The sequence below is a fragment of the Allobosea sp. P2_B12 genome, from assembly GCF_056404835.1.
Window position 1 is genome coordinate 1 of the sequence record NZ_JBFUDG010000011.1, and the last position, 113010, is coordinate 113010.

Sequence of the window (113010 nt, forward strand, 5' to 3'; positions counted from 1 at the left end):
GCTCTCGATCTCGTCCTCGTTGACGCCCTTGAGCGCGACCGCGTTGATCTTGACCCGCAGGCCTGCCTTGCGTGCCGCCTCGATGCCACCGAGCACCTTGCCGAGATCGCCCCAGCGCGTGATCTTGCGGAACTTGTCGGGGTCGAGCGTGTCGAGCGACACGTTGATCCGGCGCACGCCGTAATCGGCCAACTCCTGCGCATAGCGGTCGAGCAGCGAGCCATTCGTCGTCAGCGTCAGTTCCTCGAGTGCGCCCGAGGCGAGATGGCGCGAGAGCGAGCGGAACAGGTTCATCACATCGCGGCGCACCAGCGGCTCACCGCCGGTGAGGCGAAGCTTGCGGGTGCCGCGCGCGACGAAGGCGGAGGCGACGCGGTCGATCTCCTCCAGCGTCAGCAGGTCGCGCTTGGGCAGGAAGGTCATGTCCTCGGACATGCAGTAGACGCAGCGGAAATCGCAGCGATCCGTCACCGAGATGCGCAGATAGGAGATGTCGCGGCCGAATGGATCGGTCAGCGGCACGCGCGAAAAGGGCGCGATTGGTTCAAAGCGCATGGCTTGGCAAATTCCTCAGCCCTGAAAAGCACCAGAGAACGGGTGAAACCGAATCAGATCGCCAGGATGCAGGTCCCCGCATTCGGCGGCGATCTCGGCAAGCCCGTCCGCGAGGGCGAGCGGGCGAAGCTGTGCCGCGCCGCCCTTGCCGATGATCTCCGCCCTCGCCTCCTCGCCCTTGTCGGATACGATCCGCGCGGGGACAAATTCCGTACGACCCGGGCGCCGCGCAAACCCTGCCGTGATGGCCAACGGATAGCCGATGTGCGGACGATGAGGCCGTCCCTGCAGAGCCCCCACCATGGCTTGTCCCAGGATGAGCCAGGACACGAAGCTTGCAACTGGATTGCCGGGGAGCCCGAGATACACCGCCGGGCCGATCCTGCCCACGATCGCCGGTTTGGCTGGCTTGAGGGCGATCTTCAGCATCCGACCGCTCCCTCCTGCGTGTCTCAAGGCAGCAAGGCTATGGTCCTCTTCGCCGACCGAGGCCCCTCCGGTGGTGATCACGAGATCAGAACGCTCCGAAAGCATCCTCAGCCGTTCTGCAATCTCCGCACGCGAGTCTGGTGTCCGGCCGCCGTCGATCGCGTCGTGCCCCGCTTGGCCAATCAGCGACAGCAGCATAGGGCGGTTCGAGTCATACGCCGCTGCGCCACTCAGCATGGCGCCCGCATCCCGCAGTTCATCGCCGGTGGAAAGAACGGCTACGCGCAGCCTGGACATGACCGCAACGGTTTCCGCGCCCTGAGCGGCGAGCATGGCGACATGGCGAGGATCTAACTTGATGCCGGGCTTCAGGAGCGGTTCGAGCGGCTCGATATCCTCTCCTTGATGACGAATATTGTCACCGGGCGACATGCGGCGCGCCAGAACGATCGATGCACCCTCGCGTTTGACATGCTCCTGCATCACGACGGCGTCCGCGCCCTCCGGCATCGGAGCGCCCGTGAAGATGCGGGCAGCCTTCCCGGCCGATAAGCGCTGGCCGCAACGCCCGGCGGGCACACGATCCACGATCTTGAGACGCGTGCCTTCAGACAGGCCTGACGCCGCGACCAGGGCATAGCCGTCCATGGCCGATTGGGTGAAGGGGGGTGAAGCAATGTGCGCCACGAAGGTTTCGGCCAGGATCCGTCCAGCGGACTCGTTCAGCCTTACGGTTTCGGCTCGCGAAAGCGTCCTGACGTACGCGATCGCGGCGGCGCAGGCATCAGCGATGGACATGAGCGTATTGCTGGAGACCTGGTCGACGACGGCGTCCATGGTGTCTCCCTTTCGCAGGAGTGGCATCATCGACGCACCGGTCTCAAGCACGTCGATCCGGGGCAGTGCCCGGAATCGTTGAGACTGCCTTCGCAGTCAGTCCGACGTCGAAACCGCCGATTGGTCCCGCTGAGACTGCCACAGGATGCTTGACCTGAGGCTAGAATTCCCGAGTTCGGTGCGAGCGTCGTTGATGGAAATCAAACAAGAGAGAGGCATGCCCGTCTCGTACGCGTCCCCGCGACGTTTCCGGCCATTCTTTTGTCAGCGACGACCTTAAACGGCAGCCGCCGGCGCGGAACGCTTGAACGTGTGAAGGTAGTCTGATCACGCCGCCTGAAGCTGCTCGGCAGCCATTTTGCCAGAACGGCTGTCGCGAGCGACCTCGAAGCCGAGCTTCTGGCCTTCTTGCAGATCACGCATTCCAGCGCGCTCGACGGCGGAGATGTGAACGAACACATCCTGGCTGCCATCATCAGGCTGAATGAAGCCGAGGCCCTTGGTGGAACTGAACCATTTCACTGTGCCAGCGGTCATGAAAACCCTCCTTTTGGCAAGATCTGTCGTTCGCCGAACGAGGGTTCAGCGAGTTCAGAACGATATCGAAAGGCAGTTTTTATCAGAGTCGTACAAACCGCGAAAACAACAACGGCCTTCCAAACAAATTTGGACGCGAATTAATCTACGTTGTCGCCCGCAGCAGCTAAGCAGTTTGTCTATCTATTCTTTGTAGACGCATTGAGCGCGGCAGATCTGGAATGGGTGGATCGACAGGGTGATATGGGGCCGCGGCCAAGACGAGCTTGCACCCATTCTGGCCTGTATGCCTCTTTGCCATAGGCCAGAACTGACCGATGCCGGTGCCTGTGAGCGATCGGCGGCAAAACGCGAGAACAGCTTGATCTGCCGCAAAGCGCACTGACGCCCAACGCTTTCCTTGGGGTGTCTCAAGCCCAGGAGAAGTCTCCCATGCCGTATGCGACACTGATGGTCCCTGTCGACGACAGCGAGACATCCACGGCACGGATCGCGTTCGCCTGCGAACTTGCCGAGCATTTCGGCTGCAGCCTGCTCGGCGTGGCCGCCCGCCGGCCCAAGGCGCCGTTCATCGAGCCAAACGCCACGATGGCGGCGGTACGCGAACTCGTGGCTGCGGAGATGGAGAAGGCCGAAGCTTCGCTACAACGCGCAGAAATGCGTTTCCGCGCCCTGATCGGCCCACGCAATATCCCGAGCGAATGGCGCTCGACATTGACGGATCTGACGACGATCGTCGCCGCGGAAGCGCGCGCTGTGGATCTCATCGTCATCGGACGCAGTCGGCCCGGCACCACCACCCCCTCCTACGCTATGGACCCGGGCGATGCGCTGATGGGCGCCGGCCGGCCGGTCCTCGTCACCCCGCCCGATGTGTCGGCGGAGGCGGTCATGTCTCATGTCGTCATCGCCTGGACAGACAGCCGCGAGGCCAGGCGGGCGGTCGTCGACGCGATGCCCTTCCTGCAGGCGGCCGCCCAGGTCACGGTGCTGGAGGTCTGCGGCAGCGACGATATCGGGAATGCCGGCGCGCGCACGGCCGACATCGTGGCTTTTCTGGCTCTCCACGCCGTTGCGGCCGAGGCTGCCGTCCTTCCGGCGGTCGGCCTGTCCGTCGCCCAGCGCATCATTGCCTTCGCGCGGGATGAGAAGGCGGGCCTGATCGTAATGGGCGCTTACGGCCACGCGCGGCTGGGGGAATGGGCCTTCGGCGGCGTCACGCGGGAGATGCTGGAAACCAGCCCGGTCTGCCTGCTCCTCAGTCGCTGAAGGACACCGGGCGCCGGTACCTGCGCAGTAACGATCCGATGTAGCGTGGGAAAAGCTCACCAGCCCCTCGCGGTGACGCGAGGGGCTGGTGTTCAATGATCGAAGCGCCGCTCTCAGTGAGACAGGAGGCAGGGGATCGGCGTCGAATCCAAGAGATCCTGCGTCACGCCGCCGAACAGCCATTCCCGCATCCGGCTGTGACCATAGGCGCCGGAGACGATGAGGTCGGCGCCCTCCTGCTCGGCGAAACCGGTCAATTCATCGACGACGAACCTGGTCGGTTCGGAGCGTATGGTCGCGCGGCTGGGCACGCCGTGACGCTGCAGATGATCGGAGACGTCCGCCGCGCCCTGTGCTCCGGCGTCCGGACCGATCGCCAGGACGAAGACCCGCTCGGCCCGCTTCAGCAGGGGCAGCGCATCCCAGACCGCCCGCCTGGCCTCGCGTGTGTCCTTCCAGGCAATGACGACGTGCTTGCCCGACAGATGCTCCTTGCGTGGCGGAACGACGAGGATCGGCCGCCCGAGCCCCATGACGAGATCGCCGGGGGAGATCGCCATACGGCCATGGCTGGCATCGTCGGGACCCTGTCGACCGACCACGACGAGATCGGCCGCCCGCGCCTGCTCCAGGGCGAAAGAGTCCGGAAACGCGATCGCGCAGCGCCAGTCGATGTCGTTGATTGCGCCGGCCGCGCGGCGGAACACGGTCTCCGCCTTGGCCAGATTTTCCGCAGCCTCGGACTTCGCCTGCTCGATGATCGCCGGATCAATCGCAATCGCACCGTCGCCGTAGTAGGGCACGACGAATTCCTCGGCCGCGACGCCGATCAACCGGCTCGAGAACGTGCTGGCGAGGGACGATGCGAGCTTGACGCTGTCTGCGGCATCGACGCCGAGATTCAGCGTCACCATGATGCTGGCATAGTTCGAAAGCTGAAGAGCCTCTTTGATCTCAGACATGAAACGTCTCCTTTGAATGCACGGGTTTCACCAGAGAAGCGTGGCTGGAGCCGGATGTCGGAGCGTTGATTCAACGCAAGGATCGGGCGAAAATCGTCGCGAGCGTCAGGCCTCGGCGCTTGCCTGCGAGACCTTGCCGAGCTTGCGAAGGCCAACGATCTTGAAGGGCAGCATCTCGCCGTCGTCCTGGCGGATCGACACGTACTCGTCGATCGCGAAGCGATGCTTGTCGAGCTTGTAGCCGGTCTCGTCATCCGCCGACGCGGCATCGTCGTAGTCGATGACCCAGGTCGCACCTCCGCTGCCACCGGCCCGATGGATCAGCCAGCCGTGCCGGTCCGGCTCGCCGGCCCAGAACCGCCTGACCCGGCATAGTTCGCGCAGATCCTGCCAGGCCAGCGGATCGATATGCCCGTCCGCATCCAGTGGCGCCGTGATGTCGTAGCCGTGGCTGGCGCTGCCCTCCGGATAGGCGGCGTTGCGTCCGAGATGAAGGGTTATGCGCTGAAGCATCGTTCGGCCTCCGGGTTGCGGCCGTCCATCGGCCGATGCGACAACCATGACGCGAGCTTCGCCGGCGCGACTTGATTCAGCGCAATGACCGGCCGCTACAGTGTGCCACGAGGTTGAACCGGACGCCGGACCGATGGCCGGCCTTCTCATTCCACGGGCGGCAGATATGAGCATCAGGAACTTCGACGCGCTGTTCGAGCCTGCCGCTATCGCGCTCATCGGTGCCAGCAACGCGCCCAAGTCGGTCGGCCGGGTGCTTGCGGACAATCTCCTGGGTGCCGGCTTCGCCGGGCCGGTGATGACCGTCAATCCGCATGAGACGGCCATCCGGTCGACACTGAACTATCGCTCGATCGGCGAACTGCCGGCCACGCCCGACCTCGCCATCGTGGCGACGCCGGCTGCCACCGTCCCGGCCATCATCGGGGATCTCGGGCGCCGCGGTTGCCGGGCGGCCGTGGTGATCAGCGCCGGCTTCGGCGCACAGGGCGATGGCGGCGACCTGCGCCAGGCCATGCTGGATGCAGCAAAGCCCCATCTGATGCGGATTGTCGGCCCGAACTGCCTCGGCTTCATCTCCACGCCACGGGGAATCAATGCCAGCTTCGCCCATCTGACGCCGCGCCCGGGCCATATCGCGCTCGTCAGCCAGTCGGGCGCGATCGTCGCGGCGATGCTGGACTGGGCCGATCAGCGCGACGTCGGCTTCTCCCATATCCTCTCGCTCGGCGACATGAGCGACGTCGATTTCGGCGATGCGCTCGACTATCTCTGCTCGGACCGCACGACCCGCTCGATCCTGCTCTATGTCGAGAATGTCACCCATGCGCGCAAGTTCATGTCGGCAGCACGCATAGCCGCGCGCACGAAACCTGTCCTGGTGGTCAAGGCGGGCCGCAGTGCTGCGGGCGCAAAAGCCGCGCTCTCGCATACCGGCGCACTTGCCGGAGCCGATGCGGTCTACGATGCCGCCTTCCAGCGGGCCGGGCTGCTGCGTGTCGCGGAACTCGAGGAGCTGTTCGCGGCAGCGGCCATCCTGGCCACCGGGATGCGCGTCTCCGGCGACCGGATGACCATCCTCACCAATGGCGGCGGCGCCGGCGTCATGGCCGTCGATGCGCTGGCCGCACGCGACGGCCGCATTGCCGAGCTGGGCGCCGGCACCCTGCATCGCCTGGACAAGGCCCTGCCCGGCTCATGGTCGCACGCCAACCCCGTGGACATCCTCGGCGACGCGACCGGGGAACGCTATGCCGCGGCGCTCGAGGTCTTGCTCGAGGAGCCGGACAGCGATGCGATCCTGGTCATCAACTGTCCGACCGCCGTCACCGACGGGCAGGACGCCGCGAGCGCGGTGGCGCAGGCGGTGGCGCGACATCCCGCCGTTCCCGTCCTGACGAGCTGGCTCGGCGGAACCACCGCCGAACGCTCGCGCGCGTTTCTCGCGGGCAAGACAATTCCGACCTTCACCAGTCCGGAAGAGGCGGTACGCGCCTTCACCCATCTCGTCGAATTCCGGCGCAATCAGGACCTGCTGCTGGAAACGCCGTCCGCCGGCGTCGCGATCGCACCGGCGCAAATCGATGCGGCGCGGCAGCTCATCGAGACCGTGCGTCGCGACGGCCGCTCCGTTCTGAGCGAGCCTGAAGCGAAGCGCCTGCTCGCGCTGTTCGGCATCCCAGCCGTCGAGACCCTGATCGCGGCCACGCCCGAGGAGGCGGGACGGCTCTTCGGCCAGATCGGCGCTCCCGTCGCGCTCAAGATCCTGTCGCCCGACATCAGCCATAAATCCGATGTCGGCGGCGTGGCGTTGAACCTGCGCTCTCGGGCCGAGGTGACGGCGGCCGCGCTTGAAATGCTCGCGCGCGTCCAACAGGCCGCACCCGCGGCAAAGCAGCTGACCTTCACGGTCCAGCCGATGATCTCGCGGCCGAAGGCCTGCGAGCTGATCGTCGGCATCGCCCAGGACGCGACCTTCGGGCCCGTCCTGCTGTTCGGCCGCGGCGGCACGGCGACGGAGGTGATCGGAGACCGGGCGATCGGGCTGCCGCCGCTCAACTCGGTGTTGGCCAAGGACATGATCGGGCGCACGCGGGTTTCCCGACTTCTGGCCGGATACCGCGACGTTCCGCCAGTCCCGCTCGACGCCCTCGCCGAGGTCCTGGTCCGGTTGTCCGAACTCGTCATCCATCTGCCCGATGTCATCGAACTCGACATCAATCCGCTGCTGGCCGATGCCAGCGGCGTGATCGCGCTCGATGCCCGCGTCGTGATCGGCGCGACCTCCGCATCGCGCACGGCCCTCGCCATCAGCCCCTACCCGCATGAGCTTGGAGAGGATGTCACGCTGAATGACGGCGCCCGCTTTCAGATCCGGCCGATCAGACCCGATGACGAGGTCGCGTTGTCCGACATGGTCGCGCAATGCACGCCGGGCGATCTGCGGCTCCGTTTCCTGGCTCCGCTCAAGACCTTCCCGCACGAGATGGCGGCCCGTCTGTCGCAGATCGACTATGATCGCGAAATGGCCTTCGTGGCCGTGGAACCCGACAGCGCCTATGGCAGCGGCCCGATCTTCGGCGTCGTCAGGTTGATCGGCGACCCCGAACGCGACACCGCGGAATTCGCGGTCCTCGTGCGCTCCGACATGAAGGGGCGCGGCCTCGGCTATCGCCTGATGGCGAAGATCGTGGCCCATGCAAAGGCCAGCGGCTTCAGACGGCTGTACGGGGATGTACTGCGCGGCAACAGGGTGATGCTCAATATGGCGCACGAACTTGGATTTACGGCGGATGTTTGCAAGATCGGCGAAGAGACCACGCGCATATCGATGGAAACAGGCCCCTGAGCCCGTATCACGGTGGAGACCATGTTCGGCATCCGCGATGTGCGAGCATGGCTATTTCTCAAGGCTTTACTGACAGTCGGCGAACACTCCTTCCGGCAGCGAAACTCAGGCCGAATTCAGTATTCTTGCCCCGGACTGAAACCCTTGCGTCAGGAATCGGCCCTCGTCCGGCTCGACATGAGGCGGGCTTACCGCATGTCTAGGGCACGCAGGATGATGGGTCCGACCGCGTTGCGGGCGCATTCGTGACGGCGGGTACCGGGCCGCATGGCAATCCGACGAACCAAGGATCACAGCGTCTGTCCGCCGGCCAGCGTCAGATTGCTTCCTGCTGCGTATCCTCCTGCAGGCGTTTGCGGAACTCGTCGAGCAGAAAACCATTCGACCTCGTACCCCTTCTGGTCTTTGCGGGCACGTTTGCGCTGATCGTCGTGCTCAGCGGATGGCTGATGAAGCAGGTCGGGACACAGGGGATGTTCGTAACCTCGGCGATCGTCGGTCTCGTGGACGTCGATGTGGCCGCCATGACGGCGGTGCGGCTTAGCGGCGGTTCGATCGACACTGGAACCGCCGCGCTTGGGATCCTGCTTGCGCTGGCGGTCAACGCGCTGGCACGGGTCGCCTATGCGATGGCGGCCGGTCCGCTGGCTTACTCCGGGCAATTGGCAGCTGCGACCGCAGCCGGGTTACTCGTTGGTGGCAGTGTCGTCGCGATCATGTCTTACTAGGCCGGTCTTGCCCGCGGCTCCCAGCACGACGACCGCTGCCAAGCTCGTCGGACGGCAGCCTTACGAATCGCCTCCGACCTTGAAGACCTATGGCTGCTTGATCAGCCGGCCAGCTTCTCGGGCGGAGGCCGATGCATCTGGTTTGCGCTTGAGAAGATCGTACGACCGCGCGGACCTTGAAAATAGGACCGTAGCCAAGGGTCGTGGGACGCGATCAGGGCGACGGCTGAACCAGCAGCAATCAGCTTGCCGTGGGCGAGTGCGACAATCCTTTCGCAGGCGGCGTCCAATGTATTGAGATCATGGGTGATCATAAAGACGGTAAGATCAAGCGTCTCCTGAAGGGTCGTAACGAGTTCATCAAACTCGCCTGCAGATATTGGATCGAGACCTGATGTCGGCTCGTCGAGAAAGAGAAGTTCCGGATCCAAGGCGAGCGCACGAGCGAGCGCGGCTCTCTTCACCATTCCGCCCGATAATTCCGCCGGATATTTTTCCGCGGCATCAGGCTTCAAGCCGACCATTGCAATCTTGAGCATCGCAAGCTCGTCGAGAAGCGCATCAGACAGTTGCAGATGCTCTCGCATCGGAAACTGAATATTCTGCTTTACCGTCAGAGATGAGAACAGCGCACCGTGCTGAAACATGACGCCCCAGCGCCGCTCGATTGCCCGACGCGCGTCAGGCGCCAGGGCACCGACATCCTCGTTGAAGATTTCCACGGTACCTTTCTGGCGAGGCAGCAGGCCGATGATGGCCCGGGCCAGGACCGATTTGCCCGATCCGGACGCTCCGATCACGCCCAGGATCTCGCCGCGAAACACGTCAAGGTCGAGGTGGTCGAGAACGACTTTGTCGCCGAAGGCCAAGGTGAGATCGCGCACGCGGACGATCACTTCTCGCTGATCAGGTCGGATTCGAGAAGCATCCGCAGGCGCGCTGCTTGCTAAGGAAATGATCTGTTGCATCGTCATGCCCCGCGATCGGATCAGAGCGCGACACGGTGGTTGTGTATCGCCAAACGACATTGACCCCGATCTGTCCCGGTCACTTTGCTCTGCATCAATTCAGGCGGTGCGCCGCCGAGTAAGATGCTGGAATGGACGGCGCTTGGCCCACCGGATTCAGGCATTTGGCCGTCATCTGCTGAGGCAGCGATGAAAGCCGAGGAGCATGAGAGAAATGGTGCCGCGCCGATGGCAGATTTGCCATCGAGACGATCGAAGGCTGCATGTTAGCGGAACGCCGAATTGAGCTACTGCTTGCCTGAAGAGATGCGCAGGCTGGTTAGGCGGGGTCAGGCCATTGCCGGTGCTCACGCCCATAGCCTCATCGACGAATCACAAATCGACTGCGGCGGCAGCAACCGTGGGCTCTGTCCGAGCTTCCCTTGTGAAGCCTGGATTGAGCGAACGCCTTTCGGCAGGGGCGCACTGCATCTCGCCCTCATGCGGCAGGGCTGACCGACCACCTCGTTCGATGAGCGACCTGGCCGCGTCTGCCACCTCCAGGGGCGCCATATCGGCGCGAACCTTCGGCCAGTCAGTGGGCGTGCCCCCTCGGGCAAGTTGAGCTGTGACTACATCCGCAGTCGCGTCCGACACGTCGCCCTGACGGGCCGACACGCGCTCGACAAGCACATCCGATGCTGCCTCGAGCCAGATTCCCCGAAACGGCACTCCGCATGCCATTGCCGTGGCTGCGATGGCGGCGCGCTCGCCTTCCCGATCGAAAACGGCATCGGCGACGGCGGCGTAACCTTGCGAAAGGGTGGTGCCGGCGGCTTCGCGCAGGCGCTGGTACACTTGATCCGAGACTTCGTCTCCATAGGCATCTTCCAGCAGGCGCGTCTCAGGGGAGACGCCGAACATCCGTTTGCGGATGCGATCGGACGCGATCACGCGCGCCCCCGGAACAGGCCCCCATCCCGGCGCGAGCAGCGCCGCAATCGTCGATTTGCCCGATCCGGAGAAACCGCCAATGGCCACCAGGAGCGCGGGACGCACCTGCAACAAATCTCCGCAGAGCTCTAGATAGGCCCGCGCTTCCGCTCGCTTCCAGGCGGAGCCCAGATCCGTTGCCGAGATCTCGGAAGCCGTGACATGGGCGCGAATGGCAGCCCGCACGGCCATGAAGAACGGCAGCAGTCTGATCCCCGCCTCGTCGCCGGTTTCGTCGAGATAGCGGTTGAACACGACGTTGGCGAATTCCCGGAGTCCGTGCCGCCACAGATCCATCAGCACGAAGGCCAGGTCATACAGGACGTCGGTCGTAGCGAGGTCTTCGTCGAACTCGAGGCAGTCGAACAGGAGAGGCTGACCGTCGACCATGGCTATGTTGCGTAGATGCAGATCGCCGTGGCAGCGCCGGACACGCCCTGTCCGGGCACGCTCGTCGAGCAGTGTCGCATGTCGTGCCAGGGCCGTTCGACATGCGTCATTGACCTGATCGATTTCATGGCCGGTGAAGACCGCCGTTGCGGCGAAGGCGCGTTCGTTGATCTCCAGCACCCGCTGCATACGAGCGGCGCCGGCGGGATCGGGAGCCACCTCCGCCACCTCGTGCAAGGCGGCGATGTTCCTGGCGAGCTTCCCCATATCCACCGGAGCCAGCCTCCCCTCGGCCGCGAGGTGATCGAAAGTCGCCCCATCGTCAAAGCGGTCCATTTCAAGCACGGCGTCGATGAGGGTTCCCGGGCCGTTCAATGCAAGCTGCCCGTTGGCCTCGCGGGAAATGCGATGAACGGCTCGGTAGAGCTGTGGAGCCGTCCGGCGGTTGAGGCAAAGCTCGCGTTCGCACATGAGGAGCCTGCGCTCCGGCGTCGAAAGATCAAGATAGGGAAGGTGAACCAGACGCTTCAGCTTCAGGGCCCGATTCCCGATCAACAGGACTGTCGAGATATGAGTGTGTATTGTCTTCGCAATATCCCAAGCGTCGCCGGAGCCATATTTCGACCCAAGAAAGCCTAGGATCTCACCTTGGCTGCAAGCTTCCATGGCGAGGCCTCCGAGGCAACCGATCTTGCAATCTTACAGTGCTGCGGGCGCGCGGCTTTGACCTCGATCAAGTACGGGCACGGCAGGCGGCGCTTGCTGTTTCAGCAACGGCGGGGCCACCAATGTGCTGGCATATATCTGGAGAGGTTCAGTTAGAGCGGAAGCGGTGTGGCGCGGTAATGCCGCAACCGTACTTGCCGCGCGGCTCCGTGACCGCCTCACAGACGTCGTGGCTCGCTTTCGAGCAAGTCCTTCAACGCTCTCAGCGCATTGAGGATAACGGCGACGTCGATCGCCTCCTGGACCAGAGCCCCTTGCACGGGGGTCAGGAACCCTGCCGCAGCGACGACCATCGCAGCCAGCGAAAGCCCAATCCCCGCAAGCACGCTCTGCAGCGCGACACGCCGCGCCTGAACCGCGATGGATAGCGCCAGCGACACGCGATCCAGTCGGTCGACGAGCAAGACAACATCCGCCGTCTCGGTGGAAGCCGCCGAGCCATGGGCCCCCAGCGCGACGCCGACATCCGCGGCAGCCAGCGCTGGCGCATCGTTGACGCCATCGCCCACCATCATAACCGGTCCAAAGCGCTTTTCGGCCGAGACCACGGCCACCTTCTCGAACGCGGACAGTTCGACACTGACCAGATCGAGGTTCAAGCCGGCAGCGACAGAGTCCGCGATGGACTTCGTTATCGCCGGTCGCAAGCACGATGCGTCGAATGCCCTGGGCCCGCAACGTCCGCAACAGGTCGCCTGCCTCGGCGCGTAGCGTGTCCGACAGGAAAATACGGCCAGCGAGGCTGCCGTCGATTATTACGGAGACGACCAACTGGCCGTCGGATCCGGTCGGGCTGCCGCTCCCATACACGGCGCCGGCGGCATGGACATGCTGCCTTCTGTTGAGGCGGCGCAGCACCGCCGTAAATCCATCATCGCGAGATAAGCCCGACCATGTTTTGACTCAGATCGAGCCCAGCGCCGGAACAAGATCTTCCCTCTAGACGTAACAAAACCTGCCCTGATTTCATCAAAGCGGGCAGATTTCGACTAATGCGACATCAGGCAGCAGATTGGGGAGGCCCCCAGGAGATCGTTGGTGGTGCCACCCAATAACAACTCCCGCATTCGACTGTGACCACAGGCGCCGCAGACGATGAGGTCGGCATTCTGCTCGCTCGCGAAGATCGCGATCTCGTCGGCCTCGTACCTGACGGTGTCGGGCCGGGTCACCGCCCGGCTCATGACGCCGTGCAGGGCCAGATATTTGCTGACGTCTGGCGCTCCCTGATCCTCGGCTCCAGCTCCAACCGACAGCACAGTGACTGTGTCCGCTTCCTTGAGAAACGGCAGAGCATCCCAAACGGCGCGCCGCGCCTCTCTTGTGCTCTTCCATGCGACCACAACATGCTTGGCGGAAATGTGCTCGATCCCAGGCGGGACGACGATCAGCGGCCGGCCCAGTTCCATGACAATATCGCCCGGAGACAGCGCCATTCGACCCTGGCTCGCATCATCCAGTCCTTGGCGGGCCATGACCAGGATATCTGCGGCGCGGGCCTGGTCGAGAACAAAGCGGCGGGGGCTGCCGATGGTGCAGCGCCAATCGGTCTCGTTCAGACTGCCAGCGTGTCGCCGAAACAGCGTTTCTGCTTTTGCGATATTCTCGGCAGCCCTGCGTTTGGCATCCTCGATGAGGATCGCATCCAGGCTCTCCGTTCCTTCGCTAATATAGGGCACGACGCACTCCTCCGCAGCGATGCCGATCAGGCGGCTTTTGAAGCGCTCGGCCAGCGACGCCGCCAGCTTGACCCGATCCTCGGCACCGACGCCAAGATTGAGCGGCACCATGATGCTGGCGTAGGCAATATCCTTTGCGCTCGAAGCTGCGCTCATTGAAATCTCCCTGAAATGAGTGGTTTTCGTAAGGAGATCATCCGCCATCCCAAGTCCGAGACATTGATTTGGGACAAAATCTACAGTGGGACCTGTTTCGTGTCTCGGGCAGAAAAACACGTCCCGGCGCCCGGCTTTACCTGCCGAACGAGGCGAAACGCACTCGGTTCGCTCGGAAAGCGGAGGCTCGACCGGGTTGTAGCGTGATGGCCTGCACCATGACGACAAATACTTCTCTCGGGTGAAGTTTGGATGCGAGCAACGTCGAGCGCATCCGCCAGGCGGTACAATTGATCTGGCGCAAGGACGCGATTCCACCCTCCGGCATGATCCTCGAAAGCAAAGGAGGATCTCATGCTAAACGGTATCAAAAGCGTTCTCGTGGCCATCACCGAGGAAGGCCGTCACGAAGAAGGATTCGCGCTGAGCTACGCACTCTCGCTGGCGCAGCAAGCGAACGCACACCTGACCGTGCAGGCTGCGGCGAGCCGCTTCTCGATCCCCTATTCGATGGTCGGCGATTTTGGCCAGCAGATCATTTCGACGGAGAACCGGCGCATAGCGGCGCTTGCCGAGGAGCTTGCCGTCAAGGCGAAGGTCGATGCCGACCTCGCCGGCGTCGTCTGCGCCGTCGAGAGCCCTCAGCTAGACTACAGCAACCTTACCCTCCGCTTCCTCGACCATGCCCGTGTGCATGACCTCTCGATCCTGGATGCCGAACGCGCGACTGTCGACATGGATCGAGGGTTGATCGAGTCAGCCCTTTTCGAGAGCGGTCGGCCCGTCATCATCGTTCCCCCGGGCCGTCCCAGCTTCTCAGCCAATCGCATCGTGATTGCGTGGGATGGAAGTGCTTCGGCGACCCGCGCTACGGCGGACGCATTGCCGTTCTTGCGGGCGGCTGAGGCCGTCGAAATTCTTTCGATCGTCGGCGAAAAGGATCTCTCGACATCGGTTCCCGGTGCCGATCTCGCTCCTCATCTTTCGCGGCACGGCGTCAACGTCAGCGTCAGGACCATCCCCGTTCTCGAGAAAGGCAACGTCGCCGACACGATCCAGCACGCGGCGGCGGAGTTTCGTGCCGGGCTTTTGGTCTCAGGTGCCTACCGGCACTCTCGCCTGCGGCAATGGTTGCTTGGCGGCGTGACCCAGTCCCTGCTGAAGAACGGGCATATGCCGCTTTTGATGTGCCATTAGCAGGAAGACAGGGAATGCAGGGCTGGATGCCTTTGTCGACCAGCGCCTGGCGGAACGCGGCGCTGTCGTAGCCGCGATCGGCGATCAGGGCCTTGCCGGCGGCAGGGCAGCGAGCACGAGGCTTGCGCCTTTGTGGTCGCTCATCTGGCCTTCCGAAAGCAGCAGGATGATCGGGCGGCCTGCGCCGTCGCAGACGGTGTGGCGCTTGGAGTTCGCCCCGCGCTTTGGTGCACCCGATACGACGGGGAAGAGCCCCTTTTTGAGCAGACTTGCCGCCGTGCGATGCGCCTTCAGATGCGTCGTATCGATCATGACCCGCTCCGGTCTGGGCCCTTCGCCGGCAAGGCCTGCGAAGATCCGATCGAAGACGCCAAGCCGGCTCCAGCGGATGAAGCGGTTGTAGAGCGTCTTGTGCGGTGTTTGATCCCGGATTTTGATGGTGCGATCTTTTCCATCGGATGGAAGGAGGCACTATGGGTCAGGTTCTGCACGGAGCGCCACAACGACGGAGGCGATCCGTCGACAACATAGTCAAGTGAGCCTGAGGGCTCTGGCAAAGCGCTACGGCATCAACCAGAAGACCGTCGCGAAGTGGAAGAAGCGGGCCTCGGTGGCTGATCTGCCGACGGGCCCGCAGCAGCCGGCTTCGACGGTTCTGTCAGCCGAGGAAGAGGCGATCGATGCTTAAGCCGTCGGCGCGCGTTCGGCAGCCGATTCAAGGCGCCTAGCATCCAGACGGCACATCTCCTCGCCGGAGAAGGCGCGCGAGCGTGTGAGGAAGCGCTGCTCCGTGCCGTTCTCGAGCGAGAACATGCCGCCTCGCCCCTTCACCACATCGATGATCAGTTGGGTGTGCCGCCAGACTGCGAATTGCAATCCGCTGATATAGACCGGAGCACCGCCCACCTCTCCGAGCTTCACGTCATGGTCGCCGATGATGAAGTCGTTCTGCGGGTAGCACATCGGCGAGGAGCCGTCGCAGCAGCCTCCCGATTGATGGAATAGGACAGGGCCGTTCTCCGCCTGCAGCCGCGCGATCAGGTCGAGCGCGGCGGGCGTGGCCGAAACCTGCTCGATGGCATGCTCGCTCATGTCGAAGCCTCCTGCATCCGGAGCCGCCGCCGGCATCATCTTCCCATGACGGATCGCGAAAGCCCGGCACGATGCGGTGGCGACGGGCGCCCTCGATCGTGCCGGAAAGTCGGCCCTGCTTCAGGCCTCGGGGAGATCTCAGAAGAAGCCGAGCTTCTTGGGCGAATAGCTGACCAGCATGTTCTTGGTCTGCTGATAGTGGTCGAGCATCATCTTGTGGTTCTCGCGCCCGATGCCCGACTGCTTGTAACCACCGAAGGCCGCATGGGCCGGGTAGGCATGGTAGCAGTTGGTCCAGACGCGGCCGGCCTGAATGGCACGTCCGAAGCGGTAGGCGCGATTGCCGTCGCGGGTCCATACGCCGGCGCCGAGACCGTAGAGCGTGTCGTTGGCGATCGATAGCGCCTCCTCGTCGTCCTTGAAGGTCGTCACCGAAACCACCGGCCCGAATATCTCCTCTTGGAAGACCCGCATCTTGTTGTGCCCCTTCAGGACGGTCGGCTTGACGTAGTAGCCGCCCGCCAGATCGCCCGGCAGTTCGTTGCGCTCGCCACCGATCAGCACCTGCGCGCCCTCCTGCCGGCCGATGTCGAAATAGCTCAGGATTTTCTCGAGCTGTTCCGACGAGGCCTGCGCGCCGATCATCGTCGAGGAATCGAGCGGGTCGCCCTGCTCGATCGCCTCGACGCGCTTCAAAGCCTTTTCCATGAAGCGGTCGTAGATGCTCTCATGGATGAGCGCTCGGCTCGGGCAGGTGCAGACCTCGCCTTGATTGAGCGCGAACATGACGAAGCCCTCGATCGCCTTGTCGAGAAAGTCGTCGTCCTCGACCGCGACGTCCTTGAAGAAGATATTGGGGGACTTGCCGCCGAGCTCCAGCGTCACCGGAATCAGGTTTTGGCTGGCATACTGCATGATCAGCCGGCCGGTCGTGGTCTCGCCGGTGAAGGCGATCTTGGCGATGCGGCTGGACGAAGCCAGCGGCTTGCCGGCTTCCAGGCCGAAGCCGTTGACGATGTTGAACACGCCCGGCGGCAGGATGTCGGCGATCAGCTCCGCGAAGACGAGGATCGAAGCCGGCGTCTGCTCGGCCGGCTTGAGCACGACGCAGTTGCCGGCGGCGAGCGCCGGGGCGAGCTTCCACACCGCCATCAGGATCGGGAAGTTCCAGGGAATGATCTGTCCGACGACGCCGAGCGGCTCGTGGAAGTGATAGGCGACGGTGTCGTGGTCGATCTCGGAAAGGCCACCTTCCTGCGCGCGGATCGCGCCAGCAAAGTAGCGGAAATGATCGATCGCCAGCGGCATGTCGGCAGCGGTCGTTTCACGGATCGGCTTGCCGTTGTCCCAGGTCTCGGCTTGCGCGAGCAGATCGAGATTGTCCTCCATCACCTGCGCGATCTTGTTGAGGAGCAAAGCCCGTTCGGCGGCGCTGGTGCGACCCCAGGCGTCCTTGGCGGCGTGGGCGGCATCGAGCGCCGCCTCGATGTCCTTGGCATCCGAACGCGCGATCTCGCAGAGCAGTCGGCCGTTCACCGGCGAGGTGTTCTCGAAATAGCGCCCCGAGATTGGCTCGGCCCATTTGCCGTTGATGAAATTGCCGTAGCGCGCCTTGAACGGCGTCGCGGACGAGCGGATGAATTCTGGCTTGTTCATGGTGTCCTCCTTGTCGGCGCCTTGAGGCCGCGCCCTGAGAAGGAGGATCGGCCCTATCCAGCGCCGCTGTCAGGATCGAATCCGCATTTTTGACAGCAGGACTGTCTCAGCTTTGCGACAGATTGCGGAAGAGATCGCTGAGTTAGCCTTATCGGGCGCGTTCAAACCCCAGCCGCGCAAGCTTGCGGTGCATGGTTGCGCGGCTGACGCCGAGCGCGCGGGCGGCTGCGGAGACGTTGCCATTGGCCCGGGCCAGCGCTCTCCGCACGACGCCGCGCTCGGCGGCGCTCAGTTCCTCGTCCGGCTTGGCTTCGTGACCCATCAACAGGTCTTCCGCCGGAAAGGGCTGCGCGAGCCGTTCGTCGGTCAGGCCATAGGCCAGTCGCGCGGCGCGGCTCGCGCCGATGACGAGGTCTCCTTTGTCGACAGCCAGAAGCCCGCCCCCTCCGCCGGCTCCGTCCTGTGCAACCACGATCCGCGCTTTCGGAAAGGCCATCCGGAAATGATGGTCCTCGATCCGGTGCGCCGCCTCGACCGTCGCGCCGGCGACGAGCTTCAGCATGGCCGGCGTCAGGTCGGCGCGGCAAGTCGAAACATCCAGCGTCGCGATCAACCGTCCACGCGCATCCCAGATCGGGGCGACGGTGCAGCTCAGGCCGATATTGCGGGTGAGGAAATGCTGGTCGCGATGGATCGTCAGCGGGCGCCCTTCGGCGACGCAGGTGCCGACGCCGTTTGTGCCCTCGCTGGCCTCGCTCCAGACCATGCCGGTCCAGAGGCCCATATTGCGGAAGTCGAGATCATCTCCGGCCACGCCACGCCGGTCGAGCGGAATGCCCTCGCGATCGGTCAGCAGCACACAGCAGCCGGCATCGCCGACAGACTGGAAGAGGCGATCCAGCGAGGTCTGCGCCAGCCTGATCAACGGATCCAGGCGTTCGAAGGCAGCATCGAATTCGCGCTGATCCAGACGGCGCGGCGGGCGTGCATGGTTGGGGTCGAGGCCATATTTCATCAGCGAGCGCGACCAAGACGCCGCCACGGCCGACTGCGCGGTAGCAGCGCGGTCGCTCAGGGTCGAATAGACTCGATCGGCGTGATGATGCGCCCTACCTGTTCCGCCCATTGCCCATGCCCGATTCCGCCCCCTTTACCCGCGTTCTCTGGAACCGGATGTGCCAAGCGGGCCGCCGGTCGCGATGCGGTAGAGCCATTTCCGACGGCTCTCGCGACAAAGTCAATTACGGCGAATCGCGGAGGCGGCAAGCGGCCGCTCGACATCGCTGGCTCGCGACACCCCGGTATGAACTTCGGTCAGGGGCGGTCCCAAGGCGGAATTCAGGCCAGGCCTGCCGGACGCTTGTTCCAGATCAAAGCAGCGTTGGGACCTGCTGATTATCACTCGTTGCGCCATCGGAGCTGGCGCGCTTCGTTCGAGCGATCGAACGCAAGGCATCCAAGCTAGGGAGCTGCCATGTTTCGCTGGATTTCAAGGCGTTTCGTGCGACAGGCGCGGTTGATGGGCGCAATGATGGAGCGCCTCGGGGTGACGCCGGAGGCCGCGGCCAGTCGTGGTCGTCTCTATGACGCCGCCAACCGCCGCTGCCTCTGGTGCGATGCCCACCGCGATTGTGGAAAATGGATCGAGCAGAACCGCTCCGCCGAGCGCGGGCCGGGATTCTGTCCCAATGCGCGGTTCTTCGCGGACATCGGGCGGGGTCGCGGGCAGACGAATTCGTGAGTATCGCCGGTGCGGCCTCGCAACTCAGGACAACTCCTGAATGCAGGATCGCGCCAGACGATGTAAAAGACGCCTGCGCAACCAAGCTTGCGCAAATCCGGCGAGGGCAGCCGAGAAGGAGCAAGCATATGGGCTCAGCGCCCCGCGAATCCGAACGCGAACTGTCGTTGGGCCGGACAGCGTCGGCACAGGCCTGTTCGTCCCACGCTCGGGGAGCGGCAGGCGTGCAGCAGCCTGTCGACCGCGCTCTCAAGCAGAGCCAAACGAGCAGCCTCGCTCTTGATCGGCGGGCGCCGCGCTATGCCGCTGGCTGGATGGCGATGTGCCTTGAGATCTGATGTCGCGCCTGCGATCCCTGCAGCCGAAGCTTCCTTGATCCAGATCAACGTCCTGGATCGCTCAAGCGGTTACACGCGAGCGACGCCCAACCTCCGGTTATGGCGCATCGGAACCTCGATGAACCTGCTCGGCATTCGTCCGTCATGCTGTTCAGGCCTTCAAATGCCAAGCAACCAGCAGGGTTATTTCGGAGCCTTCCGGCAGCGACGCGGCCACGCGGACGAAGTTGCCGAAATGGCCGAGCCGCTGGAAAGTTACCGCGTTCTCGGTAGCCGGGAGATCGAACTGCGACCCTTCCGCCGCCCAGTGCATCCCGTCCGCCGAAATCTCGATGCGCGCCTTCGGGAGCGCGCCCCTGGGGGCTTTCAGCGCCCGCACGAAGACGATCGCCTCCCTGGCCCAGCCGCATTCATAAGGCTCGGTTGCGCTGTCGCCGGTCCAGACCTCGTTGCGGGCGACGATGGCGGTAAGGTTTTCGGGCAGCATCAGAAGTCTCCCGACAGGCAGACGGAATCGAGATAGGCGAAGGCGCGCTTGTCGGTGTCGGTCTCGGCGAAGAAGCCGATATTGAGCATGCACCAGAGGTTTCTCATCGCCGGCATGCGAATGGGCTCGTAAGCTCCCATGTCGAAGACGCGGTCGTTCACCTGGAAGCCCGTGGCCTGCATCGTGGCGAGATCGAAGTCGAAGCGCAGATAGTGCCAGTTCACCTTGGTCGGAATCTCGTTGTAGCAGAGCCGCTGCGCGCCGCCGGGCAGGTCCTCCCAGTCCTCCGGCGAAAGATGATAATGCGTGATCGTCTTGCCGGCTGTGCCGATCGGCTTGATCGGCGTGGTCTTGCGCTTGAACTGCCATTTCTGCAGGTGCACGCCGTTCTCGGCATTGAGAAAGCGCAGATGCGGCATCACCCGCTCGCCCCCAGTGCCGTGGCTGTCGCCGACCTGGAGGTCGTAGAGGAAGCCGAAGGAGCGGATATCGGTTTCCGACAGTTCGAGCTCGGTCGCCTCCGGCTTGAAGGTGAAATAGGTCTCGATCCGGATCGGGCCGGCTTTTCGGAAGGTCAGACGCTTGATCGCGACGTTCTGAGCCCCCTTCTTCGGCCGCGTCGCGATCTTCAGCGCATAGGAGCCATCGACGCCGCCATGCGAGCCGAAATCCCAGTTCGGCAACGTCGAGAGCATGGCGTGGCTGTGCTGGGCGTAGCCGGGCAGCATCGCATCGAGCGAATGCTCGTAATTGCCGACGAGCTGGGTCCAGCCGCACATGCCGCGGTCGAAATCGTCGAGACAGATGATGCGCGGCAGCGGATCGAAGCGGCTGAGCCGCGGGTCGGCCTCTCGGATGGCGCGGCGCATGTCGTCGAGCTGGGAATTTGGCGGATTCATGTCGCTAACCTTTGACCGCGCCGGCGGTCAAGCCGGCGACAAGGTGCTTCTGCATCAGGATGACGAAGGCGAGCACCGGCAGGAGCTGCACGGTGGAGGCGGCAAAGAGCACGCCCCATTCGACGCCCTCGACCGCGCCGATCATCTCGGCGACCACCAGAGGCGCCGTCTTGGCCTTGGTCGTGGTGAAGATGAAGGCGAAGAGGAACTCGTTCCAGGCATAGACGATGACGAAGACCGCGACCGCCAGCATGCCCTGCGCCGCGAGCGGGAAGATCACGCGCCGGATGATCTGAAACTGCGAAGCGCCGTCGATCATCGCCGCTTCGTCGAGTTCGCGCGGGATCTGGTCGATGAAGGTGCGCATCACGATGGTGCCGAGCGAGACGAAGAAGGTGGCGTAGAGCACGATCAGGACGAGATGCGTGTCGTTGAGGCCGAGCCAATTGACCACGGGAAACAACGGCAGCGTGATCACGATCGGCGGGATCAGGCGAATGAAGATCAGGAAGAAGGCTGAGCCCTGGAGCGCTTTCGAGGCATGGCGCGAATAGGCGAAGCCGGCGAGCAGCGACACGGCCACGGCCAGAACGGTGGCGCCCAGCGTGACCAGAAAGCTGTTCCAGAGACCGAAGAAGAAGTCGCCCCAGCGGCTCCAGAGCAGTTCGTAATTGGCGAGCGTCGGCAGGAAGCTGAAGCGCGAGGTCAGCGAGAAAATGTCACGGTCCGACTTGAACGACGACATCACGATCAGTGCGATCGGCAGCAGCGACCAGGCCAGGATAGCGAGCACGCCGAGCAGCTTCAGGATCAGGAGCAGGAGGGAGGGCTTACGCATTTTTGCGGAACATCTCCCTGTAGAGCCCGCGCAGATAGACCAGCGCGAGCAGCAGCGAGGCGAGCACGAGCAGCCAGCCGGTGGCGGCCGCCGAGCCGAAGGCGTTGTACCGGAAGGCTTCGAGATAGAGGTAGACTGCCATCACCTCGGTCGTGCGGGCAGGTCCGCCGCCGGTCATCAGCCAGACTTCCGAAAACAGGCGGAAGGCGAAGATGTAGCGAAACAGCGCCGCGATCAGGAGCGCCGGCATCAGCAGCGGCAAGGTGATGCGCCGGAACGCGGCCCAGCCGGTGGCGCCATCGATCGCGCCGGCCTCATAGAGGTCGTCGGGAATCGAAAGCCGCGCCGCATAGATGATGATGAAGCTGAAGGGCAGATGCAGCCAGATCGAGAGCAGGCTGACCATAGCCAGGCCATGGTTCGGGTTCACCGCCCATTCGATCGGCGGCAGGCCGATGAAGCCGAGAAGCTGGCTCATCATCCCGACATCGGGCTCGAACAGATAGCGCCACATCACCACCGCCGAGACTTCCGAGACCGCATAAGGCGCGAGCACGACGGCGAGCAGGATCGGCCTGAACGGCACGCCGGACGCGAAGAACAGCGCCATGCCGAGGCCGATCAGCAGCTCGACATGCACGACGATGGCAACGACGATCACCGTGTTGACCAGCGCCCGCCAGAAATAGGGGTCGCCCAGCACCTTCGCGTAATTGGCCAGCCCGACGAATGTCGCCGCCTGGCCGAAGCTCGACTGGTTCAGGCTGAGCCAGAACACATAGAGCGCCGGCAGGAAAATGACGCAGCCGACCATCAGCTGGACGGGACCGACGAGCGCGATCGCCGAGAGGGGTGTGCGGGCGGTCATCACGCGATCCGGAAGCGCGCGAGCATGTCACGGTCGATCTCGATGCCCAGCCCCGGTCCCTGGGGCACCGCGAGCTTGCCGTCGATGAGCTGGAAACCCTCGCCGACGACCGGCCGGGTGAAGGCGTCGCGCAGCGGGTTGGCGTAGACCATGCACTCGAAGGTGCGAAAGCTCTCGGCCGCGGCAGCGAGCTGCAGGCTGGCGGCAACGCAGATCGCGCCCGACCAGCCGACATGGGGCGCATAGGCAGTGTGGAAGCTCGCCGCGAGTTCGGCGATGCGCCAGGTTTCTGTGATGCCGCCCGAGCGCGTCACATCGGGCTGGATCAACCCGAGCGAGCGATCCTGCAGCATCATCAGCGCTTCGGAACCGACATAGTCGCTCTCGCCGGCGGCGAGACGGATCGGCAGATGCTGTGCCAACCGGCGATAGCCCTCGCGGTCATGCGGCGCGATCGGTTCCTCGAAGAAGCCGTAGCCGAGATCGGCGAGCGCCTTGCCGACGATCATCGCGTCGTCGACGTCATAGGCCCAGTTGGCATCGACATAGAGCGCGATGTCGTCGCCCGCGAGCTTGCGCACGAGCCGCGCGCGGGCGATCGCATCCTTCAAGGGATGGCCGAGCTTGACCTTGATCTCGCGGAAGCCCGCCTTGAGCGCGCTCGCGACTTCCGCCTCGACGGTGGCATCGTCGAGCCAGTTGATCGAGGAGGCGTAGGCCGCGACCTCGGTCCGGCCGATGCCGCCGAGCAGCTTATGGATTGGTGCGTCGGCAGCCTTTCCGGCGATGTCCCAGAGCGCGATGTCGATCGCGGAGATCGCCTCGACCAGTTGTCCGCCGGGCCGGCCGGAGAGCACAGCCCGCATCGCTTTCCAATGCGCGCGCCTGTCGGCCGGGTCCTTGCCGATCAGCCTGGGGCTGAGCGCCTCGTCGATCAGCCGCGCATAGCCGGCCGCACCCCTGCGCGCCAAGGCCTCACCGACGCCGACGATGCCATCACTCGTCGTGACCTCGACAACGACGATCTCGATGGCCGGGAATTCGCCCTGCGAGGTGCGCTGGACCTTGGGCAAGGTCGCGCGCAGCGGATGGGCTTCGATGCTGGCGATGGTGCGGGTGGCCATTGTGCTGTCGGCTTCTGGAGCTGTCCGGTCGGCGATCAACCTAACTGATAGGTTGATCAGTTGCAAACCTGATCGGCATCTGTCAATCATTAGCCATGGAAACCCTGATGCACCGGCCCGCGGCCTTGGCCGCGCTCGACAACGACCCCTTCACCGGGGCCGATGTCGTGCCGACGCGGCTCGGCGACACGCTGATCGCGCGCATCACCCAGGCGATCCATGACGGCCGGCTGAAGCCCGGCGATGCGCTGCCCTCGGAGGCGCGGCTGGCCGCCTCCTTCGGTGTCAGCAAGCCGATCGCGCGCGAGGCCATCCGCCAGCTCGCGGCGATGGGCGTGGTCAATATCCAGCAGGGCAAGGTCACGCGCGTCCAGGCGCTCGATGCCGGCCCGCTCGACCGCTTCTTCCGTTTCGCCGTGCGCGGCCGCAAGACCGGCCTGACGGAAGCCGTCGAGCTGCGTCGCATCCTCGAGCCGCCGATCGCCGCCCACAGCGCCGAGCGCCGCTCGTCGGCCGATGTCGAGCGGCTCGACTTCATTCTCGCACGCATGGAGGCGGCGCTCGGCGACGTGCCGCGCTGGATCGAGGCCGATCTCGATTTCCACGAGGCCGTCGCCGCCTCCTCGGGCAACCGCCTGCTCGATTTCCAGATCAGAGGCCTGCGGCCGGTCATTCGCGAGGTGATGGAAATCTTCAATTCGCGCGAGGCGCGCACGTCCGCCGATTGGGCCAAAACCTATCGGCGGCATGTCCTGGTGGTCGATGCCATTCGCGCCGGCGACGCCCAGGCCGCCACTATCGCCATGAACAAGCATTTCGAAGCGGCTGAAGCCGCCATCGCGGAACTCGCGACACTCCGGGAGGGTGACCATGACCACAACGACAGGACTGGACCGTAGGCAGCTTCTCGGCGGCGTCGCCGGCCTGAGCCTTGCCGGGTTCGACCCGCGCCAAGCCTTCGCGCAGGCCGGCCCGCTGAACGTCTTTGCCCATCGCGTCATGCAGACGGTCTCGACCGGCGCGCAGGGCGGCGACATCACCAAGGACTGGGCGCAGAAGAACGGCACCGCGATCCAGTGGACAACCTTCGACACCGGCCCCTTGCAGGAGCGCCTGTTTCGCGAGGCGAGCCTGTCGGAATCGACCGTCGATGTCGGCTTCGTGCTCAACACGCAGGTCATCCCGCGCGCCGCCAACCTGTTCGAGCCGCTCGACGACTACCTCAAGCGCGATCCGATCGAGGATGCGGCGGATGTCTTTCCGGGCCTGATCGAGGGCATGAAGGTGGCTGGCCGCCAGCTTGCTGTACCCTTCCGCCATGCCTCCTCCGGCCTGCACTACAATGAGGAATTGCTGGCCGAGAAGGGCTTCTCGAAGCCGCCTGCGACGATCGAGGAGATGATCGAGGTCGCCAAGGCCTGCACCTATCGCCGCGCCGACGGCACGGCGGTGACCGGCCTGTGCATGCCGGGCGTGACTTATCCCAATGTCATCGACCTCGCCCGCGCCTGGGACGGCGATTTCATCACGCCGGACTTCAAATGCGTCGCCGACCAGCCGCCAATGCTCAATGCGATCAAGATCCTGCGCGAGCTGTTCCAGGCCAATGCCTTCCCGCGCAATTTCGCGACGCTCTCGCCCGAGGACGTCAATGTCTGGATGCAGACCGGCCGGGCCGCGATGAGCCTGCAGAGCATGGGCCGCAACCGCATTTACAACGACCCGCAGAAGTCGAAATTTCCCGGAAAGATCAAGACGATCGCCGTACCGGCATCGAAGACGCTGGCCGGCAAATATGACGCTGCCCCCGCCAAGGTCGAGTTCTGGGGTCTGGTCATTCCGAAGAATGCCAAGCGCAAGGACCTTGCATGGAGCTTCATCAAGACGATGGTCTCCAGGGAGGCGACATTGAAGGCAGCGCTCAACGGCAACGGCCCGGTGCGCGCCTCGACCTATGCCGACGAGGCTTTCAGCAAGACGGTGCCCTATGCCGCAGAGGAATTGAAGGTGCTGAAGGTCGCCCGCGTGCCGCTGCCGGCCTTCGACGAGGCGGCTCGCGCCGGCGACTTCTTCAAGGAGGAGGCCGAGGCAGCCGTGCTCGGCATGAAGACGCCCGAGGAGGCGATGGCTTCTCTGGTCAAGCGCGTCCAGCCGCTGCTGCCGGCCTGAAGCCGACGATCTCCCAACGCGCGATCACGGCGCGAGACGAAACTTCGGAGGAAGCCCATGTCCAGATCGATCTCTCGCCGCCATTTCGGCCTGCTCGCGGGCAGCGCCGCCACAGCGCTCGCCTTGCCCAAGGCGGCCCGCGCCCAGGCCAAGACGGTCACCGCGCTCGGCCACCGCGTCCACCAGACCTCCGCCACCACCGGACCGGGCGGCGACGCCACCGAAGCCTGGCGCAAGGCCTCGGGCGCGAGCGTGAATTGGGTGACCTTCGGCGACGTCAACGCCATCCATGAACGGCTGCTGCGCGAGGTCACGCTCGGCGAGACCACGATCGACGTCGCCTATCTGCTGAACGGACGCGCCGTACCGCGCAATCTCAAGCTGTTCGAGCCGCTCGACGCGCTGATGAAGGAAGCTCCGCTCGAAGCTTTCGACGATTTCGCGCCGGGCCTGATCGCGCCCCTGAAGCTCGATGGCACGCTGCACGGCATCCCCGTCCGCCACGCCACCAACGCCCTGATCTACAACGAGGCGCTGCTGGAGGAACGCGGCGTCACAAAGCTGCCGGAGAGTTTCGAGGAACTGGCCGAGATCGCCCGCAAGCTGAGCTTCAAGCGCGACGACGGCACGCAGGTGTTCGGGCTCGCCTTCACCGCCGCCTTCGCCTCGAATTTCCTGACGCTCGCGCGCTGCTTTGGCGGTGACTACATGACCAGCGACGGCAAGCTCGTCGCCAACGAGCCCGGCATGGTCAAGGCGCTGACGCTGCTGGCGGATTTCTACAAGGCCGGCGTGCTGCCGCGAAACTTCGCCACCGTGAACAACGAGGAGATCACGACCTGGATGCAGCAAGGCCGGGCCGCTATCACGGTCAATCCCTTCGCGCGGCTGGTGACCTACAACGACCCGAGCAAGGGCAAATATGCCGGACGCTTCAAATCGCTGCTGCCGCCGATGGCCTCCGATCTCGTCGGCAAGGTCGCCTTCGCGCCGACGACGGAATTCTGGTCGCTGGTGATCCCGAAGAACACGAAGCAGAAGCCGCTGGCCTGGGAGATGATCAAGGCGCTCTCGTCGAAATCCGGGACCCTGGCCATGGCCTTGAACGGCAATGGTCCGACGCGGGTCTCGACCTATTCCGACGAGAAGCTGAAGGCAGCGATGCCCTACGCCGCCGACGAGGCCGCCGCGCTGAAAGCCTCGCGCATCCATCTGCCGGCCTTCGACGAGCAGGCCCGCGCCCATGACATCTTCCTCGAGGAAACGCAGGCCGCCGTGCTCGGCATCAAGCCGGCGCAGGTAGCGATGGACGACGCGGTCAAGCGCGTGAAGCCCCTGTTGAGCTGATGGCAGGCCAGCTGACAGGACGGGTCGCGCTCGTCACCGGCGCGGCCCGCGGAATCGGGCTGGCGATCGCAACACGCCTCGCGGAAGCCGGCGCCGAGACGATCATCCACGACCGCGATGCGCAAGCCGCGACGATCGCTCGCTCCCTGTCGGCGGCCGGTTGGTCGGCAAGCTCGCTGATCCACGATCTCGCCGTGCCGTCCGCACCGTCGGCGATGCTGGCGGAGCTACGGCTGGCAGGGCGCGAGCCGGATATCCTCGTGCTCTGTGCCTCCGCCGAAATCCGCGAGACCTGGGAGGCTCTGAGCGAAGACGCCCTTCGGGTGCAGAGCGAGGTCAATCTACACGCCACCGCCCGGCTGCTGCAGGCCTTCCTTCCGGTCATGATCGGCCGGGGGTTCGGGCGGGTGATCGCGATCGGCTCGGTGCAGGAGGTCCGCGGCAATGCCGACTGTCTCTACTACGCCGCCACCAAGGCCGCGCAGACCAGCATGATCTTGACGCTGGCACGCACCCTGCGGGCTCCCGACATTACCCTGAACGTCATACAGCCCGGGGCCATCCGGACGGAGCGCAACCAGGCGATTCTGCAGCAGCCCGGCCGTGAGGCGCTGGCACTGGAGCGGATTCCACTCGGGCGGCTCGGGAGTCCCGGCGACTGCGCGGGGCTGGCGCTGCTGCTCTGCACGCCGGACGGCGCCTATCTCAACGGTGCCGAAATCGCCGTCGACGGTGGCATGCGGCTGTAATCGCTTGAGCCAAAGCCCGACGCGTTCGGCGACATGGGCCCGGTTGTTGTCGAACCGCGGCAACATCTGCTCTCGGGCCTGCTGCGTCTGCTCCCTTTCTCTCCTCGCATGTTCCGGGCTCCACAACGATCCGTCACGACAATTGCCGTAGCGACGCGCCTTACACGGCCTGCCTGACGAAATGATCGGGTGCGACCTCGACCAGCGCCTGCGCCGGGGCCTTCCAGTCGAGCGCGCGAATCGGGCTCGGAATTTCGTCGACCGCCAGTTCGCGTCGCAGGGAGCGGCGCGCCGGATCAGGTACCGGCACGGCCGAGAGAAGCTTTCGCGTGTAGGGATGGCGTGGATCGGCGAAGACCGCTTCGCGCGTGCCGAGTTCGACGATCTCGCCGAGATACATCACCGCGACGCGATGACTGACACGCTCGACCACGGCCATGTCGTGCGAGATGAAGAGATAGGCGAGGCCGAACTCCGCCTGCAGATCGAGCATCAGGTTCAGCACCTGCGCCTTGACCGAGACGTCGAGCGCCGAGACCGCCTCGTCGGCCACAACGAGCTTGGGCGACAGTGCCAGCGCGCGGGCGATCGCCAGGCGCTGGCGCTGGCCGCCGGAGAATTCATGTGGGAAGCGCCCGCCCATATCGGGCGAAAGGCCGACCTTGCGCATCAGTTCGGCGACGCGGTCTCGCGCATCGCTTCCCTTGGCCAGGCCATGGACCACGATCGGCTCGGCGATAGCTGCGCCGACGCTCTTGCGCGGATTCAGGCTCGCGAACGGATCCTGAAAGATCATCTGCATGTCGCGGCGGACGTCGAGCAGATCGCCCTTGCCTAAGCCCGTGACGTCTCGACCCTGGAAGCGCACCGTGCCGGCGGTCGGCTCGATCAGGCGCAGGATCGTGCGCCCCGTCGTCGATTTGCCGCAGCCGGATTCGCCGACCAGCGCCAGCGTCTCGCCGCGTTGCAGCGTGAAGGAGAGGTTTTCGACAGCGTGGACCCGGCCGCGCAAACGGCCCAGGATGCCGCCACGAATGCCGAAGCGCGTCGTCAGTCCGGAAACCTCCAGCAGCGGCGCCTCATCGGCCTTGACCGTGTCGGCGGCCAGTGTCGGCACGCCCTTGACCTGGCCGTTGGCGGCGTCGATCGCCGGGAAGCGCAGCGGCCGGCCGTGGCCCTCCATGTCGCCGAGCTTCGGCACGGCGGCGAGCAGCGCCTTGGTGTAGCCATGCACCGGGCGGTTGAAGACCTGTTCGGAGGCTGCGTCCTCGAGTTTGCGGCCCTTCCACATCACCACGACGCGGTCGGCAATTTCGGCGACGACGCCCATGTCGTGGGTGATGAAGAGGACGGACATGCCCTCCTCGTCCTGCAGCGTCTTGATCAGCTCGAGGATCTGGGCCTGGATCGTCACATCGAGCGCGGTCGTCGGCTCGTCGGCGATCAAGAGCTTCGGCTTGCAGGCGAGCGCGGTCGCGATCATCACGCGCTGGCGCATCCCGCCGGAGAGTTGGTGCGGATAATTGCCGAAGCGGGTTTTGGCGGAGGGGATGCGAACCTTTTCCAGCATGCGCAGGGCTTCGGCCTGGGCTGCAGCCTTGTCGAGCCCGCGATGGTAGCGCAGCGCCTCGCTGATCTGGTAGCCGACGGTGAGAACCGGGTTCAGGCTCGTCATCGGTTCCTGGAAGATCATCGCGACGTCATTGCCGCGGACTTTTCGCATCTCGTCTTCGGTGAGCGCCAAGAGATCGCGGCCATCGAGCGCAATCCTGCCCTGGATGCGCCCGCTCGTCTCCGAGACCAGCCGCATGATCGAGAGCGCGGTGACTGATTTGCCCGAGCCGGATTCGCCGACGATCGCGACGGTTTCGCCGGGCGCAACGTCAAAGCTCAGGTCTTCGATCGCCCAGCGCCACTGCCCTCCGACGCGGAAGGCGGTCTGGAGGTTCTGGACGGAGAGGACGGGGGCGCTCATCGCTCGCCCTTCAGCTTGGGATCGATGGCGTCGCGCAGGCCGTCGCCGAGGATGTTGAGAGCGAAGACGATGATCAGGATGGCGAGTGACGGCGCCAGCACGAGCCAGTAGCTGTCTAGAATGTTCTCGAAGCCTTCGCGGATCATGCCGCCCCAGGTCGCGATCGGCGGTTTCACGCCGAGCCCGATGAAGGCGAGCGAAGCCTCGGTGCGGATTGCTGCGGCGAGCCAGAGCGAACCCATCACCAAAATCTCGGGGAAGATGTTGGGCAGGATGTGGCGGGCCATGATGCGCGCATCCGAGAAGGCGAGCGCCCTGCCGGCCTCGATGAAGTCGCGTTCCTTGACCGTGATCGTCGGCGCGCGCGCGATGCGGGCGAAGGAAGGGATCGAGGTCAGCGCGATCGCGATGGTGATGTTCTCCATCGAGGGGCCGAGCATCGCGACCAGGATCAGCCCAAGGATGAGCGAGGGGAAGGCGAGCAGGATGTCCATCGCCTGCATCACCACGACGTCGAATCTTCCGCCATACCAGCCGGCGAGAATGCCGATCAGCGAGCCGATCACCAGCGCGATCACCGTAGAGGCCACGCCGATGACGAGTGAGATGCGCGCGCCGTAGAGCAGCCGCGAGAGGATGTCGCGGCCGAAATAGTCGGTGCCGAGATAGTAGTTCTCATGCGGCGGTTGGAGCCGGGACAGGATGTCCTGTTCGAGCGGATCATGCGGGGCGATCAGCGGCGCGAAGACGGCGGCAAGGATCACCGCGACCACGATCACAAGGCCTACCCAGGAGGTCTTGTTGGCGTTGAAGGCGCCGAGCGTGGCCGAGAGCCGCCGCATTCGCGGCGGGGCGGCCGGCCCGGCCTCATGGACGGACGAGGTGCTCATGACAGCTTCACCCTTGGATCGGCGAGGGCATAGGTCAGGTCGGTCGCGATGTTCACCAGCACGACGATCAGCGTGTAGATCACCATCATGCCCTGCAGCATGGTGTAATCGCGCTGGTTCAGCGCGCCGACGATCAGCTTGCCGAGGCCCGGCCGGTTGAAGACGATCTCGGTCAGCACCGAATTGCCGATCAGGATGCCGAGATAGAGGCCGACGATGGTGATGATCGGGATCAGCGCGTTGCGCAGCGCATGCCGCCAGACCACCACGCGCCAGGGTACGCCCTTGGCGCGGGCGGAGCGGACATAATCCTCCTGCATCACCTCCAGCATGGCCGAGCGGGCGACGCGGGTGATGTAGGCTGCCATGATCAGCCCGAGGTTGAGCGCCGGCAGCGCCATTGCCTGGAACCAGGCCGAGAGCGAACCCGAGCCCGCGCTGATCACCGGGAACCAGCGCAGCATGATCGCAAACAGGATCAGCAGGATGATCGCCGAGACGAAGGGCGGGAAGGACAGCCCGAGCAGCGAGGCGATGCGCGTCACATAGTCCGGCATACGGTTGCGGTTGATCGCGGCCCAGACGCCGAGCGGCACGCCGATGGCGATGCCGATCAGCATCGAGACGATCGTCAGCTCCAGCGTCCAGGGCAGGACGACGAGGATTTCCTGGATCACCGGGCGCCCTGTGACGAGCGAGACGCCCCAGTCGCCCCGGATCGCGCCCGTCAGGAAGGTCCAGTACTGCTCGATCAGCGGGGCATCGAGGCCCAGCCGCGTGCGCATCGCGGCGATCGCGTTGGCGTCGGCCTGATCGCCGAGGATGACCTGCGCGGGGTCGCCCGGCACGATCCGCACGACGACGAAGACGAGAGTCAGCACGGCCCAGAGCGTGACGACCGCGAAGCCGAGCCGTTTGACGAGGAAGGCGCCCATGATGCCGCCGAATGTCGGAGAAAAGGAGCGGCCGGTTACGGCCGCTCCTAGGGAATCACTTCGTGAAGCGCGTCGTCTCCAGCACCGGTGGCCCGAGGTTCAGCGAAGCCCTCAGCTCGTAGCCGAGGTCGAGGCTGTCCTTGTAGGCCCAGAGCTGCATCATCTCGTTCACGGGAATGGCACAGACCTGCGCGATGATCTTCTGCTGGGCGGTCTTCCAGAGCTCGATCTGCTTGGCCTTGTCGGTCTCCGAGCGGGCGGCGTCGATCTCCGCATCGGCGACCTTGCAATGCGAGAAGTTGGTCACCGCCGTCGGCGTTTTTACGATCGAACGCGAGTGGAAGAACTGCGTCAGGTAGACATCAGCCACGGGGAAGCGCGCCGCCTGGAAATGCACGACCTGCGACAGATCCTGCCGGATCTGCTGGTGGAAGGTCGCGTGCTCGACCGGCTGGATCTCCAGCGTGATGCCCGCCCGCTTGAGCAGTGCCTGCGTTGCCTCGGTGAAGCTCAGCATCGAGGGCAGCGTCGTGTTGATCGTCTTGATCGTCACGCCGTTGGGAAAGCCTGCCTCTGCCAGCAGCGCCTTGGACTTGGCGAGATCGAAGGGCAGCAGCGGCGCCTTCTCGTCCGTGCCGAGATAGCCCGACGGTACGACTGATACGCTTGGGCGCGAGATGTTCTTGCCGCGGAACTGCCAGATCGCGTTGCGGTCGATCGCATGCGCGATCGCCTGCCGGACCTTGAGATTGTCGAGCGGCGGCTGGCTCGTGTTGAGATGCAGCACCGACATCTCCGCCGGCCCCATGGCCACGACCTTGACGCCGGGCAAGGCGTTCATGCGGTCGACCCAGGCCTGCTCCTGCCGGCCGAGCATCATGTCAAGCTCGCCCGCCTGGAACGCGAGGTCGCGCGAGGAATCGGACGGGATGAAGCGGTAGAGGATCTCCGTCAGCTTCGGCTTGCCGCGGAAATAGTTCGGGTTCGCGACGAGCTTGGCATATTGCTGCGGCACGTATTCGGAGAACATGAACGGGCCGGTACCGACAGGCTTCTTCGCGAAGCCGTCCTTGCCCAACTCCTCGGCGGCCTTCTTACAGACCATGTTGCCGCCGTGATAGTTCATCACGATGCCGAGCAGGCTCGGGATCGCCTGCTTCAGCGTAATCTTGACGGTGTATTTGTCGGGCGCCTCAACCTTGTCGAAGGCGGTGTAATCCGAGGAAAAGGCCGAGCTCTCCTTACTCGCCGCGCGGCTGAGCGAATAAACGGCGTCCTCCGAGGTGAACTCGCCATAGCCGTGATGGCACTGCGCGCCCTGGCGCAGCTTGAAGGTCCATTCCTTGCCGTCGGGCGAGGAGGTCCAGCTCTCGGCGAGATCGGGTTCCATGAATTCGGGCGAGAGCTCACCCGGCTTGATCCGCACGAGTCCGTTGAACATCCAGTTCAGCAGCGCCTTGCCAGGCGTGCCGGAATTCAGATGCGGATCGAGCACGCCCGCATCCGAACTTTGCATGCCGACGGTCAGCACCGTCTTTTGCGCGAGCGCGGGCGTCGCCAGCAGCGTGCCCGCCAGCATGGCTGCGAGGATTGATCCGGTTCGTTTCATTGCTGTTCCCCTGTGTTTTTCTTGGGTGTCGGCGATCCCGGCTTTGCGCCGGTGACGGCTGGATAGGGCGGCGACCCGTCCGGATCGCGAATTCCACCCTGTCCGTGATCTCTGAATCTCTGCCTAGAGCGTATCCTCCAGCCTGCAATTGACCAGCAATTCCGCGACCGAAGCATTGTTGGGCAGCGCGAGGACCGTGGCAACCAGCCGTGCCAGATCCTCCGGCTGCGTCATCGCTCCCGGCGTGAGCGCCGTGCTCGCCGCGGTCATGTCGGTCCGCACGAAGGAGGGGCAGAGCGCGGTCGCGCGCACGCCCTTGTCCCAGGCGATGCGCCGCGCGGCATGGTTCAGGGCGAGCATCGCGTGTTTCGCCATATTGTAGGCGACATAGTCGTTGCGCACGCGCTTGCCTGACATCGAGGCGACATTGACGATGCGGCCCGTGCCGCTCGCCTCCAGATGCGGCAGGGCGCAATGGATCAGGTTGAGCGGGCCCTTGCAGTTCACCGCCCAGATCGCGTCGAGCTCAGCCTCGTCCGGCTTGCGCAAGGTCATGGCGCTGTGCATGCCGGCATTGTTGACGAGCCCGTCGATCCGGCCGAAGCGCGCCATCGCCGCATCCGTCCAGGTACGGTGGCTCGTCCAGTCCTGCGCGTCGTAGCGCGCGACATGGACACGACCCGACTCCCAGCCGGCGCTCATGGTCCTGAGCGAGTCGAGGTCGCGTCCGCCAAGGCTGAGGCAGTAGCCCTCCCCGTGCAGCGCCTCGGCAACCGCGCGGCCGATGCCGCGATTGGCGCCCGAGATCAGGATCACGCGTCCTATTGGGGCAAGCATCAGCGATATCCCCTAGCCGTGCAGCGTCAGTGCGACGTCCGTCGCGGGTTCGCGTAAGAAGCGGTCCAGCCTGAACGGGGTGAGATCGAAGCGCGGCTGCCTTGCCAGCGCAAGATCGGCGAGGATTTCGCCGGTGACCGGACCGATGCCGAAGCCATGGCCCGAGAACCCGGCCGCGACGATCAGGCCGTCGAGGCCAGTATGGGCATCGATCGCCGGCAGCGCATCGGGCGTGAGGTCGATCAACCCGCCCCAGAGGCGCGCGATCCCGGCATCGGCGGCAGCCGGCAGCACCTGCGTCACCCGCTCGATCAAGACGGCGATGTCCGCCGCGCGCGGAGCCAGCGCGTCCATTGTCCAGGAGACCGGTTCATGCGGCCAGTCGCCGATGCCGGTGGTGACGCGCAGGCGGCCATCGACTTCCTGCCGGCCGGCGGCGTCGGCATTGGCGACGCCGAAGACCTGCTCGAACAGCGGCGGCAGCGGCACGCTCTGCATGACGCAGACGAGCTTGACCCGCAGCGGCAGATCGAGCCCCAGTGGCCGCAGCAGTTCTGGCGCATGGATGCCTGTCGCCAGGATGACCCGCCCGGCGGAAACGATCTCGCCATCTGATGTCTCGATGCCCGTGACTGTGTCGCCAGTTCGGGTCAGCGCCCGCACCCCGGTGCCCTCACGGATGGTCGCGCCATAACGCGCGGCGGCCGCAGCGAAGGCCCGCACCGTCGGGATAGGGTCGGCATGGCCGTCGCCCGGGCAGAACGAGGCGGCGAGGATCGACGGGCCGATGGCCGGCGCGATCGCCCTGATCGCCGCATTGTCCGGCAGATAGTCTATGGCGAGGCCGAGCTCTCGCTGCCGGACAACCAGCTCGCGGATGATCTCGACCTCGGCTTCCGTCCGCGCGAGGCGCAGATTGCCGCGCCGGCGATAGCCGGTCGTCGCGCCGAGCTCCTCGTCCAACCCGCCCCAGCGCTCGACCGCCGCCTTCGCCAGCGGCAGCTCCGCCGGGTCGCGCCCGGATTGCCTGACACCGCCCAATGTCCAGCTGGACGCCATCGCCGCCAGGCTGCGGGCCTCGAACAATGTCACCGAATGCCCGGCGCGCGCGATCTCGTAGGCTGCGGCCGCGCCGCTGATCCCGCCTCCGACGATGATAACGTCCGGCATGTCGACAGGCTCAGGACAGGTCGACGCTGATGCGCTTTTCGACCTCGTCCGGCCGGCGACGCCGATACGCGGTGACCTCGAACTCGACTTTGAGCTCGGGCTGGCCGAGCGGCGTGCAGGTCGTGGTGTTGGCGGGGTCGATGCCGCGGAACTTGCGTCCGACGACCTCGCCGACCGCCGCCATATCGGCGATGTCCGGGACGAAGACCTTGATCGCGACGACGTCCTTCAACGAGGCATCGACGGCGGCGAGCGCGCCCTCGATATTGCTGAAGGCCTGCTCGGCCTGGCCCCTGGCGTCGCTGGCGATGGCGCGGGTCTTGTAGTTGCGCCCGGCCGTGTTGGAGACAAAAATCATGTCGCCGGCGACCACCAGCCGCGAATAGCTGTTCAGATCCTCGTACTTGCTCCCGGATTTGACTTTGATGATCTCGCTCACGGGCATCTCCTCCAAGCATGTTCAGCGGAGCACGGCAGTTTTCGCCGCGCGTCGGCGATCGGCTTGCCCACTCGGCGTCAGCAAGATTGGTATATACCACTCAAGCCGATCAATGCTGTCAAGGATGCCGCCGAAAGGGCGCGTAGAAACCGCGGAAGACCCGACACGCCGCTCGCGCTCAAGAAGACGCGCCCCATCCCAGGTGAAGACGCGATTGACGTTTGGTATACACCAATCCATGCTGCCTCAGGCCGATAAAAAGGGGATCTCCGATGACGATGATTTCGCGCCGTGCCCTTGTCGCTGCCGGAGCCAGCCTTCCCCTGGTTACGGCCTCCACCTTCTCCCAGACACTCGCGAGAAAGGTCCTGCGCTTCGGCCTGTCGAGTTTTCCGCCGAGCCTGCAGCCCTGGGTCCATACCGGCACCGCCGCGCTCACCGTGAAGCTCCTGATCTTCCGCGGCCTGACCGGCTTCGACGAAAAGGGCGAGGTTCGGCCCGAGCTCGCGGAATCCTGGACGCAGGACGGCGAGACGGCCTGGGTCTTCAAGCTGCGGCAGGCGAGCTTCCATAACGGCAAGTCGGTGACGGCCGACGATGTGAAATGGACGCTGGAGCAGATCGCCGCGCCGAATTCCGCTGCCTTCCTGAAGGCCGAATTCGGCGGCATCGAAAAAATCGAGACGCCCGATCCCCGCACCGTGCGCATCGTCATGAAGCAGCCGACCGTGACCCTGCCGATCTGGCTCGCCAGCCCGCACGCGCCGATCATCGCCAAGGACTCGATCGAAGGGCGCGGCCTCGGCGTCGGCGCCGGCCCCTTCACCGTCAAGGATCAGGAGCGCGGCGTCTCGATCGAGGTTGCGGCCTTCGACAAATACTACAAGCCCGGCCTGCCCAGGCTCGCCGGCATCAAGCTCACCGCCTATGCCGATGAAAACCTGCGTGTCGCCGCGCTCCAGGCCGGCGATGTCGATCTGATCGAATATGTACCCTGGCAGTCTATGGCTGCGATCGAGAAGGATCCGCGCCTCAAGCTCGACGCTGCCAACGGCCCGTTCATGGGACTGAACTTCAATGGCACCAGCGGGCCGTTCAAGGATCCGCGCCTGCGTCAGGCGGTCGGTTTCGCCATCCGGCGCGAGGACATCGTCCAGGCCGCCTTCTTCGGGCGCGGCACGCCACTCCAGGGCATCCCGATCCCCGATACCAGCCCCTATTACGATGCCGGACGCGCGAAATTCTGGAGCTATGATCCCGACAGGGCCAGGCAGCTGATGGCGGAAGCCGGCGTGGCGAAGGGTTTTTCCTGCACGCTGCTGTCGACGGCGCAATACGGCATGCACAAATCGACCGCCGAGGTGGTGCAGGCCCATCTCGGCGAGATCGGCATCGACGTGAAGCTCAACCTGCCGGACTGGGCCTCGCGCGTCGATCTCGGCGGCAAGGGGCGCTACGAATTCTGCGTCCAGGGCACGACGGCCGACAACAACGATCCGGACGGGCTCGCACCGCTGCTTGACGGTGAGTTGCCCCCGAACATCTCGCGCAGTTTTGGCCTGCCGACGCCGGAGCTCCACGCGCTCTTCGCCAAGGGGCGCGCCGAGTTCGACATCGCCAGGCGCAAGGCCATCTATGCCGAGCTCGAGAAGCTCGCTCTGGAGCAGGCGACGCTCGTCGGCCTCGCCTGGCGCTCCCAGGGCTATGGCATGGTCAAGGGCGTGACGGGCTTCAAGGCTCTGCCGGGTGGCACGAATTTCTTCTCGGCCTATTCGCTGGAAGAAACCTCGCTGGCTTGACCTGGGATGATGGTCATTCCGCGCGCGTGGTGCGTTCCAGCCGGGCGAAGCGCTCGAGCCGAAAGGGCCTGGCGTCGATCAGCGGCGTCGCGCCCCTGACGAGGTCAGCAATCAGCCTGCCGGCGCCCGGGCCGATACCGAAGCCGTGGCCCGAGAAGCCACTGGCGATGAAGAAGCCCGGCAGGCGCGGCACCTCGCCTATCACGGGCACCGCATCGGGCATCGCATCGACGAAGCCGCCCCAGGCCTGCGCGATCTTCAGGCCCGCGAAAGCCGGGAAGGCTTTGATCAGATTGGCCTGACCTTCGTTCAGGATATTACTGGCTGGCGCCGGATCGAGCACGCGCATGCGCTCGAAAGGCGTCACCTCGTCGAGAGCCCAGCGCCGCGGCGTCCGCGCCTCCTCGAGGAAGCGCGCCCCGAGATGCAACCTGAGCTCGTGCCGCTGCTTCACCAGCGACGGCAGGAAATCACCGAACAGGCGGAACGAGTCGGGCACGATCTCGGCGGTGCTCGCGCCACGATGGGCGATGGTGTAGCCGCCGTCCTGACGCTTGCGGAAGGCGAAGTCCGAGCCGCCGACGGCATAGGGCGGCGGGCCGTCGAGCGGCTCGGTGCGCAGGACCGAGCCGAGTACCTTGAGTTGCGGAAAGTCGATGCCGAGATTGCCGAGGAACAGCCGCGACCAGGCTCCACCCGCTAGCACGACCTGCGAGCAGGCGACCGTGCCGCGTTCCGTCACCACGGCGCTGACCCGGCCGGCCGTGGTCTCGATGCCGCGCACCGCGCAGCGCGTCAGAACGGTGCCGCCATGGCGGCGCAGCGCACGCGCCATCGCCGGCACGGCCTTTTGCGGCTCCGCCCGCGCATCGCTCGGCGTGAACAGGGCTCCCGCAAAGGCGCGCTTGCAGCCAGGCAGCACGCCTTCGATCTCGCGCGAGCTCAGCAGCCGCGAATCAAGCTGGTACTGCCTGGCATGGTCGAGCCAGGCCTCATGCTCGGCGAGCTTGGCCGGCGTGTCGGCGACATAAACGATGCCGGAGCGCGTGAAGCCGGTATCGCCCCCGACCAGCTTGTCCATCTCGGACCAGAGCCGCATGCTTTCCAGCCCGAGCGGAATCTCGCTGGGATCGCGGCCCATGATCCGGACCCAGCCCCAGTTGCGGCCGGACTGCTCGTGGCCGACCTCGCCTTTCTCGCAGACCGTGACCGAGATGCCCTCCTTCGCCAGGAAGAGCCCGGTCATGATGCCGATGATGCCGCCGCCGATGACGACGACGTCGCTCCTCTTCGGCAGGCTTGCGTCGGGATCGATCGTCTCGATGGTGATGCCCATCACATGCGCTCCCGGACCGGAGACGAGAGCCCGGCCCTGGGCCGGAAGCGAAAGGCAGGCAGCGGCATGATCAGTCCTGTGGGGCCGGCGTGGAGTTGCGAAAGACGACGTGATGCGGGTGGTTGACCGATTTCATGTATTCGATCGGCGCGCCGTCGCCGTCGCGCGCCACCAGCCTCAGGACCAGAGTGGGCGAACCTGGCTGGAGCAGGAGCAGGCGGGCCTCCAGGTCCGTCGCGATACCGACGCTGATCTCTCGGTCGCGCGCGCTGGCCTCGACGTGGTAGCGGGCTCTCAGCAACTCATAGAGCGACTGCCCGCCGACGAGGTCTTCCGCCACGAGCCCGACAAAGCGCGCCGCCGGCAGATAGCTCGTCTCGATGCAGAACGGCTCGTCATTCACCGTGCGCAGCCGGCGGAACATGATCAGATCCGCGCCAGCTGCGATGTCGAGCCGGCGTGCGATGCTCTCGGTCGCCTTCTCCTCGCCGAAATGCAGCAGCTTGTTGCCGGGCTCGCCGCCGGCATTGCGGATGATGCGGGTAATGCCGAGGGTCGAATGCACCTCGATCGGGCGCGTCACCTGGACCAGCGGAACGCGGGTGCCGCTGGTGCCGTTGCGCTCCAGCACGTTGCGGTCGACGAGCTTGTCGATCGCCTTGCGCACGGTCATGCGGTTGATGCCGAGCGTGTCGGCGAGCACGCGTTCGGAGGGAACGCGGTCGCCCGGGCCATAGTCCGGCGCGCTGATGAGGTCGAGCAGATAATCCTGCACCTCGACATAGATCGGCTTGGCCCGCTTCACGGGTTCGCGCATGGCTGGCGTCTCTCGGGTGCTTCTCGTTTCCGCATATAGCGGGATTGCGTCGGCTCCACATCCCGGGGATGCATATACGCGGAAGCGCGGCGCAATCGAGCTGATCTATCGGCCGATTGGACTATGGTTGACAGGCATTGGTATAGGTGATTGGAGTATACCAATTCTTCGTCGCCTGGAAGTGACACTCTCCCATGTCCATCGCCTTCGATCGCGCCCGCGTGCATGAGGGGCTCGCGCAGACCCGTGCCGCCGTGCCCCAGGCCTATGCGCTCGGCTGCCGCCTCGCTCCGGAGATCGACCGGATCTATCTCGTTGCCTGCGGCTCGGCGAACCGCGCCATGCTCGGCATCAAATACTGGCTCGAGCACTATTCGCCCGGCATCGAGGTCCGCCGCTATTTCCCGGCGGAGTTCATGGCGATCGATCCGCCGCGGCTCGACGGCCGCACGCTGGTCCTGCTCGCCTCCAAATCTGGAACGACGCCGGAGACGGTCGCCGCCGCTGCGTTCCTGAAGGACAAGCCCTGCAAGCTCGTGGCCTTCAGCCAATATGCCGACAAACCGCTTGCGCTGGCCGTGCCCGAACATTTCGTGGTGGGCGACACCAGCGAGTCCTTCGTGGCCATGTTCATGCTGATGCAGGCGCTGGTCGGCGGCATCATGAGCGCCAAGGACGGCTGGCCGCTCGGTGACAAGCTCGTCGCCTCGCTCGATGCGCTGCCCGGCGCGATCTGCGACGCGGCGGAGCAGAACGAGGAGCGCGCTGCAGCCGACGCGCGCCTTTATGCCAAGGACCGCAATTTCTATCACGTCGCCTCGGGGCCGGGCTTCACCACGGCCTATGTCTTCGGCGTCTGCATCCTCATGGAGATGCTCTGGCTGCACAGCTATCCGATCGAGGCGGCCGAATTCTTTCATGGTCCCTTCGAGATCATCGACCGCAGCACGCCGCTGATCCTGATCACGGGCGAAGACCCGAGCCGCCCGCTGATGGAGCGCGTCTCGACATTCTGCGACACCTATGCCGAGCGGGTGATGAAATACGACTCGCGCGATTTCGCGATGAAGGGCATCGCGCCCGAGATTCGCCCGATCGTCGCGCCTTACATCCTCCAGTCGGCGCTGAAGCGCATGGCGGCGCATCTCTCCGTGCTCCACAGTCAGCCGCTCTCGACCCGCCGCTACATGTGGAAGGTCGCGTACTGAATTCCTCGCGCGGAGAGGCCGCATGACCCTCAGGCTGCTCGGGCTCGGCGACAACACGGTCGACACCTATGTCGATCGCGGCCTGCAATTCCCGGGCGGCAACGCGGTCAATGTCGCGGTCCTGGCCCAAAGGCTCGGCGCCGAAGCGGGCTATCTCGGCTGTCTCGGCTCGGACGAGGCCGGCAGGCTGATCGTCAATGCCCTGCTCCTTGAGGGCGTGGATACGAGCCGCTGCCGCATGCTCGCCGGCGACAATGCCCGCGCCTTCATCGGCCATGACGGAAATGACCGCCGCTTCCTGCGCTCGCAACGCGGTGTACGCGGCCAATGGGACCGGTTCTCGCCCGAGGAACTCGCCTATGTCGCCAGCTTCGATCTGGTGCATTCGAGCATCTACAGCGAACTCGATGCCGAGCTCGCGACGCTTCGCCACGCTATACGTCGCTTCTCCTACGACTTCTCCGAACGCTGGACCGACACCAATCTGGCGGCGACGCTGCCCTTCCTGGACATCGCCTTCCTGTCCTTCCCCGCCGGTTCCGAAGCGGAGTGCCGCGATCTGGCACGCCGTTGCACTGAAGCCGGGCCGGAGCTCGTGGTGGTGACGCGCGGCGAGCGCGGCTCATTGGCTCTGGCAGGCGGGGTATTCCACCGACACGGGATCACCCAGGCACACATCGTCGATACGCTGGGCGCCGGGGACGGTCTCATCGCCGCGTTTCTTCTGGCTGTGCTGGAAGACAAGGGCATTCCGGAGGCACTGGCCGCCGGTGCAGCCAATGCCGCGGCGGTTTGCGGGTATCAGGGCGGTTTCGGCCATGGCGCACCATGGTCCGAGGCCGTGGTGACGGCGCTCGGATGAACCGGAGGATTTGAGATCATGGCCTGGCGTATCGGGATCGATTCCGGCGGGACTTTCACGGATATCTGTCTCTTCGACGATGCGAGCGGTCAGGTGGCGGTCTGGAAGGTACCCTCGACGCCGGACGATCCCTCCCGCGCCATCGCGCGCGGCACCCAGGAGGGCACCGAGCGCGTCGGCGCCAAGCCGAGCGAGGTCGTGTATTTCGGCCATGGCACGACGGTCGGCACCAATGCCCTCATCCAGCATCGCGGCGTCAAGACCGGGCTGATCACCACCGACGGCTTCCGCGACCTGATCGAGATCGGCCGCCAGAAGCGTCCCGATCTCTACGACCTGCAGGTCGACAAGGCGCCGCCTCTCGTCACCCGCGATCTGCGTTTTGGTGTCACCGAGCGCCTGCGCCATGACGGTTCGGTCGAGATCCCGCTCGACGAGGAGGGGGTGCGTCAGGCAGCCCGCGCGCTGAGGGAGGCGGGCGTCAAGGCCGTTGCCATCGGCTTCCTCTACGGCTTCGTCCGGCCCGAGCATGAGGCGACGGCAAAGCGCATCGTCGCCGAAGAGTTTCCCGACGCCTTCATCTGCACCTCGCACGAGGTTGCGCCCGAGTTCCGTGAGTATGAACGCATCTCGACGGCGGTGGTGAACGCTTATCTCGGCCCGGTGATGCAGGGCTATATCCAGCGTCTCGCCGAACGGCTGAAGGAGCTCGGCCTCACCACGACGCCGCATCTGACGCAGTCGAATGGCGGCGTCATCGGCTTCGACATGGCGGCGCGCCTGCCCGTGCGCACCGTGCTCTCCGGCCCGTCGACAGGGGTCGTCGCGGCGCAGGCCATCGGCCGCATGACCGGTATCGAGAACCTGATCACCTTCGACATGGGCGGCACCTCCTCGGACGTCGCGCTGCTGCGCAACGGTGAGGCCAAGCTCGCCAGCGAGACGACTGTCCATGGCTATCCGATCAAGGCGCCGATGCTCGACATCCACACGGTCGGTGCCGGTGGCGGCTCGATCGCGGCGATCGATTCCGGTGGTCTGCTCAAGGTCGGCCCGCGCAGCGCCGGCGCCGATCCCGGGCCGGTCTGCTATGGCCGCGGCTCAACGGAACCTGCCGTCACCGACGCCAATGTCGTGTTGCGGACCCTGAACCCGACGCATCTGCTCGGCGGGCGCATGCCGATCGACCAGGCGCTGTCGAAGCAGGCGATCGGCCGCATCGCCGACAAGCTCGGCCTCGAGCCGATGGCGACGGCGCAGGGTATCATCTCGGTCGTCACCGCCAACATGGCCAAGGCCATCCGCGTCATCAGCGTCCAGCGCGGCCACGATCCGCGCGACTACGCTCTCGTCGCTTTCGGCGGCGCGGGTCCGCTTCATGCCGCCCGGCTGGCGCGCGAGCTGGAGATGAAGCGCATCATCGTGCCTCGCAATCCCGGCATCGGCTGCGCGCTCGGCCTGCTGCTCACCGACCTGCGTGCCAATTTCGCGACGACGCGGCTGGCGACGCTCAGTGAAGGGCTCGCCCCCGACATGGCCCAGATCTTCGTGGGCCTCGAAGCTCAGGCCGAGAACTGGTTCACCGAAGAGAAGGTCGCCTCCGCCGACCGCGAGCTCAAGCGCACGGCGGACCTGCGCTACCACGGCCAGAATTACGAACTCGCCATCGACGTGCCGGACGGGCCGATCTCGACTGAGACCGTCAAGGCGCTGGCGGAAGGGTTCTCCGAGGCGCACAGGCGTCTTTACGGCTTCGTAGCCGACGGCGAACCGATCCAGCTCGTGACCTATCGCGTCGAGGCGATCGGCTTCGTGCCCAAGGCCGAGTTCCGGCCCGAGCCCGATGCCGGGCCGGACGCCTCCCCGGCGATCATCGGCCGGCGCGAGGTCTGGTTCCCGGAAGCCGGCGGCTTCGTCGATTGCCCGATCTATGACCGCGACGGGCTCAGGTCCGGCAACCTCATCGATGGGCCAGCGATCATCGAGCAGATGGACGCGACCACGGTGCTGCTGCCCGGCATGACCGCCCGCGTCGAGCCCTATCTCAACCTGATCCTGGAGACGCCGTGATGAACGCGCCCGCACCGGTCACCGTCGATCCGATCACCGTCGAGGTCATCGGCAGCGCCTTCGCCTCGATCACCGAGGAAATGGGCGAAGCGCTGGTCAAGGCCAGCTACTCGACCAACATCAAGGAGCGCCGCGACTGCTCGACGGCGCTTTTCGATATCGAGGGCAACACGCTCTGCCAGGCCGAGCACATCCCGATGCATCTCGGCTCCTTCATCGGCATCATCCCGCATATCCTGAAGCGCCATGCGATCGCCGAAATGAAGCCCGGCGACGTCTTCATCGGCAACGATGCCTATGAAGGCGGCGGCACACATCTTCCCGACATCGTCCTGGCCGAGCCGATCTTTCATGACGGAAAAATGGTCGCCTGGGCCGTCAACACCGCCCACCATTCCGATTTCGCCGATCGCGGCCACGCCCATATCTATCAGGAAGGCCTGCGCATCCCGCCGATCCGTCTCTACGATGGCGGCACGCTGATGAAGGACGTGCAGGAGCTGATCCTGCTGAACTGCCAGGTTCCGCGCGAGCGCCTCTCGGACCTGCGCGCCCAGATGGCAGCGAACCGGCTCGGCGTCGAACGCGTGCGCGCGCTCTGCGACAAATATGGCCGCGCCACCGTGCTCTCTGCGGGCAAGGCCCTGCAGGACTATGCCGAGCGCAAGATGCGCGCCGGCATCGCCTCGATCCCCGACGGCGTCTATCGCTTCGAGGACTATTTCGACAATCCCGAGATCGAGCAGCCGATGGCGTTCTCGGTCGAAATCACGGTCGCCGGCGAGGAAATGAAGCTCGCCTTCGAGAGTCCGCCGCAGGCGCGCGCGGGCTTCAACATGGTCTATACCGCGCTGCTCTCGACGGTCTATTACGCGGTCAAGACGGTGGCCGATCCGACCATCCCGCCCAATGCAGGCTTAGCCCGCCCTCTCACCGTGACTGCGAAGGAGGGCACGGTGCTGAATTGCTTGCATCCGGCAGCGGTGAACGGGCGGATCGCGCCCTGCCAGCGCGTCGTCGATCTGATCCATGGTGCGCTCGCGCAGGCCGTGCCGGAGCGCGTCATCGCCGCCTGCTCGGGCGCGGTCGCAGCCGCCACCTTCATGGGGGCGATGCCTGGCAGTGGCGATCTCTGGGTCTATCTCGAGACGATCGGAGGCGGATCGGGCGCGCGCGCGACCAAGGACGGGCTCGACGGCGTCCATGTCCACATGACCAACACCTCGAATCTGCCGGTCGAGGCGCTGGAGGTCGAGTATCCGCTCACGCTGTTGCGCTACGAGCTGGTCGACGGCTCAGGCGGACGTGGGCGCCATCGCGGCGGCATGGGCTTGCGTCGCGTCTACAGAGCCGAAGCGCCCTGCCGGCTCAACGTCGACAATTCGCGCCTGAAGTCGCGGCCCTGGGGCATCGCCGGCGGCGAGCCGGGGCAAGGTGGCTCTTACTCGTTCAGCGAAGGAGTCGTGCCGTTCGTGCGTGGCGACGGCGCGCTCGAACCCGGCCAGATCGTCGAGATCGTCACGCCAGGCGCCGGCGGTTACGGCCCGGTCGCGGAACGCGATTCCGAGGCGCAAGCGCGCGATCTTGCCGAAGGAAGGTTGGCACCGGCCTGATGTCGGAAAGCGGGATCGCCGGGGATGACCGTCTCCCGGCCGCAGCTGAGCCGGCATCTCGCTGATCGACAACAGTGCGCCTGAATGAGAGCGAGCATACTCTCCAAGAATACCAGACCCTGTCGAGCAGGACTGCTCGATTTTACACGTGAGTATGATCTTGAGCATCGATGCCGGCAGTTTGCCTGGCCTCCCCTCTAGGTCTGTGCTCGGGCTCTCTCGGTAGCCCGGCCGCCTGTTGGCAGGACGCGTCCAACTTGGGCAGGGTTATCAGAACCTTCAGGCCACCTTCAGGACGATTTGAAAGCGAAATGTCGCCCCCGTGCGAGCGGATGGCCGCTCTTGCGATCGTCAGGCCCAGCCCCGATCCACCGGTCTGACGACCACGCGATTCCTCAAGCCGAACGAATGGCTGGAACATGCGCTCCATCTCGGCCTCCGGAATGCCGGGACCATTATCCTCGACCGTGATCGACAGGTTCGTTGGCGTCTCTTCAACCTTCACCCACGCCTGATCGGCGTATTTCACCGCATTGCCGATGACGTTCCAGAATGCGCGCTTCAGAGCCAGGAGCTTTCCGGCCACGCGGCCATGGCTGATTCCGCTCAGGGCAATCTGCCTGCCCTGGTCGGCGTGCTGACCGACGATCGTCTCGATGACCGAGACGATGTCGATCGGGCGATGGGCCTCGCTCGAGACGCCGCCGCGCAGAAACTCCAGGGTGGAATCGATCATCCCCTCCATCTCGGACAGATCGCCATCGATGAGATCGCGCGTCGCCTCGTCTTCCAGCAGCTCGGAGCGCAGCCGCAGTCTCGTGATCGGGGTGCGCAGATCGTGCGACACCGCTGCAAGCGCCTGCATGCGCTCGGCGACAAGACGCTGGATCCGCTCGCCCATGGTGTTGAAGGCACGCGCCGCGTGCCGAACTTCGGCAGGACCGCTCTCGGGCAGCGGCTGCGGCGCCTGGTCGAGGCTGAATCGCTCCGCCGCCATGGCCAATTCGCGCAGAGGCCGTGTCGCCCAGCGCAGCAGCAATACGCCGATGACGACGATCGCAACGCCGAAACAGATCATGATCGTGAGCACGTTCCAGTCGCCGTGCTGGTTCGCGCCCAGGGCCGTCGAGGAGAAGTTCACCCAGGAGCCGTCGTCCAGGCGCACCGAGACCAGCATCATATGGCGAGAGGCGTCGGCGTCACCGGCGCCCGACGCGCCGTCATCGGCATAGCCCAGCCGAAACGGTTCCGATGCCAGTTCCGGAGCGAGCTCCTTCAGCCTGGCTGCCATCTCCTTCGTCCGCTCCGTGGCTGGCACCGTGCCGAGCACGAGACTGACCTTGCTCCAATGCACCTCAAGGCTGGCGCTCGACAGATCATGGGCGACGCGGTCGCGTTCGGCGTCATTGGCGTTGCCGGCGATCGCGCGCTTGATCGAAACGATGCGCTCGGCGAGTGCCTTGTCGCGCTGGACATTGGCCAGGCTCTCGACGCTGACGCGATAGGCCCAGTAGCCGGCGAAATGGAAAGCGAGCAAGGCCGCAACCAGGATCAGGATGGCGCGGCCGGCCACCGTGTCCGGCCAGCGCGGGCGAAGGAATTGCATCATGCCGGCTCGCTCGCTCTGGCCTGGACGGCAGGCGAGAACATGTAGCCGGCGCCCCGGACCGTCTTGATCAACTGGCTGCCATTCGCATCCGCTTCGAGCTTCCTGCGCAGGCGGCTGATCTGGACGTCGATCGTTCTGTCGAAAGGGTCGTCGCTGGTACGGGTCTTGGCGAACTGCAACAGGGATTCGCGTGAGAGCACCCGGTTGGCATGTTCGACGAAGGCGGCGAGCAGGTCGAATTCACCAGTCGACAGATCGATGAGCGTGCCGGATGGGGAGGTCAGCTCGCGTCGGCGGAGATCCATGAGCCAGCCGTCGAAGCCAACGATTTCGGGCGCGCGAGATCTGCTTGCTGTCGCTCGGGCGCGGCGTAGCACGGCTCGCACGCGAGCGAGCAGCTCGCGCGGGCTGAAGGGCTTGGTGACATAGTCGTCGGCGCCCACTTCCAAGCCGATGATGCGATCGCTCTCTTCGCTACGGGCAGTCAGCATCACAATAGGCACTTGCGAGGTGGCACGAATATCCTCGCAAAGATCGATCCCCGATCGCCCAGGCAGCATCAGGTCCAAGATGACGAGATCGATGGGCGAATGGGAGAGGACCTCCAGCATCACCCGGCCGTCCGGCGCTCCCATCACTTGATAGCCATGTCGTTGCAGGAAGCGAGCGACGAGCAGTCTGATCTGCGGGTCGTCATCCACGATGAGCACATGACCGTGATCATCGGTCGCCGCGCTGAGAGCTTGGATCACGCGAGTTCTTCCTTCGTATTCAGGGCGGTCCCGCCCGGAAAATGGCAGGGCCAGCCTTTCTCGGTGATCTCATGATAGCGCGGGAAGTCCTTTCACGCCCGTCCAGCTTCGCAACAATTTGTAACGGACGCATGCCGCGCGCCGTTGCTACCCAAGGCGCATCGAGGCCCCGGAACAGCCGAGTCGTGATGCTCCCAAGACCACTCCTCATGTCAGCACTCGCGCTTGCGCTCTGCGCTTGCTCCGCCACGCAGGTGCCCACGTATTTGGCCCGGCCAGCAGATCCCAATGTCCGTGTTCCCGCGCAGCGCTATCAGAGCGTCAGCGCCGGCACGACCTCGCTGCGCCCGGCCGAACCCAAGGACTGGCGTGAACTGAACCGCCGCGTCGGGCCGCAGCAGTGATGTCGGCGCTCAGCTTCAACCAGCCAACCGAGCGGCGTTCGGCGCATGGCCTTGTCGCTGACGCGGGGCGCGCTGTGTTGGCGTCCGAAACGCCGAGCGCCGGCCGTTTCTCTCGCCTGGCGCTGCTGGCTGGTGTCGCTGCCTTGCTCGGGGGCTGCGCGAGCTTCTCGCCGGATGCGGGAATCGGCACGGTTCAGGCGATCTCCTACAGCGAGCTCAACAAGGACGTGGTCAAGATCGGCGACGATGCGACGGCCGGCAGCGCCAAGGCGCGCGTCGATCAGTTGCTCAGGAGGCCGCTGACGGCCGACACCGCTGTCCAGATCGCGCTCCTGAACAATCGCGGGCTGCAGGCGGCCTTCAACGAGCTTGGCATCGCCGAGACGCAGATGGTCGCGGCCAGCCTGCCGCCGAACCCGCGTTTTGGCATCTCCAAGCTCTCGGGCGGGTTCGAGATCGAGATCGAACGACAGGTCGCCGGCGGTCTTTTCGCACTCGCGACATTGCCGGCTCGTGCCGAGATCGCTGGCGACCGCTTTCGCACGGCGCAATTGCGCGCGGCGGAGGCCGTGCTCAAGCTCGCAGCTGATACGCGCCGGCAATATTACCGGGCCGTCGCTGCCAATGCGCAGGTCTCCTTCTATCAGCAGGCGAAGGCGTCGTCAGACGCGGCGTCCGAGCTGTTCAAGCGGCTGGGCGAGTCAGGCGGCATCAACAAGCTGAACCAGGCTCGTGAGTTCGCTTTCGATGCCGAGCTGGGCACGCAGCTGGCGCAGGCACGGCTGCAGCAGCGCCAGGAACGCGAGCGGCTCGTGCGGCAGCTCGGACTTTGGGGCGAAGACCTGACGTTCAAGCTGCCTGGTACCTTGCCGCCGCTGCCGCGCATTCAGACCGTCAAATCCATCGAGGCCGAGGCGCTGCGCAAGCGGATCGATGTCCAGATCGCGCGAGCTGATCTTGATGCGCTCGCCAAATCGCTCGGTCTGACCCAGGCGACCCGTTTCGTGAACGATGTCGATCTGCTCGGCCGGCGCACCTACGACCGCGGGCGGACCTTATCGGAGGACGGCCGTGTCGAGCGAGAGACGAGCCGCAGCCGGACGCTCGAACTCGAGATCGAAATCCCGATCTTTGACTTCGGTCAATCGAAGGTCGCTCTGGCCGAGCAGACCTATATGCAGGCGGCCAACCGGCTGGCCGAGAAGGCGGTGAATGTCCGCTCCGAGGCACGCGAGGCCTATACCGGATATCGCGCCAGCTACGATATCGCTCGCCAGTACGAGAACAACGTCCTGCCGCTGCGCAAGATCATCCAGGACGAGGCGTTGCTGCAGTACAACGGCATGCTGACCGATGTGACGGAGCTCATCGTCGATGCGCGCAGCCGCATCCTTTCGAATGTCGCGGCGATCAACGCCAGGCGCGATGTCTGGATCGCCCATACCGATTTCAAGCATGCGCTCATTGGCGGTGGCTCGGGCGGCGGCGGTACCGTCGTCGCGGCCTCCAGCGCGAGTCAAGGTGGAGGAGCGGCGCATTGACCCGTTCCCGGAAGGATCAAGACATGACCAGCCTCTCGCGCAGGGGTTTCATCGGTTCGTCGGGGCTGGTGCTCGCGGGCGCTGCCACCGTCTCCGGCCGGACCGCCTTCGCCGCCGTACCCGAAGCGCCGACGATGACCGAGGCGTCGACCCAGGCGCCGCTCGTGCCGACCAGTGGTCCCGACTACCAGCCGGTCGCGACGCTGAACGGCTGGACCTTGCCCTCGCGCATGAATGGCGACTGGAAGGAGTTCCACCTCGTCGCCGAGCCGGTCGAGCGAGAGCTTGCGCCGGGGATGAAGGCCTATCTCTGGGGCTATAACGGCCAGTCGCCGGGCCCGACGATCGAGGCCGTCGAAGGCGACAAGGTTCGCATCTACGTCACCAACAAGCTGCCGGAGAACACCACGATTCACTGGCACGGCCAGCGGCTGCCCAACGGCATGGACGGTGTCGGTGGACTGACGCAGCCGCATATCCCGCCAGGGAAGACCTTCGTCTACGAGTTCCAGCTCCGGCGCTCCGGCACCTACATGTACCATCCCCATTCCGACGAGATGGTGCAGATGGCGATGGGCATGATGGGCTTTTTTGTCGTCCATCCCAAGGATCCGGCCTTCCGCCGTGTCGACCGCGACTTCGTCTTCCTGCTCAACGCCTTCGACATCGAGCCCGGCTCCTATGTGCCGAAGGTCAACACCATGCTCGATTTCAACCTCTGGTGCTGGAACAGCCGGGTCTTTCCGGGCATCGACCCATTCATGGTCGGGCTCAACGACAAGGTCCGCATCCGCTTCGGCAACCTGACCATGACCAACCACCCGATCCACATGCATGGCTACGAGTTCAAGGTCTCCTGCACCGATGGCGGCTGGGTCGATCCCGCCGCGGCTTGGCCGGAGGTCTCGGTCGACTGCGCCGTGGGCCAGATGCGCGCTTTTGATTTCGTCGCCGACGAGCCGGGCGACTGGGCGATCCATTGCCACAAATCGCACCATACGATGAACGCCATGGGCCATTCTGTGAAGACCTATATCGGCGTCGGCAAGAAGGACCTCGCCAAGCGGATTGCCAAGATCGCGCCTGGCTACATGCCGATGGGCTCGAACGGCATGGGCGAGATGGGCTCGATGGAGATGCCGCTGCCTGACAACACCTTGCCGATGATGACGGGCTTCGCCCAGTTCGGCCCGGTCGAGATGGGCGGCATGTTTTCGGTCGTGAAGGTCCGCGAGGGGCTGGCCAAGAATGATTACAAGGACCCGGGTCCTTACAAGAACCCCGAAGGGACAGTCGCCTTCGAATACAAGGGCGAGAGGCTCAGCGAGGCACCGCGCACAAGGGGACCCGACAGCGGAGTCCAGTCCGTCGATTGGCGCGTCAAGGACCCACGCAAGCCCAGGCTCGGCCCGGACGGCAAGAAGCTGCCCGGCGCCAAGAACCCGCATTCCAATCACTGACCCCGAACAATCAACTCCGGAGCAACCCCATGACGATGAAGACGTCGAGACTGAGACTTGCAGCCCTGGCGGCCTTGATTTCGACCGGTGCCGCCTTGGCCGCACCCGGTGGCGCTCCCGGTCACAGCCATGGCGACGCCGCCGCCTACGGCAAGCCGGGCGACCCGAAGAAGCCGGCGCGGATCATCTCGGTCGTGATGGCCGAGAAGGACGGCAAGATGGCCTTCATCCCGGACCGGATCGAAATCCGGCGTGGCGAGCAGGTGAAGTTCGCGCTGCGCAACAATGGCGAGCTCGACCATGAACTCGTGCTGGCGACGCTCGAGGAGAACCTCAAGCACGCGATCGAAATGCAGAAGAATCCGGACATGGAGCACGACGATCCGAACGCCAAGCGCCTCGCGCCGAAGAAGACCGGCGAAATCGTCTGGCAGTTCACCAAGGCGGGGGAGTTCGACTTCTCCTGCCTGATCCCCGGCCATCGCGAGGCGGGCATGACCGGCAAGATCATCGTCAAGTAAGCGCCTCACTCAGCCAAGGGAGCATCCAATGCTGAAAACTCTCGGGACCATCGCTTTCGTCGCCTTCGCGCTGCCGGCCGCGGCCCAGTCGGTCAACGGTACCGTCACCAAGGTCGACGAGGCCCAAAGCAAGCTCACCATCAATCACGGCCCGATCAAGAACCTCGAGATGGAGAACATGACGATGGTGTTCAAAGCCGCAGATCCGGCCATGCTGAAGGGCCTGAAATCTGGCGACAAGATCAAGTTCGATGCCGACCGCGTCAACGGCCAGATCACCGTCATCAAACTGCAGAAGGCCAAGTGAACGATCGTCTCGCGGACGGGCGCGACGCGCTCGTCCGGCCCGGTCCGAAATTGCGGCCTGGCTCCAAAATGCCGTTTCGATCCGCTTTGATGACCGTGAGCATGACGGCTTGGCTCATTGCGCTCGGGATCACCTCGAAGGCCTCGGATCGCGACTTGCAGCGAGCGCTTCTGGAGGCGGGTTGCGTGAAGGCCGACATCAGGGCGCTGCCTGGCAAGGACAAGACGAGCATTTACCGGGCGAACTGCTTGGGCTCGTCACATAAGATTCTGGGCATTGTCTGCGTCGGCGGCCGCTGCGCGGTCGCCATCCCGTCAACAGAGCGGAACGATTCAAATCAACCGGAATGAGAGGCGATCATCTTCGAGTCGGGCCGCGGATTGGCTCCGGCAAACGCCATGCTTGCGAACGTCCGTCGTACGGGGACCGACGTCGGCCGCTGCCCGCAGCATGGGCATGGATTACAAGCGCGCCTGGACGCTGCTTGGGAGCTTAAGCCGATGGGCGCATGTATCAGGCCGAAACGATCTTCACGGCGTTGAAGCCGACCATTCGAGAACTCGCAGCAGGCGAGACGCTGTTTGCGACGGGAGATGCGACGCGGGGCTTCTTCGCGGTCCGGAAGGGACAGATTCGTCTGGTTCGCTTTGGCGCAAGCGGACGCGCGACAATTCTCTTTGTCGCCAGGCGGGGAGAGCGTTTCGCAGAGGCTTCGCTCTTTGCGGGAACCTATCACTGCGATGCGCAGGCCGTGACCGATAGCACGGTCGCATGCTTTGCCAAGACGGAAGCGCTCGCCCTGCTTCAGAACGATGCCGATGCGCGGCTGAACCTGACGGCCGATCTTGCGCGGCAGGTCATGGCGCTCCGGTCTGCTCTGGCCCTGCGTGACATCCGCTCCGCGCGCGAGCGCTTACTTGCCCATCTTGTGGCGCAGGCGGGAGCCGACGGGCGAACCGTCATCATCAAGGGACTGCTGAAAGATCTCGCCGCTACCGTCGGCCTGACGCCCGAGGTCCTCTATCGGACGCTGGCGCAACTCGAGGCCGAACGGGCTATCCGAAGAGGCGACGGAACCATCACGCTGACATGATTGCAATCATGTTGCGGCGCGCATGAGGCGTGTATCGGAATAGTCGAGGAGATTATTCCATGATCAAGACAACCGCCTTCAGCCTGCTCGGGTTTCTCATGCTGGCATCGGCAGGTTTCGCCTCCGGGCCGCCGACAAATCCCTACGCGGGCCAAGAGACCCGCGACATCAAGGCCCTCTCGCCGAAGGAGATCGACGATCTCGTTCAGGGCCGCGGCATGGGGCTGGCCAAACCGGCGGAGCTCAACCGCTATCCTGGCCCGCTCCACGTCCTCGAATTGGCGCGCGAGCTTCAACTCTCGGTCGAGCAGCACAAGGGCGTTCAGGCATCGGAAGCGCGCATGAGCGCCAGAGCGAAAGCGCTTGGAGCCGAGGTTCTCGCTCTGGAGCGTGAGCTCGATGCGGCCTTCACCCACAAGACGATCGATCCGGCCCGGCTGAACGAACTCACGATGCAGATCGGCGCGAGGCAAGGCATGCTGCGGGCGGCGCATCTGGAGGCTCATATCGAGACAGCAGGTCTGCTCACGCCACAACAGATTTCGCGATACGACGCGCTGCGCGGCTACGGCACTGCACCGCCAGCCGCGCCGAGCGGCCATGGCTCGAAGCATCGCTAGAGCCGCTTGGACGCGCCGCGGCGGCGATTGTGCCGCGCCAGCACCGGCCGTTACAAAGTGTAACAATAGGTCTGGAGCGCGCGGCAGTTGCCGACGTTACCTTCGCGCCGACTAAAGCACGCTCCGAGATGGCGGCTGCGCGCTTGGCGAGGGCACAATATGGCTGCGCGCGATATCCACCAGCATTCTGGGCACGATCATGCCGGGCATGACCACTCCGGCCACCGCGATGCTCATGAGCAGCCCGGCGAGCGCATGGTCAAGGATCCGGTCTGTGGCATGTTCGTCGATCCCGCCTCGGCGAAGTACCGCTCCGATTATGATGGAAAGACCTACTCCTTCTGCTCGGACGCATGCCGCACGAAGTTCGAGCACGATCCCAGGGCGTTCGCGGCGAGCGATGCAGCGCATGCCGCCAAAGCCGCTCCGTCTCATGCTGGCGACGTGATCTATACCTGTCCGATGCATCCTCAGGTCAGGCAGGCCGGGCCCGGCAATTGCCCGATCTGCGGCATGGCGCTCGAACCGGAGATGGTGACGGCCGAGACCGGGCCGAGCCCCGAACTCGCCGACATGACGCGGCGCTTCTGGGTCGGTCTCGCGCTCGCCCTGCCGGTCGTGATCCTGGAGATGGGCGCTCACCTGATCGATCTGCACATGCTCGTCGGCGCGCAGACGTCGAACTGGATCCAGCTCGCGCTGGCCACGCCCGTCGTCTTATGGGCCGGCTGGCCGTTCTTCGAGCGCGGCTGGCAGTCGCTCGTGACGCGTCATCTGAACATGTTCACGCTGATCGCGATGGGTACGGGGGTGGCCTGGCTCTACAGCCTCATTGCCACCGCCACGCCAGGCCTGTTCCCCGACACGTTCCGCGGCGGCGACGGCTCGGTTGCAGTCTATTTCGAGGCAGCCGCCGTCATCACGGTGCTGGTGCTGCTGGGCCAGGTCCTCGAGTTGCAGGCACGCGAGCAGACCGGCGGCGCCATCCGCGCGCTGCTGGACCTCTCCCCCAAGACCGGGCGCCGTATCCGCCTCGACGGCACGGACGAGGACGTGGCCCTTGATGCCGTCACCGTCGGCGATCGACTCCGCGTCCGCCCCGGAGAAAAGGTGCCGGTCGATGGCGAGCTGATCGAAGGGCGCAGCTCGGTCGATGAGTCGATGATTACCGGCGAGTCCATGCCGGTCACCAAGGAGCCCGGCGCCAGGCTGATCGGCGGAACGCTCAACCGCACCGGCGGCTTCATCATGCACGCCGGCAAGGTCGGCCGCGACACGATGCTGGCGCAGATCGTGCGCATGGTTGCCGATGCGCAGCGGTCGCGCGCGCCGATCCAGCGTCTTGCCGATGAGGTATCGGGCTGGTTCGTGCCGGTGGTGATCGTGGTCGCGCTCCTGGCCTTTGCTGCCTGGATGACGTGGGGGCCAGAGCCGCGCTTCGCCCACGGCCTCGTTGCCGCCGTTGCGGTGCTGATCATTGCCTGCCCATGCGCGCTCGGGCTCGCGACGCCGATGTCGATCATGGTCGGCGTCGGCCGCGGCGCCAGCCTCGGCGTGCTGATCAAGAATGCCGAGGCGCTGGAGCGCTTCGAGAAGATCGACACGCTCGTCGTCGACAAGACCGGGACCTTGACCGAAGGCCGACCGAAGGTGACGAACATCAAGGCCGTCGCGGGGCTCGATGAAACCGAGTTGTTGCGCCTTGCCGCCAGCCTGGAGAGAGCGAGCGAACATCCTCTGGCGACCGCCATCGTCGAGGCCGCGAACCAACGCGGGGTTCCGCTTGGTGAAGCCCGCGAATTCGACAGCCCGGTCGGCAGGGGCGTCACCGGCCTGGTCGATGGCAAGAGGCTGGTCATCGGCAGCCATACGATCATAAGCGAGGAAGGCGTGGACCTTGTCGATCTCGCCGCCGAGGCCGAGGTTCTGCGTCGCGAAGGCGCGACAGTGATCTTCGTCGCAATAGACGGGCGGGCGGGAGGCCTCGTCGCGATCGCCGACCCGATCAAGAAAACCACGCCGGCTGCGGTGAGGGCTTTGGCGGCCGATGGTGTGCGGGTCGTGATGTTGACCGGCGACAACAGGACGACGGCTGAAGCCGTGGCGCGAAAGCTCGAGATTGCCGAGGTGGAGGCGGAGATCCTGCCGGAGGACAAAGCGAAGGTCGTCAGCCGGCTACGCGGCGAGGGGCGGGTCGTCGCCATGGCGGGCGACGGCGTCAACGATGCACCGGCGCTCGCCGCTGCGGATGTCGGTATCGCGATGGGCACCGGCACCGATGTCGCGATTGAGAGCGCTGGCGTGACGCTGTTGAAAGGCGACCTTCAGGGCATCGTTCGGGCCCGCCAGCTCAGCCGCGCGACGATGAGCAACATCCGCCAGAACCTGTTCTTCGCCTTCATCTACAATGCCGCCGGAGTGCCCATCGCCGCCGGTGCGCTCTATCCGATTTTCGGGCTGTTGCTTTCGCCGATCATCGCGGCGGCCGCGATGGCTCTGTCCTCGGTGAGCGTAATCGCGAATGCTCTGCGATTGCGGCGGGTCTCTTTGGATCATCACTGACGAGGCCCGCGGGCCTTCCCATGGCGACGATGGTACCAATGGGGTCGGCGCAGGGGGGATGCCGACAGGGAGCGTGCCTTCCGGCGCGCGCCGTCGGGGTTGTCGCCCAGGGAGCGGCGTCCGGTTTGGCCGGGTCTCAGTCGTCCAGGCGCCGGAGGGCGGCCGTGTCGCGCAGCACGATGGAGCGGCGATGGGCGGGAACCTCGATGGCTCCCTGACGCTCCAGCTGAGTGAGCGAACGGGACACCGTCTCGATGGTCAATCCGAGATGATCGGCGATGTCGATGCGCGACATCGGGAGGTCGACCTGGCCGTTCTCCGAAATCCGGCCGGCGAGGTCGAGCAGGAAGGTGGCGATCTTCTCCATGGCGCTCTTGCGGCCAAGCAGGAGTATATGGTTCTGGGCCCGCTCCAGAGCGCGCATCATGGCCGTCACGACCTGGCGCGCGACGACGCTGTCGTTCGCGGCGAGGGTTTCAAGACTGCAGCGGCGGTAGGCGATCACCGTCGCCTCCCCGATGGCCTCGGCGCTGAAGCGGTGCTCGTCGCCTGCCTCGATGCCGAAAACGTCGCCCGGCAAGTGGAAGGCGTCGATCTGACGGCGACCGTCGCTCAGGAGCTTCGACGTGCGGACGGCCCCGGAGGCGACCTTGTGGATGAACGCGGCCCGGTCTCCCTCGGCGTAAATCTCGGCCCCCTTGGCGAAGGTCCTGGTCGAACCGAGGGCCGGCGATTCCCGCGTGGACCGGGCCGGCTGGCCATAGGCGAACCGGGCGGCGGCGGAGGCGATCTCGTTCCCAGCGGTGGTGAGCGCAATCTGCATCGGAACTCTCGTCGGGTTGGGCGTTCAACGTGAGCTCGAGGCTAGCTTTTCGGAGGAGGCCGCGAAATTCAGATGCTTTCCTAAGGGATGTCCCGGGGGTCGTTCGCGATCTCAAGCGCCCGCATCCAACGCCCCGCGGATGCTGTCGACCAGCGAGGAATCCTCGAGAGGCTTCTCCAGGATCCGGTGAATCCCCGCGTGAGCGGCGCTCCTGCGCATGTCCTCGGTGGCGTTGGACGTGATCAGGATCGCGGGCAGGTCGACCCGGCGCGCGCGCAGGCGACGGATCAGGTCGATCCCGTTCATGGCCGGCATGTAGTAGTCGACCACCAGGCAGCCCTTGGCGGGCAGATCCGTCGCGGCGAGCAGCTCTGCCCCGCCCTGATAGGCGCGAACGGTCAGTCCCTCGACCTCGAGGGCGAACTGGAGCGCGTTCCGGACGGCGGCGTCATCATCGACAATGATGACCTGTCCTGGGTTCAAGGGCATATCGGAGTCCTGCTGCCGGGTTTCCGAGAGCTACTCCACCCCAAGGTTTAGCGGGTTGATCTGCCTCAAACCCCAAGTCCAGACCTATTCAGGGATTCCCCTTAGGGCCGGCGTCAGCCATCGGGCGCACCGGCCAGCAGAGCCATGCGCACCAGCGCAGACAGGCTGCGGGCCTGCATCTTCGTCATCACGTTGGCGCGGTAGATCTCGACCGTGCGCGGGCTTATCCCGAGATCGTTGGCGATCACCTTGTTGGCCTTGCCGGCAAAGAGTCCCACCAGCACCTGCGCCTCGCGCTCCGAGAGCGCCTCGATCCGTGCCTTGATCTCCGACGTCTGGGCATTCTGCTCGGCGCTGTGCGCCTGCTTGGCCAGCGCCGACCTGATCGCAGCGAGGAACAGGTCGTCGTCGAAGGGCTTCTCGACGAAATCGACGGCTCCCTCCTTCATGGCCTGGACGGCCAGCGCAACGTCGGCATGTCCGGTCATCACGATCACCGGCACGGCGAAGCCGCGCGCCTTCAGGCGCCTGAGGAACTCGATGCCGTCGATGCCCGGCATGCGGACATCGGTGACGATGCATCCGGCGGGGGGGCCCGGCACGCTGTCGAGAAAGGCGGAGGCGGACTCGTGCAGACGCACCGGGAGCCCGTCGGAAGCGAGGAGGAACGACAGCGACTGCCGGACCGCGACATCGTCATCGACGACATGCACAACCGCTTCACTCGGCATTCGACAACTCCTCCTGGTTCACCGCCCGCAAGGTGAACATGAACGTGGTCCCCCGGCCAGTTTCCGATTGAACCGAGATCTTTCCGCCATGCGACTCGACGATGGTGCGGCAGATCGACAGCCCGACGCCCATTCCATGCTTCTTCGTGGTCACGAATGGCTGGAACAGCTGCTCGGCGATCTCCGGCGCGATGCCGGTGCCGGTATCGGTTATGCTGATGGCGACGAGGCCGTCCTCCGGCCGTGCCTGCGTCGCCACCACCAACTCCCGGCGTGATCCGTCCTGCATGGCCTCGATCGCGTTACGGATGAGATTAAGAAGGACCTGCTGCACCTGGATGCGGTCGGCGAGGACGAGCGGCGCATCCGGATCCAGCCGGAAGGTGACCCGGATGCCCTTCTCCTTTGCGCCCACAAGGGCAAGCGCGCTCGCCTCCTCGATGAGTTTCGGCAGGTTCTCGATATGGCGCTCGCTCTCGCCGCGGGCGACGAAATCCCGCAGGTGCCGGATGATGTCCCCGGCCCGGAGGGCCTGATCCGCGGCCTGGCTGACGCCCTCCCGCAGCACCGCGACCTCATCCCCCTCCATCCGCTGCAGGATGCGCCGGCAGCCCTTGAGGTAGTTGGCGATGGCCGTGAGCGGCTGGTTGATCTCGTGGGCCAGGGTCGAGGCCATCTCTCCGAGCGCGGTGAACCGGGACATGTGGACGAGCTCGGACTGGAGCTCCTGCAGACGGGTCTCGGTCTCCTGCCGCTCCGTCAGATCACGGATGAACCCGGTGAAATAGCGCTGGCCGCCGGAGCGCATCTCTCCCACGGAGAGCTCCATCGGAAAGGTCGAGCGGTCCTTGCGCTGTCCCACCACGACGCGCCCGATGCCGATGATGCGGCGCTCTCCGGTCGTGAGGTAGCGCTGCATGTAGCCGTCGTGCTGCGTCCGGTAAGGCTCCGGCATCAGGATATTGATGTTCTCCCCGATCACCGCCTCGGGCGTATAGCCGAACTGGCGAACCGCCGCCGCGCTGAAGGACTGGATGCGGGCCTCTTCGTCGATGACGATCATCGCCTCCGGCACAGTTTCCAGGATCGAGCGCAGATGCGCCTCGCTGGCCCGGAGCGCCTCCTCCGCGGCAAGCCGCTCGGTGACGTCCCGCACGACCTTGGCGAAACCCTGGAAGTTGCCATCCTCGTCGCGCAAAGGCGTGATGGCGACATTCGCCGTGTAGCGCGAACCGTCCTTCCTGAGGCGGGTACCCTGCTCCTCGTAGCGGCCGGCATCGAGGGCTTGGGCAAGGTGTCGGTCGGGCCCGCCGGCCGCGACGTCCTCCGCGGGGTAGAGGATGGCGACATGGCGGCCCAGGATCTCGTTCCGGCGCCAGCCTGTGATATGTTCCGCACCGAGGTTCCAACCGATGATCTGCCCCTCGCCATCCAGCACGAGGAGCGCGATGTCCGCGACTGCGTCGAGCAGAAGGTCGGCGGGCACCTTGTAAGCGCCCGGCAGCGACAGGCTTCCGGATGGGACCTTCAAAGATATCTCCGGCTCAAATCGCGAAGGCTCTCGTATAGGCTTCGCCAGCTGGCCGTGCAAAGGGGTTCCAAATTAATGGCGTAGCCGTGGTGCCGTTCAGACCGCGCCGCCATGACGCCATCGCCCGCGCGCTCCCAATGTCAGGGAAAGCGCTGTCAAATGCTCCACCCGAGCCGCCCCAAGCCTCCGCAGAGGCCCGTCAGCAGAGCGACAGCCGCCACTGCGAGCAGCTGCACGCGGAGTGCGAGACGCCCGTGCGTGACTCCTGCCGCTGGCTCACGCCGCACGAGTGACGCGGAAGCGCCAGACATCAGGCCCCTCCTCCTCATAGTGCCATACGAACGCGCCAGGATGGCGGATGTGGAACTGGTAAAGCAGCGGCCAGGGATCGTGGTCGTTGACCAGCACGAGGGCCTCGGACTGCTTCAGGCCCTCGAAGGCGGCGAAGATCAGCGGGTGACGATGCATGCGCGGCAGGATCCGGCGCACGTCGATGAAGGTCTCGGAAGCACTGCAGTTGCTCATCAAGCGGCTTCCTTCGGTTGGCGGCCCAGTAATTCGCGGCCGCGGTCGGTAATCCGGTCCGGGTTCCACGGCGGCTGCCAGACCAGATCGAGCCCGATGCGTGGAGCATCCCGGAAGCGGCCCGCCAGCCGCTCGCGCGCGTCGTCGATGATCATCTCGCCCAATGGGCAGGCCCGGGTGGTCAATGTGAGAGCCACATCGATCCCGCTCTCGTCCCGGGTCGCGCGGTAAATGAGCCCGAGGTCAACCACGCTGAGGCCGATCTCCGGATCCATCACGTCGAGAAGGCATTCAAGCAGATCCGGATCGAGGGGTTGGTTCGCTGCTCGGCTCATGGCTGATCCTGGTCACGCGGAGGACTCGAACCATGCCGCCGTCTGCGCCTCCCCTCTTTGCCGTCGCGCAAACAGGATGAGGAATCATGCCGGGTTGCCGCAATGCGAGCTTCCACACGGTTCGATATCGGGAGCACGGCGCAGATCGCGGAAAATCCCCTCGCAGGACTGCCCGGATGACGAGAGTCTGGCTCTGCCCTGCTACCGGCTTCGCGCTCCCGGCTGAGGCCCGCCGGGGTTTCGCCCAACGCCGGAATGCGACGGCTCCTGACCGCGCGGACCAGGCACAGAACGATTCCTCCGGTTTGCACTCGATCAAAGAACGGGGCTGCGATGCAGGGTACGAGGTGCGCCGGAAAATCGGCTTTCGGAGCTATCGATGCAGAGCGCGCCTTACGCGGATGAGCGGCTTCCACGCTACACCAGCTATCCGACGGCACCGCACTTCAACGCCGGGGTAGACGCCGGGATCTATGCGGGCTGGCTGAGGTCGCTGGCAGCCGGCACGACGGCATCGCTCTATCTGCATGTGCCCTTCTGCCGCTCGATGTGCTGGTATTGCGGCTGTCACACTACGGTCGCGCTGCGCGACGGCCCAATCATTGATTACCTGGCGGTGCTGCGCAGCGAGATCGCGTTGGTGGCAGGGCAGCTTTCGGCGCCGCTCGACGTGCGCCATATCCATTTCGGCGGCGGCACCCCGACCATCCTCGAACCGGCGGATTTCGTCGGGCTCGTCGCGTTGCTGCGGCAGCATCTTGCCGTACATCCGCAGGCGGAGATCGCGGTCGAGATCGATCCGCGCCGGCTCGGAGCCGGCATGACCGCCGCGTTGGCTGAGGCCGGGGTCAATCGCGCCAGCCTCGGCGTGCAGAGCTTCGACCCTGTCGTGCAGAAGGCGATCAACCGCATCCAGGGCGTCGAGCAGACCGCGACGGTCGTCTCAGGGCTGCGCGCCGCCGGCATCGCGGAGGTCAGCTTCGACCTGATCTACGGGCTGCCGAAGCAGACGCTCGAATCCTGCCGCGAAACGATCGAGCAATGCCTTGCCATGCGCCCGGACCGGTTCTCGATCTTCGGCTACGCCCATGTACCGGAGTTCAAGAAGCATCAACGCCGCATCGCGACATCCGACCTGCCGGACGGCCAGGCGCGGCATGAGCAGGCGGAGACGATGGCGCAGCAGCTCGTCGCAGCTGGCTACGTCCGCGTCGGGCTCGACCATTTCGCCAGGCCCACCGATGCGATGGCGAGGGCGTTGTCGCAGGGCCGGCTCCATCGCAATTTCCAGGGCTACACGACCGATCGCTGCGAGGCGCTGATCGGCCTCGGCGCCTCGGCGATCGGGCGACTGCCGCAAGGCTATGTCCAGAACGACGTGGTGATCGGACGCTATGCCGAGCGCGTCGCCGATGGTGGCCTACCCACGGGCAAGGGCTATCGCCTGACGGCCGAGGACCGCCTGCGTGCAGAGCTGATCGAGCGGGTGATGTGCGATCTCGCGGTCGACATCGATGCCGTCTGCGATCAGCATCCAGTCGATCGGCGGGTCCTCGCTTCGTCTCTAGGCAAGCTCGAGGACCTTTCGCGCGCCGGGCTGATCAGCTTCGATGGCAGCCGCGTGCTGCTCCCGGAGAATGCGCGCCTGTTCGTCCGCAAGGTCGCTTCCGCCTTCGATGCGCATCTCGACCAAGCCGGCCGGCAATTCAGCCGGGCAGTCTAGCGTCCGCCCGGGGCCGGTCCACCGGGCTTCGCGACCAGTTCGAGCGGCCGTAGCAGCTCCGCGCGGAAAGCCAGGAAAAAGAGCAGGAAGGCGCCGAGCCAGCATGCCGCGGCCGGCAGCAGCCAGATGCGGCTCGCGACCTCTGCCATGAGCCTCGCCGGAACCGCCGTGGCGCCGCAGGCCAGTGCCGCTGTCAGCGTCCGGCCGTTCGGAAGGGGCGGCGCGTTTGCCGGCGGACCATGCTCGCCATGACAGCAAGGCACATCAGGCCGACCGCTCCGACCGACCAGGCATGGATCGCAGCGCTTTCGCCGAACGAGCCGAGGCCGGCCTGATGGAGGAAAAGGAGCGCGAAGCCTGCCGGCAACCAGCCATGGGCGAGATATAGCGCAAGCAAGCCGGCGGCCGCTCTTGTCGGCCATGGGATGACGCGACTTTAGCCCGCGCTAACGGAGCCTGATCGGGCGCTGCGACGGGAAAACCGGCTCTCTTTGCGCAAAATCAAACAGCTGACCGAGCCCGAGGCGTATCACGCTCCCCGAGAGCTTCGATGCGGCTCGCCAATTTTGCATCGAAACAGGAGACAGCAATGCGCAAGATGATGATGCTTGGAGGCTTCGTGGCGGCCCTTGGAATGGCCGGCCTGGCGCAGGCGGCCGAAGTCGAGGTCAAGATGCTCAACAAGGGAACCGCGGGCGTCATGGTGTTCGAGCCAGCGCTCGTGAAGATCGCCCCCGGCGACACCGTGAAATTCGTGGCCTCCGACAAGGGGCATAACGTCGAGACCGTTGAGACGATGCTGCCGGAAGGCGCAAAGGCGTTCGTCGGCAAGATCAACGAAGAGGTCATCATCGCCTTCGATAAGCCTGGCGTCTACGGCTACAAGTGCAAGCCGCATTATGGAATGGGCATGGTCGGCATGGTCGTCGTCGGCGACGCGGGAAACCTCGACCAGGCCAAGGCGGCGACACACCCCGGCAAGGCGAAGCAGGCATTCGCGACACTCTTCGACAAGCTCGCCACGATGTCCGTTGCATCAAAGTAACCTTCGCACCTCACATTGCGCCGCCGCGACCACCCCGTTGCGGCGGCGCGCTTCGTCTGGAGCGCGCCTGTGCCAGGTGAGGAACAAGCTTCGTCCGCAACCTCGTCGCGGTGACGCTGTGGCACAGCCCAGAGGACGGAAAACGGTCGCTCAGCGAGCGCCGCCGAAGTCTTCTTTCCATCTTATGGAGGATGATGATGGCTCCGATCCCCCGCCTGCGCGACTATGTCGGACCGACGATCCTCTCCTATGGCTTCCGACCGTTCTTCCTCCTGGGCTCGATCTATGCCGGCCTGGCTGTTCTGGCATGGCTGCCGATGTTCCATGGAGAGCTTGAAGTCTCGACCCTCTTCTCAGCCCGCGACTGGCATATCCACGAGATGCTCTACGGCTATCTTCCGGCCGTCGTGACGGGTTTCCTTCTGACGGCGATCCCCAACTGGACGGGACGGTTGCCGCTGCAGGGCAAGCCGCTGCTCGTCCTCGTCGTCGCCTGGATTCTCGGCCGCCTGGCTGTGACCGGATCCGTCTGGATCGGCTGGCTTCCGGCGGCAGTGATCGATCTGTCCTTCCTGCTCCTCGTTGCCGCGGCGGCCGGGCGCGAGATCGTCTACGGGAAGAACTGGCGGAACCTGAAGGTGCTGATCGTGGTGGCGGTGCTCTTCGGCGGCAACGCGATGTTCCACCTCGAAGCCTACATGCACGGCGCCGCCGACTACGGCATCCGGCTCGGCATCGCGGCGACCATCCTGCTGGTGATGCTGATCGGCGGCCGCATCGTGCCGAGCTTTACGCGCAATTGGCTGGTCCGGGAGAACCCCGGGCGGCTGCCCGCATCCTCCAGCCATTTCGACATCGCCTCGATGGTTTGCGCTGGGGCTGCTCTCCTTGCGTGGATCAGCGTTCCGCACGGGGCCGCAACGGGTGCGGCTCTGATCGCCTCGGGGGTCCTTCAGGCCGTGCGGCTGGCGCGCTGGGCTGGATACCGGACCTGGCGAGAGCGGCTGGTTCTCATCCTCCACGTCGCCTACGCGTTCGTGCCGCTCGGCTTCCTGCTGGTCGGCCTGGCATCACTTGGTCTGTTGCCTGCGGCCGCCGGCATCCACGCCTGGACAGGCGGCGCCATCGGCACCATGACGCTCGCGGTCATGTCCCGGTCGAGCCTCGGACATACGGGGCGCCCCCTTGCCGCGAGCGGCCCGGTCCAGGCGATCTATGCCTTGATCGTCCTCTCGGCACTGGCTCGCATCTGCGCCTCGCTCCATCCGGCGTGGAGCCTGGGTTTGCTGCATGTCGCCGGCCTTGCCTGGGCGGCAGCGTTCCTTGGATTCGCCCTGGCGTATTGGCGTCTCCTGACCCAGCCGCGCCTGGGGCGTTAGGGCCGCCTGCATGCTGCTGTCTGCGCTAGTGCCATGTGAAATTCGCGTGGCGCTGCATCATGTACTGATCGGGTGCGGCCATCAGGGCTTGGCGTGGATCCGGGCTTTGCCGCCCGCAGAGGCCCGTCCTTTTGCAACAGACGCTTTCAGATCAGTGGACGTTTGGGCCGCGCGACCGCTCGGCGGAGCGGTTCTCCGGACATAGCCGGCACGACTGGCATTTCTCGTCCTGGCGGTCCTGATCTGGCCGATCATCGCGGTTGGCGTCGTCGGCGGGTATAGCTTCCTCGTCTGGATGTGGCAGGTCGTCTTCGGACCGCCCGGCCCACCTGTCCATTGAGGATGCCAGCCATGACGGCCCGAGACGGCGAGATCAATAGACGCGACTTCATCAGAGGGCGCATCGCGCCCGGCGCGCCGCCTGACCGGGACCGGCTCGGCGGGCTCCTGGCTCCTCTACATCGCCAGCGCCGTGGTCACGGCCCGCGCCGGGGTCGCCGCTTTGGCAGCAAACGTCAACTTTCCCGTCGGCACACAGCAGATTCAGTGGTCGAAGGCCCCGACCGCCTGAGCACTCCCTAGCACGGGCCAGAGCGAGCCTTGCGGTCCTGTCTCGCCAGTATCCAGGCGCGCTGACCGGGATGACAAGACGGTGCTAGACATAGCCTGACACGGCTTGATCAGCCGGACGCTGATCCAAATTCATGTTTGAAGACGCCTCGGCGCGATCCGCGCATGCGATGATGTCGTCGCCATCTCGCGATTCCGGACAATTTGGTAAGCGGTTGCAGCTAAACTTGGCTCGAAGGACGGGCGAAGATGACGACTGATCAAGCGAGCAGGACGGAAAAGCGGCGTGCGGCGTCGGGCTTCCCATCGGGCATGATCATCGTCTTTGGAGTCGTCGCCGCCGCCCTGCTGAGCCTGCCGCTGGTTTTGCCTCTCGGCCCCAACAACTGGGACACGCTGGTCTACTACGACGCCATCCACCGCATTCAGATGGGGCAGACGCCGAGCAGTGACTTCTTCGCGCCGGTGGGGCCGCTCGGCTACTACCTTGCCGCATGGTTGGACAGCATGTTCCCGCGGGCGCAACCGATGCTTCTGGTCAATTGGGCATTGCTGCCCGTGCTGTTGCCGGCGATGGCCGTGCTGACCGAACATGCGGCATCCCGGTCGCGCCACCAGGCGCTCGCGCTGCTGCTGCCGTTCCTGCTGTTCGCGTCGGTGCCGATCAACATTCAGTCGATCTACGCCATCTCGGGATTCGACGGCTACGGGCATTATAACCGCCATGTCGCGCTGCTGCTCTATGTGCTCGTCGCGACGCTGATCTTCGTGAGGGACCGGCGGCTCCTCGTCGGTCTCGTAGCGTGGCTGATGCTGGCGCTGTTTCTGGTGAAGGTCACCGGGGCCGTCAGCGGGGCGCTGCTGGTCGGCTATGCCGTACTGGCGGGCCGGCTGCGTCTCCGCGATGCCGTCCTGGCTGCAACGCTAATGCTCGTGCCGCTCGTCGCGCTCGATCTGGCCACCGGCATGGTGCGAGCCTATCTCGACGATATCCTGACGCTGCTCCAGCTCAACAGCGATTCGCTGTCGAGACGTTTCCTGACGGTCGCCTCCCTCAATTTCGACGTGGTCGCGCCCTGCATGCTGCTCTTGGGCGCCCTGGCCTATGCCGCATCGCGCGAGCCCAGTCGCCTGTCGGGATCGGGCATTCGAGCCTTCGCCGATTCGCGGCTCGGCTGGCTCGCAATCGTTCTGGTCGCGATCACGGTGTTCGAGACCCAGAACACCGGATCGCTCGAATTCATCGGTCTCTGGCCGGTGGTTTTGCTGATCATGGTCGATTGGCAGGCACGGCGCGACGTGCTCGGCAACATCGTACTCCTGCTGTGCCTGGCCGTGGTGCTGCCGAATACGGGCGCCTTCATTCAGCGCAGTGCCAGAGCCACGCTGGCCGCCCCTGTCTATGACCAACTTGACCTCCGCGATCTCGGCCCCCTTGGTCAGGTCAGCGCCAACGCCGAGATCAGCGAGCGTGCACCGATCATGCTGGAGCATTATGCCGCGCAACAGGCCAGCTACCGCGATCTCGTGACACGCGGCCAAATGCCCTCGCATCTGCTGCCGTCGCAGATTGACCATCAGGCGACCTGGCTCCTTGAACTCCAGCAGGGACTGGTCGCGATCCGCGCCTGGGAGGCCTCGGCCGGCCGCCGGCTGAAGGGCGTCTTCACGCTGGATGTCGTCGATGCGTTGAACCGGCTTCTCGACCGCGCGCCTCCGCGCGATGTGGCGATCGGCATCGATCCGATGCGCACGACGCCGCCGCTGACGAAAGAGGCGCTGGCTGCGCTGAACGGTACGGACGCGATCCTCAAGCCGACATGCCCGCCTACGGTCATCCGGGCGATGGTTGCGGCGCATTTTGCACCGGCCCTGGAGGGGCGCCAGCGTATCGCGCTCTCGCCATGCTGGGAGATGTATCTGAAGCCGTGACGCTCTGCTGTCTTCCGGGAGGATGCTACTCGGAGCCGCCATCCACAGGCGCATAGAGGACCCGCTCAACGGCATTTGCAGCTCGGACCTCGCCGTTCGGCCGCGTCGGGTTCTCGCCACGGGGCTTCAGGCGGACGCGTTTGGGCACGCCGGGAGCAAGGTGGAACCAGCTCTCTTCGGGCCGCCAGTCGGCATCGACGATATGGACCGACTGCGCCAGGCGCCGGCAGGAGATCGCAAGGCTCCAGCCCTCTCCATCTCGTTCGAGCGCGGCACGCAGACCGAGTTCGTGGCGTTCATGGCCACGTCCGAGCGGGAAATGGAACGCTTCGGCCAGAACGGTCCCGGCCTCGTCGCGCAGCACGGCAGTAGTCGCGTCATGGCCGGGCGGGCCGAAGCGGTAGGCATAGGAGATGTCGAAAAAGCGGCCCAGGAGATCGAAGGCCGAGAGGCTGGCGCTGCCATGCGCTTGGAGCGCGACCGCGCGCGACACCTTCACGACCGCGACCTGGCCGTCGCGCCAGCAGGTCAGTTCGAGATGCGCCGAGAGCGGGACCGGGCGCTCGTTGATCAGATGAATCGCCAGTCCGTTGACGCCCTCGTCGGTCATCATGACCTGGACCGGACGGAAGGCACGCGCGAGCCCGTGCCACGCAGCCTTCGGTTCGCCATCGCTGGCGATGACGCCCCAGCCCGCGCCAGGCGCGAGATCCTGCAGCAGCCAGACCAGCGCGCCTGATGTCGGCGAACCCGGCCGGCGCCATTCCGCGAACGTCTGCTCCATCACCTCCGCGGAGGTCGCGCGAGAGAGCGTCAGATAGCGTTCCGGGTCCTCCCGCCGCAACCGCTCCGGGTCCAGCCCGTAGAGCACGCCGAGATAATGGTTGCGCACGTCCTCGAAATCCCAGGATGCGCCGAGATCGCGCGGCACCCCACGTTTCCAGTCCGGGTGATGCGTCAGCGCCGGCGGATGGCCGGAGGCGAGCGAGACCTCTTCGGGAACGTTGGCGAAGGCGAGGCTTTCCGCAGCGAACCGAACATGGGCGCGGCGCGCGTCGTCGAGGCCGCGCAGATAAGCGCCCACGCCGTAGTAATGGGTGACACCCTTGTCGGCGACGAACGGCAGGGCACCGCCCGAAGGCGAATTCGGCACATAGACGATATCGGGCCGCAGCCGCGACACGACTTCGGGAAGGATGTCGTCGAAGACGGGGCCCGACCACGCAGCGGGGGGCGCGCCCAGCATTGCCGCCTGCTGGAAGACCTCGCTGCCCCCGCAGAGAACGACGAGGCTCGGCAAGCCCTGCGTCCGGTCGAGCAGCGTTTCAGCTTCCGCCCGGATCGCGTCGCGGAAAGCGGCGTCGCCCTGCGGGTAGTCGAAATTGGCCAGCATCATCTCCTGCCAGACCATGATGCCGAGTTCGTCGCAGAGCGCGAAGAAGGCATCGTCTTCATAAGCCATGACACCCGGCACGCGGATCATGTTCATGCCGGCGTCGCGGGCGAGCTTCAGCCAGGGCTCATACACCTCGCGTCCGCTGGCGAGCGTGACGACATCGGCGCTGCTCCAGCAGGCGCCGCGGCAGAAGACGGGCACGCCATTGACGACGAGACCGAAACCCTCGCCATCCGCACCGCGATCGACCTCCAGCGAGCGGAAGCCGATGCGGCCGAGATCGATGGTTTCATCACCGAGATGGAGGGTCAGCGCATGCAGGGCAGGTTCGCCATGGGTGTGCGGGAACCACGGCGCGATGCCAGGCAGTCGGAGCGTGCCCGACAGCGTGTCCGGCGCAGTCGGGTCCAGAGCCGCCTCGCCTGTGGCGCATCGCATCACCGCGCGTGACGGGACGTCCCCGGCCTGTTTCGCGAGGCGAACCGTGAGCGCGACCGTGCCGGCCTCACCGTCATAGGCCGTGCGCAGATCGATGCCTGCGACGACTGCAGCCGCTTTGTCGATCTCGACCCGTTGTACCTGCCGGAACGGCCCGGTCGGCAGCCCCGGCGGGCACCAGCCCGGCACCGAGCCCAGTGCCGTCGTGCGGAACCAGCGCAGGCCGTTCGGCTGGATCATCGCCGGGCGCCAGCGCGAGCGGCGCGGCGCGGCGGCGAGCTTGGGCACGAGCGCGCGGAAGCACAGCGCAATCTCGGTCCCTGCCGGCGCCTCGACGGACAGCGCAAGCGGCTGGAACATGGAACGACTCTCGGCAGCGAGCGCGCCGTCGATCCAGATCTCGGTCCAGCTCGCCAACCCCTCGAAACGCAGTTCGCCGTTCAGCGCCCGGTCGAGCCGGGTCACGTACCAATGGTCCTGCCCGCCGACAGCCTCCGCCGTCGCATCCGTCAGGCGCCCGAGTGCACGCAAGGTGCCGGCGACCGTGCCGGGGGCGACCGCCGGCTGCCAGTCACCGTCGCGCGGCAGATCGAGAGGAGCCACAACGGCATCGGCCGCCGTCGCCAGCCAACTCCAGTTCCCGATCGCCTCGGCGCTCTCAGCCTGGCGCGCGACGATGCGGGCCATCCGCGTTCAGGCCGCGAAGCGGCGGGCAAGCGCCTCGCTGACGACGTCATGTTCCGAGGCGAGACCCGCCAGGCTCGCATCGAAACGCTCAAAGCGCTTCTGCTTCACCGCCCGCGCCAGGTGGAACTGGGCGATCTTCGCGCCTTCGGCGATCCGAAGCGCTGCCTCTCTCGCATCGCCGAGTCCGTCCAGCGTGGTCCCCAGCCATTCGAGATGGGTCGCCAGCAGCTCGAAATTGGCGCCGAGCTGGCGCAGCGTGTTGAACGCGTAGAGATGGAAGACCTCGCCCGGCCGCTCGGAGAGAACCTGCGCCTGTGCGGTCGCGACCGCGCGAAAGGCTGAAACCGGGTTGGCTTTCGGCCGCCTCCGGACATGGCGTGACAGCAGCGCGAGCGCGGTCGCTCGCAGGTCCGCATCGCCAGGCGGATGCTCGGGCAGGTGCACCATCTCCGCATAGGGGAACAGCGTGTCCTCGCGCATCTGGCCCGGCAGAAGGCGCAGGAGCCCGTCGAAATCCTCGCCCAGGGCGCGGTGCAGCCCGTCATTGTGGAAATAGTCGAGCGCGCGGCCTGCGCGGTCGAGGCGGTTGACCGCGATCGTGGTCTTGCCGTGGCTGGCGCGATAGGAGACGCCCTGCGTGTCGGGCATGTAGAAGGAATCAAGCTCGATCAGCACCAGACGACGCCGAGCGATCTGCTGCTCGAGATGGCCGATCAGGTCGTCATAAAGCGCAAGCTCCGTGACGCGCAGGCCGTAGAGGGCTTCGAGATCGTCGAGCGGTGGCTTGAAGAAGGTGAACTGGTCGCCTTCGAAATCCTGCGCGACGGTGAAGCCGAAGGCGGCCGCAGGCTCGGTGCCAAGCGCATGAAGGATTTCGATCCAGAGATCGGCATAGCAGTTCGTCTGCGGCCAGTGTCGATCGCCGGAATGCATCGCATGCCGGCGATAAGCCAGCGGATCGCCCGGCAGAAGCGGCTCCGGACCCGCTGGGACGACGGGGCGGCCCATCGTGGCGTGGACGGTCATGGTGCTTATGGCCAGAGAACGGCGCGCACAGCCGTCGGCCAGGCGTGGACGTCGAAGCCATGATGCTTGAACAGCGCCAGCGCGACGCGCTCCATGCCGAAGCCGACGCAGGCCGTATGCGCGGTCTCGCCGTCTTCCGTCTTGATGCCCCAGGTCGTGCCGAAATGGTCCTGGTGGTAATTGAACGAGAGGCAGGCGGTCGGCTTCTCGACGCTTTCGATCGGGATCAGGAGTTCGAATTTCAGGCGCTGGTCGCGCTGGTTGTTGGCGAGCATGCGCCCCGCGCGGCCAAAGAACGGATCATTGGCGACATCGACATGCAGCGGCATCCCCAGCGAGGCCATCATCGTTTGGCCACGCTCCAGCCAGGTCGCACGGAACTCGGTGACCTGGTCGGGCGTGCCGAAGCGCACATACTCGCGCATCCGGAAGAGCTGCATGCGGGCCGGATCCTTGGAGGGCTCGTGCCTGAAGCAGTACGACTGCAGGTCGAACAGCGCGCCGCCCTTGCCGACCGGGCCGCGCTTGGCGACGACGGGGTAGAGCACATAGCAGGCAGCCGGGGTGAGCACGATGTCGGTGGACTTCTGGCCGACCGTCCAGTCCACACCGTCGGTGACGTTGTGAAGCAGTTCGGCATGAGCCCGCTCGTCACCCTCGAAGGCGTGCACGGTGCCCGCGAGCTGCGGGAAGCTCTTGAGATAGCCGCTCTTCTCGAAATGCTTGCGGTTCATCGCCGGCGGAAAGCGCGCGACCTCGGCCCCGTCCTGGCCGCCATAGCGCGTGATCAGGTCATCGAAGCGGGCCACGACCTCCTCGAACAGGCCGCTACGGCCATAGAGACCGTCGACGCCGGTGTCGATCAGCAGGCCACTGTCGATGAGCTCAGCAAGGAAACCCTGCTGCTGTTCGCAATTCTGGCACATTCAGATCACCGGGACAGGCTGGAATCGTGCTTGTACACGGCCAGCAAATTGGAAGTATTTCCGAGGATTCGGTCGTTGTTGATCATGATCGGCGCCGAGAGCGCGTCCCGCATGAGGCGGGCCAGGCTCGACGGGCTGTCGTTGCGATAGCCCTGGATGCCGCAGATCAGGAAGGCCTGGCTGACGATCTCGCCGACGCTCTGCGAGGCGGCGATCTTGATGCTGTTCATCGCCACGACGAAGCCCATCGAGGAGAGTTCGTCGGCGTCGTCACGGGCGCGCTCATAGCGGTCGAGCCCCGCGACGACCAGCGCCTTGAACTGCTGCAGACGGGCGAGCAGCTCGGCCAGGCGCAGGGCACTCGGCGGTGTCGTGCCCGGGCGCTTGCGGGCCTCGCCGCGCACGAAGCTCTCGGCACGGGCGACGGCCTCGGCGGCAATGCCGTACCAGACGCCGGCCCAAAGCAGATGGGCATGGGCGAGCATGGATTGCGCCGCGATCTCGGCGAAGGGCGTCGGAATGATCTGTTGCGCGGGGGCGCGGCCGGCAAAGGTGAAATTGTCGGAACAGGTACCGCGCATGCCCATCGTGTCCCAGACAGCGCTGCGCTCCAGCCGATACTGGTCGCGGGTCACGACCGCCATGACCTGGTCGGAGGGCGGCGCTTCGGGCGTGCGGCGGGCCGTGATCAGGATGGCATCGGCCTGCGCGCCATAGGAGATCAGGCAGCCCTCCTTTTCGAGGGTGAAGTCCTCGCCGTCGCGCATGACGCCGCAGACGCTGCTGCGCAGGTCACCGCCGACGCCGCCGCCTTCGGTCGTGGCCGAAGCGAGCAGGAACTGCTCATCGGCGATCCGTGCCATGAAGCCGCGATGCCAGGTGTCCGCGCCGCAATGGACCACGAGGCTCGACACCTTGATCTGGTGCATTGCGTAGATCATGCCGGTCGAGGAGCAGCCCTGGGCCAGGATTGACCCGATCTCGGCGATGGTGGCGAGGCTCGCCTGCTCGCCGCCATGGGCTGCCGGGATCATGATGCCGAGAAGACGTTGCGTCCGCAGCGCTTCGAAGGCCTCCTGCGGGAAGCGCGCCTTGGCATCGACGTCGGCGGCATGCTCGGCCGCGATCCTTGCGACAGCACGGGCCCTGGCGATCATGGCCTTTTCGGACTCTGCGCGCGCACCGAGATCGACCAGGACAGGGCGCTGCCTGCTTTCAATCGACGCCTTCGGCTGCGGTTCAGTCGCCGGACGGCTGGCGGCCGGCGACATCAGACGCGCTCGCTCTGGATGCTCTGGATCGCGTTTTCGATCGCCGCAACGGAAGCGAAGTTGCGGCGGTTCATCATCTTGTCGGGGAACTCGACCTCGAAGGCTTCTTCCAGCGCCATCATCAGCTCGACGGTGCCGAACGAGGTCAGGCCGGCATTGTAGAGATCGGCGTCGTCGGAGAGGGTGGCGACGTCGACCGGCAGCCGGGCCGTCGTCTTGAGAATGTCCTTGATCCTGCTCTTCATCGTTTGGCCCTGCCCATTTCGTCCGCTGGTAACCTCGGGAGGATGACGTCGCGTGCGAAGACACGACGAGCGCATCGCGCGCCCGCCGAGGCTCCTGCGGGTCTCATCTCTCGCGAAGTCCTGATTTGTAGTGTTCGACGCGGTGTTTTCTTATGGAGCTGGCATACCGCGGAAAATTTAATGGCGCGTTGCAGATTTCGTCGAAACCTGCATTCGAACATACCGCCGGCGGCATCTTGCAATCTTTGGTAAACGGCAATCGCCTTGCGGTGTTATCCGGCGCGCCCGCCTTCCGCCCGGTCGCAAGTTCGATCAGGCCGGGCTTTGTCGGTTCTCTCGCCAGGCCGAGGGCTAGGCTCGCACTGCCCGGAGCAACATGTGAGGGCGAAAACGAGGGAAGAGGGTCTCAAACATTCGGAAAGGCATTTTTTTCAGCGGTTCCGCTGGAGCCTGCCAAAGCATTTCAAACTCAACAAGCTTCAATCCCGCATTGTTCAAGCAAGACTCCAATTCTGGTCTCGTATACTCGCGCCTATGCACGTACTCGTGCTCAAAGTCGACGTTCGAGAATAGATCGTGAGGCAAGGCAACAATCGACCTGCTGAATGCCAATTTCAGTATATTTCTCAATCTGGCAAAATTGTCAGTCGTGATAAAAATTTGTCCAGTTGGTGAGAGAGAGGATATCAATTTCCGAAATATGTTTGTCGGATCCGCCCGGAGGTGCTCGATATTATCGAACCAGAATACAGCGTCAATTTCGTTTAGCGGAGACAACCAATCCGAATCGGAAATATCCCCCGGAAACGTTCCGGCAAAATTTTTATATGTATCATTTTCTATAGCAAGTGTTTCAGCAAAATCGACAACATAAACGGCTGCATCAAGTTGTTTTTGAACGACTTCTTCGACAAACGCGCCGCCGGCACCTAATGAGAGGATACGCGATCTCGGCGCAAGCCGGCTCAAAGCCATGTTCGCTGAGCGATACTGCCTGTAGAAACTGCTTTCGAAATAGGAATTCATATGGAATTTTCGCTTCTCAAGATCAATAGAAGCGCGAAATTCGGATTGAGTTAAAGAGCGCACAGTCAAGACCCTCAGCCAACGACGTCGATCGATTACCAAGCGATTATTAATATTCAGGACTCGGTGAAACGTCGCTTTCCGAGGGTTCGATAGCACTTCGTAAAGCTCTCTTGCCGCCGAGCTGCGATGGAAAGCTATAATTTCTTCCCTCAACCAGTTATGCTAACCCGCTTGATTGATCGAGTCCGCTCTCGGTCGCCAATTGACCCGCGCTGTCGCAGGCTCAGACGGTCCTGGCGGCCAGGTAACCCGGGCGCGGGTCCGCAGGCTCAGCGGCCAACCTCGCTTTGGCCGCATCGGGAGCGGCATCGCTCGTGCCCATCAGGAACCACAGCAGCGCGGCGGTCTTGATCGAGTAGACGGAATCGCTGACGAGCATCAGCAGGCAGATATACGCCGCGACACTGGCCTTGAATCGCCAGGCCCGGGGCGAGCGCTCCGGTGTGAAAATGAAAAGGCTCCAGAAGCCGATCACGCCGATCAGGCCGATCTGGTTGAGCGAGTAGGCGTAACCCGAATCCGAGAGGAAGGGCTTGTCCGGCGAAAGGCCCCATACAGCCGACGGCGACAGCGAAGTTATGAGCCGCGCCGTCCAGAGGAGGCGGCCGCCGAAGTTGTTCTGCCAGTTCACCTCCGCACTGGTGAAGCCGTATATGGCCAGCCCAGCCAGCGCGAAGAAGGGCGCGGCCAGCCAGACGAAGCGTGGCGTGCGCGCCGCGAAGAACCAGGCGATCGTCGCGACGATGCAGACATTGGCGCCGAACCGGGAGTCGCTGAGGATGATCGCGCCGATGCCCGTCGCCATCGTCAGCCAACGCTTGCTCATCTCTTTCCGGTTCAGGCACCAGATATAGATGATCGCGCCGAAATTTCCGGTCGAGATCGGCTCCAGGAAGACGGATGAGGCGCGGTGTGGTCCCAGGAAGGGCAGCAGCGTGCGCGCATCGGGCCGTATGCCCGATGCAAAGAGCGCTCCGGTCTCGGCCTTGACGTCGGAGGGCGCGACCGTGCCGCGCGCGACGTAGTATTTGATGATGTTGAAATATTTGACGTAGACGTCGAGCGCCAGGAATTCAAAAAGGCCGAAGACGACGACGATCAGGCCGCAGGTCAGGGCTGCACGATCGGCCAGCCGCGGATCCCGGCAGCTCCGCCCGAGCAGGTAGAAGGCGATCGGGATCAGAAAGTCGCGTACCGCCTTCGGGTCGAGCAACGGGCGCATCGCCATCAGCATGGCAGCATAGGAGATGAAGACGGCCAGCACGACATAGGGTGCCGCGCTCCGGCCGAGGCCGAGATAAAGCGCTGTGGCAACGAGCACGACCTCGGAGCCCATGACCATGGTGTCGTTGACGCCCATGACATTCGTGTTGAGGAAGCACAGTGCGGTGTTGAAGGTGAGCGCTCCCACCAGCAGCGCGAGCACCAACGGCGCTGGCGGATGCGGGCCATCTGCATCCCCGAGATGATGCCCGGCGACCATCAGGCAGCAGCCCTTGGCCACCTTCCAAACAGGCGCTCGTCTTCGCCCGGGGTCACGAGCGCGACGACGAGTTCGCCTGTCGGATCGACTTCCGCGGCCGCCTTGATGATGTCGGGCGCCCCCATCCCCGAGAGATCCGCCGCCAGCACGACCGCATCGGGCGAGACCGCGCGGGGGCTGGCGACCGCACCGGACCGCAGGACGAGTACGAAATTGCTGCGACGCGACGCAGCTCCCGACGCGCCCGTGCCCCTATCGAAGCGCCGGATATTGACGTCGTTGCGCCCCGCGCTCTCGCGATAGATCAGGACGCTCTCGCCGATCTCAGCCAGGGCCTGGGCAAGATGCTGCGCGATATCGGCCTGCGCCGCAGCGTCGAGCGGGCCGGCGATCAGGACGGAAGCCGGCAGGTGCCGCCCGAACTGCGCCTGGAGCAGTTTTGCGACCGGGACGAGCGCAGCCAGCCGCCCGGCGATGTCCTTGGGTAGCCGCGCCACGCTGGCAACGCCGAGAATTTCTCCGGCCTGCTTGGGCGTCAATGCGCTCTGCGGCAGCAGTTTGCCGACCCGTGGGGGCAGCAACTCCATGAGATAGGCGACGCCCAATCCGGCGCAGGCTCCAAACAGCAGAGCGACGGCCAGGACGATGATCGCAGGCGGCTTGGATGCGACCGCGGGCGGAACGGCTTCGGACAGCAGGCGAGAATTGCTCGTCTCGATCTTCTTCTGCTGATCGAGTTCGCGGGCACGGGTCAACGACGCATTGTAGACGGCCCGGATCGCCTCGGCCTCGCTCTCGAGCTGGCGGAGCCGGATCTGGGCGACGCCGCTGTTTTCCTGCGACCTCGTCAACTCACCGGCGCGCTTTTGGAGGTTAGCGAGGTTCGACTCTGCCTGGCGGTAGGCCTGCTGTACCGAGGAGCGGACGCGCCCGAGTTCCGCGGCGAGCAGTTTGCGCGTCTCGGCCAATTCCGCCCGGATCTCGAGCAGTCGCGGATGCTGGGGCATCAGCGTTTGCGCCAGGCTCGCCGCCTCGCGCGCCGTCTGTGCGTATTGCGTGCGCAGCGAGACGATGCTGGTCGAGGTCAGGGCCTCGGGAATGGTATCGGAGAGCAGCGCAGTGTCGCGCAGGTTGGCGATGCCGTCGCGACGCGCCGTCTGGCGGGCAAGTTCCGCGTTGGCCTGGCCGATCTGGGTATAGAGATCGCGCAGCTGCTGCGTCACGACGAGTCCGGTCTCGCCGGTGCTGACGAGGTTGTTCTTGATCCGGAAGGCCTGGATGGCCGCTTCCGCATCGTTGAGCTGCGTCCGCAGTCCGGCGATCTGGCTGATCAAAGACTCGTTGGCGCGCTCGACCGCGCCGCGACGCCCGTCATTGCCCTGGCGAAAATAGGCCCTGGCGAGCGAGTTCGCGATATCGGCCGATTTTTCCGCCTCGGGATGCGACACGATGATGCGGAAGACCAGCGAGTTCTCTACGCGCTGGATGACGATGGCACGGCGCAGCGCATCCATCGTCTGGGCTGCGCGCTGTTGCGGGGTCGGCATCAAAAGCTTGCCGAAAAGGCGCGCGAGAATCCCGGGCTGAGGCGTGAAGGCGGCGTCCTGCTCGAGGTCGAGATCGCTGATCACCTGGCGCAGCACGCCCGACGAGGTCATTACCAGCGACTGGCTGTCGACATTGGCGAAGTCGATCGAGGCCGAGCTGTCGGCGCGCACGATATCCTTGCCGACGATCTGCAACGCCTGCGGATCGACCAGCAATTCGGCCGTCGCGCGATAAACCGGCGTCTGGACGGCGAGATAGGCGAGCGCGAGCAGCAGCGTCAGACCGGCGCTGGCCGCCACCATCCGGCGCCTGCGCTTCAACAGGCCCAGGAGCTCCGGCAAGCTGAATGCCGAGGTCGGCGATGGCGCGTCGCGTCGTCCGCCGACCTCCAACGCAGCAACCACCTGAAGCCTCCCGAAACGCGGCCTGATGCCCCCGGCCGGTTCTGCTGGCCCGAAGGGCAGATAGCCGAAGGCGCTGAAATCCAACAGGTATGCTGGCGATCCGTGGTTAAGATTCCCCTAAGTAGACAGCTAAAATTTTATTGATCTGTAGAGATTTATCTAAAATCGGATTTAACCACGATTGATGCGGAGATAGCTTCGATGTTTATTGTCATTGGCCTTGGTGATAAATAGATATTTAGAGAAATCGTCCGTACTTACAGAGACCAACGCCGCCGTCCTGGAGACGCGTCCTGGGTGGAGCCGCAGCATTGCCGACCCGCTTCAGACCTCGATCAGGACGCCGCGCCGAATCCCCGGTAACGGCGTTGCGGCAACCTCAGGCATCATGACCCTTTCCTTCAGCAAGGATCGGGCGACGCGAGCAGCCGTGCGTACCGCTGGGACGATGATGGAAGCGTCCCGGAGAAAGGGAGCGGCATGCGGATTCTGATGGCCTGTGCGGCATTCCCTCCGTTCATCGATGGCGGCGGGCCGATTTCGGCGATGATCGTGGCGAAGCTGCTGCTGGCGGCAGGCCACGATGTCGAGGTGATCAACGTCGCCGATGAGGACAAGCACGAGATCTTCGACGGCGTGCCGGTCCACAGGCTGCGTTCGCTCAATATCGACTGGAACTACCGCCTGCCGCGCCCCGCGTGGAAAAAGCTCGCCTGGCATGCGCTGGAGAATTTCAATCCCCGCGCCTTCTTCGCCATGCGCCGCGAGATCAGGCGCATCCGACCCGACATCGTGCTCACGGACTCGATCGAGAACATCAACGTGGCGACCTGGGCCGCGGCCAGAAGCCAGGGCGTGCCCGTCTGCCATATCCTGCGGAGCACCTTTCTCTTGTGCTGGAAGGGCAGCATGTGGCGCAACGGCGACAATTGCGCCCGGGCCTGCGCCTCCTGCCGGGCGACCTCCTATGGCAAGAAGCTGACGTCGCGCTTCGTCGACGCCGTCATCGGCGAGACCGATTTCATCGTCGCGCGGCATCTCGACGAGGGCTATTTCCCTCACGCCACCTCATATCGCATTCCCGGCGCGATCGCGCCGCACGGTTCAGCCGTGCCTCGCGAGGGTCCGCGCGACGGCCGGCCGTTGCGGTTGGGCTTCATCGGTGTCCATGATGCGATCAAGGGACTCGACACGCTGGCTGCGGCCGCCCATCGCCTGAAAGGCCAGCCAGTCGAATTCCTGATCGCCGGAACCGGGAAAGGCGATTACGCCGCCGCGCTGCCGGAGCGGTTCCCGAGTGAGAACACACGTTTCCTCGGCTGGGTTCAGCCCGATGCCTTCTTTCCCCAGATCGACGTGCTCGTGGTGCCCTCCGTCTTCCGGGAACCCTTCGGCCGCGTCGTGATCGAGGCGTTCGTCCATGGTGTTCCGGTGATCGGAGCGCGCTCGGGTGGAATACCCGAGACGATCGAGCCCGGCGTGAGCGGCGCGCTGTTCGCGCCCGGAGACGATGGCGCCCTGGCGCAGCAGATCACGGAACTGGTCCAAAACCCGGAGCGCATCGCCAGCCTGTCCACCGGGGCGCTCGAAGCGGCGCGGCGCTATGCGCCCGAACGGATCGCAGCGTCCTATGAGGCCGTCTTCGCCGAGCTGCTGCGCAATGCGCAGCGGCGCCGCGTGCCGGCGATACAGGACGCAACGCCGTGAAAACCCTGCTGGGATTGTCCAGGCGGACGGAGGCCAGGCGGTTCGTATCTGCCTTCTCGTCGCGATTCAGCAGCACGTTCCTGAGCTTCTTCGTCCTGCTGACGGCGAGCCATTTCCTGTCCACCCAGGAATACGGCCTCTATGTCTTCCTGTTTTCGATCGGCAGCGCGCTGGGCCTGATCGCGGTTCTGGGTCAGCAGATTCTCGTGGTGAAGCGTTATCAGCGCCATGAGGACGCCGGCCATCGGCTGAATCAGGCGTTGATCGGCGTCAATGCGCGCTGGCTCGCGCTCGGCTGCGGGCTGCTGATCGTTGCGGCCGTCCTGTTCTTCGTCCTCGCGGACAGGCTGCCGGAGCCCTATCGGCATCTCTGGGTCGCCCTGGCCTTTGCGGCGGTCTTTGCCGTCAGCGAGTACCTGCAGAACTATTTCCGTATTCACGGGCGGATCAACCTGTCGCTCGTGCCCCGCGAGATCATCTGGCGCGGCGCGTCGATCCTGTGCATCGCCGCCGCCGGCCTCATCGGCTATCGCGCCGATGGCGAGGTCGTCATGGCCATCGTCACCGTCCTGCTGGGGGCCACGACCTTGTATCAGGCCGTCGCGTTCACACGCGGCGAAGGCTGGGGCTGGCTGCCCCCCCACGACGATGTCCCTGCCGAGACCCGTGGAATCTGGCGCAGGGAAAGCCTGTATTTCATCGCCAACAACATCCTGAACTCGTCGTCGGCCTATCTGGAAACGATCCTGATCGGCGCGGTGCTGGGGCTGGACAAGGCTGGCTTCTATTTCGTGGCCCTGCGGATCGCGATGCTGCTGACCCTGCCGGTTGCGGCGATCGATACCGTCGGCATCCCCATGATCGCCGCCCGCTTCCAGAAATCGGACAATGCCGGGGCGCAGCTCCTGATTGGCCGCCTGTCCTTCGCCAGCTTCTGCATTTCGCTTCTGGGCGCGCTCGTCTTGGCGATGATCGCGCCCTTCGTCCTGTCGATCTTCAACGCGGATTTCGCACAGCATGCCAATGTCCTGACCGCCTTGTGCGTGCTGTCGGTCTCGCAGGCCTTTTTCGGGCCCGGCTCCTGGTTGTTGATGATCGGCGGCGGCGAGCGCTTCTTCCTGATCGCGCGCGCGGTGATCTTCGTTTTCTACCTGGGATTGCTGTACGGGCTGGCCCAGATCGGTGGGCTGATGGGCATCGCGATCGCCGGGCTTTTCATGTCGCTGGCCTCGAATCTGGCCGCCTGGCACTGGATCAAGCGTAAATATGCGATCGACAACATGGCGACGGCGTTCTTCAGGCCCTTCCTCTTCCAGGGCCCGACAACGCCAGAGCCGATACGGTCCGTGCCCGGCGGCGATCCTGCCGAAGCCGCGGCAAAAACAGCCGTTCATTGAAGATGCCGATGCGGAGCAGAGACATGGGCGCGGCGGCTGAACGGACACCGGTCATGGCGCAACGGCAGGATACGGCGCCCGAGCTTCCGGCGGCGCCGATGGCCGCGCTGTCGAGCCAGGGAACGCCCGTCGTCTTCTCGGGCACCATCGGCATGCTTTATCCCGGAGCCGCCTCCGTCGCGGTTCTGATGCTGGGCCCCGTCGGCTATGAGGAACTCTGCCTGCGCAGCACCTGGCGCACCCTGGCAGAAGCGCTGTCCCTCGCCGGCATGGCCTGCCTGCGCTTCGACTATCCCGGTCTTGGCGATGCGCTGGATGTCGCTGTGCCGCCCGGTCTAGACGACTGGACCGAGACCGTGCGCGCCGCCGCCGATCTGCTCAGGCAGGCCAGCGGCTGCTCACGCCTGATCCTGCTGGGACAGGGCCTCGGCGGAACGCTCGCCTTGCGTCTGGCGGATTCGTTGGCTCCGGTTTCCGGCTGCGTCGTCATGGCGCCGGTCGTCAGCGGCAAGCGCTACCTGCGCGAGCTATCCGTCTGGACGCGCATCGTCGCGGACCGCATCGGGATCGGCATGGATCCCGACGACGATACCGGCTGTGCCGTGGCGGGCCTACGGTTGCCGCCGGAACGCCTCGCCGCCATCGGAAAGCTCGGCTTGCTCGATCTCGACAGCCGCCCTTGCGACGAGGTTTTGCTGCTGTCGCGTCCCGGCGATGCGGCGCTCGCGACGCATCTGGCCGAGCGCGGCGCCGTCGTGACGAGCGCGCCCTATGATGGCTACGAGATGCTGACGACCGATCCGACCGGCGCCAGGCCGCCTTTGCCGACGATCGCGGCCATCGTCGACTGGGTCGCGCTGCGTGCGAGAGAGCCGGAACGGAGCATTCTCGCGCTCGCGGCTGCCCGGCCCCATGAGGGGCAGGCCGCGAGCCTCCGCGGGCCGGGCTTCGTCGAGAGCCCTGTGCGGTTCGGTCCCGGCGGACGCCTCTTCGGTGTCGTCTGCGAACCCGAGGGCCGCCCTTCGCGCTCGTCGATCGTCTTCGTCAACGCAGGCCGCGACTACCATATCGGCTGGGCCCGCGTCACCGTCGCACAGGCTCGCGCCTTCGCGGCGCGGGGCATCGCGTCGCTGCGCTTCGATACGAGCGGCATCGGCGACAGCCTCGCCGACGAGAACGGCCCCGAGGAGGTGCTCTACTCCGACGAACAGATCGCCGACGTCAGCCTCGCCCTCGACCTGATGGAGACGCGCGGCTACCAGGACCCGATCCTGATCGGGCGCTGCAGCGGCGCCTATGCCGCCTTCAACGCCGCCGTCGCGGATAAGCGGGTCCGGCAGCTCGTGATGGTCAACAACGAGCGCTTCGTCTGGGACCCCGACGAAAGCGTCGAGGATGCGATCCGGTACGCCCATCGCAGCGTCGGCGATTTCGGCGCGACCCTGAAGCGCAAGGGCGGGCTGCGGCGGCTGTTGACGGGCCAGCTGCGCATCGGTCCGGCCGGGCGCTACCTCCTGTTTCGCCTCCTGAAGCAGATTTCGATCCGGCTCGCGCCTTGGCTGGGCCGCCTGACCAAGCATGGCCGGCTGCGTCGCGAATGCCACCGGCGCTTCGGCGTACTCGCGACCCGCAAGGTCGATGTCGCGTTGATCTATGCCGAAGGGGATGTCGGCCTGGCCGAGTTCAACACTTATTTCGGCAAGACCGGCGACGGGATCTCGGCCTATCGCCACGTGTCGTTTTCGACCATTCCCCGCGCCGACCACAATTTCACCCATCTCGGCGCGGCGCTTCGTCTGCGGGACAGACTGCTGGAGACCGTCAAGCCATGACTATCGCGACGAGGCGGCGGAGCGCGGGCCTGCTGCTGGCGGTCACCGGCCTGTTGGGGGTCGCTGTGCCGGCAACGGGCGCGGAAATCTGCCTGCGCGGGGTCAACCTCTCGGGCGCCGAATTCGGCACGGTGCCGGGGCGGCCGAACACCGATTATACCTATCCTGCCGAGGCGGCGATCCGCCGGCTGGCGGGGCTCGGCATGACCTCCCTCCGACTGCCGTTCCGCTGGGAGCGCATCCAGCCCAAACTCGGCGGGGAGCTCGATGCGGCCGAGCTCACCCGTCTCGACCAGAGCATCGACACGGCCAAGGCCGCCGGTCTCGTCGCGATCCTCGACCTGCACAATTTCGGCTATTACGCTGGCAAGAAGCTCGGCTCCCCGGCGCTGCCGGCCTCGACATTGGGCGATGTCTGGCGGCGGCTGGCAACGCATTATCGCGACCGGACGAACGTGGTCTTCTCGATCATGAACGAGCCTTACGACATCCACAGCGCCGAATGGGCGAAGATCCAGAACGTCGCCATCGCCGCGATCCGCAAGACGGGAGCCCGGCAGATGCTCCTGGTCACCGGGACCGCCTATGGCGGCGCCCATAGCTGGACGGCGGATTTGCCGGTGGGCAACAACGGCCGCGACCTGCTGGCGATCGAAGACCCGTTGAAACGGTTCGCCTACGACTTCCACCAATATCTCGATGCCGACTATTCCGGCCGCCAGCCGGAGTGCTCTGCAGCGCAGGGCGCGCTCAAGGCCATCGACGACGTCAGCGCCTGGCTGGAGACCCATGGCCGACAAGGCTTCCTAGGTGAATTCGCGGCCTCCGACCGGCCCGAATGCGTCAAGGTCTTCAAGGAGATGACCACCCGTCTGGATTCGCGTCCGGAACAATGGATCGGCTGGGCTGCCTGGGGAGCCGGGCCATGGTGGCCGCCCGACTACGTCTTCAACCTCGAACCCACCGTGGCGGGAGAGCGCCCGCAGATGAAGGCGCTCATCGAGCAACTGAAAACCAAGGCGGCCAAAAACGCGAGCTGTGGCCGGACGGGACGTCCGTGAACGCGCCGCTCACAGGCGTGCGTGAGGGCATGGGCGTGCGTGAAGGAATGCGGATCGTCCATGTGGTCCGGCAGTTTCTGCCGAATCGCGGGGGGTTGGAAGATGTTGTCGCCAACCTTTGCAGGGCGCAGCTGCGTATGGGGCTCAAGCCCTCGGTCGTGACACTCGACCGGCTGTTTGCCGATCCGGGCCGGCGGCTGGAGCGGGAAGAGGTCATCGACGGCATCCCGGTCCGGCGCATTCCCTATCTCGGCTCCTCGCGCTATCCCGTCGCACCGTCGGTCTTCGCGCATCTGTCGCGTGCCGACCTCGTCCATGTCCACGCCATCGACTTCTTTTTCGATGCTCTCGCGCTGGGCTGGATGTTTCATCGCAAGCCGCTGGTCGCGACGACGCATGGCGGCTTCTTCCACACGCGCGACTTTTCCGGCCTGAAGACGATCTGGATGAACGGTCCGACACGGCTGTCGTCTCTGGCCTATCGCGGGATCGCGGGCTGCAGCGCCAATGATGCGCGGATGTTCGAGACGGTGGCGCCCGGAAAGGTCCGCGTGATCGAGAACGGCGTCGATCTCGACAAATTCCGCGGCGCGTCCAGCCCCGAACCGGTTCGACGTCTCGTCAGCATCGGGCGCTTCTCCAAGAACAAGCGTCCCGAGAACCTGATCGCGACCATGACAGAATTGCTGCGCTCGGGCGCCGACTGGCATCTCGACATGATCGGCGTCGAATCCGACTGGTCCGAAGCCGCGCTGCGCGACGCCGTCGCTCGGGCCGGCCTGGCGGACCGGATCGACATCCATCTCGGCCTGGACGATGCAGGCGCCCGGGCCTTGATGCGTCGCGCCTCGCTCTTCGTCTCGGCCTCGGATTACGAAGGATTTGGCCTTGCGCTGATCGAGGCGATGAGCGCGGGGCTGATCCCCGTCGTCCAGCCCAATGCCGCTTTCGTCGCTTTGGCGGAGGCCTATCCCGTGATCCGTCTCGCCGATTTCGCCGCTCCCGCGGACGCGGCAGACGTCATCGTCGAGGCATTCGCGGCTTTGGAAGCTTCGCGCGGGGCCTTGAAGCCCGACGTCGACGCCCTCGCCCCCTATTCCTGGCAGCAGGTCGCCTTGAATTATCGGGCGTTCTACGAAGACGCGCTTCAGGGACGGCTCGATCGCGAGCGACATCAGCGGGAGGACCCACCCCTCCCTAGGCCCGGACAGTCCTGATCATTACGGCTTTGTGTCGCCGCCGAAGGAGCGAGGCAGCGACACGCGCCCTGTCAGCCAGCCTCGCTGGTCCTCCACGGCGTGCCAGTCGACGCATCGCCGTTGACTGCCGTGCCCTACACTTCATACTGACCTGCATGTCAGTCGGGATTGCGGCTCGGGCGAGGCTGTATTTGACGTGATCGTTGTCGGGGGCGGCGCCGGACTGATGAGCGCCCCTGCCGCGGCCAGGCATGGGCGTCCGGCGCGGCTGACGGAGACGGGATCCCGGCTCGGCGATATGATCTGCCTCGGCATCGCCCTCACGGGCCCGCGGCCGGAGCCGCCGCACAACAAGCCACGTCTCCGTGCCATCACCCCTCGCACGCGGCTTTATCTGGCGCCTCGAAAAAGCCTGGCTAAGAAGCGGCGTCACAATCCAATCCAAGGCGCCCATTCGCCAATTGATATATGAAGGCACCCGTTGCAAGGTGTCGGCATTGCTACGTCTTCACCCAAAAAGCCACGAGGATTCAGGCAATTTCAGCTTGGCGCGATCTTTGCCTCAGGCAAATTCGGCGTCGCGGCGTTGGAAGGCCGGCGCCGATATATGAGCAGGCAGACTGTTCGATATCGGTAGCAACAATCCTCGCGTGCCAGCGGCGGACAGATGATGGTCGAGGCGGAGGGCGCCGAAGTCGTGAACGGGAATCTGGCATGGGGACCGGACATTCGCTTTGCCGCTCCGGCGCGTCCCTGCGCGATCGCGCCCTGGACTGGCAGCGCGCCACACCGGCGTCACGCCCATGACCTCGCTTTGGCCTCATCCAGCCGGCCCGCCCGCAATGCCGCTCTCGCGGCTCCTCCCGACCGAGCATCAGGCGATGCCGGACGGGGCGCTGCAACGAGACATCTGCCAGAAATCAAAACAGAGGGAAGGGGAATAACCATGACCAAACTCAAGAGCCTGATCACGACCGCCGCTTTCGTCGGCGGCCTTGCCCTGACGACACAGGGCGCGCTCGCCCAAAACAAGCTCGAACTCAATATGGCGACGCCCTGGGCGGGCGGCCACTGGCTCGATATCGGCGCCAAGAAATATGCCGAGAACGTCGAGAAGATGACCGAGGGTCGCATCAAGATCAACGTCTTCCCGGCCGGCGCGCTCGGCCCGGCGCTCAAGGTCACGGAGACCGTGCAGAAGGGCGTCGCCGATATGGGCCATTCCTGGCCGGGCTATGACTGGGCCATCGACCGGACCGGCGCGATCTTCTCCGGCTGGTCGGCGGGGCCGAACCCGGAAGAGATGATGATGTGGCTCTACAATGGCGGCGGCGCCGATTTGTGGAAGCAGTGGCGCAAGGAGAAGTTCGACGTCGTCGCCTTCCCCTGCGGCGTGCTCGAGACCGAGTTCTTCATGCACTCGCACAAGCCGATCCGCACGGCCGACGACATGAAGGGCCTGAAGCTGCGGACCTCGTCCTCCTGGGCCGAGATCGCGCCGATGCTCGGCGCCTCCACCGTCGTTCTGCCGGGCTCGGAAGTGTTCAGCGCGCTCGAGCGCAAGGTCGTCGATGCGATCGAATGGGGCGGCCCCGGCAGCAACCTGTCGGAAGGTTTCCACAAGGTTGCCAAATACATCATCATGCCAGGCCTGCACGCCCCGTCCGGGGCGCATGACTGCATCTTCAACAACGCGACCTGGGCCAAGATCGGCGACAAGGACAAGCAGTTGCTCGAACTCGCCGGCCGCCTGACGGTGCTCGACACCTATCTCGGCTACGCCAAGAGCGATCTCGACGCCTACAAGACGATCCGCGCGACGCCGGGCCTTGAAGTCGTCCAGGTCGATCCGAGCCTGACAGCCGCCGTCGTCAAGGTCTCGGGCGAATGGGCCGAGAAGCAGGCTGCGACGAACCCCTGGTTCAAAAAGGCCTATGAGAGCCAGGTCGCCTTCATGAAGAGCGTCAAGCCGATGGCCGAGTTCCGCTTCGCAACCGGCAGCCGCTGATCTCCCGCAAGGCCGGCGTCTGCGAAAGCCGACGCCGGCCACGCCGCCCCATTCGAGGTTCTTCATGCCCATCGTCAGATTCATCGGCCTGCTCTCGCTCTGGTCGGGCCGGCTGGGAGCGCTCGTCGTGCTCCCGCTCGTCCTCGCCATGGTGTTCGAAGTGGTCAGCCGCTACGCCTTCTCGGCGCCGACCGCCTGGGCGTTCGAGCTCAGCTATATGATGATGGGCACGATCTTCCTGCTCGGCCTCTCTTACGCGCTTCTGGAGGGCCAGCATGTCAACGTCGATTTCATCCATCAGGCGCTGCCGCGGCGCGGCATCGCCGCGATCGACGGGCTCGGCTACATCCTGATGGCCGGGATGCTGTTCTGGCTGACCAATGTGCTGATCAGCAATTTCGCCGGGGTCTATCGCAGCGGCGAAGGCTCCGGCCTGTCGGCCTGGAACCCGCCGATCTGGCCCTATCGCTTCATCTATGCGCTCGGCTTCGGGCTGTTCGCGTTGCAATGCCTTGGCAAGGCGATCGAGAATCTCCTGGTCGTGTTCGGCCGCGAGACTGAAGGGCCAGCCCGATGACCTCGCAGACCGTCATGTGGATGTTCCCGGTTCTGCTGGGACTGATCTTCCTCGGCTTCCCCGTCGCCTTCTCGATGATGCTGGCGGCGCTCGGCTTCGGGCTTCTGCGCTTCGGCGGCACGCTCGTCCACCAGTTCGCCCAGCGCGTCGACGACCTCTCGACCAATTACGTGCTCGGCGCGATCCCGCTCTTCATCTTCATGGGCTCGATTCTCGAGCGCGCGGGCATCGCCGAGAAGCTCTTCGACGCGCTCTACATGTGGACGCGGCGCATGCCGGGCGGGCTCGCGGTGGCAGCCCTCCTGATGTGCACGATCTTCGCAGCGGCCAGCGGCGTCGTCGGCGCCACCGAGACGCTGGTCGGCATGCTCGCCATCCCCGCCATGCTCAAGCGCAACTACAACAACTCGCTGGTCGCCGGCACGATCTGCGGCGGCGGCTCGCTCGGCACGATCATCCCGCCCTCGGTCCCGGTGGTGGTGCTGGCGCCGATCGCGGCGATGTCGATCGGCGATCTGCTCGCCGGCATCCTGATCCCGGGCTTGCTGATGTCGAGCCTGTTCATTGTCTACATCCTGATCGTCTGCGCCATCAAACCATCGCTGGCGCCGCCGGAGACCGAGCCCGATCCGCGCAGCTTCGGCGAGAAGATCAGGTTCACCCTGATCGCCCTGATCCCACCGGCCTTCCTGATCTTCACCGTGCTCGGCACCCTGTTCATGGGGCTGGCGACGCCGACCGAAGCGGCCGCCTGCGGCTCGCTCGGCGTGCTGATCCTGGCGATCATCTATCGCCGGATGAGCTGGAGCCTGCTGTACCAGGCCGCGCTGCAGACCGTCTCGCTGACCGCGATGATCCTGGCGATCATCCTGGCCGGCGGCATGTTCTCCGGCGTGTTCTTCGCCTCCGGCGGCATGACCGCGACCAAGGCCGTCCTCGACGCCTTCGGCCTGTCGCCCTGGTCGGTGATCGCGGTGATCCTGTTCGTCGCCTTCATCCTCGGCTTCCTGATCGATTCGATCTCGATCATCCTGATCATCGTTCCGATCGCGATCCCGCTGGTGAAGAGCTTCGGCATTGACCCGCTCTGGTTTGCAGTGGTTCTACTGGTGATGCTGCAGACGGCCTATCTCACCCCGCCGATGGCGCCTTCTATCTTCTATCTGAGGGCGATCGCGCCGCCGAGCATGAAGCTCAAGGACATGTATTGGGGCGTGATCCCGTTCATCTGCTGTCAGTTGCTGGTTCTGGCGCTGCTGATCGCGTTCCCGGGGCTGGCAACCTGGATGCCGAAGGTCATGTACGGCAACTGAGCGGTGCAGGCGGGCTCTGGAACGGCTGGATGCCGAACCGCCATATCCGCGAACGCGAGAGGAGACGCCTATGCCTCGTTTCAAGGATTTCCGCCCCTCCGGAGTCATTCCTGCCACCCTGCTCGCGCTCAACGAGGATATGAGCATCGACGAGCGCCAGACCCGCAAGCATCTGCGTGATTGCGCGCTGGTCGACGGCGTCTCGGCGGTCACGGTCAACGGCCACGCCTCGGAGGTCCATGCCTGCAGCTTCGCGGAGCAGCAGCAGATCCTGGCAGCGTCGATGGCCGAGGTCGGCGATCAGGTGCCGGTTATCAACGGCATCTATGCCGACGGTTCGATCGAGGCGGCCCGCCTCGCTGCGATGGCGGACAAGGAGGGAGCATCGGCGCTGCTGGTCTTCCCGCCCAACAGCATGGCGATGGGCGGGCATCTGCGGCCGGACATGGCGATCGCGCATTACCGCCGCATCGCCGACGCGACCGACCTGCCAATCATCGCCTTCCAGTATCCGATGGCGAGCCATCTCGGTTACACCTTCGACACCCTGCTCGCTTTGTTCGACAAGGTGCCCAGCATCGCCGCGATCAAGGACTGGTCGAACGATGCGATGCTGCATGAAAAGCACATCCGCACCTTCCAGAACCTGTCCCGTCCCGTGAACGTGCTGACCACGCACTCCGCCTGGCTGATGGCCTCGCTGACGCTGGGCTGCAACGGCCTGCTGTCGGGCTCCGGCAGCGTCATCGCCGATCTGCAGGTCGCGCTGTTCCGGGCCGTGCAGGCCGGCGACCTCAAGACGGCACAGGCCGTGAACGACCGCATCTATCCGCTTTCGCAGGCCTTCTATGCACCGCCCTTCCTCGACATGCACAACCGCATGAAGGAGGCGCTGGTGGTGCTCGGACGGCTCGACAAGGCCGTGGTTCGCCCGCCACTGATGAAGATCGGCGACGCCGAGATCGCGCGGATCAAGACGGCGCTCGATCAGGCCGGCATTACCCGCGACGGCGCGCTCAAGCTCGCAGCCTGAGGCCCCCGAGGCCGCCATCATGCTGGGGAGGGCACGAGCTTGGCCGTTCGAGTCGGGCCGAGGGATCATCCGCTTCAGCGCATCGCCACGGTGCGATGCCGCAGCCGCCCACATTCCCTCTATTCCAGCACAGGAAGCGAGGCACACGGAACCCTTTCCTGGAACGGCTCTAAATCATTGGTGTTGTGAGATAATTTTGCTTTGTATAGGGAGTGTGGGGTGCAGTCGCGCCATAGTGCGTCCGAGACCGGACAAGCGCCCTGCAAAGCGCGGAAGGCCCTCAAGATCGCGTTCAGCCTTGCACCAGGTCCCGTCGATGAAGCCGCTGTCCAAGACCCTCTCCCAAGCCGAAACCGCATCGCCGGACCGCTCCGCTTTCGCGGCGGATGCCGCCGGTCGCGAAGACCTGTTCGCCCTGCGGGCGGTGTCCTTTTCGATTCCAGCGCGAGTCCTTCTGGAGCCGCTAACGCTGACGCTGCCGGCGCGGCGCGTGGTCGGCCTGATCGGCCATAACGGCTCGGGCAAGTCGACCCTGCTGAAGATCCTCGCCCGCCAGCAGCCCGCCAGCACAGGCGCGGTGCAGTTGGAGGACAAGCTGCTTGGTGATTGGGGGGACCGGCCCTTCGCCCGCAAGGTCGCCTATCTGCCCCAGCAGACGCCGCCTGCTGTCGGCATGCTGGTCAGGGAGCTCGTCGCGCTCGGCCGCTATCCCTGGCACGGCGCACTCGGCCGCTTCGGCCAGGTCGATCGCGAGAAGGTCGCCGAGGCCATGGCCCTGACCGATGTCGCGGGGTTCGCTGACCGTCTGGTCGATACATTGTCGGGCGGCGAACGCCAGCGCGTCTGGCTCGCCATGCTGGTCGCCCAGGACGCCGAATGTCTGCTGCTCGACGAGCCGATCTCGGCGCTCGACATCTCGCATCAGGTCGAGGTCCTGACGCTGATCCGCCGCCTTGCCGAAGAGCGCGGTCTCGGCGTGGTCGTGGTGCTGCACGACGTCAACATGGCAGCGCGCTTCTGCGATGAGATCATCGCGTTGCATTCGGGCCGGATGATCGCCCGCGGGACGCCCGACGAGATCCTGACGCCCGAGCGGCTCCAATGGATCTACGGCGTGAACATGGGGGTGATGCGCCATCCCGATACGGCACGTCCGCTCGCCTTCGTCCGATAGGCCGTCTGCCATGCTCGCAGAGCCTGTCCAGCATCGCAGCGGGATCGGCGAGCGGGACGGTTGTCGCGGCGACGAGCCTATCAGGTTCAGCCATTGCGGTCCGCTCCTCGGCTCAAGAGCCAGATCAGATAGGGGCCGCCGATCAGGGCGGCGAAGAGCCCGACCGGGACCTGATAGGGAAAGGCGACGATCCGCGACAGCCAGTCCGCCAGCACCATGACGGCGGCGCCCAGCATCGCCGAGGCGGCGAGTTGATGCCGGCCCTGGACGAAGCCCGACAGCCGCGCCAGATGCGGGCCGACGAGCCCGACCAGGCTGAGCGGGCCGATCAACAGCGAGGCGATGCCGGTCAGCAGCGCCGCGAAAGCTGCCGGCAACAGCCGGCTGGCGATGCGCGGCAGACCGATCGCGCGGCTGACACCGTCCCCGAGCGGCAGGATGTCGAGCCAGCGCGAGAACAGGAACAGTGGCGCGACCAGTAGCAGGCAGGCGACGAGGCCTGTCCAGGCCTCGAAGGCGCCGACGCGGTTGGTCGAGCCTGAGAGCCAGAGCAGCAGCGCATAGGAACGCATGTCGCCCTGCGCCAGCACGGTCGAGACGATCGCCATGCAGAGCGCGCCCAAGGCGATGCCGGCCAGCAGCAGGCGCGGCGGGCCATAGCCGGGGCGCGCGGCGATCAGCAGCATCACCAGCAGCACGGCGAAGGAGCCACCGGCGGCGCCCGCCAGCATCGTTAGCGGGCCGATCGCGGGCACGAGCAGCAGCAGCACAGCGAGGCCGAGGCCGCCGCCGGCGCTGACGCCGAGCACTTCGGGCCCGGCGAGCGGATTGCCGGTCAGCCGCTGCATCAGCGTGCCGGCTGCCGCGAGCATCGCTCCGGCCGTCCCGGCGACGACGATGCGCGGCGCGCGGAAGGGCAGCAGGTCGGCGAAGAGCGCGCCGGTCGCCAGGCTCCAGCCGCCGGGACCACGGCCGAGCACCAGCGCGATGGCGCCGAGCACGGCAAGGACGCAGCCGACGGCCGCGATGGCGAGCCATGGACGGCCGAGCCTGGCCATTCCCTGCCCGGAGCCGTTCAATTGGGGCGGAACGGTCTGGACCATGCGCCGCGACATCCAGAGCAGGAGCGGCCCGCCGATCAGGGCCGTGGCCGCGCCGGTGGGCGCAAGATCGGCGGTGGCGGAGCCCAGCAGTTGCACGGCGCTGTCCGTCACAGACAACAGGAGCGCGCCGGTAAAAGGCGCGGCGATGAGGAGGTCACGCAGGCGGCGTGCTCCGGCAGCGCGCGCAATCATGGGTGCGGCCAGCCCGACGAAGCCGATGACGCCGACTTCGGCGGTCACCGTCGCCGCCAGCCAGACGGCGACGAGCAGGACGAGGATGCGCGCGCCATGGAGCGCCAGGCCGAGGCTGCGGGCGCTGTCGTCATCCAGAGCCAGCAGGGCGAGCGGGCGCAACAGCAGCACTGCCGCAACACCACCCAGGACGAGGCGAGGCGCCAGCATCAGCGGCGCATCCCAGCTCTGCTGGTTGAGCGAGCCGGCGCCCCAGATGAAGAGCGAGAGCACATATTCGCCCTTGGCGAGCACGATCGTGGCGCTGAGGGCGGCGGCGATCAGCGAGATCACCATGCCCGACAGCACCACCGTCACCGGGTCGAGCTTTCGCCGCCAAGCCAGCGCCAGCACGATCGCCACCGCCACGAGCCCGCCCGCCAGCGCTGTCGTCTCGCGCGAGGCGGCGATCAGCGCAGGCGCATAGACCGTCGCCACGGTCAGCGCGAGCTGGGCGCCGGAGGCGATGCCGAGCGTCGAGGCGTCGGCGATCGGGTTGCGCAGCACCTGCTGGAACAGCAGGCCGGAGAGGCCGAGCGCCGCGCCTGAGATCAGCGCCGTGACGAAGCGCGGCATCAGGCTGTGCCAGAGCAGGATGCGTTCGAGCGCGGCGTTGACCGCAGGGTCGCCCGGCAAGGGCGCGCGGCTGGCGATCACCGCGGTTGCGAGCACAAGCGCAAGCGCCGCCGGCAGCAGCCAGCGCAGCGCCGGGCGTTGCAGGACCGTTCCCCTAGCCACGCGACGCGGCTCCGCGATGGTCGAGCGCCGCAACGAGTTGCCTGGCAAAGCGCCGGGCGGCCGGCAGCGCGCCATAGGGGTTGATCGCATCCAGCGTCAGGACACGTTTGGCCGCGACAGTCGGCAGCGCGTTCCAGAAGGCGCTGCGGCCGAGGATGCGCATCGCGTCCGGCGGGGTGGGCGGGATCAGGACGATCCAGGCCTCGGGAACGCGGGCGAGCGCTTCCAGCCCGATCGGGGCCATCGCGGAATAGCTCGTGCTGTCGGTCCAGGCATTGGCGATGCCCAGCCGGGCCAGGGCCTCGCCGAACATGCTATCGGCGCCGAAGACGCGAAAATGCCGGGCATCGCCGAGATTGATCGGGATGACGGGGCGCCCCGCGAACCCTCCGATCCTGCCGCGCAGCGCCGCGAACTCGGCTTCCGTTTCGGCGAGATAGCGCTGCGCCGCCTGTTCCGCGCCGAGCCGGCGGCCGAGCGCCAGCGTCATCTGTTCGGCCGCCACGAAGGGCTCGACGCCGCGCGCATAGATCGTGAAGCTCTCGACCAGCGCGATCAGCCGCAGCCGCGCTTCGGACGAAGCGTAGAAATTCGAGATGAAGATCAGCTCCGGCCGGACCAGCCGCAGCATCTCGAAATTGACCGTGCCGCGCAGGCCGAGATCGGCCACGGAGGCGGGCACAGCCGGCTCGACCGCGACCTCGCGGAACTGCAGCAGCTCCGTCGCGGCAACCGGCGTGATGCCGAGCGCCAGCAGCGTCTCCAGCACCGCCCAGTCGACCGTCGCGACGCGCGGCTGCGCTGCGCTCAGGGCTGGCGCGGCCAAGGTGATCGCGGCCGGCAGGGCGAGCACGCCCCGCCGCGTCAATGCGGCAACCCTCGATGCAGCAAGGCTCGATGCAACGAGCCTTGTCACGAAAACAGGCCGTGGCGGCTGGTGAGGCGCTTGGTCATGAGCTTCGGCAACCCGCAAGACGAAGAGGCCGTGGCTTGCGCCACGGCCTCGGCATAGGGCCGGAACGGCCGGCCTGCTACCATTTGTAGTTGGCCGAGACGGTCACGGTGCGCGCATCGCCATAGCCGCAGCTCGAATAGCCCTGGCAGCTCTTGACGTAGACCTTGTCGAACAGGTTCGTGACGTTGAGCGCGACGCCCCAGTTGCCGATCTTGTAGCGGATCGCCGCATCGACCAGCGTCACGGCCGGGACCTTCAGCGTATTCTCATTGTCGACCCAGGAGCTGCCGACATAGCGCACGCCGGCGCCCAGCCCGACGCCCTTCAGCGCGCCTTCCGTGAAGGTGTAGTCGAGCCAGCCAGAAGCCGTCACCTCCGGCACGATCTGCGGCGTCTTGCCGACATAGGCGGGCCGTGTGTCCTTGGTCGTCTTCAGGTCGAAGGCGGTGAAGCTCGCCAGGAGCTTGAGGTTCTCGGTGAGATTGGCCTTGGCCTCGAATTCGACGCCGGTTGAGGTGACCTCGCCGAGCTGCTGCTGGCCGAAGGGATTCAGGACCGTCGGCGCCGGATTGACGACGTTCTGCTTGACGAGGCGGAAGGCGGAAGCCGTGAACAGCGCGTCCATGAAGCCCGGCTTGTATTTCAGGCCGGCCTCGTACTGGTGGCCTTCTTCCGGCCTGAACGGCGTCGCCTGCCCGCCGGCGAGATTGGGAACCGCGTCGAAGACCGGGTTGAAGAAAGTCGCGGCGCTGACATAGGGCGTCAGGCCGTTGGCGAACTCATAGGCAAGGCCGGCGCGGCCCGAGAAGGCAGCCTCCTCCTTGCTGTAGCTCGGCGAGAACAGCAGGCCCGGCGCGCTGACGGACTTCTTCTTCACGAAGTCGTAGCGCCCGTTGAGCGTGGCGAGCCAGCCATCGCCGAACCGGATCTGGTCCTGCAAATAGAGGCCCATCTGGTGGTGGCTGAGGTCCTGGTTGAGATAGACGCCGGTCGGGCCCTGCGGCGCGCCATAGACCGGGTTGGTGACGCTGATCGTGGTCGCGCCACCCGAGGCCTGGGTGTGGTCGATGTTGAAGTATTTGTAGTCGGCGCCGAGCAGCAGCGAATGATCGAGCGCGCCGGTGCGGAAGCCGCCCTCGAGGCGGTTGTCGATCAGGAAGGTGTCGACCGAGGTGCGCTCCTGGAAGCCGATGCGGTAGAGCCGGTAATCCGGGGCCAGCGGCTGGAAGCGATCGCCGAAGGGCGCATCGGGGCCGGCATAGCCAAAGCCATAGGGTCCGAGCTGCGAGCCCTTCATCCGGCCATAGCGCGCGTTCTGGCTGAAGGTCCAGCCGTCGAACTGATGCTGGAACTCGTAGCCGACCATCGCCTGGGTGCGCTTCTGGCTGTCGATATCGGGCTCGCCGAGGAAGGCCTTGCGCGCGATCCGGCCGAAGGGCGCATTCACCACGGTGCCGACATAGGGCAGGAAGCCGCCGCCGACATGGATCTGGTCGAGCGCCGCGTAGGAAGCATAGGCGGTGATGCGGGTCGCACCGGTCGGCTGATAGGTGATCTGCGGCAGGATGAAGCCGCGGAAGTCCTTTGAGACATCCGTGTACTGGTCGCCGCCGCTGAGGCGCCCGGTCAGGCGGGTGCTCCAGACGCCCTGCTTGTCGCTGACGCCGATGTCGATGTTGGTATAGGCGTTGCCGAAATTGTTGATGCCGGCCTCGACCAGGCCGAAATTCCGGCCGTTGGGCCGCTTGCTGACGAGATTGACGATGCCGCCGGGATTGCCGCCGCCATAGAGCACCGAGGCGGGACCCTTGAGCACCTCGACGCGCTCGAGCTGGAACGGGTCGATCTGGAAGCCGCCGAAGCCATAGGAATAGTTCGACAGGCCATCGAGGAAGACGCCGGTCTGCGTCGCCTGGAAGCCACGGATAAAGACCCAGTCGGTGTCCGGATCGGGCCCGAACGGTTGCGCGGTGACGCCCGAGGTGTAGCGCAGAACCTCGTCGACCTTCTGGGCGTTGCGGTCTTCGATCTCGTCGCGGCCGATCACGGAGACCGATTGCGGCACGGCGGTGATGGGCGTGTTGGATTTCGAGCCCGTGGCCGTGCGCTGCGCGACATAGCCCCGGACCGGGCCGCTCACCGTCTCGGCCTGGCCCTCGACGATGACCGGGTCGAGCTGGATCGTCGGACCGGGAGCGGCCGTCGATTGGGCGAACGCCGTCGGGCCACAGAGCAGCGCCGCAAGCGACACGGCAGAGGCAAGAATAGATCTGATATTCTTAGATCTATGATAGTTCATCTGCATATTCCATTCGATCTAATTGTGGTCCCGTCGAACTATTCGTATTTAGAATTGTTCAAAACAGCGCCCGCCTGAAGCTAATCCTCCGTAACAGCTAAACCGCCAAGCGGATTGATCGTTTCTGTTGTGCATTGAACGATCATGGGTGTCGATCTACAATCGGGCGGCATAGTTGTATTTTGGCCGCTTGCCGTCACCAGTTCGGGATGAAGCGATGTCTTTCCAGCCTCAGATGAAGTCGGTCCGGCAGGGCGTGACGGTCGTCGACGCGCTCAAATGCCGGGCGTTCAACGGGGTCATCGCCGATCTCTGGCGGGCGCAATGCGAGCCCGGGGCGCGCGGCGAGTATATCTCGCCCTATCCGCGGCTCTTCATCGTGCTGGACAAGGCCGGGGGCGATTTCGAGACCTGGCTCGACCCGCAGCGCGACGACAGGATGAGGACGTCACGGCAGGGCTCGATCAGCTATCTGCCGGCCGATGTCCCGGTCTGGGGCCGGACGCGCGAGAGCATGCGAATCCGGCATCTCGACCTGCATTTCAACCCCGACGAGATATCCGAGCGCCTGTCTGAGCGCCTCGACGTCGCCCTGCTGGCCCAGCCGCGCATCATGTTCGAGGATGAGCGCATCATGGCACTGGCGCGGATGATCGCGGCCGAGTGCGCCGCATCCGAGGGCCGGCACGATCTCTATGGCGACAGCCTCGCCTTGGCGCTGCTGATCGACCTCTTCCAGGTTCGGCGTGGGCAACCGCGCAAGCGGTCCTCGCTGACGGCCGGGCAGTTGCGGCGCGTCACTGACTACATCTCAGCCCATAGCGGCGCCAATATCCGGCTGCAGGATCTGGCCGCCGTGGTCGACCTTTCGCAATCCCATTTCAGCCACGCCTTCAAGGCCGCGACCGGCCTGCCGCCGCATCAGTTCCAGTTGCAGGAGCGCGTCAGGCGGGGGCAGGCCATGCTGGCGGCCGGCGCACATTCGCTGACAGACATCGCCGTGGAATCCGGCTTCTCCGACCAAGCCCACTTCACCCGCGTGTTTCGACGGATCGTCGGCGAGACGCCCGCGGCCTGGCAGCGCTCGCGGCGGCTCGTCGGATGAGCTGAGGCGGGATGCGGGGAACCGGGCTCGTATGAATCGTTCCGGCGAGAGACAGATTCAGCGCCACATCCCGCGCATCTGGGCGCGGATGTCGATCCTTGGGCCCTGGCTTGCGGCCCGTGCCGGCTCAGGCGCCGCGATCGGCCAGGCGGTGCGCTCGAACAGGCCAAGCAGCGCATTGGGAATGAAGCGCGTGCGCGCGGCGTAGACGTGGCGGTCGCCGGTGGCGCTCTGGCCGTGGGTGAAGAAGCGCTGCGGCACCATCAGGTGCAGATCGTCCTTCGCCCGCGTCATCGCGACATAGAGCAGCCGGCGCTCCTCCTCGATCTCGTCGCTGCTGCCGACGCCGAGATCGGAGGGGATGCAGCCATCGACGACGTTCATGACGAAGACCGACTTCCACTCCTGGCCCTTGGCCGAATGGATCGTCGAGAGGATCAGGTAATCCTCGTCGAGCAGCGGCACGCCGGCCTGGTCGCTGGTCGCGTCGGGCGGGTCCAGCGTCAATTCGGTCAGGAAGCGCTCGCGCGAGGGATAGCCGCCTGCGATCTGTTCGAGCTGGACGAGGTCAGCCTGGCGCGTCGCGGCGTCCTCGTGGATGCGTTCCAGATGCGGCTCGTACCAGAGCCGCGCCCGCTCGATCTCGGCCGGCCAGCCGGACCGGCCTGAGCGCAACTCCTCGACGGCTTCCAGGAACGCCACCCAGTCCTCGCCGGCCCGTGGCGGCGCGGGCGCGGTGGCCAGCGCCTGCATCGGATCGGCGGCTGCCGCGATATGCTCGAGCACGCGCTGCGCCGTCGTGGGGCCGACCCCGGGCAGGAGCTGCATCAGCCGGAAGCCGGCGACCTTGTCGCGCGGGTTCTCGACGAAGCGCAGCAGCGCCAGCACATCCTTGATATGGGCGGCGTCGAGGAACTTCAGCCCGCCGAACTTGACGAAGGGGATGTTGCGGCGGGTCAATTCGACCTCCAGCGGGCCGCTGTGGTGCGACGCCCGGAACAGCACCGCCTGCTGCTTCAGGCTCGAGCCGGCCTCGCGGTTTTCCAGCACGCGCCCGGCGATGAAGCGGGCCTGATCGGCCTCGTCGCGGACGTTGACCAGTTGCGGCAGCGCGCCGGTGGCGCGGTCGGTCCAGAGGTTCTTGGTGAAGCGCTCGCTGGTGAGGTCGATCACGCCATTGGCGGCGCCGAGGATGGCCTGCGTCGAGCGGTAGTTCTGGTCGAGCGTGATGATCTCGGCCGGCGGCGAGAAGGCTGCTGGGAAGTCGAGGATGTTGCGGATCGTCGCGGCACGGAAGGCGTAGATCGACTGCGCGTCGTCGCCGACCACGGTGAGGCCGCGGCCATCGGGCTTCAGCGCCAGCAGGATCGACGATTGCAGCCGGTTGGTGTCCTGGTACTCGTCGACCATGACGTGATCGAAGCGCGCGCCGATGTCGGCGGCGAGATCGGGGTCGCACATGGTCTGGGCCCAGTAGAGCAGCAGATCGTCGTAATCGAGCACGTTCTGGCGCTGCTTGGCCTCGACATAGGCCGCGAACAACTCCCGGAGTTCCGCCGCCCAGGCGACGCACCAGGGAAAGGACCTGGTCAGCACGGTCTCGATCGGCGTCTCGGCGTTGACGCAGCGCGAGTAGATCGCCAGGCAGGTGCCTTTCGCGGGAAAGCGCGTCTCGGTCTTCGAGAAGCCGAGCTCGTGCCGCACCAGATTCATCAGATCGGCCGCGTCCTCGCGGTCATGGATTGTGAAGGCGGGATCGAGGCCGATCTGGTCGGCATGGTCGCGAAGCAGCCTTGCGCCGAGACCGTGGAAGGTGCCGGCCCAGCTCAGCGCGTCGGTCATCACGCTGGCGCCCTCGCCCATGACCTTGCGGGCAATGCGCTCGACGCGCCTTGTCATCTCGGCGGCCGCGCGTCGCGAAAAGGTCATCAGCAGAATCCGGCGCGGATCGGCGCCCCTGACGATGAGATGCGCGACGCGATGCGCCAGCGTGTTGGTCTTGCCCGAGCCTGCACCCGCGATCACCAGCAGGGGCGATGCGAGATCGCTGCCGACGCCATGGACGACCGCGCGGCGCTGCGCCGGATTCAGCGCGTCGAGATAGGGCGTGGCGAGGACAGGCGAATCGATGGCGAGCATGAGCCGGATTCGACCAGTTTCCGGTTTTGTTCGCAATCGGCCATCGTGCCGCAAGCGGCCCGGCCTCGCTCTAAGGGACGACGTAGCCCTCGGCCCTGCCCCTGCCCGGCGTCCGGCAGGAGCATCCCGATTCAAAAGGCGCGGCAGCGGCGAGCACGCAGACCCGCTCGGGTGTCCGACAGTGCCGGCCGGATGTGGCATATCGTTCGCGGCCGAGTTCGCCCCGCGCCTGAGGTCGCCCATAGGCGCGCTGCCCGGCGCCATAATCGACCGGCGGTCCCGCGCCTGGGATGCCGCCGCCATCGGAGCGCAGCCGCAGATCGGGCACGTTGTCGGTGATCGAGGGCGGACCAAGCCCCTGCCTCGGGCCGCCGGGCGTCAGCGGGCCATTGCCCGGAGTACCCCCAAACTGGGCGTCTGCGGACGACGCGAAGAGCAGCGCCGGTGCCAGCACGCAGGCCGCCAGAATGTCGCGCATGACCGCAGATTTCGATGAGAGATGCATCGACTAAGTCTTGTGATGGCTCAGATCGACGACCTCAATGCCATTCCCTCTCGCCTTCTCGGCTTTTGGCTCTTGGCTAGGGGCAAGCTCGCGGATGTGCTTCTCGGCAGCAAGCCCGTTCGGGTCATCGGCCTCGTAGGGCGCGTGAGGACCGGTCGGATTGGCCGAGCGCGGATTGGGGCCGGCGCGATGCTCGGTCTCCTCCCCGGATTGTCCGGGGCGTCTGGCGGTCTTGAGAACCCCGGGTGCATCGGTGAGGTGATGTGAATTGTTCGTCATGGTTCGTTCCTCCTGCCATGACGAACCAGCCAGCGTCGTATCCGTTCCTTGAGGGCTCGCCCTGTCCTTGCGGAACATCTGCCCGATCCAGCGGTATAGCTCCCGCGACCGCCGCAGGTCGCTGGAGACCACCATGAACACCGTGAACCCGCGCAAGACCGGCCTCCGCATCGTCCTTTTGGCAACGGCGCTGGCGGCGCTGGCATCGCCCGCCTTCGCGCTCACGGCCGACGAGGTGAACGCAGCCACCTTTATCGACCGCAAGAAGCAGGCCGCGCCCGGCCCCAATCCGTTCGTGGTCAAGGCGCAGGTGCTGCTGAGCCGCCGCAGCATTTCGCCGGGGGTGATCGACGGTGTCGACGGCGAGAATTTTCGCAAGGCGGTGGCGCAGTTCCGGCGACAGGCGCAGCTTCCCGAGGGCGACCAGATCGACGAGGCAGCCTGGCTGAACCTTGGCGGCGACACCGCCAATGACGTGATCGCCGAATATACCCTGACCGAGAAGGACGCGGCCTACGACTTCGCCGACAACATCCCACGCGACTATGCCAAGCAGGCCAAGATGAAGCGACTGTCCTACACGAGCCCGGAGGAAATGCTGGGCGAGCGCTTCCATATGAGCGAGACGCTGCTCGGCGCGCTCAATCCCAAACAGGCATTCTCGGAAGCCGGTGCGCGCCTGCTCGTGGCCTCTGGGCGGCGCTCGCCTGAAAAGGGCGCCGCGCTGCGGATCGACGCGGTCAAGAGCACGGGAATGGTCATCGTCTTCGGCGCGCAGGACAAGGTGCTGGCGAGCTATCCGGCCACCATCGGCAGCGAAGACATGCCGTCGCCGTCGGGCGATTACACGATCGAGCGCGTCGCGCGGAACCCGAACTACACCTACGATCCCGAGAAGAACTTCCAGCAGGGCAAGAACACCGAGACGCTCGTCCTGCCGCCGGGCCCCAACGGCCCGGTCGGCACCGTCTGGATCGCGCTGTCGAAGCCGACCTTCGGCATCCATGGCACGCCCGAGCCGGGCAAGGTCAGCAAGACCAACTCGCATGGCTGCATCCGGCTGACGAACTGGGACGCGGAGGAACTCGCCGATCTCGTCAAACCTGGCGTGCCGGTGCGTTTCGTCGATTGATCGGCGTGCGCAATCGCCCGCAGCGGCGATACGCCTGCGTGATCACGGCTGGGCTTTGCGCCTTCCAGCTTTGCTCGCCAGCCGCCGCCGAGGCGCGCCAGCCTACGGGCGGCAAGAAGCCGTTGGTGCGTCCGAGCATCATGGCGCCTTTGCCACCGCGGCGCCCCGCCGATGTGACGTCAGTCCCAGCAACCGCCAGCCAGACCCCCGAAGCCGAGAAGCCGGCGGGGCCTTCGGTGTGTCTCGCGACCTTCGCGGAACGCGGCGGCATCGCGCTTCCGTCTTCGCCCGAAAGCAGCAGCGGCGCATGCGCCATCGAAGACCCCGTCACGTTCAGCAGCGTCGCCATGCCCGATGGCTCCAAGGTCGAATTCGACAGCGCGATCACGGTCCGCTGTGCTTTCGCGCTGGAGGTCTTGGGCTGGGTGCGCGATGATCTGCCGGGGATCATGACCAGCGCGAACGGCAAGCTCACCAAGCTGGTCGGGGTCGGCGGGCATGCCTGCCGGCCGCGCAACGGCGTCGCGGGAGCCCCTATCAGCGAGCATGCGAGCGGGAACGCGCTCGATCTCGGCGGGTTGCGCCTGCAGGATGGCCGAACCATCGGTCTGACCGACCGCGACGGGACAACGCGCACGTTACGCGAAGCCCTGCAAAAGAGCGCCTGTGCCCGCTTCACCACGGTGCTGGGTCCGGGCTCGGACAGCTCCCACAAGGATCATCTCCATCTCGACATGCGCAAGCGCCCGCGCGACTTCAAGCTCTGCCAGTGGGCGGTCGAGTAAGCCCCATCCGAGGCAAGCAGCGGCGAGGGAGCCGATGATCCATCGCTTCAGCGCGGCTTGAGCAGGGCGATGCCGAGGGCCTCGACCTTGCGCCGCCGCAGATGGCCGGGCATTTCCGTGACGATCACCTCCAGCGTCGGCCGTACCGTGGCCTTGAGCAGATGCCCGCCTTTGGTGCTTCCATCCCGAAGACCGAGCACCGCATGGAGATGAAGGCTGGCGCGGCCGTCGTCGCCCTCCGCGATGTCGCCGATCAGGCTCAAAACCTCCGATTGTTCGTCGACGGAAATTTCCTCGTAGGATTTCGTCTCGACATCGAAGAAGCCGGCCGTCGCGGTTTGGAAGGCGCCGATCGCGGTGACCGAGGCCGCCGAGATGGCATGATCATTGGCGAAGCGGCTGATGCAGGCGAAGGCCTTGTCGCCGGCGTCGAGAACCACCGCGAAAACCCGCTTGCCTTCATTCTCTGCGAGAAGGGTGTTGTGCGTGGCTCGATCCTTCCGCGTAAGTGCCCTGCCCGCCGGGAGCCCCGGCAGGCCGTCCCCTCACTCGTCCAGCCGCCCATCCCGTCGCCTCGGCATTGGCACGCGATCATCGCTTAGCCCCGGTGTATTCGCTGGCGCGCGACCGCGATGGCTCCGCATCGAGGGGCGGCCCGACCAGGCATTGCGTTGCGAGGCATATGAGGATGCCGGCGATGACAACCCAAATCCAGAACTCGAGCGAGGGACGTCTCTTCATCCCCACTCAAGCCGGAGGGCGGGCTATGGTTCCTCAAGGCAATGCGATTGCCGCCTGGAGATGGGGGCGCGTGAAAGTCGGTTCCCAGGAAGGGTGATAAGGCAAGATGCCATGGGCGATCGCGGTGTTTTCACCCTTGTCGCGCCCCCCGCGCGGGAAGGGTGTCGTTACGGCAAAGCCAGCCCGCCGACGCCGGAGTTGGTACTTCTTACGACCTACGCCGAGCGCTGATTTAAGGCCGGCTCCATACTCAGCGTGAAAAAACCGGCCGGGACCGGTTGAGACGTTATGAAGCTGTTGGAGCGGAGTTCCCATGCCACGGACAGCGCTTTGGCAAGAGCATCGAGACTGACCGGCTTCTGAATAAAGCCCTCGCCATCGGCTTTCGTCAGAACCCGGGCCAGAGGCTCCCCGGACAGATAAAGAATTGCCGGCCTCGACGTGCGGGGCAGCTGGCGGATGATCTCTGTCCCCAAATCACTGCCCATCCGATAATCAACCACAGCGACATCAGGTTGATGCGAGATCGCCAGATCGACAGCATCCCCAACAGTTCGTGCGACGCCAACGACATTGAACCCAACCTCGTTCAAGTAGTCCTCGAAGAGGTCTCCCAGCATTTCGTTATCTTCGGCAATCAGGATTTTGAGCATCGTCCCGCTCCGTCTTCGACGCGGATTAAGATCAATATTCCCCCCGACGCGAATCACATACTATCGCGCTCGTTGTCAGATGTCGTGCCGTCATCGCCTAGAACGATCAGCCAGTAGTGTGCAAAGCACGGCCATTGCCACTCGGTATTTGCCAGGCCGCTGTCGTTTCGCTCCGCTTCGTCACGGTACGACCGGCTTTCGACTTCCGCGGCGGCGCCGGAAATTGCCGTTCCAATCGTCATCGCGGCCGAGCGCATGGCATACCCCTGACGACAGCATCACCGCCTGGACGCAAATGTGCTCCATGCCCGCAGCGGTCCTCATCGCCCTTGTGAAACACGGCCGGCAACTCGCCGCGAGATGGAGATGGACGGAAAGCGTGCTACTGCCTTGATGCATGAGTCATGCAGACGAGCCACGCGGATGACCACGGCTAAATCAAAGATCGTTTGGCGTTCGACAGCTGGAATACCGTCTCGGCTCATCGCTCTTGCGCTCGTTGCGATCATACTCGTCCCGGCGGTCCTCTTTGCGCTGGTGGTGATCAAGCGGTTTTCCGCTGCAGAGCGCGCCCGCTACGAACAGGACGCGCTTGAGGTCGCCAGGAACGCCACTTCGATCCTGGACCGCCAGTTGCTCGGCTGGAGGACTGCGCTGCAGACGCTGGCGACGTCCGACAATCTTCGCTCCGACGACCTGCCTGCGTTCTATCGCCAGGCCCTCCTCGTCAAATCCTTCATCGGCGGCGACATCGGGCTTCGCACGCTCAGCGGCGAGCAACTGCTCAGCACAACAGTGCGCCATGGCGAACCGCTGCCGCCATCACGCATCGCAGCAGATCCGGAGGCTGTCTCTGCCGGCAGGCCGTTCGTCTCCGACGTGTTCGTCGGCGGCATCGTAAACCGCCCTCTCGTGGCGGTGATTGTCCCCGTCACGATCGATGGCGAAGTCAAATATCTTCTCCACGTCAGCGTTGCGACGACGGTCCTGCATGATGTTCTGAGGGACGCAGTTCCATCCGACTGGATTGTCGGCGTCGGCGATCGGGCCGGGACCTATGTCATCCGTTCAGATGACGATGAAACCTTCAGAGGCAAGCCGGGCAACCCCGCCTTCCTGGGAAAGGCGATCGGCGAAAGCGGAACCTTCGCCGGCATGAGCGCCACCGGCGAGGAGGTGCTGGTCGGCTATGTCCGATCAGACGTATCGCGCTGGCTGATCGCAGCAAACATTCGGCAGGCGCTCATCGAACGCCCCCTGCAAGCCGCGCTGCTGACGCTCGCCGGCTTTGGAGCCCTGATTGTGATCCTTGCCTCGGCTGCGGCCCTGTGGCTGTGGCGGATGATCGAGAGGCCCCTAGCCATCTTGACGGCTGCCAGCGCGAATCTCGGCAAATCCGATCAGCCCGTCGTGTTCAAGACCGGCTTACGCGAATTCGCTGCCTTGCGGGACGCGCTCTCGTCGGTATCCCACCATCTCAGGATGGACAGCGAAGCGTTGGAGACGCGCGTCGCCTCGCGGACGCGGGAACTCGAGGAATCCAATGCAAAGCTGACCGCCGAAATCGAGCACCGGACCGGGTTGGAGGCCATGCTGGTCCAGTCTCAAAAAATGGAGGCCATCGGCAATCTGACGGGCGGCGTCGCCCACGACTTCAATAACCTGCTTCAGGTCATCGGCGGGAATCTGCAACTCCTGTCACGCGAGGTCCGTGGCAACGAGAAGGCGCAGGCTCGTGTCGAAAAGGCCATGGCCGGCGTCGCGAGAGGCGCACATCTGTCGTCGCAACTGCTGTCTTTCGGGCGCAGGCAGCCGCTGGAGCCGAAAGTCGTCAGCGTGGGCCGCCTGATCCGCGGCATGGACGATCTGCTACGCCGAACGATCGGCGAAGGCGTACAGATCGAGACCATCGTGGGAGGGGGCCTGTGGAACACCCTGGTCGATCCGACCAACCTCGAGAACGCCATCCTGAATCTCGCGATCAACGCGCGCGACGCGATGGAGGGCCACGGCCATCTCACGATCGAGGCCGGCAACGCCTTTCTCGATGACGCCTATGCCGACCGGCACGCCGAAGTGGCGGCCGGGCAATATGTGCAGGTGTCGGTCACCGATACAGGCACCGGCATGGAGCCGGAGATCCTGGCAAAGGCCTTCGAGCCGTTCTTTTCGACGAAGCCCCAGGGCAAGGGAACCGGTCTGGGCCTGTCGATGGTCTTCGGCTTCGTCAAGCAGTCCGGCGGCCATATCAAGGTCTATAGCGAGCCCGGCCAGGGCACGACCGTCAAACTCTACCTGCCGCGGTCGAACCATGCCGAAGACGGGCCCCATGTGGAGGACACAGGCCCCGTCGTTGGTGGAGCGGAAACAGTTTTCGTCGTTGAAGACGACGATGCCGTGCGCGACACCGTCATCGCAAGTCTGGAGGAATTGGGATATCGCGTCCTGAAGGCTCCGGACGCCCAAAGCGCACTCGTCGTCTTCGAAAGCGGCGTGACGGTCGACCTGCTGTTTACCGATGTGGTCATGCCGGGTCCGCTGAAAAGCGCGGAGCTGGCACGGAAGGCCAAGGAGCTCCTCCCTCAGCTCAGTGTGCTGTTCACCTCCGGCTATACCGAGAATTCGATCGTCCATGGCGGACGGCTCGACGAGGGCGTCAATCTGCTCTCAAAGCCCTATTCGCGTGATATGCTGGCGCGAAAGATCCGGCAGGTCCTGGCCCGGGACGGAAAGATGCCGAAGCATGACGCCCCGCCCCCGCAACCTGAGATCGAGCCGGAGAATGCCCCGCAGCCGAGGAATGCCCTGATCGTCCTGGTTTGCGAGGACGATCCGCTCATCCGTCTCGATACCGCCGACATGATTCAAGGGCTTGGTCATACCGTGATCGAAGCGGAAAACGGCCTGGACGCGCTCAAGATCGCAACGGCGCGGGACATCGACGTGCTGTTCACCGATGTCGGCTTGCCCGACATCAGCGGCGGCGAACTGGCCGCTCGCGTTCGCACGCACAAGCCGCAGGTCGCCATCGTCTTCGCTACTGGCCAGAATCGGGTCGACGGCTTTGAGGGCGGGCCCCGAACAGCGATTCTCAACAAGCCCTATCAGTTTTCGAAGCTGCAGGAGGTTCTGGACGGCCTGCGCCTCTGAACGGATCACAAATCCCCATTGCCGCAGGTCACCGGTAGCGGGGAGAAATTTGTCGGGATCACGATCGGGATCGAAGATCAGTGGCAAGACATGTGTTGCGAGCGGCACGCTCGGCCAGCTTCTCGGCAGCCTGCGACGCGACCAGTCGCCAGAGGCGCCATCTCAGCGCCTGGCTTTCTTCCACCAGGCACAGGCATGCCGCAACGCGTTCAGCCGGCAGCAGATCCAACTGCTGCTCGGCACAGGACATCAGATCGGCGGGATAGTCCGCCCGGAACACCACCGTTACCGCAACCCATACAAGGGCGGCGCCTGCAAGAACCGCCAGCAGGTAGGCCGGGCGCATCATGCGGCCATCGCTGGGTTTGCGAGTAATAGGCAAGGCGTCACTTCATGGCTGGCGGGGCTATCAGCAAACGCTGCCGATCTTAACATTTTGTAATTTCCACCGGCTTCCGAAGGTGGCCCTGGAGCCGGATCGGAACCGCCTCCGGGAGCACACCAACCACATCCTCAGCCAGCGGAAGCAGCGATCGCGGCCGATGCGGCCGTCTGCTATGATGAAGCCGTGAGGGAGATCGCAGCGTGGCCCGGATCGATACCCGAAACAGCTCACGCTACTGGGAGGACCCCCATGTCCGGGGCCTGAGCTGTCTCGCCGCCGATTTCACCAGCCATGACTATGCGCCCCACAGCCACGATGCCCTCGTCGTTGCCGTGACCGAAGATGGCGGCTCGCAGTTCAAGAGCCGTGGTTCGACGGAGGAGGCCAGCACGTCCCGGCTTTTGGTGTTCAACCCCGCAGAGCCGCATTCCGGGAGCATGGGCTGGAGCCAGCGCTGGCGCTATCGCGGCCTCTATCTCAGCCAGACCGCCATCGATGCGGTGAGTCATATGCTGGGCATCGCGGCGACGCCCTATTTCACCGCCAACGTCTTCAGGGACGAGGCCCTCGTCGGCTCCTTCCTGTCGCTGCATCGGGCTCTCGACGCAGGAGGCGACCCATTCGAGGACAGCGAGCTTCTGGTGAGCAGTTTCGGCGTGCTGTTCGCTCGTCATGGCAGTGGCGGAACACGCATCCCGGTCGCACCCTGCGACCGGGACCTTGCAGGCCGGGTGCAGGCACTGATGACCGAGCGCCATGCGGAGGCATTGACCCTCGACGGCATGGGCGCGGCTGTTGGCCTGACACCGTTCCAGCTCATCGGGCTATTCAGGCGGGCGACAGGGCTGACACCTCACGCCTATCTCACGCAGGTCCGGTTGAGGGCGGCGCTGGGCGAGTTGAGGGCGGGCAGACCCATCGTCGAGGCGGCCCTGGCCGCCGGGTTCTGCGACCAGAGCGCGCTGAACCGGCACTTCAAGCGCTGCTTCGGCATCACGCCCCTGCAGTGGCAGCGCGCCGCGCGGAGCTGACGCGCTGCGCAATTCCAGCCAATAACGGCCGGCGCAACTCTGCCACTCTCTCCTGAACACGGGGCCGTCAGCGCCCGCAGGCGTCAGGATAATTTTTGGCATGGGCCGGTATTACTGTCTCGACAACCCCGACACGCTGACGCTTTCGACCATCGTCACCGCCTCGGCGCCGGGCCGGCTGCTCCTGCGCGAAAGCCCGTTCTACCCCGGAGGCGGAGGGCAGTTGCCCGATCGCGGCCTGCTGCGTTGGGCGGGCGGCGAGAGCGCGATCATCGGCTTCGATCTGCAGGACGGCGACGTCTGGCATCTGTTGGCCGACGCGATCGAACTCCCCGCCGGGCCGGTCGAGGCTGCGATCGATCCGGTCTTCCGGCAGTTGATGCGCGAGCTTCATACCGGTCTGCACATCGTCAACGCGCTGGTCTACCAATCCTGCGATGGCGCGCTCGTCACCGGCGTCCAGATGAATGAGGATGGCACCGCGCGGATCGATTTCGATCTGCCCGAGGCCGACAATGATCGCCTGAGAGCGCTCGAGCCTGAGATCAACGACGTCATTCGGCGGGATCTCGCGGTTCGCGCCAGCCTCGTGTCGCAAGCGCAGGCCAGCGCCGAGCCTGGACTGATCCGGTCGCGATCGGTCGCGCCGCCACCCGCCCCAGACGGACTGGTCCGGATCGTCGAGATCGTCGGTCTCGATCGCCAGGCCTGCGGCGGGACGCATCTCGCCTCGACCGGCGCCTCGCGTCCGCTGCGGATCCTCAAGATCGATAACAAGGGCCGCCACAACCGGCGCCTGCGCCTCGGCCTCGAAGGCAGCCCAAGCGAAGGCATGGCATGAGGCCGCTTCTCCTGAAGCCGCTTCTCCTGGCGCTGTGGGCGCGACCCGTGCTGCTGCTCTGGCTGCCGCCGCTGTTCTGGGCTGGCAACCTCGTGCTCGGCCGTGCGCTCGCTCCGAGCTTTCCGCCGGTCTCGCTCGCCGTCGGGCGCTGGCTGGTGGCGCTGGCCGTGCTCGCACCCTTCGTGGCGCGCCGCGCCTACGAGCAGCGGCACCTGCTGCGTCGGCATGCCAGGCTCGTCCTCGGCTGCGGTGCCTTCGGCATCGCCGGCTACAATGCACTCGGCTATCTCGCCTTGCAGACCGTGCCGGCTGCGAGCGTCGCCTTCCTGAACTCGACCCTGCCGTTGATGGTGCCGCTGGCAGCCTTCGCGCTCGGTATCGAGCGGGTCGCACTGCGCACGCTCTGCGGCATTATCCTGTCCTTCGTCGGCGTCGCCTGGATCGTGTCGCGCGGCGAGGTCGGCAGCCTGCGGCAGCTTTCGCTCGGCGGCGGCGAGCTTCTCGTCCTCGTCGCGGTCGCCAACTACGCGCTCTACTCGGTGCTGCTTCGGCGCAAACCCATCGAAATCGACCCGCTCGTCTTTCTCGCCGCGACGATGGTGGCCGGCCTTTTCGTGCTGATACCCTTCTGGGCCGTGGAGATCGGCCATGGTGCGGTGATCCCGCGCGACGCTGGCTCGCTCGCGGCCGTGCTCTATATCGGCATCTTCGCCTCGCTCGCGGCCTTCGTGCTTTGGAACCGCTGCGTCGCCACGCTCGGCGCGACCGTGACGGGCGCCTCGTTCCACCTCGTCGCGCTGTTCACGGCTGCGCTCGCCTTCCTGGTGCTCGGCGAGCCGGTCCGGTCGTTCCACCTCATCGGCATCGCGCTGATCCTGGCGGGCTTCGCGCTCGCGACCTTTCGCCGAACCGCCCGATCTATGGCTGGGTCCTGAGCGAGGCCTCGGCGCGAGATCGGCCAGATAGCTGCGTTCGACGGCGGACTCGTTGTCCCAACCTCGCACAGAGATATGGGATCAGAACGTGAAGCCAAGCGACAGCATCGCCTCTAGCCAGCCCGGTCAGCGTTGAAGCGCAGCAACCTCAGCGCGTTGGCCGTGACGATGACCGTCGCGCCGGTGTCGGCCAGGATTGCGACCCAGAGCCCGGTGTAGCCAAAGACCGTGGTCACGAGGAACACAGCCTTGAGTCCGAGCGCGATGGCGATGTTGACGCGGATGTTGCTCATCGTCGCCCGCGCCAGCCGGATCATGGCGGCGACATCGCGGACACGGCTCTTCAAGATCGCGGCATCGGCCGTCTCCAGCGCGACGTCGGTGCCCGACCCCATCGCCACGCCGATGCCGGCGGCGGCGAGCGCCGGCGCATCGTTGATGCCGTCGCCGACCATCATGACCGAGGCCCCGGTGGAGAGCGCCTTGATCGCCGTGACCTTGTCCTGCGGCATCAATTCGGCCTTGTGCTCCATGCCCAGCGAGCCGGCGATGGCGGCACCCGTGCGCGCGTTGTCGCCAGTCAGCATCAGCGAGCGAACGCCCAGGGCCTTCAGCTCGGCGATGCCTTGCGCCGCATCCTCGCGCGGCTCGTCGCGCATCGCGATCAGCCCGGCGAGAATGCCATCGGCGATCACGGCGGCGACGGTCTTGCCGGCGCTTTCCAATTGCTCGACGGCGACGTTGGCCTGGTCGTCGAAGGCCGCGCGCGAGAGCGCATGGCGCGGCGCGCCGACGAAGATAGCGACGCCGTCGAGCGTGCCTGTGACACCCTGGCCGGCGATAGCCTTTGCTTCGATCGCGTTGCGCAGCGGGATCGTGTCGGCCCTGGCGCGCTCGATGATCGCCAGCGCCAGCGGGTGACTCGACCCGGTCTCGACCGAGGCCGCCAGTTCGACGACCTCGCGCTCCGAACGTCCCAATGCGACGATTTCGGTCACCCGTGGCAGGCCCTGCGTCAGCGTGCCCGTCTTGTCGAAGGCGACGATGCCGGTCCGGGCGGCCGCCTCGATGACGACGCCGCCCTTCATCAGCAGGCCCTGGCGCGCACCGGTCGAGAGCGAGGCGGCGATCGCGGCCGGCACCGAGATGACGAGCGCGCAGGGGCAGCCGATCAGCAGCAGGGTCAGCGCCCGGTAGATCCAGACCGGCCATTCGCCGCCGAACAGCAGGGGCGGCACGATCGCGACCAGCACGGCGAGGCCGACGATGACCGGCATGTAGATGCGCGAGAAGCGGTCGATGAAGCGCTCGGTCGGAGCGCGCGCCTCCTGCGCCTCCTCGACCAGCCGGATGATGCGCGAGATGGTGTTGTCTTCCGCCGCCTTGGTGACGCGCACGCGCAGCGCCGCCTCACTGTTGACCGAGCCGGCAAAGACCGGGTCGCCGACGCCCTTGGTCTTGGGCACGGATTCGCCGGTGACCGGGCTCTCGTCGATGCCGGAGATGCCGTCGGTGATCTCGCCATCGGCGGGGATGCGGTCGCCGGGGCGCACCAGCACGATCTGGCCGATCGCGAGGCCTGCCGCATCGACGGTGCGCGTTTCGCCGTTCTCCTCGATGATCGCGGTCTTGGGCACGAGATCGCCCAGTGCCCGGATCGAGGCGCGGGCACGGTCGGCGGCGACGCCCTCCAGAACCTCGCCGACCGCGAACAGGAAGACGACCAGCGCCGCCTCCTCGGCCGCCCCGATGAACAATGCGCCGGTGGCGGCGATGGTCATCAGCATCTCGATGGTGAAAGGCATACCGGCGCTGGCCGCCACAAAGGCCTTGCGCGCCACTGGCACGATGCCGATCAGGCAGGCGGCGACAAAGGCCCAGTGCGCCGCCGCCGGCCAGGCGAGGCTCGCCGCCCAGGCCGCAGCGAGGCAGACGCCGGTGACCAGCACCAGCCGGCCCTTGCCGGTCTGGTACCAGGACATGCCATCGGGCGTCGCTTCATGGACATGGCCGGGCATCCCATGGCCGGAATCGGCCGCCGCCTTTGCGCTGGCGGCTGGCGCATGATCATGACCGGCATGCGCGTGGTCGTGTCCATGGTGGCCGTGGTCATGATGATCGTGATCGTGGTCGCCGTGGTCATGCCCGCAGCAGCCGCAGCCGTCCGCCTTCGCAGGCGTCGACGGCGGGGCGGCCTTCGCAGCCAGTGCGACGGTGGTGTAGCCGAGGCTGGCGACGCGCGTCTCGATCGCCGCGCGATCTGTCCGGCTCTCGTCGAGCGCCAGCGTCATGGTTTCGCTCATCACCGAGAGCTTGACCTCGCTGACGCCGGGCAGTCGCTCGACTGCGCCGCGGATCGTCGCCGCGCAGTTCGCGCAGTCCATGCCGCCGATTTTCCAACTCAAACTCTGCGAGTTCACGGTCTCGCCGCTCGAATCGGGGGTCGTCGTCATGGTCATCTCCGCTTGCAAGGCTTGCGAGACACCCTAGATACGACCTCTAGCCACTTCAGGTTCAAGAGGTAAAATGACGATGGACGCGAAAATCGCCGAGCGCGTCATGCCGATCGGCTCGCTGTCGGACCGAACCGGCGTCAAGGTCGA

The 113010-nt window shown here is 65.4% G+C and carries 101 protein-coding genes and 2 pseudogenes (1 of these 103 only partly in view); 47 read left to right on the top strand and 56 right to left on the bottom strand.

What is annotated here, in order from left to right:
- From AC1DYU_RS21280 to AC1DYU_RS21290, 3 genes are all read right to left on the bottom strand, one after another.
- On the bottom strand, positions 1-555 hold a 555-nt coding region (locus tag AC1DYU_RS21280; protein ID WP_476793370.1), incomplete at its 3' end, for a GTP 3',8-cyclase MoaA.
- Positions 556-570: 15 nt separating this feature from the next.
- Positions 571-1821 (bottom strand): molybdopterin molybdotransferase MoeA, encoded by a 1251-nt coding sequence (locus tag AC1DYU_RS21285; RefSeq protein WP_476793371.1) that lies wholly within the window; start codon positions 1819-1821, stop codon positions 571-573.
- 327 nt (positions 1822-2148) lie between these two features.
- Positions 2149-2358, bottom strand: coding sequence for a cold-shock protein (locus AC1DYU_RS21290; RefSeq protein WP_476793372.1), 210 nt, complete (start codon positions 2356-2358; stop codon positions 2149-2151).
- Between the two features lie 432 nt (positions 2359-2790).
- Here AC1DYU_RS21290 and AC1DYU_RS21295 point away from each other — a divergent pair, with 432 nt between their 5' ends.
- Positions 2791-3627, top strand: coding sequence for a universal stress protein (locus AC1DYU_RS21295; protein ID WP_476793373.1), 837 nt, complete (start codon positions 2791-2793; stop codon positions 3625-3627).
- A gap of 113 nt (positions 3628-3740) precedes the next feature.
- Here the strand turns inward: AC1DYU_RS21295 and AC1DYU_RS21300 are convergent, their stop codons facing one another.
- On the bottom strand, positions 3741-4589 hold the full coding sequence (locus tag AC1DYU_RS21300) for a universal stress protein (RefSeq protein ID WP_476793374.1): 849 nt from the start codon (positions 4587-4589) through the stop codon (positions 3741-3743).
- Positions 4590-4694: 105 nt separating this feature from the next.
- Positions 4695-5102, bottom strand: coding sequence for a hypothetical protein (locus AC1DYU_RS21305; protein WP_158485187.1), 408 nt, complete (start codon positions 5100-5102; stop codon positions 4695-4697).
- A gap of 166 nt (positions 5103-5268) precedes the next feature.
- Between AC1DYU_RS21305 and AC1DYU_RS21310 the strand changes: the two genes are divergently transcribed.
- Both AC1DYU_RS21310 and AC1DYU_RS21315 read left to right on the top strand, forming a co-directional pair.
- A complete protein-coding gene (locus tag AC1DYU_RS21310; protein WP_476793375.1) occupies positions 5269-7950 on the top strand; it encodes a bifunctional acetate--CoA ligase family protein/GNAT family N-acetyltransferase in 2682 nt (893 codons plus the stop codon).
- 245 nt (positions 7951-8195) lie between these two features.
- Complete coding sequence (locus tag AC1DYU_RS21315; RefSeq protein WP_476793376.1) at positions 8196-8678, top strand: DUF4010 domain-containing protein; 483 nt, start codon at positions 8196-8198, stop codon at positions 8676-8678.
- 101 nt (positions 8679-8779) lie between these two features.
- On the opposite strand, the gene AC1DYU_RS21320 is transcribed toward AC1DYU_RS21315, so the two are convergent.
- From AC1DYU_RS21320 to AC1DYU_RS21335, 4 genes are all read right to left on the bottom strand, one after another.
- Positions 8780-9646 carry an ABC transporter ATP-binding protein gene (locus AC1DYU_RS21320; protein ID WP_476793478.1) on the bottom strand — a complete coding sequence of 289 codons (867 nt, stop codon included), beginning with the start codon at positions 9644-9646 and terminating at the stop codon, positions 8780-8782.
- Positions 9647-10018: 372 nt separating this feature from the next.
- Complete coding sequence (locus tag AC1DYU_RS21325; protein WP_476793377.1) at positions 10019-11674, bottom strand: bifunctional aminoglycoside phosphotransferase/ATP-binding protein; 1656 nt, start codon at positions 11672-11674, stop codon at positions 10019-10021.
- A 218-nt stretch (positions 11675-11892) separates the two neighbouring features.
- Entirely contained in the window at positions 11893-12333 is a 441-nt protein-coding gene (locus AC1DYU_RS21330) for a hypothetical protein (protein ID WP_476793378.1), read from the bottom strand.
- 390 nt (positions 12334-12723) lie between these two features.
- Complete coding sequence (locus AC1DYU_RS21335) at positions 12724-13569, bottom strand: universal stress protein (protein ID WP_476793379.1); 846 nt, start codon at positions 13567-13569, stop codon at positions 12724-12726.
- 354 nt (positions 13570-13923) lie between these two features.
- Between AC1DYU_RS21335 and AC1DYU_RS21340 the strand changes: the two genes are divergently transcribed.
- Positions 13924-14766: a universal stress protein gene (locus AC1DYU_RS21340; protein ID WP_476793380.1), complete on the top strand. Its 843-nt coding sequence runs from the start codon at positions 13924-13926 to the stop codon at positions 14764-14766.
- Between the two features lie 84 nt (positions 14767-14850).
- Here the strand turns inward: AC1DYU_RS21340 and AC1DYU_RS21345 are convergent, their stop codons facing one another.
- Positions 14851-15078 carry a hypothetical protein gene (locus AC1DYU_RS21345; protein ID WP_476793381.1) on the bottom strand — a complete coding sequence of 76 codons (228 nt, stop codon included), beginning with the start codon at positions 15076-15078 and terminating at the stop codon, positions 14851-14853.
- Between the two features lie 161 nt (positions 15079-15239).
- Between AC1DYU_RS21345 and AC1DYU_RS21350 the strand changes: the two are divergent.
- Positions 15240-15445, top strand: a pseudogene (locus tag AC1DYU_RS21350) (IS481 family transposase); the annotation flags it as partial.
- Between the two features lie 5 nt (positions 15446-15450).
- Here AC1DYU_RS21350 and AC1DYU_RS21355 read toward each other — a convergent pair.
- The 3 genes from AC1DYU_RS21355 to AC1DYU_RS21365 form a co-directional block, all read right to left on the bottom strand.
- Complete coding sequence (locus AC1DYU_RS21355) at positions 15451-15897, bottom strand: DUF779 domain-containing protein (RefSeq protein ID WP_476793382.1); 447 nt, start codon at positions 15895-15897, stop codon at positions 15451-15453.
- 99 nt (positions 15898-15996) lie between these two features.
- Positions 15997-17514, bottom strand: a complete 1518-nt coding sequence (gene adh / locus AC1DYU_RS21360; RefSeq protein WP_476793383.1) for an aldehyde dehydrogenase — start codon at positions 17512-17514, stop codon at positions 15997-15999.
- 148 nt (positions 17515-17662) lie between these two features.
- Entirely contained in the window at positions 17663-18640 is a 978-nt protein-coding gene (locus AC1DYU_RS21365) for a GAF domain-containing protein (protein ID WP_476793384.1), read from the bottom strand.
- A 348-nt stretch (positions 18641-18988) separates the two neighbouring features.
- Here AC1DYU_RS21365 and AC1DYU_RS21370 point away from each other — a divergent pair, with 348 nt between their 5' ends.
- Entirely contained in the window at positions 18989-19255 is a 267-nt protein-coding gene (locus AC1DYU_RS21370; RefSeq protein ID WP_476793385.1) for a DUF6455 family protein, read from the top strand.
- A gap of 489 nt (positions 19256-19744) precedes the next feature.
- On the opposite strand, the gene AC1DYU_RS21375 is transcribed toward AC1DYU_RS21370, so the two are convergent.
- The 5 genes from AC1DYU_RS21375 to AC1DYU_RS21395 are packed head-to-tail and all read right to left on the bottom strand — an operon-like array spanning position 19745 to position 23809.
- The gene (locus AC1DYU_RS21375; RefSeq protein WP_158485197.1) at positions 19745-20080 is read right to left on the bottom strand and encodes a hypothetical protein; all 336 of its coding nucleotides are present in this window, start codon (positions 20078-20080) and stop codon (positions 19745-19747) included.
- Positions 20080-20979 (bottom strand): DUF6772 family protein, encoded by a 900-nt coding sequence (locus AC1DYU_RS21380; RefSeq protein ID WP_476793386.1) that lies wholly within the window; start codon positions 20977-20979, stop codon positions 20080-20082. The genes AC1DYU_RS21375 and AC1DYU_RS21380 overlap by 1 nt, the downstream gene beginning before the upstream one ends.
- A gap of 4 nt (positions 20980-20983) precedes the next feature.
- A complete protein-coding gene (locus tag AC1DYU_RS21385; RefSeq protein WP_158485198.1) occupies positions 20984-21817 on the bottom strand; it encodes a carbohydrate ABC transporter permease in 834 nt (277 codons plus the stop codon).
- On the bottom strand, positions 21810-22685 hold the full coding sequence (locus tag AC1DYU_RS21390; protein ID WP_158485199.1) for a carbohydrate ABC transporter permease: 876 nt from the start codon (positions 22683-22685) through the stop codon (positions 21810-21812). The genes AC1DYU_RS21385 and AC1DYU_RS21390 overlap by 8 nt, the downstream gene beginning before the upstream one ends.
- Positions 22685-23809, bottom strand: coding sequence for a mandelate racemase/muconate lactonizing enzyme family protein (locus AC1DYU_RS21395; RefSeq protein ID WP_476793387.1), 1125 nt, complete (start codon positions 23807-23809; stop codon positions 22685-22687). Before AC1DYU_RS21395 ends, AC1DYU_RS21390 begins: the two co-directional genes overlap by 1 nt.
- A 107-nt stretch (positions 23810-23916) precedes the next feature.
- Between AC1DYU_RS21395 and AC1DYU_RS21400 the strand changes: the two genes are divergently transcribed.
- The 4 genes from AC1DYU_RS21400 to AC1DYU_RS21415 are packed head-to-tail and all read left to right on the top strand — an operon-like array spanning position 23917 to position 28074.
- Positions 23917-24708, top strand: coding sequence for a FadR/GntR family transcriptional regulator (locus AC1DYU_RS21400; RefSeq protein ID WP_476793388.1), 792 nt, complete (start codon positions 23917-23919; stop codon positions 24706-24708).
- Complete coding sequence (locus AC1DYU_RS21405) at positions 24680-25978, top strand: ABC transporter substrate-binding protein (protein ID WP_476793389.1); 1299 nt, start codon at positions 24680-24682, stop codon at positions 25976-25978. Before AC1DYU_RS21400 ends, AC1DYU_RS21405 begins: the two co-directional genes overlap by 29 nt.
- Before the next feature lie 57 nt (positions 25979-26035).
- A complete protein-coding gene (locus AC1DYU_RS21410) occupies positions 26036-27325 on the top strand; it encodes an ABC transporter substrate-binding protein (RefSeq protein WP_476793390.1) in 1290 nt (429 codons plus the stop codon).
- Complete coding sequence (locus AC1DYU_RS21415) at positions 27325-28074, top strand: SDR family NAD(P)-dependent oxidoreductase (protein ID WP_476793391.1); 750 nt, start codon at positions 27325-27327, stop codon at positions 28072-28074. The genes AC1DYU_RS21410 and AC1DYU_RS21415 overlap by 1 nt, the downstream gene beginning before the upstream one ends.
- Positions 28075-28234: 160 nt before the next feature.
- On the opposite strand, the gene AC1DYU_RS21420 is transcribed toward AC1DYU_RS21415, so the two are convergent.
- The 7 genes from AC1DYU_RS21420 to AC1DYU_RS21450 form a co-directional block, all read right to left on the bottom strand.
- Positions 28235-30049, bottom strand: coding sequence for an ABC transporter ATP-binding protein (locus tag AC1DYU_RS21420; protein ID WP_476793392.1), 1815 nt, complete (start codon positions 30047-30049; stop codon positions 28235-28237).
- Entirely contained in the window at positions 30046-30939 is an 894-nt protein-coding gene (locus tag AC1DYU_RS21425) for an ABC transporter permease (protein WP_476793393.1), read from the bottom strand. The genes AC1DYU_RS21420 and AC1DYU_RS21425 overlap by 4 nt, the downstream gene beginning before the upstream one ends.
- Positions 30936-31874 carry an ABC transporter permease gene (locus tag AC1DYU_RS21430; RefSeq protein ID WP_158485207.1) on the bottom strand — a complete coding sequence of 313 codons (939 nt, stop codon included), beginning with the start codon at positions 31872-31874 and terminating at the stop codon, positions 30936-30938. Before AC1DYU_RS21430 ends, AC1DYU_RS21425 begins: the two co-directional genes overlap by 4 nt.
- 55 nt (positions 31875-31929) lie before the next feature.
- Positions 31930-33483 carry an ABC transporter substrate-binding protein gene (locus AC1DYU_RS21435; protein ID WP_158485208.1) on the bottom strand — a complete coding sequence of 518 codons (1554 nt, stop codon included), beginning with the start codon at positions 33481-33483 and terminating at the stop codon, positions 31930-31932.
- Positions 33484-33606: 123 nt separating this feature from the next.
- Complete coding sequence (locus AC1DYU_RS21440; protein ID WP_476793394.1) at positions 33607-34320, bottom strand: SDR family NAD(P)-dependent oxidoreductase; 714 nt, start codon at positions 34318-34320, stop codon at positions 33607-33609.
- Between the two features lie 12 nt (positions 34321-34332).
- The gene (locus AC1DYU_RS21445) at positions 34333-35490 is read right to left on the bottom strand and encodes an NAD(P)/FAD-dependent oxidoreductase (protein ID WP_476793395.1); all 1158 of its coding nucleotides are present in this window, start codon (positions 35488-35490) and stop codon (positions 34333-34335) included.
- 10 nt (positions 35491-35500) lie between these two features.
- A complete protein-coding gene (locus tag AC1DYU_RS21450) occupies positions 35501-35929 on the bottom strand; it encodes a RidA family protein (protein ID WP_476793396.1) in 429 nt (142 codons plus the stop codon).
- Positions 35930-36201: 272 nt separating this feature from the next.
- Here AC1DYU_RS21450 and AC1DYU_RS21455 point away from each other — a divergent pair, with 272 nt between their 5' ends.
- Positions 36202-37728, top strand: a complete 1527-nt coding sequence (locus AC1DYU_RS21455) for an ABC transporter substrate-binding protein (protein ID WP_158485211.1) — start codon at positions 36202-36204, stop codon at positions 37726-37728.
- A gap of 13 nt (positions 37729-37741) precedes the next feature.
- Here AC1DYU_RS21455 and AC1DYU_RS21460 read toward each other — a convergent pair whose 3' ends face one another.
- Both AC1DYU_RS21460 and AC1DYU_RS21465 read right to left on the bottom strand, forming a co-directional pair.
- Positions 37742-39067, bottom strand: coding sequence for an NAD(P)/FAD-dependent oxidoreductase (locus tag AC1DYU_RS21460; RefSeq protein ID WP_476793397.1), 1326 nt, complete (start codon positions 39065-39067; stop codon positions 37742-37744).
- A 67-nt stretch (positions 39068-39134) separates the two neighbouring features.
- Positions 39135-39881, bottom strand: coding sequence for a GntR family transcriptional regulator (locus AC1DYU_RS21465; protein WP_476793398.1), 747 nt, complete (start codon positions 39879-39881; stop codon positions 39135-39137).
- Between the two features lie 194 nt (positions 39882-40075).
- Between AC1DYU_RS21465 and AC1DYU_RS21470 the strand changes: the two genes are divergently transcribed.
- From AC1DYU_RS21470 to AC1DYU_RS21485, 4 genes are read left to right on the top strand one after another with little or no spacing between them, the layout of a single operon-like run.
- The gene (locus tag AC1DYU_RS21470) at positions 40076-41089 is read left to right on the top strand and encodes an SIS domain-containing protein (RefSeq protein WP_476793399.1); all 1014 of its coding nucleotides are present in this window, start codon (positions 40076-40078) and stop codon (positions 41087-41089) included.
- A 22-nt stretch (positions 41090-41111) separates the two neighbouring features.
- Positions 41112-41951, top strand: coding sequence for a PfkB family carbohydrate kinase (locus AC1DYU_RS21475; RefSeq protein ID WP_476793400.1), 840 nt, complete (start codon positions 41112-41114; stop codon positions 41949-41951).
- Positions 41952-41969: 18 nt separating this feature from the next.
- Entirely contained in the window at positions 41970-44021 is a 2052-nt protein-coding gene (locus AC1DYU_RS21480) for a hydantoinase/oxoprolinase family protein (protein ID WP_476793401.1), read from the top strand.
- Entirely contained in the window at positions 44021-45634 is a 1614-nt protein-coding gene (locus tag AC1DYU_RS21485; protein WP_476793402.1) for a hydantoinase B/oxoprolinase family protein, read from the top strand. Before AC1DYU_RS21480 ends, AC1DYU_RS21485 begins: the two co-directional genes overlap by 1 nt.
- A gap of 142 nt (positions 45635-45776) precedes the next feature.
- On the opposite strand, the gene AC1DYU_RS21490 is transcribed toward AC1DYU_RS21485, so the two are convergent.
- Together AC1DYU_RS21490 and AC1DYU_RS21495 are read right to left on the bottom strand one after the other, a co-directional pair.
- On the bottom strand, positions 45777-47207 hold the full coding sequence (locus tag AC1DYU_RS21490) for an ATP-binding protein (RefSeq protein ID WP_476793403.1): 1431 nt from the start codon (positions 47205-47207) through the stop codon (positions 45777-45779).
- A gap of 32 nt (positions 47208-47239) precedes the next feature.
- Positions 47240-47995 (bottom strand): response regulator, encoded by a 756-nt coding sequence (locus AC1DYU_RS21495; RefSeq protein ID WP_476793404.1) that lies wholly within the window; start codon positions 47993-47995, stop codon positions 47240-47242.
- Positions 47996-48261: 266 nt separating this feature from the next.
- On the opposite strand from AC1DYU_RS21495, the gene AC1DYU_RS21500 reads away from it, so the two are divergent.
- The 9 genes from AC1DYU_RS21500 to AC1DYU_RS21540 all read left to right on the top strand — a co-directional run bounded on the left by AC1DYU_RS21500 (position 48262) and on the right by AC1DYU_RS21540 (position 56503).
- Positions 48262-48399, top strand: a complete 138-nt coding sequence (locus AC1DYU_RS21500; RefSeq protein WP_476793405.1) for a hypothetical protein — start codon at positions 48262-48264, stop codon at positions 48397-48399.
- Positions 48400-48473: 74 nt separating this feature from the next.
- The gene (locus AC1DYU_RS21505) at positions 48474-49940 is read left to right on the top strand and encodes a TolC family protein (protein WP_476793479.1); all 1467 of its coding nucleotides are present in this window, start codon (positions 48474-48476) and stop codon (positions 49938-49940) included.
- A gap of 23 nt (positions 49941-49963) precedes the next feature.
- On the top strand, positions 49964-51400 hold the full coding sequence (locus tag AC1DYU_RS21510) for a multicopper oxidase family protein (RefSeq protein WP_476793406.1): 1437 nt from the start codon (positions 49964-49966) through the stop codon (positions 51398-51400).
- A gap of 35 nt (positions 51401-51435) precedes the next feature.
- Positions 51436-51921, top strand: a complete 486-nt coding sequence (locus tag AC1DYU_RS21515; RefSeq protein WP_476793480.1) for a cupredoxin domain-containing protein — start codon at positions 51436-51438, stop codon at positions 51919-51921.
- Between the two features lie 28 nt (positions 51922-51949).
- Positions 51950-52228: a copper-binding protein gene (locus AC1DYU_RS21520; protein ID WP_476793407.1), complete on the top strand. Its 279-nt coding sequence runs from the start codon at positions 51950-51952 to the stop codon at positions 52226-52228.
- The gene (locus tag AC1DYU_RS21525) at positions 52225-52578 is read left to right on the top strand and encodes a hypothetical protein (protein ID WP_476793408.1); all 354 of its coding nucleotides are present in this window, start codon (positions 52225-52227) and stop codon (positions 52576-52578) included. Before AC1DYU_RS21520 ends, AC1DYU_RS21525 begins: the two co-directional genes overlap by 4 nt.
- Positions 52579-52736: 158 nt before the next feature.
- Complete coding sequence (locus tag AC1DYU_RS21530; protein ID WP_476793409.1) at positions 52737-53321, top strand: Crp/Fnr family transcriptional regulator; 585 nt, start codon at positions 52737-52739, stop codon at positions 53319-53321.
- Between the two features lie 59 nt (positions 53322-53380).
- Positions 53381-53941, top strand: a complete 561-nt coding sequence (locus AC1DYU_RS21535) for a hypothetical protein (protein WP_476793410.1) — start codon at positions 53381-53383, stop codon at positions 53939-53941.
- Between the two features lie 159 nt (positions 53942-54100).
- Positions 54101-56503 carry a heavy metal translocating P-type ATPase gene (locus tag AC1DYU_RS21540; protein ID WP_476793411.1) on the top strand — a complete coding sequence of 801 codons (2403 nt, stop codon included), beginning with the start codon at positions 54101-54103 and terminating at the stop codon, positions 56501-56503.
- A 136-nt stretch (positions 56504-56639) separates the two neighbouring features.
- Here AC1DYU_RS21540 and AC1DYU_RS21545 read toward each other — a convergent pair whose 3' ends face one another.
- The 6 genes from AC1DYU_RS21545 to AC1DYU_RS21570 form a co-directional block, all read right to left on the bottom strand.
- A complete protein-coding gene (locus tag AC1DYU_RS21545) occupies positions 56640-57326 on the bottom strand; it encodes a helix-turn-helix domain-containing protein (protein ID WP_158485225.1) in 687 nt (228 codons plus the stop codon).
- Positions 57327-57437: 111 nt separating this feature from the next.
- Positions 57438-57815: a response regulator gene (locus AC1DYU_RS21550; RefSeq protein ID WP_158485226.1), complete on the bottom strand. Its 378-nt coding sequence runs from the start codon at positions 57813-57815 to the stop codon at positions 57438-57440.
- Between the two features lie 113 nt (positions 57816-57928).
- Positions 57929-58546: a response regulator FixJ gene (gene fixJ / locus AC1DYU_RS21555; protein WP_158485227.1), complete on the bottom strand. Its 618-nt coding sequence runs from the start codon at positions 58544-58546 to the stop codon at positions 57929-57931.
- Positions 58536-60077 (bottom strand): PAS domain-containing sensor histidine kinase, encoded by a 1542-nt coding sequence (locus AC1DYU_RS21560; protein ID WP_476793412.1) that lies wholly within the window; start codon positions 60075-60077, stop codon positions 58536-58538. The genes fixJ and AC1DYU_RS21560 overlap by 11 nt, the downstream gene beginning before the upstream one ends.
- A 276-nt stretch (positions 60078-60353) precedes the next feature.
- Positions 60354-60602, bottom strand: coding sequence for a DUF2249 domain-containing protein (locus AC1DYU_RS21565; protein WP_158485228.1), 249 nt, complete (start codon positions 60600-60602; stop codon positions 60354-60356).
- Positions 60602-60937: a metal-sulfur cluster assembly factor gene (locus AC1DYU_RS21570; protein ID WP_158485229.1), complete on the bottom strand. Its 336-nt coding sequence runs from the start codon at positions 60935-60937 to the stop codon at positions 60602-60604. Before AC1DYU_RS21570 ends, AC1DYU_RS21565 begins: the two co-directional genes overlap by 1 nt.
- A 379-nt stretch (positions 60938-61316) precedes the next feature.
- Here AC1DYU_RS21570 and hemN point away from each other — a divergent pair, with 379 nt between their 5' ends.
- Entirely contained in the window at positions 61317-62660 is a 1344-nt protein-coding gene (hemN, locus tag AC1DYU_RS21575; RefSeq protein ID WP_476793413.1) for an oxygen-independent coproporphyrinogen III oxidase, read from the top strand.
- Here the strand turns inward: hemN and AC1DYU_RS21580 are convergent.
- Entirely contained in the window at positions 62657-62809 is a 153-nt protein-coding gene (locus AC1DYU_RS21580; RefSeq protein WP_476793414.1) for a hypothetical protein, read from the bottom strand. The genes hemN and AC1DYU_RS21580 overlap by 4 nt on opposite strands.
- Before the next feature lie 44 nt (positions 62810-62853).
- Positions 62854-63087: an NnrS family protein gene (locus AC1DYU_RS21585; protein WP_476793481.1), complete on the bottom strand. Its 234-nt coding sequence runs from the start codon at positions 63085-63087 to the stop codon at positions 62854-62856.
- A gap of 162 nt (positions 63088-63249) precedes the next feature.
- Between AC1DYU_RS21585 and AC1DYU_RS21590 the strand changes: the two genes are divergently transcribed.
- The 4 genes and pseudogenes from AC1DYU_RS21590 to AC1DYU_RS21605 all read left to right on the top strand — a co-directional run bounded on the left by AC1DYU_RS21590 (position 63250) and on the right by AC1DYU_RS21605 (position 67586).
- Positions 63250-63705 carry a pseudoazurin gene (locus tag AC1DYU_RS21590; RefSeq protein ID WP_476793415.1) on the top strand — a complete coding sequence of 152 codons (456 nt, stop codon included), beginning with the start codon at positions 63250-63252 and terminating at the stop codon, positions 63703-63705.
- Positions 63706-63902: 197 nt separating this feature from the next.
- Positions 63903-65084: an NnrS family protein gene (locus tag AC1DYU_RS21595; RefSeq protein ID WP_476793482.1), complete on the top strand. Its 1182-nt coding sequence runs from the start codon at positions 63903-63905 to the stop codon at positions 65082-65084.
- Positions 65085-65298: 214 nt separating this feature from the next.
- Positions 65299-65424 (top strand): annotated as a pseudogene (locus AC1DYU_RS21600) (periplasmic nitrate reductase, NapE protein); the annotation flags it as partial.
- A 479-nt stretch (positions 65425-65903) separates the two neighbouring features.
- Positions 65904-67586, top strand: a complete 1683-nt coding sequence (locus AC1DYU_RS21605) for a FoF1 ATP synthase subunit a (RefSeq protein ID WP_476793416.1) — start codon at positions 65904-65906, stop codon at positions 67584-67586.
- A 25-nt stretch (positions 67587-67611) separates the two neighbouring features.
- Here the strand turns inward: AC1DYU_RS21605 and AC1DYU_RS21610 are convergent, their stop codons facing one another.
- The 8 genes from AC1DYU_RS21610 to AC1DYU_RS21645 all read right to left on the bottom strand — a co-directional run bounded on the left by AC1DYU_RS21610 (position 67612) and on the right by AC1DYU_RS21645 (position 78099).
- Positions 67612-70107 carry a glycoside hydrolase family 2 protein gene (locus AC1DYU_RS21610; RefSeq protein ID WP_476793417.1) on the bottom strand — a complete coding sequence of 832 codons (2496 nt, stop codon included), beginning with the start codon at positions 70105-70107 and terminating at the stop codon, positions 67612-67614.
- 6 nt (positions 70108-70113) lie between these two features.
- Positions 70114-71133: a DUF1839 family protein gene (locus tag AC1DYU_RS21615; protein WP_476793418.1), complete on the bottom strand. Its 1020-nt coding sequence runs from the start codon at positions 71131-71133 to the stop codon at positions 70114-70116.
- A 5-nt stretch (positions 71134-71138) separates the two neighbouring features.
- Positions 71139-72059 carry an amino acid--[acyl-carrier-protein] ligase gene (locus tag AC1DYU_RS21620; protein WP_476793419.1) on the bottom strand — a complete coding sequence of 307 codons (921 nt, stop codon included), beginning with the start codon at positions 72057-72059 and terminating at the stop codon, positions 71139-71141.
- A gap of 5 nt (positions 72060-72064) precedes the next feature.
- On the bottom strand, positions 72065-73255 hold the full coding sequence (locus tag AC1DYU_RS21625) for an acyl-CoA dehydrogenase family protein (RefSeq protein ID WP_476793483.1): 1191 nt from the start codon (positions 73253-73255) through the stop codon (positions 72065-72067).
- 74 nt (positions 73256-73329) lie between these two features.
- A complete protein-coding gene (locus AC1DYU_RS21630; protein ID WP_158485237.1) occupies positions 73330-73575 on the bottom strand; it encodes an acyl carrier protein in 246 nt (81 codons plus the stop codon).
- Between the two features lie 351 nt (positions 73576-73926).
- Positions 73927-74601: a methyltransferase domain-containing protein gene (locus tag AC1DYU_RS21635; RefSeq protein ID WP_476793420.1), complete on the bottom strand. Its 675-nt coding sequence runs from the start codon at positions 74599-74601 to the stop codon at positions 73927-73929.
- A gap of 286 nt (positions 74602-74887) precedes the next feature.
- Positions 74888-76147: a UDP-phosphate alpha N-acetylglucosaminyltransferase gene (locus AC1DYU_RS21640; protein WP_476793421.1), complete on the bottom strand. Its 1260-nt coding sequence runs from the start codon at positions 76145-76147 to the stop codon at positions 74888-74890.
- Positions 76147-78099, bottom strand: coding sequence for a GumC family protein (locus AC1DYU_RS21645; protein ID WP_476793422.1), 1953 nt, complete (start codon positions 78097-78099; stop codon positions 76147-76149). Before AC1DYU_RS21645 ends, AC1DYU_RS21640 begins: the two co-directional genes overlap by 1 nt.
- A 480-nt stretch (positions 78100-78579) precedes the next feature.
- Between AC1DYU_RS21645 and AC1DYU_RS21650 the strand changes: the two genes are divergently transcribed.
- From AC1DYU_RS21650 to AC1DYU_RS21695, 10 genes are all read left to right on the top strand, one after another.
- Positions 78580-79806 (top strand): glycosyltransferase, encoded by a 1227-nt coding sequence (locus AC1DYU_RS21650; protein ID WP_476793423.1) that lies wholly within the window; start codon positions 78580-78582, stop codon positions 79804-79806.
- Positions 79803-81203, top strand: a complete 1401-nt coding sequence (locus tag AC1DYU_RS21655) for a lipopolysaccharide biosynthesis protein (protein WP_476793424.1) — start codon at positions 79803-79805, stop codon at positions 81201-81203. Before AC1DYU_RS21650 ends, AC1DYU_RS21655 begins: the two co-directional genes overlap by 4 nt.
- 53 nt (positions 81204-81256) lie before the next feature.
- Positions 81257-83035 carry a serine aminopeptidase domain-containing protein gene (locus tag AC1DYU_RS21660; protein WP_476793425.1) on the top strand — a complete coding sequence of 593 codons (1779 nt, stop codon included), beginning with the start codon at positions 81257-81259 and terminating at the stop codon, positions 83033-83035.
- Positions 83032-84096 carry a glycoside hydrolase family 5 protein gene (locus tag AC1DYU_RS21665; RefSeq protein ID WP_476793426.1) on the top strand — a complete coding sequence of 355 codons (1065 nt, stop codon included), beginning with the start codon at positions 83032-83034 and terminating at the stop codon, positions 84094-84096. The genes AC1DYU_RS21660 and AC1DYU_RS21665 overlap by 4 nt, the downstream gene beginning before the upstream one ends.
- A complete protein-coding gene (locus tag AC1DYU_RS21670) occupies positions 84093-85313 on the top strand; it encodes a glycosyltransferase family 4 protein (RefSeq protein ID WP_476793427.1) in 1221 nt (406 codons plus the stop codon). The genes AC1DYU_RS21665 and AC1DYU_RS21670 overlap by 4 nt, the downstream gene beginning before the upstream one ends.
- A gap of 928 nt (positions 85314-86241) precedes the next feature.
- Positions 86242-87303, top strand: a complete 1062-nt coding sequence (gene dctP, locus AC1DYU_RS21675; RefSeq protein ID WP_476793428.1) for a TRAP transporter substrate-binding protein DctP — start codon at positions 86242-86244, stop codon at positions 87301-87303.
- A gap of 64 nt (positions 87304-87367) precedes the next feature.
- A complete protein-coding gene (locus AC1DYU_RS21680; RefSeq protein WP_476793429.1) occupies positions 87368-87880 on the top strand; it encodes a TRAP transporter small permease subunit in 513 nt (170 codons plus the stop codon).
- Positions 87877-89193 carry a TRAP transporter large permease gene (locus AC1DYU_RS21685; protein ID WP_476793430.1) on the top strand — a complete coding sequence of 439 codons (1317 nt, stop codon included), beginning with the start codon at positions 87877-87879 and terminating at the stop codon, positions 89191-89193. The genes AC1DYU_RS21680 and AC1DYU_RS21685 overlap by 4 nt, the downstream gene beginning before the upstream one ends.
- Before the next feature lie 70 nt (positions 89194-89263).
- Positions 89264-90226 carry a dihydrodipicolinate synthase family protein gene (locus AC1DYU_RS21690; RefSeq protein ID WP_476793431.1) on the top strand — a complete coding sequence of 321 codons (963 nt, stop codon included), beginning with the start codon at positions 89264-89266 and terminating at the stop codon, positions 90224-90226.
- A 316-nt stretch (positions 90227-90542) separates the two neighbouring features.
- On the top strand, positions 90543-91400 hold the full coding sequence (locus AC1DYU_RS21695) for an ATP-binding cassette domain-containing protein (protein WP_476793432.1): 858 nt from the start codon (positions 90543-90545) through the stop codon (positions 91398-91400).
- An 86-nt stretch (positions 91401-91486) separates the two neighbouring features.
- Here the strand turns inward: AC1DYU_RS21695 and fhuB are convergent, their stop codons facing one another.
- The 3 genes from fhuB to AC1DYU_RS21710 all read right to left on the bottom strand — a co-directional run bounded on the left by fhuB (position 91487) and on the right by AC1DYU_RS21710 (position 96726).
- Positions 91487-93472 (bottom strand): Fe(3+)-hydroxamate ABC transporter permease FhuB, encoded by a 1986-nt coding sequence (gene fhuB, locus AC1DYU_RS21700; protein ID WP_476793433.1) that lies wholly within the window; start codon positions 93470-93472, stop codon positions 91487-91489.
- A complete protein-coding gene (locus AC1DYU_RS21705) occupies positions 93465-94325 on the bottom strand; it encodes an ABC transporter substrate-binding protein (protein ID WP_476793434.1) in 861 nt (286 codons plus the stop codon). Before AC1DYU_RS21705 ends, fhuB begins: the two co-directional genes overlap by 8 nt.
- 178 nt (positions 94326-94503) lie before the next feature.
- The gene (locus AC1DYU_RS21710; protein WP_476793435.1) at positions 94504-96726 is read right to left on the bottom strand and encodes a TonB-dependent siderophore receptor; all 2223 of its coding nucleotides are present in this window, start codon (positions 96724-96726) and stop codon (positions 94504-94506) included.
- A 217-nt stretch (positions 96727-96943) separates the two neighbouring features.
- Here AC1DYU_RS21710 and AC1DYU_RS21715 point away from each other — a divergent pair, with 217 nt between their 5' ends.
- The gene (locus AC1DYU_RS21715; RefSeq protein WP_476793436.1) at positions 96944-97831 is read left to right on the top strand and encodes a helix-turn-helix domain-containing protein; all 888 of its coding nucleotides are present in this window, start codon (positions 96944-96946) and stop codon (positions 97829-97831) included.
- Between the two features lie 57 nt (positions 97832-97888).
- Here AC1DYU_RS21715 and AC1DYU_RS21720 read toward each other — a convergent pair whose 3' ends face one another.
- The 3 genes from AC1DYU_RS21720 to AC1DYU_RS21730 form a co-directional block, all read right to left on the bottom strand.
- Positions 97889-99970: an ATP-dependent helicase gene (locus tag AC1DYU_RS21720; RefSeq protein ID WP_476793437.1), complete on the bottom strand. Its 2082-nt coding sequence runs from the start codon at positions 99968-99970 to the stop codon at positions 97889-97891.
- Positions 99971-100040: 70 nt separating this feature from the next.
- The gene (locus AC1DYU_RS21725; RefSeq protein WP_476793438.1) at positions 100041-100448 is read right to left on the bottom strand and encodes a hypothetical protein; all 408 of its coding nucleotides are present in this window, start codon (positions 100446-100448) and stop codon (positions 100041-100043) included.
- A gap of 30 nt (positions 100449-100478) precedes the next feature.
- Complete coding sequence (locus tag AC1DYU_RS21730) at positions 100479-100910, bottom strand: hypothetical protein (protein WP_476793439.1); 432 nt, start codon at positions 100908-100910, stop codon at positions 100479-100481.
- Between AC1DYU_RS21730 and AC1DYU_RS21735 the strand changes: the two genes are divergently transcribed.
- Together AC1DYU_RS21735 and AC1DYU_RS21740 are read left to right on the top strand one after the other, a co-directional pair.
- Entirely contained in the window at positions 100888-101886 is a 999-nt protein-coding gene (locus AC1DYU_RS21735; protein ID WP_158485256.1) for a L,D-transpeptidase family protein, read from the top strand. The two genes, AC1DYU_RS21730 and AC1DYU_RS21735, sit on opposite strands and share 23 nt — an antisense overlap.
- Before the next feature lie 5 nt (positions 101887-101891).
- Positions 101892-102671, top strand: a complete 780-nt coding sequence (locus AC1DYU_RS21740) for an extensin-like domain-containing protein (protein ID WP_476793484.1) — start codon at positions 101892-101894, stop codon at positions 102669-102671.
- 47 nt (positions 102672-102718) lie between these two features.
- Here the strand turns inward: AC1DYU_RS21740 and AC1DYU_RS21745 are convergent, their stop codons facing one another.
- From AC1DYU_RS21745 to AC1DYU_RS21755, 3 genes are all read right to left on the bottom strand, one after another.
- Positions 102719-103111, bottom strand: a complete 393-nt coding sequence (locus AC1DYU_RS21745) for a PPC domain-containing DNA-binding protein (RefSeq protein WP_476793440.1) — start codon at positions 103109-103111, stop codon at positions 102719-102721.
- A 516-nt stretch (positions 103112-103627) separates the two neighbouring features.
- Positions 103628-104065, bottom strand: coding sequence for a response regulator (locus AC1DYU_RS21750; RefSeq protein WP_158485259.1), 438 nt, complete (start codon positions 104063-104065; stop codon positions 103628-103630).
- Between the two features lie 53 nt (positions 104066-104118).
- Positions 104119-104322, bottom strand: a complete 204-nt coding sequence (locus AC1DYU_RS21755; RefSeq protein WP_158485260.1) for a hypothetical protein — start codon at positions 104320-104322, stop codon at positions 104119-104121.
- Between the two features lie 166 nt (positions 104323-104488).
- Here AC1DYU_RS21755 and AC1DYU_RS21760 point away from each other — a divergent pair, with 166 nt between their 5' ends.
- Positions 104489-107215 carry a response regulator gene (locus AC1DYU_RS21760; protein WP_476793441.1) on the top strand — a complete coding sequence of 909 codons (2727 nt, stop codon included), beginning with the start codon at positions 104489-104491 and terminating at the stop codon, positions 107213-107215.
- A 58-nt stretch (positions 107216-107273) separates the two neighbouring features.
- Here the strand turns inward: AC1DYU_RS21760 and AC1DYU_RS21765 are convergent, their stop codons facing one another.
- Complete coding sequence (locus AC1DYU_RS21765; protein ID WP_476793442.1) at positions 107274-107564, bottom strand: hypothetical protein; 291 nt, start codon at positions 107562-107564, stop codon at positions 107274-107276.
- A gap of 236 nt (positions 107565-107800) precedes the next feature.
- Here AC1DYU_RS21765 and AC1DYU_RS21770 point away from each other — a divergent pair, with 236 nt between their 5' ends.
- From AC1DYU_RS21770 to AC1DYU_RS21780, 3 genes are all read left to right on the top strand, one after another.
- On the top strand, positions 107801-108631 hold the full coding sequence (locus tag AC1DYU_RS21770; RefSeq protein WP_158485262.1) for an AraC family transcriptional regulator: 831 nt from the start codon (positions 107801-107803) through the stop codon (positions 108629-108631).
- Between the two features lie 100 nt (positions 108632-108731).
- A complete protein-coding gene (locus AC1DYU_RS21775) occupies positions 108732-109472 on the top strand; it encodes an alanyl-tRNA editing protein (RefSeq protein ID WP_476793443.1) in 741 nt (246 codons plus the stop codon).
- Complete coding sequence (locus AC1DYU_RS21780; protein ID WP_476793444.1) at positions 109469-110407, top strand: DMT family transporter; 939 nt, start codon at positions 109469-109471, stop codon at positions 110405-110407. The genes AC1DYU_RS21775 and AC1DYU_RS21780 overlap by 4 nt, the downstream gene beginning before the upstream one ends.
- Positions 110408-110520: 113 nt before the next feature.
- Here AC1DYU_RS21780 and AC1DYU_RS21785 read toward each other — a convergent pair whose 3' ends face one another.
- The gene (locus AC1DYU_RS21785; RefSeq protein WP_476793445.1) at positions 110521-112860 is read right to left on the bottom strand and encodes a heavy metal translocating P-type ATPase; all 2340 of its coding nucleotides are present in this window, start codon (positions 112858-112860) and stop codon (positions 110521-110523) included.
- A 79-nt stretch (positions 112861-112939) separates the two neighbouring features.
- Here AC1DYU_RS21785 and AC1DYU_RS21790 point away from each other — a divergent pair, with 79 nt between their 5' ends.
- On the top strand, positions 112940-113010 hold the 5' portion of the coding sequence (locus AC1DYU_RS21790; RefSeq protein WP_476793446.1) for a MerR family transcriptional regulator. 373 nt of this gene lie beyond the right edge of the window; the window shows 71 of its 444 coding nt (coding positions 1-71); the start codon lies at positions 112940-112942; its stop codon lies beyond the right edge, outside the window.

What these genes read in the sequence shown, in the direction of transcription:
- AC1DYU_RS21285 (WP_476793371.1), bottom strand. Translation starts at nt 1,821, where the DNA reads ATGGACGCCGTCGTCGACCAGGTCTCCAGCAATACGCTCATGTCCATC.
- AC1DYU_RS21290 (WP_476793372.1), bottom strand. Translation starts at nt 2,358, where the DNA reads ATGACCGCTGGCACAGTGAAATGGTTCAGTTCCACCAAGGGCCTCGGC.
- AC1DYU_RS21295 (WP_476793373.1), top strand. Translation starts at nt 2,791, where the DNA reads ATGCCGTATGCGACACTGATGGTCCCTGTCGACGACAGCGAGACATCC.
- AC1DYU_RS21300 (WP_476793374.1), bottom strand. Translation starts at nt 4,589, where the DNA reads ATGTCTGAGATCAAAGAGGCTCTTCAGCTTTCGAACTATGCCAGCATC.
- AC1DYU_RS21305 (WP_158485187.1), bottom strand. Translation starts at nt 5,102, where the DNA reads ATGCTTCAGCGCATAACCCTTCATCTCGGACGCAACGCCGCCTATCCG.
- AC1DYU_RS21310 (WP_476793375.1), top strand. Translation starts at nt 5,269, where the DNA reads ATGAGCATCAGGAACTTCGACGCGCTGTTCGAGCCTGCCGCTATCGCG.
- AC1DYU_RS21320 (WP_476793478.1), bottom strand. Translation starts at nt 9,646, where the DNA reads ATGCAACAGATCATTTCCTTAGCAAGCAGCGCGCCTGCGGATGCTTCT.
- AC1DYU_RS21325 (WP_476793377.1), bottom strand. Translation starts at nt 11,674, where the DNA reads ATGGAAGCTTGCAGCCAAGGTGAGATCCTAGGCTTTCTTGGGTCGAAA.
- AC1DYU_RS21335 (WP_476793379.1), bottom strand. Translation starts at nt 13,569, where the DNA reads ATGAGCGCAGCTTCGAGCGCAAAGGATATTGCCTACGCCAGCATCATG.
- AC1DYU_RS21340 (WP_476793380.1), top strand. Translation starts at nt 13,924, where the DNA reads ATGCTAAACGGTATCAAAAGCGTTCTCGTGGCCATCACCGAGGAAGGC.
- AC1DYU_RS21345 (WP_476793381.1), bottom strand. Translation starts at nt 15,078, where the DNA reads ATGATCGATACGACGCATCTGAAGGCGCATCGCACGGCGGCAAGTCTG.
- AC1DYU_RS21355 (WP_476793382.1), bottom strand. Translation starts at nt 15,897, where the DNA reads ATGATGCCGGCGGCGGCTCCGGATGCAGGAGGCTTCGACATGAGCGAG.
- adh (WP_476793383.1), bottom strand. Translation starts at nt 17,514, where the DNA reads ATGAACAAGCCAGAATTCATCCGCTCGTCCGCGACGCCGTTCAAGGCG.
- AC1DYU_RS21365 (WP_476793384.1), bottom strand. Translation starts at nt 18,640, where the DNA reads ATGGGCGGAACAGGTAGGGCGCATCATCACGCCGATCGAGTCTATTCG.
- AC1DYU_RS21370 (WP_476793385.1), top strand. Translation starts at nt 18,989, where the DNA reads ATGTTTCGCTGGATTTCAAGGCGTTTCGTGCGACAGGCGCGGTTGATG.
- AC1DYU_RS21375 (WP_158485197.1), bottom strand. Translation starts at nt 20,080, where the DNA reads ATGCTGCCCGAAAACCTTACCGCCATCGTCGCCCGCAACGAGGTCTGG.
- AC1DYU_RS21380 (WP_476793386.1), bottom strand. Translation starts at nt 20,979, where the DNA reads ATGAATCCGCCAAATTCCCAGCTCGACGACATGCGCCGCGCCATCCGA.
- AC1DYU_RS21385 (WP_158485198.1), bottom strand. Translation starts at nt 21,817, where the DNA reads ATGCGTAAGCCCTCCCTCCTGCTCCTGATCCTGAAGCTGCTCGGCGTG.
- AC1DYU_RS21390 (WP_158485199.1), bottom strand. Translation starts at nt 22,685, where the DNA reads ATGACCGCCCGCACACCCCTCTCGGCGATCGCGCTCGTCGGTCCCGTC.
- AC1DYU_RS21395 (WP_476793387.1), bottom strand. Translation starts at nt 23,809, where the DNA reads ATGGCCACCCGCACCATCGCCAGCATCGAAGCCCATCCGCTGCGCGCG.
- AC1DYU_RS21400 (WP_476793388.1), top strand. Translation starts at nt 23,917, where the DNA reads ATGCACCGGCCCGCGGCCTTGGCCGCGCTCGACAACGACCCCTTCACC.
- AC1DYU_RS21405 (WP_476793389.1), top strand. Translation starts at nt 24,680, where the DNA reads ATGACCACAACGACAGGACTGGACCGTAGGCAGCTTCTCGGCGGCGTC.
- AC1DYU_RS21410 (WP_476793390.1), top strand. Translation starts at nt 26,036, where the DNA reads ATGTCCAGATCGATCTCTCGCCGCCATTTCGGCCTGCTCGCGGGCAGC.
- AC1DYU_RS21415 (WP_476793391.1), top strand. Translation starts at nt 27,325, where the DNA reads ATGGCAGGCCAGCTGACAGGACGGGTCGCGCTCGTCACCGGCGCGGCC.
- AC1DYU_RS21420 (WP_476793392.1), bottom strand. Translation starts at nt 30,049, where the DNA reads ATGAGCGCCCCCGTCCTCTCCGTCCAGAACCTCCAGACCGCCTTCCGC.
- AC1DYU_RS21425 (WP_476793393.1), bottom strand. Translation starts at nt 30,939, where the DNA reads ATGAGCACCTCGTCCGTCCATGAGGCCGGGCCGGCCGCCCCGCCGCGA.
- AC1DYU_RS21430 (WP_158485207.1), bottom strand. Translation starts at nt 31,874, where the DNA reads ATGGGCGCCTTCCTCGTCAAACGGCTCGGCTTCGCGGTCGTCACGCTC.
- AC1DYU_RS21435 (WP_158485208.1), bottom strand. Translation starts at nt 33,483, where the DNA reads ATGAAACGAACCGGATCAATCCTCGCAGCCATGCTGGCGGGCACGCTG.
- AC1DYU_RS21440 (WP_476793394.1), bottom strand. Translation starts at nt 34,320, where the DNA reads ATGCTTGCCCCAATAGGACGCGTGATCCTGATCTCGGGCGCCAATCGC.
- AC1DYU_RS21445 (WP_476793395.1), bottom strand. Translation starts at nt 35,490, where the DNA reads ATGCCGGACGTTATCATCGTCGGAGGCGGGATCAGCGGCGCGGCCGCA.
- AC1DYU_RS21455 (WP_158485211.1), top strand. Translation starts at nt 36,202, where the DNA reads ATGACGATGATTTCGCGCCGTGCCCTTGTCGCTGCCGGAGCCAGCCTT.
- AC1DYU_RS21465 (WP_476793398.1), bottom strand. Translation starts at nt 39,881, where the DNA reads ATGCGCGAACCCGTGAAGCGGGCCAAGCCGATCTATGTCGAGGTGCAG.
- AC1DYU_RS21470 (WP_476793399.1), top strand. Translation starts at nt 40,076, where the DNA reads ATGTCCATCGCCTTCGATCGCGCCCGCGTGCATGAGGGGCTCGCGCAG.
- AC1DYU_RS21475 (WP_476793400.1), top strand. Translation starts at nt 41,112, where the DNA reads ATGACCCTCAGGCTGCTCGGGCTCGGCGACAACACGGTCGACACCTAT.
- AC1DYU_RS21480 (WP_476793401.1), top strand. Translation starts at nt 41,970, where the DNA reads ATGGCCTGGCGTATCGGGATCGATTCCGGCGGGACTTTCACGGATATC.
- AC1DYU_RS21485 (WP_476793402.1), top strand. Translation starts at nt 44,021, where the DNA reads ATGAACGCGCCCGCACCGGTCACCGTCGATCCGATCACCGTCGAGGTC.
- AC1DYU_RS21510 (WP_476793406.1), top strand. Translation starts at nt 49,964, where the DNA reads ATGACCAGCCTCTCGCGCAGGGGTTTCATCGGTTCGTCGGGGCTGGTG.
- AC1DYU_RS21515 (WP_476793480.1), top strand. Translation starts at nt 51,436, where the DNA reads ATGAAGACGTCGAGACTGAGACTTGCAGCCCTGGCGGCCTTGATTTCG.
- AC1DYU_RS21520 (WP_476793407.1), top strand. Translation starts at nt 51,950, where the DNA reads ATGCTGAAAACTCTCGGGACCATCGCTTTCGTCGCCTTCGCGCTGCCG.
- AC1DYU_RS21530 (WP_476793409.1), top strand. Translation starts at nt 52,737, where the DNA reads ATGTATCAGGCCGAAACGATCTTCACGGCGTTGAAGCCGACCATTCGA.
- AC1DYU_RS21535 (WP_476793410.1), top strand. Translation starts at nt 53,381, where the DNA reads ATGATCAAGACAACCGCCTTCAGCCTGCTCGGGTTTCTCATGCTGGCA.
- AC1DYU_RS21540 (WP_476793411.1), top strand. Translation starts at nt 54,101, where the DNA reads ATGGCTGCGCGCGATATCCACCAGCATTCTGGGCACGATCATGCCGGG.
- AC1DYU_RS21545 (WP_158485225.1), bottom strand. Translation starts at nt 57,326, where the DNA reads ATGCAGATTGCGCTCACCACCGCTGGGAACGAGATCGCCTCCGCCGCC.
- AC1DYU_RS21550 (WP_158485226.1), bottom strand. Translation starts at nt 57,815, where the DNA reads ATGCCCTTGAACCCAGGACAGGTCATCATTGTCGATGATGACGCCGCC.
- fixJ (WP_158485227.1), bottom strand. Translation starts at nt 58,546, where the DNA reads ATGCCGAGTGAAGCGGTTGTGCATGTCGTCGATGACGATGTCGCGGTC.
- AC1DYU_RS21565 (WP_158485228.1), bottom strand. Translation starts at nt 60,602, where the DNA reads ATGAGCAACTGCAGTGCTTCCGAGACCTTCATCGACGTGCGCCGGATC.
- AC1DYU_RS21570 (WP_158485229.1), bottom strand. Translation starts at nt 60,937, where the DNA reads ATGAGCCGAGCAGCGAACCAACCCCTCGATCCGGATCTGCTTGAATGC.
- hemN (WP_476793413.1), top strand. Translation starts at nt 61,317, where the DNA reads ATGCAGAGCGCGCCTTACGCGGATGAGCGGCTTCCACGCTACACCAGC.
- AC1DYU_RS21580 (WP_476793414.1), bottom strand. Translation starts at nt 62,809, where the DNA reads ATGGCAGAGGTCGCGAGCCGCATCTGGCTGCTGCCGGCCGCGGCATGC.
- AC1DYU_RS21590 (WP_476793415.1), top strand. Translation starts at nt 63,250, where the DNA reads ATGCGCAAGATGATGATGCTTGGAGGCTTCGTGGCGGCCCTTGGAATG.
- AC1DYU_RS21595 (WP_476793482.1), top strand. Translation starts at nt 63,903, where the DNA reads ATGGCTCCGATCCCCCGCCTGCGCGACTATGTCGGACCGACGATCCTC.
- AC1DYU_RS21605 (WP_476793416.1), top strand. Translation starts at nt 65,904, where the DNA reads ATGACGACTGATCAAGCGAGCAGGACGGAAAAGCGGCGTGCGGCGTCG.
- AC1DYU_RS21610 (WP_476793417.1), bottom strand. Translation starts at nt 70,107, where the DNA reads ATGGCCCGCATCGTCGCGCGCCAGGCTGAGAGCGCCGAGGCGATCGGG.
- AC1DYU_RS21615 (WP_476793418.1), bottom strand. Translation starts at nt 71,133, where the DNA reads ATGACCGTCCACGCCACGATGGGCCGCCCCGTCGTCCCAGCGGGTCCG.
- AC1DYU_RS21620 (WP_476793419.1), bottom strand. Translation starts at nt 72,059, where the DNA reads ATGTGCCAGAATTGCGAACAGCAGCAGGGTTTCCTTGCTGAGCTCATC.
- AC1DYU_RS21630 (WP_158485237.1), bottom strand. Translation starts at nt 73,575, where the DNA reads ATGAAGAGCAGGATCAAGGACATTCTCAAGACGACGGCCCGGCTGCCG.
- AC1DYU_RS21635 (WP_476793420.1), bottom strand. Translation starts at nt 74,601, where the DNA reads ATGAATTCCTATTTCGAAAGCAGTTTCTACAGGCAGTATCGCTCAGCG.
- AC1DYU_RS21640 (WP_476793421.1), bottom strand. Translation starts at nt 76,147, where the DNA reads ATGGTCGCCGGGCATCATCTCGGGGATGCAGATGGCCCGCATCCGCCA.
- AC1DYU_RS21650 (WP_476793423.1), top strand. Translation starts at nt 78,580, where the DNA reads ATGCGGATTCTGATGGCCTGTGCGGCATTCCCTCCGTTCATCGATGGC.
- AC1DYU_RS21660 (WP_476793425.1), top strand. Translation starts at nt 81,257, where the DNA reads ATGGCGCAACGGCAGGATACGGCGCCCGAGCTTCCGGCGGCGCCGATG.
- AC1DYU_RS21665 (WP_476793426.1), top strand. Translation starts at nt 83,032, where the DNA reads ATGACTATCGCGACGAGGCGGCGGAGCGCGGGCCTGCTGCTGGCGGTC.
- dctP (WP_476793428.1), top strand. Translation starts at nt 86,242, where the DNA reads ATGACCAAACTCAAGAGCCTGATCACGACCGCCGCTTTCGTCGGCGGC.
- AC1DYU_RS21680 (WP_476793429.1), top strand. Translation starts at nt 87,368, where the DNA reads ATGCCCATCGTCAGATTCATCGGCCTGCTCTCGCTCTGGTCGGGCCGG.
- AC1DYU_RS21685 (WP_476793430.1), top strand. Translation starts at nt 87,877, where the DNA reads ATGACCTCGCAGACCGTCATGTGGATGTTCCCGGTTCTGCTGGGACTG.
- AC1DYU_RS21690 (WP_476793431.1), top strand. Translation starts at nt 89,264, where the DNA reads ATGCCTCGTTTCAAGGATTTCCGCCCCTCCGGAGTCATTCCTGCCACC.
- AC1DYU_RS21695 (WP_476793432.1), top strand. Translation starts at nt 90,543, where the DNA reads ATGAAGCCGCTGTCCAAGACCCTCTCCCAAGCCGAAACCGCATCGCCG.
- AC1DYU_RS21710 (WP_476793435.1), bottom strand. Translation starts at nt 96,726, where the DNA reads ATGAACTATCATAGATCTAAGAATATCAGATCTATTCTTGCCTCTGCC.
- AC1DYU_RS21715 (WP_476793436.1), top strand. Translation starts at nt 96,944, where the DNA reads ATGTCTTTCCAGCCTCAGATGAAGTCGGTCCGGCAGGGCGTGACGGTC.
- AC1DYU_RS21720 (WP_476793437.1), bottom strand. Translation starts at nt 99,970, where the DNA reads ATGCTCGCCATCGATTCGCCTGTCCTCGCCACGCCCTATCTCGACGCG.
- AC1DYU_RS21725 (WP_476793438.1), bottom strand. Translation starts at nt 100,448, where the DNA reads ATGCGCGACATTCTGGCGGCCTGCGTGCTGGCACCGGCGCTGCTCTTC.
- AC1DYU_RS21735 (WP_158485256.1), top strand. Translation starts at nt 100,888, where the DNA reads ATGAACACCGTGAACCCGCGCAAGACCGGCCTCCGCATCGTCCTTTTG.
- AC1DYU_RS21750 (WP_158485259.1), bottom strand. Translation starts at nt 104,065, where the DNA reads ATGCTCAAAATCCTGATTGCCGAAGATAACGAAATGCTGGGAGACCTC.
- AC1DYU_RS21755 (WP_158485260.1), bottom strand. Translation starts at nt 104,322, where the DNA reads ATGCGCTCGGCCGCGATGACGATTGGAACGGCAATTTCCGGCGCCGCC.
- AC1DYU_RS21760 (WP_476793441.1), top strand. Translation starts at nt 104,489, where the DNA reads ATGACCACGGCTAAATCAAAGATCGTTTGGCGTTCGACAGCTGGAATA.
- AC1DYU_RS21765 (WP_476793442.1), bottom strand. Translation starts at nt 107,564, where the DNA reads ATGATGCGCCCGGCCTACCTGCTGGCGGTTCTTGCAGGCGCCGCCCTT.
- AC1DYU_RS21775 (WP_476793443.1), top strand. Translation starts at nt 108,732, where the DNA reads ATGGGCCGGTATTACTGTCTCGACAACCCCGACACGCTGACGCTTTCG.
- AC1DYU_RS21780 (WP_476793444.1), top strand. Translation starts at nt 109,469, where the DNA reads ATGAGGCCGCTTCTCCTGAAGCCGCTTCTCCTGGCGCTGTGGGCGCGA.
- AC1DYU_RS21785 (WP_476793445.1), bottom strand. Translation starts at nt 112,860, where the DNA reads ATGACGACGACCCCCGATTCGAGCGGCGAGACCGTGAACTCGCAGAGT.